We start from the raw sequence: 114,430 nt of genomic DNA, 5'->3' as shown, positions 1-114,430 counted from the left end.
GACCTTCAGTCCGCCCAGGATCGACGGATCGACGCGGGCGGTCAGTTCGGGATCGCGGCCCAGCGACGCGCGCAGGGCCGACTGAATGCTCTTGGTCTGGGCCGCCGACAGCGGCAGGGCCGAAACGACCTCGGCCGCGACGACGCCGGTCGCCTTGGCGTACAGGGCCTGGAAGCCGGCGATCACGCCGGGCAGGTCGCGGGCGCGGCCGTTCTGGGCCAGCAGGCCGAGGAACTTCTTGGTCGTGGCGTTGAACTTCGCCTTGTCGGCGATGGCCGACAGGCCCTTGACCTGGTCGTCGGCCGAAATGACCGGCGACTGAGCCAGGCGGCGCAGGTCCGCGCTGTCCAGCCAGGCGGCCTTCAGCGAGGCGAGATCGCCGCGCACGGCGTCGAGCGCCCCCGTCTCTTGCGAGAGGTCGAACAGCGCCTGAGCATACCGTTCGCCGACTTCCGTCGTTCTGAAATCGTCCGCCACGTAATTAAGGTCCGCGATTTGAAGCGTTTGGGTCGAGTCCGGCTGCGATCGCTCGCGCCAGGCAAGGGCTTGATTTGCTTGTAGAAAGCACGCTTGGGACACATCTTTCGATGCGTCCTTCGCTAAAGCCGCGCGGCTGATAGCACGCAAGGTCCCCGGTCGCAACCGACGGGAACGGAACGATAAGGTCGCACCTGCGCTCATTTGCCGGTCTCCAGACCCTCGCGACGGCGTCGGGTGCGACGACAACGCCGCGTCCGGAAGCTTGATGCAACCTCACGGTCCCGTTACCGCTTATGGCTATCATCACATTCTGGAACCCCGATGCTTGAAAGCATAACTCCCCTGCTGAGCGATCCGGCCGCCTGGGCGGCCCTCGTGACCCTCGTGGTCATGGAAGTCGTCCTCGGCATCGACAACCTGATCTTCATCTCGATCCTGTCGAACAAGCTGCCGCCCGAGCATCGCCAGCGCACCCGCCGCATCGGCATCGGCCTGGCGCTGATCATGCGCCTGGGCCTGCTGGCCACGATCGGCTGGATCGTCGGCCTGACCGCCCCCGTCTTCGACCTGGGCTTCCACGGCGAAACCTTCGACACTGCCTTCAGCTGGCGCGACCTGATCCTGATCGCGGGCGGTCTGTTCCTGGTGTGGAAGGCGACGAAGGAAATTCACCACGCCGTCGACGTCACCCCGACCAACGACATGCTGGAGAAGGACAAGAAGGACGCCGTCCTCAACAACGTCGGCGCCGCCATCGTCCAGATCATCCTGCTGGACCTGGTCTTCTCGGTCGATTCCATCCTGACCGCCGTCGGCATGACCGACCACGTGCCGATCATGATGATCGCCGTCGTCTTCGCCGTGCTGTGCATGCTCCTGGCCGCCGATCCGCTGGCCAACTTCATCGACAAGAACCCGACCGTCGTCATGCTGGCGCTGGGCTTCCTGCTGATGATCGGCGCGGTGCTGATCGCCGACGGCTTCGGCGTCCATGTTCCCAAGGGCTACATCTATGCAGCCATGGCGTTCTCGGCGATGGTGGAGGGACTGAACATGCTGTCCCGCCGGTCCGCCGCCCGAAAGGCCGCCGCCGAGCAGGCGCACCAGGACCAGTTGAACAAGGCCGAGACGGCTGAACCGGGAGTGTGATCATGAGGCGGCTGTTCCTTCTCGCGGCCGCCCTGATCCTTTCCACGCCGGCGCTGGCGCAGACGCCCGCGCCGGCCTCGTCGCCCCCGGCGGCGCAGGCCGCTCCGGCGCCCGAGGTGCCGGTCTACGGCTTCGAGATCGTCCGGACCTATCCCCATGACCCGCACGCCTTCACCCAGGGCCTGATCTGGCGGGACGGCGTCCTTTACGAAAGCACCGGCCGCCACCCTTCGACCATTCGGAAGGTGCGGCTCGAGGACGGCGCCGTCCTGCAGCGCCGCGAGCTGGACCCGGCCATCTTCGGCGAGGGCCTGACCGAACTGGACGGCCGCCTGATCAGCCTGACCTGGACGACCGGCAAGGGCTACATCTGGAACCCCGCCGACCTGCGCCTGCTGGGCGAGTTCGACTACGAGGGCGAGGGCTGGGGCCTGACCACCGACGGGACGCGCCTGATCCTGTCCGACGGCGCGCCGCACCTGCGCTTCCTCGACGGCCGCACCCTGACCCAGACCGGAATCGTCCCGGTCAGCCTGAACGGCCGTCCGGTCGGCAAGCTGAACGAGCTGGAATGGATCGACGGGGAGGTCTGGGCCAACATCTGGCAGACCAACTTCATCGTCCGGATCGATCCCGCCGACGGGAACATCGTCGGCATCATCGACCTGACCGAACTGCTGCCCGACCGGACCGGCATGAACCCGGCCGACGACGTCCTGAACGGGATCGCCTGGGACCCGCAGGGCCGCCGCCTGTTCGTCACCGGCAAGAACTGGCCCAGCCTGTTCGAGATCAGGCTGACGGAGCTGCACTGATCCCGCTGCGCGAGCCCCGCGCATATCTGTTGGTCCGCGGTCAAAAGGCTCCGCCTTTTCGACCCGACGCGGCCTGCCGCTTCGCGCATCGCCAATCCCTGAAGGTTGGCCGAACCCGCTCAAGCAGCGAGCGACCGCGTCGCGAGCGGTAGCGTCCTACAGGAAAGAATACGGATCCACGTCCACGTTCAGCCGGACCGAGGCCGGCACCTTCACCCGGCTGAGCCAGACCCGCAGGAAGCCCTGCAGGTCGACGTCCCGGTCAGCGCGCACCAGCAGGCGCTTGCGCCGCCGCCCCCGGACCAGCGCCAGCGGAGCGTCGGCGGGGCCGTAGACCTCCAGCCGCTCGGCATTGGGGATGGCTTCGGCCAGATCGCGGGCCACCTTCTCGACGGCCTGGGCGTTCTCGCTGGACAGGATCAGGGCCGCCAGACGCCCGTAGGGCGGCAGGGAGGCGGCCTCGCGCTCGGCCATCTCGGCGTCGACGAAAGCGTCGCGATCGCCCGCCGCCAGCGCCATCAGCACCGGGTGCTCGGGCGTCCAGGTCTGCAGCAGGGCGCGACCCGGCTTGTCGGCCCGGCCCGCCCGGCCGGTCGCCTGCATCAGCAGCTGGAACGTCCGCTCGGCCGCCCGCAGGTCGCCGCCACGCAGACCGAGGTCGGCGTCGACCACCCCGACCAGCGTCAGGCGCGGGAAATTGTGCCCCTTGGCCGCCGCCTGGGTCGCCACGAGGATGTCGATCTCCCCGTCGGCCATCGACTGGATCAGCGCCCGCGCGGACTTGCCGTCCGGGACGGTGTCCGAACTGAACACCGCCGTCCGCGCCTGCGGGAAGAGGTTGCGCACCTCCTCCTCGACCCGCTCCACCCCCGGCCCGACCGGCACGAGACTGTCCTCGGCGCCGCATGACGGGCAGGTCCTGGGCTTGGCCATGGAGAAGCCGGTCAGGTGGCAGACCAGCCGCCCGGTGTAGCGATGCTCGACCAGCCAGCTGTCGGTATCGGGCGCGGTCAGCCGGTGACCACAGACCCGGCACAGCACCACGGGCGCATAGCCGCGGCGGTTCAGGAACAGCAGGGTCTGCTCCCCCCTGGCCAGGGTCTCGCCGATCGCCTCGCGCATCGGCTGGGACAGCCAGGTCTGCGGGTCCGGCGGCGCCGCGCGCAGGTCCAGAAGCCCGATCTCCGGCAGGACCGCCGCGCCGTGGCGCGCGCCCAGCTTCAGCCAGCGGTACCGCCCCTGATGGGCGTTCCACAGCGTCTCCAGCGACGGCGTGGCCGAGGCCAGCACCACGGTCGCCCCCTCGATCCGGGCGCGGGCGACCGCCAGATCGCGTCCATGATAGACCAGCCCCTCCTCCTGCTTGAACGATCCGTCGTGTTCCTCGTCGACGATGATCAGGCGCAGGTTCGCATAAGGCAGGAACAGTGCTGACCGGGCCCCGACCACGATGTTGCAGCGTCCCGCCTGAACCGCCTCCCACACCTGACGCCGACGCGGCGGCGCGACGCCCGAGTGCCATTCAGCGGGCGCGGTCCCGAAGCGGGCGCTGATCCGTTCGATCAGGGCCTGGGTCAGGGCGATCTCCGGCAGGAGGATCAGGACCTGCGCATCGGGATCGGCCTTCAGGGCGCGAGCGGCCGCCTCCAGATAGGCTTCCGTCTTGCCGGAGCCGGTGACCCCGTCCAGCAGCATGGGCACGAAGCCGCGCGCGCCGACCGCCTCGGCGATGGCGCCGGCGGCAGCGGCCTGATCCGGATTGAGGGTCGCGGGCGCATGGTCCGGGTCGGGAGCGTCGAAGGCGGCGATCGCCTCGATCTCGATGATCTCCAGCACCCCCTCGTCCAGCAGTCCCTTGACCACGCCGGACGACACATCGGCGGCGCGCGCCAGATCGGGCCCGGGCATCGACTTCCGGCCCAGCGCCTCCAGCACCGCCGTACGGGCGGCCGTCGGACGCGCCGGGACGCGGTCGCCGACGCGACGGACGCGACGCTCCGGCCGGGGACGCGGCGCGCGCAGTCCCTTCAGCGCCGCCGAGGCCATCTCCCCCGGCGCGCTGAGGGTCCAGCGGGCGGCCCATTCGACGAAGTCCACCGTTCGTTCCGGCAGGCGCGGATCGTCCAGCACCTGATCAATCGCCTTCAGCCGCCGGTTCGAGCCGGTCGTCTCCCGCACCTCGGCGACCACGCCCCGGATAAGCCGCGGGCCCAGCGGCACGGCGACCTGGTCGCCCCGCGCCACATCGAGGCCTTCGGGCGCCTCGTAATCGAAGGCCTCGGGCACCGGCAGGGGAATGAGAACGGACGCGACCTTCATCAGAGGATCATGTCTCGCAAATTTCGCACGACGCCGCTAAAGAGCCCGGCCATGAAACTCTTCCTCGACACCGCCGACGTCGCCGTCATCAAGGACCTGCTGCCGACCGGCATGGTCGACGGCGTGACCACCAATCCCACGCTGATCGCAAAGTCCGGGCGCAACATCGCCGAGGTCATCGCTGAAATCTGCGCCCTGGTCGAGGGCCCGATTTCGGCCGAGGCCGTCGCCACCGACTATGAGACCATGGTCAAGGAAGGCGACAAGCTGGCCGCCATCGCCCCGAACGTGGTCGTGAAGCTGCCGTTGACCTGGGACGGACTGCGCGCCGCGCGGAACTTCTCGGACAAGGGCATCAAGACCAACGTCACCCTGTGCTTCTCGGCCGCCCAGGCCATGCTGGCCGCCAAGGCCGGCGCGACCTTCATCTCGCCTTTCGTCGGCCGTCTGGAAGACCACGGCGCGGACGGCATCGGCCTGCTGGAAGAGATCCGCACCCTGTACGACATCCACGGCTTCGAAACCGAAGTCCTGGCCGCCTCGCTGCGCAACCCGGGCCACGTCTCGGCCGCCGCCCTCGCCGGCGCCGACGCCGCGACCCTGCCGGCCGACACTTTCAAGGCCCTGGTCAAACACCCGTTAACCGACAAGGGGCTTGATGCCTTCCTGGCGGACTGGGGCAAGACCGGTCAGTCGATCCTGTAAGGATCGCTCCCCTCCCGGGCGCCGGTTTTTCGGAATCTGCGCCTCGGGGAGAGGTAAGTGAGCGTATCGCCTGATCTGTCCTCGAAGCCGGACGAGCTTCACTGGCCCGACGTGCGCGTCTGGCTGCAGGCGAACCCTGCCCATCTGGTGGACGACCGCGCCCTGCTGGAAGAGCTGGGCCTGAAGGCGACCGGCCGCAATGTCGTGGAGTTCGGCAAGGCGGCCCTGACCCGGCTGGAAGAGGCCATGGAGCGCGAGGCCGACGCCCGCAAGCGCATCGAGGCCATCGCCCGCGCGAACTTCGCCGCCCAGACCCAGACCCATGTGGCGGCCCTGGACCTTATGGAATCCCGCAACCCGTCCGATCTCGCCCGGCGTCTGGATGCGGTTGCGCAGGGCCGCTTCGGCCTGTCCGCCGCCGCCATCGCCATGGAGAAGCCGGGCGGCGTGCCCTTCGGCTGGAAGGCGCTGGACGCCGGCGGCGTCGACAGCCTGCTGGGCGAGCACGGCCTGACCTGGCTGGGACCGAATTTCGATGGATTGAACCTGTTCGGCGCGGCCGAAGAGGAGGTGAAGTCCGTCGCCCTGATCCGGATGGCGCCGCACTTCCCCGGCGACGACACCCCGGGACGCCACGCCATCTGCGCCTTCGGCTCGCCCGAAGAGGACGGCTTCACTCCGACCATGGGCTGCGAACTGGTGGCCTTCATCGCCCGGGTCGTCGAGCGCACGGCCGAACGATGGCCCATCCTCAACTGACCGCTGACGAAGCCCTGGCCGCCTGGCTGGAGCATCTGGCGCATGAACGACGCCTGTCGCCCCGGACACTGGAGGCCTACGGCCACGTCGGCCGGCTGTATCTGGCGTTCCTGGAGCGGCACCGGGGCGAACCTCAGCGGTTGACGGACCTCGGCGCGATCACCGCAGCGGAAGTGCGCGCCCATCTGGCCGAGCGTCGTAGCGGGGACCATCCCCTGAACGCGCGTTCCATCAGCCAGACCCTGTCGGCGATCCGCGCCTTCCACGCCTTCCTTGACCGGCGGCTGGACACGCCCGCGCCCCAACTCGCCCTCGTGCGCGGGCCGAAGGTCAAACCCTCCCTGCCCCGCCCCGTCAGCGAGGATCAGGCGCGGGGCTTGCTGGAGGAGAGCGAGGCCGATCCCGACATGGAGCCGTGGGAAGCCGCGCGTGACCGGGCCGTGCTGACCCTGCTGTACGGCTGCGGCCTGCGGATTTCGGAAGGTCTGTCGCTGATCCGGTCCGACGCGCCCCTGCCGGAGGCCCTGCGGATCACCGGGAAGGGCGGCAAGACCCGGATGGCGCCGGTGCTGCCGGCCGTGCGGGAGGCCGTCGACGCCTATCTGGGCCTGTTGCCGCACCCTCTGGAGCCGTCCGACGCCCTGTTCCGGGCGAAGCGGGGCGCCCCCCTTGGGCCGCGTCAGGTTCAGGCCGCCATGCAGCGCCTTCGCGGACGGCTGGGCCTGCCGGCCAGCGCCACGCCCCACGCCCTCAGACACAGCTTCGCGACCCATCTGCTCGGTGCGGGAGCTGACCTGCGCTCGATCCAGCAACTGCTGGGTCACGCCAGCCTGTCGACGACCCAGAAATACACCGCCGTCGACGCCGCCCACCTGCTGGACGCCTACACCGCCGCCCACCCCCGGGCCTGAGCGAACACGGACTCGCCAGCGCGCGCGATCGGCGTACAGTGCCCCAAAACATAATGGGGAAACGCCGTTGTCCCGGGATCACCCTGCGGCGCCGGATAGACGCCTTCTACTGACCGGACTGGCCGCCGCGGCCGCCTTCGGGCCCGCGCGAGGGCTCGCGCAAACCCCGCCCGCACCTCACGAGCCGGGATCCATCTCCCTGCTGGCCAATCTATTCACCCGGGTCGGCGCGGGTGTGACGATCAACGGCGCCGGCCCTTTCACCTTCGTCATAGACACGGGCGCGGGCGCGACTTCCATCGCGGATACTCTTGCCCGGCGGCTGGCCCTGCCGGCGATGGCGCCGCTGACCGTGCACGGGATCACAGCCGCCACCCGGACCGAGAGCGTCCGCGCGGACCGCCTGTTGCTGAGCGGACTGGTGTTCAGGAACCTGCGCTGCCCGGTTCTGCCCGCCGACCAGTTGGGCGCGGACGGCCTTCTGGGGCTGGATGTGCTCGGCCGATTCCGGTTGGGGTTCGATGTCGAGCGGCGGGCGGCTAGCCTGAGCATGCGCGGCATCCGCATCATCATGGGCGGCGCTGACATGGACACCGGATCGCGTATCCGCCGCGACGGCGTGCGTTCGGTGCGAGGCCGCTTCGGCCAGCTGATCCTGACCCAGACCCTGGTCGACGGCGTGCCGACCGCGGCCTTCATCGACAGCGGGGCCCAGTATTCGATCGGAAACGAGGCCCTGCGACGAGCCATCGTGACCCGCCACGCCGACACGCCGCGCTCAGCCCGTCAGGTGCTGCTGTACGGCGTGACCGGGCAGAATCTGGTAGCCGACCTCGCGCGGGTCGGCGACATCCGGCTGGGACGCTCGCGGCTGGGTCCGACGCCGCTGCTGTTCGCGGACCTGCATTGCTTCAACACGCTGGAGTTGGCCGACCGCCCCGCCCTGCTGGTCGGCGCGGATTTGCTGGGCCGGTTCCGACAGGTGACGCTGGACTTCCCGAACGGCACGGTCGACTTCGACGGCCTGCGCCGTCAGACGACGCGGACCATCGAGGACGAACTGCGGACCTGAGATCAGGCCTGCATGATCCAGTTGTCGACGCCCATGGCCGCCTGCTTGACCGCTTCCGAACGGGTCGGGTGCGGGTGGCAAATGCGGGCGATATCTTCCGCCGCGCCGCCGAAGGCCATGGCCACGCAGGCCTCGCCGATCAGTTCGCCGGCCTGCGGTCCGAAGATGTGCACGCCCAGGATCTTGTCCGACTTGGCGTCGGCCAGCACCTTCACGAAGCCTTCGGTCTCGTGGTTGATCTTGGCGCGGCTGTTGGCGGTGAAGGGGAATTTGCCCTTCTTGAACTCGACGCCCGCGGCCTTCAGCTGCTCCTCGGTCTTGCCGACCCAGGCCACTTCCGGACCGGTGTAGATGACGCTGGGGACCAGGTCGTAGTCGACGTGGCCCGCCTTACCGGCGATGTATTCGATGACCGCGACGGCCTCTTCCTCGGCCTTGTGGGCCAGCATCGGGCCGTGGGTCACGTCACCGATGACCCAGACGCCGTCCTTGCCGGTCTTCAGGTGGTCGTTGTTCAGGAAGCCGCGCTTGTCGGTTTCGATGCCGACCGACTCCAGACCCAGGCCGGCCGTGTAGGGACGACGGCCGATGGCGACCAGAACCACGTCGCCCTTCAGGGTCTCGGCGGCGCCGCCGGCGGCGGGCTCCAGCGTCAGCTCGACGCCGTCCTTGCCGGTCTTCGCGGCGGTGACCTTGGTGCCCATCTTGAAGGTCATGCCCTGCTTGGTCAGGCCGCGCTGGAAGGCGGTGGCGACCTCGGCGTCCATACCGGCGCCGACCTTGTCCAGGAACTCGACGACGGTCACCTGGGCGCCCAGACGGCGCCAGACCGAGCCCAGCTCAAGGCCGATGACGCCCGCGCCGACGACGATCAGGTGCTTCGGCACGGCCGGCAACGACAGGGCGCCGGTCGAGTCGATGACCTTGCCCTCGACGAAATCCACGCCCGGCAGCGGGGTGGGTTCCGAACCGGTGGCGATGACGATGTCCTTGGCCTTCAGCGTTGAGACCGAACCGTCAGCGGCGGTCACTTCCACCGCGCCCGGGCCGGTGATCTTGCCCTTGCCCTTGATCCACTCGACCTTGTTCTTCTTGAACAGGAATTCGATGCCCTTGGTCAGGGCGCCGACGCTGTCGGCCTTCTGCTGCATCATCTGGCCCAGGTTCAGCTTGGGCGCGCCGACGTCGATGCCGAGGGTCGGGAACTCCTTGGCCACCGCCTCGAACAGCTCCGACGCGTGCAGCAGCGCCTTCGAAGGCATGCAGCCGACGTTCAGGCAGGTGCCGCCCAAGGTGTCGCGCATCTCGATACAGGCGGCTTTCAGGCCCAGCTGGCCCGCCCGGATCGCGGCGTTATAGCCGCCCGGCCCACCGCCGATGATGACGACGTCGTAGGAAGCGGCTTCGGCCATGGGATCTCTCTGATGCTCTGTCTGGGGCGCGGGAAAGGCGCGCGGAACCTAGCGGCAAGACCGCAGGGGTCAACCGTCCACAGGCATATGGTGACGATCCTTGGGTATCAGAAGGACAGCTGCCCCGGAATCCGGTGACGTCGCTGGCGGCGCGCGACAACGACCACCAGCACCCCCAGCAGGAACAGGGCGCCGAGGATCAGCCACAGGGGATCGACGGGCAGACCGCCGGCGTCGGCCGCCATGGTGGTCGGGCCGGATGAGCGGGCCGCGGCGTCGCTCCCGCCGTTCCGGTCCATCGCCAGACGCAGGACGGCGTCCGCGATAAAGCCCAGGAAGTAGGCGATGGAGGCCCGGGCGTTGCCCGCGCCGAGCATCAGGGCGGCGACGAGGTACAGGCCCACGGCTCCCACCCACAGCGCCCAGGCCGGGATCAGGCCGAACAGGCTGCCGCCCGCGGCGGCGTCGACGTCGGCGCCCAGCGCCCCGATGTCCGGCGCCCCGCCGTCCAGCAGGGGCGACAACAGCGGCCAGGCCAGCCATCCGACATAGGCGAGGATGACGAGGGCGATGAGAGGACGCAGCAGCTTCATGACCGGTCTCCGGATACGGCGTTAACCACCCTACACCCGGCGCGCCGAACGTCGATACCCGCGTCAGCCCCGGGTCAGGCGCTCTGGCGCTCCGCCTCGACGAGCGGTTGCGGCAGGGTGATCGAGACCTCGGCGCCGCCCCCCGGGACGTCGTCGATCGACAGCACGCCGCCCGACTGCCGCGCGAAGGCGTAGGCCTGGGACAGTCCCAGACCGGCCGCGCCCTCACGCGTGGTGAAGAAGGGCTCGACGGCGCGGGCCGCCAGATCGCGGTCCATGCCCGGACCGGTGTCCCGAACGCTGAGCCGCAGCCCGCCTTCCATCAAAGCCTCCAGCCGCACGGCGACCGAGCCCTTGGCGCCGACGGCCTCGACCGCGTTCTGGGTCAGGGCGCGCACCGCGCCCTCGAAGGCGACCGGATCGAGCCGGGCCGGAGCATCGGTGGACGGGCCCTCGATCATCAGGTCGACACCCTCGCCCGCCATGGCCCGCAGGCGCGTTTCCATCCCGCGCAGCAGGACCCCCGCGTCGAGAGTCTGGAACACCGGGGCGTCGTCGCCCTGCGAGAAGGCGGTCAGTCGGCGGGTCAGTTGTTCACCCCGCTGGCCCGCGGCCAGGGCGGCCTGCCCGAGGCGGCGAACCCGGGCGGGGTCGTCGGCCTGACGCAGCATCATGTCGAGCGCACCGGTCATCACCCCCAGCAGGGCGTTGAAGTCATGGGCCAGACCACCGGTCAGGCGGCCGACGCTTTCCATGCGACGACCACCCTGCAGCTCCAATTCAGCGTCTTGCTGCGCCTGGCGGGCGACGGCGCGCGCCGTCTCGGCGTCTTCCCGCGCGGCGGCGGCGGCGGCGAGCGCCTCCTCGGCCTGACGACGGGCGGCGTCCGCTTCGTCGCGCAGGGCCGAAGCCTCTTCCTCCGAGATCGCGGGCGCGGCGGGCTCCGGCCCGGCGACCGCCTCGACCGGCGGGGCGAAGGCGATGGCCTCGACAGGCGCCTCGATCATCGGCTCGACGACAGCCTCCTCGACGACCGGGTCGGCGCGTTCGCCGGCCAGCAGCAGGGCGTCGACCTTCCCGGCGGCGTCGGTCAGGGGCAGCATCGACCAGCGGATGCCTTCGGGCGCCCCATTTCGGGACGTGAAGGGCTCGGCCTCGCCGGCGGGAGCGGACAGGGCGGCGCGCAGGGCCTGACGCCCCTCGACACGCTCGTCCTCCGCGAGGAACAGATCGGCGAACTCGCCCTCCGCGCCGTCCCGGCCGAGAACCAGAAGGGCGGTCCGGTTGGCCTCACGCACCACGCCGTTGGCGGCGACGACCACGAGCGCGCTCGAGGCCGCGTCGAAGACCCGCCGGGTCAGGTCGCTTTCGACCACCACGGTCTCGGGGGCGATCATCTCCGGGGTCTGGAGCCCCTCGGTCTCGACGATGGCGGCGGTGGAGCCGGTGATCTGGCCCAGCTCGTTCTCGATCGGCATGGCCGTCACCGAAACCAGCATCTTCTTGCGGGTCGCGGGATTGGACATCAGGTGATGGAAGCCCTTGACCGTCTGGCCGCGCAGCGCGCGGGCGCTGGGCAGGAGATCCGGCGGCACCGGCCGGCCGTCCGGGAAGGTGATGCCCCAGGTCGCGGAATGGAAACGCAGGCCGATCAGTTCGGCGTCACGACGCCCCAGCAGCTGGTGGGCGGCGCGGTTGGCGAAGACGAACTTGCCCTGTTTGTCGGTCTCGACCAGGGCGACGGGAATGGCGTTCAGGGTCTCGAACAGGCGCTTTTGCGAATCCTCGGCCACGCGCTGGACCAGATCCAGCTGTCCCGAGGCGTCGACGTGCTGTCCCCGCTTCTTGAAGGCGAACCAGAGCGCGACCAGCCCGATCGCCCAGCCGACGACCGCAACCGCGCCCAGCACCCACATCCAATTGATCTGGCCTTCGAGAAACATTCGACCCGACTGTCCCGTTCTGGCGCCCTCGCGCCGGTTCGGGAGACACCTTGCAAACGGCGAACCGCACCGGCCGCCTTTCGCCCCCAAGGCGACCTAGCCGGGCTTTTCGAAACGGTCCAGCTTCGCCGTTAGCCTTTCTGCGGAAAAGAAAAAGGGCCGGACGTCGCCGCCCGGCCCTCTCCTGTTTTTCAGCTGACGGACCTTAGAAGGCGACGCGCATGACCAGCTGGTAGACCGGGCCCGAGCTTTCGGTCTCGATCTCGTACTCGTCGTAGTCGCGGCTGATCTGGTCGGCGATGCTGCCGAACTTGTCGAAGACCTCGTCCTTCGAGGAGTCGAGCAGGTTCGAGCCGGTGAAGCGCAGCACCACGTTCGAGGATACCTGCTTCTCGACGAAGATTTCCAGATCGCCGCCGTAGGTGGTGCGGACTTCCTCGGCCAGGACGCGGCTGTAGGCGTCGCCCTGTTCGCGGTAGGTCGCGCCGAAGGCCAGGTCCCAGGTCGGGATGTCGTGGGTGAAGCCCAGGTTCAGCACATAGTCCGACTGGCTGTTGAAGCGGCGCTCACCGATGAAGTCGGTGATCTCGCTGTCCAGCCACGAGTAGTTCAGGAACACGCCGGTCGACGGCAGGCCGACGAAGTCCAGCGGGGTCGAGAGGTCGAACTCCAGGCCGTACACCTTGCCGCTGCCGACGTTGTCGACGGTGTAGATGAAGGTGCCCGGACCGGCCGACCCTTCGGCGCCGGTGTTGGTTTCCTCGATCAGGTTGTCGACGTCGCGGTAGAAGGCGTTGATGCCGACGACGCCGCGGCGGCCCAGACGACGCTCGAAGCCAAGGTCGAAACCGATGGCGGTTTCCGGCTCAAGGTTCGGGTTGCCCATGAAGTCGCTGTCGCCGAACTCTTCTTCCAGCGTCACCGGCGAGAGCTGGTTGAAGTTCGGGCGGCGAACCGTGCGGGCGGCCGAGAAGGTGATCCGGTCCGTCTCGTTCAGGCGGAAGCGCAGGCTGGCCGACGGCAGGAACTCGCCGTAGTCGTTGTCGGTCACCTGATCGGCCGGGGCGGCGGTCAGGTCGGTGATGGTGGTCTCGGTCGACTCATAGCGCAGACCGGCTTCCCACTTCAGCGGGCCGTTCTCGCCCGACAGCATGATGTACGGGTCGAGGCGGGTTTCCTCGATCGTGCCCAGACCGCCCAGCACCGGGGTGAAGGCGCCGAAGGCCGGAACCGTCGGACGCACGCCCGGGGCGTTCGGCACGTTGAAGCGGATCCGCGGGGCCTCGGTGATGTTGGTGTCGCGGGTCTTGTCGTTCCACTGCACGCCGAACTCGAGCTCGAGGTCGTTGCCCAGGTCGATCTTGTGCTCGATCGCGGCCGAGTATTCCTCGTCCTGGATCTGCGAGTCCGTCGCGTCGAGGGTGTAGCGATCCTCGTCCGGAAAGGTGATGGCGTCGCGCAGGTATTCCGACTCGCCCTCGAACTCGTACTGGTCGTCGTCGATCGAGGCGTAGCCCAGTTTGAAGGTCGTCTCGCCGCCGAACATTTCACGGCGGTAGCGGGCGTTCAGCGACAGGTTGTCGGTCAGGATGTCCAGATCGTTGTCGTTGACGACCGACAGGTGGGCGGCGTCCTCGATGCCGTCCTCATACTCCAGCGAGTCCTCGTCCTGGTAGCGGTCGGTGCGCACGAACAGGCCCGACAGGCGCAGCTCGCCGCCCAGGACGTCAACGGTGTAGTCGGCGTTGAACGAGTAGTCGGTGCCGTCACGGACATCGGTCTGGATTTCCGTATTCTGGATCGTGCCGCCCGGCTCGTCGTAGCGGACGCTGTACTTGTCCTTCGGGTTGCGGCGGTCCTGCATGTTGCCGCCGATCAGCAGGCGGCCCGGGCCGACCTGGCCGCCCCAGACGGCGCCGAAGGTGCCGCCCCACTGGCCGTACTCGCTGTCTTCCCAGTGCAGGGCGCCGGCGCGGATGTAGCCGCCGTCCAGGGCCAGAGCGTCGCGCAGGACGATGTTGATCGAACCGGCGACCGCATCACCCGAACGGTTGGCCGAGGACGAGCGGACGACCTCGACCCGGTCGATCAGTTCGGCCGGAATGCGGTCGACGAAGAAGCTGCGGTCCAGACCGGCGCCGGGCACGCGCTCGCCGTCGATCAGGATCTGGGTGTAGGCCGAGTCGAGGCCGCGCAGGCGCACGCCGTCGTACTCCAGCATGTCCGACAGGAAGGCGACCGACGGGACGCGCTTCAGGGCGTCGCCCACGGTCAGCGGTTCGAAGCGCTGGAAGTATTCCAGGTCGTAGGACAGGGTCGGCACCACGTCGTCGGTGCGGTTGCGCATGACCGGCTCGCCGGTGACGATGACCTCTTCCAGGGAGGTGGTCGGCGCGGCCGGAGCGTCCTGGGCCATGGCCGGAGCGGCCAGAGCGAAGGCGAGCGGCGCGACCGCGGCGCCGAGCAGAAGTCCGAGTTTCATGAGGTGCATCCCGATGGGTCCGGTTCGACCCCCCGGCCGCCGGCTCTGGATGCGCCAGCTAGGCTGTAGCGGCGACGCCAGCGCGACGGTTTCGCGAATGCCGCTTGGCGATTTTCGAACGCCGTTGTGACGATTGGTCGCCCCACGGAGCGTTCGTCACGAACATGACGCCGGACCGTCATCGTGCGTTGCTTGACCCCCTGCCGCGGCGCGTGGTCTGGCGCGCCCGTCAAGCTTCAAGGAGGGCGCGATGACGATCCGGACCCTGATGACCGCCGTGGCCGCCTCGGCCCTGCTGGTCGCCTGCGCGACCCATGAAGTCGACTACCAGGGCGAGGGCGAGGGCTTCGTCGGCGAGGGCGCGCCCGTCCACGCCGTGCTGGAGACCCCGTCGGTCGGCACCGCCGGCCAGGACGCCGCGGATGATCCCGCGGTCTGGGCCTCCGCGACGCCGGTCAACGTCAAGAGCGCCAGCGTCGGCGGCTGGGTGGCCGGAACCGACAAGAAGGCGGGCCTGTACATCTACGGTCTGGACGGCGCGATCCTGCAGTTCCTGCCGGAAGGCCTGCTGAACAACGTCGACGTGGTCGAGGGCCTGAGCATCGGCGGCCGCCCGCAGGTGGTTCTCGGCGCCAGCGACCGGACCCCGGGCAAGACCGGCATCGCCCTGTACGCCTTCGACCCGGCCGGAACCGGCGACAACGGCGTGCGCCTGTGGGGCAACATCACCACCGACGTGGTCGAGCCCTACGGCTTCTGTTTCGCCCGCCGCGGCGATGAGGTTCACGCCGTTCTGGTCGGCCACGAAGGCGAGCTGCGTCAGTTCGTGCTGACCGTCGGCGCCGACGGCCAGCCCTCGGCCCGTCTGGTCCGCCGCGCCGAGATCGGCACCATCTCCGAAGGCTGCGCCGCCGACGAGGCGACCGACGCCCTGTACATCACCGAAGAGAACGTAGGCCTGTGGCGCTACAGCCTGGACCCGGCCTCGGGCGCCGCACGCACCCTGATCCAGCCGATTGCCCCGGGCGTGCTGGTCGCGGACGCCGAGGGCCTGACCATCCTTGAGGACGGCGCCGCCCGCTACCTGATCGGCTCCAGCCAGGGCGACTCGACCTTCCCGGTCTGGCGCGTCGACGGCGCCGCGCCCGAATACAAGGGCCGGTTCGTGGTCACCGACGGGAACGGCGTGGACGGGATCACCGGCACGGACGGGCTGGACGCCCTCGGCGGCCGGATCAGCGAGCGCTTCCCCGAGGGCGTCGTGGTCATCCAGGACGATGTGAACGACGTCGGCACGCAGAATTTCAAATACGTCGACTGGCGCGACATCCGGACCGCGCTGGGCCTGTAGGGATCAGACGCCCCGGCGCTTGCGCCAGGTCACCACGGCGACGCCGAGCGGGATCAGGTTGTAGGTCACGCCCGGCAGCCAGGGGGCCACGCCCAGCAGGGGCGAGGCCGCGACCAGCGCCGACAGCAGCCCGGTGACCATGGCGATCCCCCAGGTGGACGCCCATTGCAGGCCGTTGCGGTGCGCCACGGCGTCGAGGCCCCGCAGCGCTCTCGCCGCATGCAGGAACAGCCCGGCGTTCAGCCCCGACAGGATCGCGAAGGCCGCGCCGTAGATCACATAGGTCCAGCGCAGGTCCGACAGGCTGGACATCAACCGTCCGCCCGGCAGGACGCCGCCGGAAATGTAATGGGTCGCCGTTTCCGCCAGCAGACGAAGCGGGAAAACGAACACCAGAACCGAAAACACGACCGCGAGGCTCAGCACCGTGGTCCAGCCGGTGCGGACCGGCGTCAGGTTGGACCAGGTCCGGTGCGCCAGCCAGAACAGCACGATCAGGCCGAAGCCGAAGGCGAAGGCCGGAATGCGGGCCAGCGCCACGGCCAGATCGGTGAAGGACCGCAGCGGTTCGGCCCCGCCGATGATCAGCAGGGAGACGGCGAAGGCGAAGGCCGCGTCGACGAAGGAGTCGAGCCTCTGGGACTCCGGCGTCCGGAACGACCTCGCGCCCACCGATCCGTCCATGGCCCCCTCCCCGTTTCCCGCGTCAGTGACCGCCGCTGGGATAGGGCGTGGTGACGCCCGAGCTGATCATGCCCGGAATGGCCTCTCCGAGCCCCATCAGGATGAACTGGATCGCCAGCGCGCACAGGATCAGGCCCAGCACCCGCACCACGATGGCCAGACCGACATCCCCCAGAATGCGGCTGATCGGTCCGGTCAGGGCGAAGCTGACGAAGGACACCACGCAGGCGGCGGCGATGGCGACCAGGGCCGCGACCGTGCCGGTCGGACCGATCTTCTGGGCCTCGCCCGCCTGGATGATGATGGCCGAGATGGCGCCCGGTCCGATCATCAGGGGGATGGCGAAGGGCACGACCAGCCGCTGGAACCGGCGACGGGCGTAGCCGCGCACATCCTTCAGGTCATTGGCTGCATCCTTGTCGGCGAAGGTGGCGAGGAAGTCCTCGCGGGCCATGTCGAGGCCGAGCAGCAGCAGCAGGATGCCGCCCGCGATGCGGAAGGCGGCCAGCGAGATGCCGAAGAACTGCAGCAGCCCGAGGCCCGTGAACAGGAAGAAGGCCAGGAAGGCCGCCGCGAAGGCGCAGATCAGGGCGGACACCGAAATCCGCTGGCGCAGGGTCGCCCCCGCCGTCGCCGCCGCGAAGATCGGCAGGTTGCCCACCGGATCCAGTAGCGCGAACAGGGTCACGAACAGGTTGACCCCCAGTTCGACCGCGTCCATGTGCTGCCCTCGCCCCCAATTCACTCGATCCGCCATAAGGGCCGACCCGCGCGCGCGCGTCCACCCCCGGCGGGCAAGGAGATCGACGAATGACGCCCGTGCTCACCGACCCGCGCCTGATCGTCGGCCTGGACCTGCCCTCGCTGGACGCCGCCCGGGCCATGGTCGAGCGGCTGGGCGCGACGGTCTCATCCTACAAGATCGGCCTGACCCTGCTCGCCCGCCCCGGCGGCGTCGCCTTCGCCCACGAGCTGAAGGCGGCGGGCAAGATGGTGTTCCAGGACTGGAAGCTGCACGACATCGGCGCCCAGGTCGAAGGCGCGGCCCGCGCGGTGGCCGAGGGCGGCTGCGACCTGCTGACCGTGCATGCCGAGCCGCAGGTCATGAAGGGCGCGGTGAAGGGGCGTGACGCCGCCGGATCAGGCACGAAACTGCTCGCCGTCACGGTGATGACCAGCCTGTCGGACGCGGACCTGACCGAGATCGGCTACGGCTTCGACGCCGCCGCCCTGGTCGAGCGGCGGGTGCGGCAGGCGCTGGAGTGCGGCGTCGACGGCGTGGTCTCCAGCCCGCTGGAAGCCGCCCGGGTGCGCGAGATCGCCATTGAGGCCGGTCGCCCCGACTTCCTGATCGTCACCCCCGGCGTGCGTCCCGAAGGCGCGGACAAGGGCGATCAGCAGCGTGTCGCCACCCCGCGCGCGGCGCTTGAAGCCGGCGCCACCCATCTGGTCGTCGCGCGCCCGGTCGTCGGCGCTGAAAATCCCTTGCTTGCGGCCTCGGCCATCGTCGAGTCGATCAACGGCGTCGGCCTCTAGCGATCAGCCGCGTTCGCCCGGCTCCTGCCGGTACTCCTGCCGCGGCAGGGGACGACGGGAGGGCTGGGCCGGACGCGCGCGCGGACGCGGCGTGACCCGCGCGGGCGGCTCATAGCGCGGCGGCTCGGGCAGGTAGGCGGGCGGATAGGGCGCGCTGGGGCGGTCCCGGTCGCAGCTGCAATCCCGCCGGTCTTCGTAGCGGCGGTCGTCGTAACGGCGATCCTCGTAACGGCGGCCGTCCTCGCTGACCCAGCCGCCTTCGTAGGCTTCGTATTCGCTGTAGCTCTCGCGAACCTCGTAGCGGCTTTCGGCATAGCCCTCGCGACGCTCGCTGTAGCCGTAGCGCCCGCCCCGATCGTAGCCCGCGCCGTCGTAGCGATAGCCGCAGCGCGATGGACGGTAGTCGTCGCGGCCGAAGCCGGTGACCACATAGCCGAACGGCGCCGAAGGGCAGGCGGGGGTCTCCAGGACGCGGTCGTCATAGACGGCCGGACCGCCCGCGTAATAACCGCCGCCGTCCCCGCCGTAGCCACCGCCGACATAGACCGTGCCGCCTCCGGCATAGCCGCCGCGATAGCCGCCGACGTCATAGGTCCGGGCGTTCAGATAGCCGCGCGCCGAAACGCCGGCGGAGGCGTTGGCCTGGCCCGAGGCGTTGACGTTCACATTGATGTTGGTGTTCCCGCCACCGCCGTGCGGCGGCGCCGGCGGGCGGTGACCGCCGCCGCCCCCGCCGTGGCAGCAGGGCGTCGGCGGCTGGGGCTGGTGTCCGCCGCCACCCCGGCGGTCGCCGGCGAAAGCGGGCGAGGCGACGAGGATCAGCAGGGCGGCGCCGGCCGCGGCGGGAAGCATACGCATGTCACGGACTCCGTTTCAGGAGCCGTTATGGCGCTCGCCGCACAGGGCTGGCCCGACCTTGCACCGACAGGGGGAGCGCCGGGTCGCGGTTTCGCCTGTCAGGATGGAAATTAACGCTGTCCGGGATCAGCGGTCGTAGAGATAGACGTCCGGGCCGTCGTCGTACCCGTAGCGTCGACCGTCGACATAGCCCTGCCGCCCCGGGCGGGCGCGGTCGTCATTATAGCCCCACTCATCCCGGTAGCCCTGGTAGGGACGCGGGGCATAGGCCGGTCCCCGGTAGCCGTAGTGGTAACCGGAGCCGTAGCCGCGGTAACGATCATATCCGTACCCGTAGGCCGGACCCCGTCCCGGGACATAGACCCTCGGCCGGGCTTCGTAGCCGTCAGCCCAGCGACCGGTTTCGACGTAGGAGCGCGTCTCGACCTCCGACAGCGGCGAACCGCCGATCGGACGGCCCCAACCGTCCAGATAGACCGGCTGGCCCCAGGAGGGCGCGAAGCCCGAACCGTAGCTCTGGGCCGCGGCGGACCCGCCCCCGGCGAACACGGCGAGGGCGATGAGGGTGGCGAGCGATCTCTGGGTCATCGGGGCGTCTCCTGAACGTCAGGGTTAACGCCGTTCGCCCGGAGGCGTTGCCGCCTCAGAAATCGACCGCGATGCCCTTCTTTTCCCAGTCGCCGAACCGGGTGGGCTCGGGGCCGCGCGGGCCGCCGTGTTCGGTCTCGAGCTCGGCCTTCTCCGACGCGGCGCGACGTTCCGCCGCTTCCAGCAGGGCGCGGCGGGCCACCTCGGTCAGAGGCCGTTCCGGCGTGGCGTGAGGCACATCGGCGTTGAAGACGGGCGCGGTTTCGGGCGTCGTCCCGGGGGCGACTTCGGGGTGTGGGGTGGGATGATCGGTCACAGCATCCTCGCCTTGAGCCAATGCGTTGCAATTCGCAAATTGGGAACGCGGGTTTGTGCCCGCCACCCTGCATCGCTGGATTTCAATGAACCACCTGAAGACCTTCATCCTGCTGGCCGCGCTGACCGCCCTGTTCATGGGGGTCGGCTACATGATCGGCCGCGTGCCCGGCATGCTGATCGCCCTGGCCGTCGCCGGCGGCATGAACATCTTCAGCTACTGGAACGCCGACAAGATCGTGCTGCGGATGTACCGGGCCCAGCCAGTGGACGAGAGCCATCCCAACGCCGTGGTGCGCACCTATGTCGCCGACACCCTGCAGATGGCGCGTGACGCCGGCATGCCGCGACCGATGATCGCCATCATCCCCAACGACCAGCCCAACGCCTTCGCCACCGGCCGCAATCCCCAGAACGCCGCCGTCTGCGCCACCACCGGCCTGCTCGACATGCTGACCCGCGAGGAGATCCGGGGCGTGATGGCGCACGAGCTGGCGCATGTGAAGAACCGCGACACCCTGACCATGACGGTCACCGCCACCATCGCAGGCGCCATCGCGGCGCTGGCTAATTTCGCGCTATTCTTCGGCGGCGGGGACGACCGCGAGCGCCCGGGCGGCCTCATCGGGACCCTGGCCCTGATGATCCTGGCCCCGATGGCCGCCGGTCTGGTGCAGATGGCCATCAGCCGCTCCCGCGAATACGAGGCCGATCGCGTCGGCGCCGAGATCGCCGGCGACCCGAACGCCCTCGCCTCGGCCCTGCAGAAGATCGAGGCCTACGCCAACCGCATCCACAACCCCACCGCCGAGCGCAATCCGGCCTCGGGCCAGCTGTTCATCATCAATCCGCTGGCGGGCAAGGGGGCGGACAACCTGTTCTCGACCCACCCGGCCACCGGCAACCGCGTCCGCGCCCTGATGGATCTGGCGGTGAAGATGGGACGACGCCCGGCCGCCCCGCGCCCGATCGTGGCGGAGCCCGTACTTCAGCCGAGCCCCACGCGGCCGGCGACCACCTCCGTGCCGGTCACCGAAGACACCCCGGCCCGCCGGGGGCCGTGGGGCTGATTCAGGCGGCCGCGGCCAGGGCGGTCAGGACCCCCTTGCCGTAGCGCTCCAGCTTGGACTGGCCGACGCCGGGGATGTGCTCCAGCGCATGCAGGTCGCCCGGCTCGGCGATGGCGATCTCCAGCAGGGTCTTGTCCTGGAAGATGACGTAGGGCGGCACCCGCTGCTCCGCGGCCCGCTCGCGCCGCCAGTTGCGCAGCACCTCGAACCGGGCGCGGATGTCGGCGTCCATGGTCTCCAGCGCGGCGTTCCGGCCGTTGCGGACCCGCTCGCGCGGCGCCGAAACCCGGGCCGGGGTCAGGCGCACCTCGATGACCCGCTCGCCGCGATAGACGGCGCGCACGGCCTCCGGATCGCCGAGCGTGACCAGCGGCTTGCCCTCGTTCGGGTCCTCGACCAGCAGCCCCTCGAACATCAGGTGATCCACCACGTCCCGCCAGGTGTGCTGGGCGGTGTCCGCGCCGATGCCCCAGGTCGACAGGGCTGTTTCCCACGGCTGGACGTCCTTCGTCTTGCCCAGCAGGTGATCCACGATCCGGGTCTTGCCGAAGCGCTCGCCCAGACGCTGGACCGCGGCCAGCGCCTTCTGGGCCAGGACCGTGGCGTCGAACAGGGCCGGCGGATCGCCGCAGATGTCGCAGACGCCGCAGCGGTCGGCGCCGGTCTCGCCGAAATAGCGCCGCACCGTCTGGGGTCGGCAGGTCGCGCCGTCCAGCATGGCGAACAGCTGGCGGACCTTGCGGGTCTGGACCTGTTTGACCTCCTCGGCCATCGGACGGCCGTCGAGGCGTCGCAGGCTCCAGGCGATGTCGGACGGGCCGTACAGGGTGATGCCCTCGGCCGGTTCGCCGTCACGCCCGCCCCGGCCGATCTCCTGCCAGTAGGCCTCCAGCGACCCCGGCGGATCGGCGTGGATAACGAAGCGCACGTCCGCCTTGTCGACCCCCATGCCGAAGGCGATCGTCGCCACCATCACCGCCCCGTCCTCGGCGAGGAAGCGCTCCAGCCGCTTGTCGCGCTCCCGGGCGTCCATCCCGGCGTGATAGGCGATGGCGTTGGTCCCGGCGTCGCGAAGGGCCTGGGCCACCCGCTCGCAGCCGTCGCGGCTGCCGCAATAGACGACGCCGGACTTGCCCCGCCGTTCCCGCACCAGCGCGATTACCGCCGCATCGGCCTTGGCGCGCGAGCCGTTCTCCTTGCGGATCGCCGAAAGCTGCAGGTTCGGACGGGCGAAGCTGTCGACCAGAACCTTGGCGCCCTCCAGCCGCAGGGAGCGGACGATATCCTCCCGCGTCCGGGCGTCGGCGGTGGCGGTGACGGCGATGCGCGGTACGCCGGGGAAGAGCTCGGCCAGCCGACCGAGCGTCCGGTAATCCGGCCGGAAATCATGTCCCCACTGCGAGACACAGTGCGCCTCGTCAATCGCGATAAGGCTCAGGGGCAATTCATGCAGGCGGTCGATCAGATGCGGCTGCGCCAGTCCCTCTGGCGAGACATACAGCAAGTCCAGCTCGCCCGCCCGCGCCGCGCGCCAGATGGCGGAGCGATCGTCCATCGACACACCCGAATCCAGTCTCGCCGCCGAGACACCCTGCTGTTTCAGGGCCTCGACCTGATCGGTCATCAGGGCGATCAGGGGCGAAACCACCAGACCCAGCCCGGGCCGCAGGATGGCGGGCACCTGATAACAGACGGACTTGCCGCCGCCGGTCGGCAGCACCGCCAGCACGTCGCGACCCGCCAGCACCTCGGCGACCACCTCGGACTGAAGGCCCCGGAAGTCGGCATGGCCCCAGACGCGCTCCAGCGTGGCGCGCGCATCGGCCAGGGTCGGAGCGGAAACTGAGTCGGGGAGCATGGGCGGGTTGTGCCCGATCTGTTCCGGGGTGTCACCGGCAGACCGGGTCGGCTAGAGGAGCGGAATGACCACCCTGCTCCATGGCCGCCCCCCGGCGGTGTTCGACCCGCCCGGCGCCGCGACCCAGACTTCGCCCCTGATCCCGGGCGCGACCGCGCTTGAAGGCGTGGCCGAGGGCTCGGTCGACGCCATCATGATCTACGCGCCCCCCGGCGTGCTGGAGCGCCGCTACACGCTCGCGCTGGCCCTCAAGGCGCTGAAGCCAGGCGGGCGGCTGGACGTCATGGCCCCCAAGGACAAGGGCGGCTCGCGCCTGAAGAAGGAGCTGGAAGCGTTCGGCGCCGAGGTCGGCGAAAGCGCCAAGGCGCACCATCGTCGATGCGTGGTGATCAAGGGGGACGGCCTGACCGGTCTGGACGCCGCTATTGAAGCGGGCGCGCCGCGTCTGGTGCCTGGCCTTGAGGCCTGGTCGCAACCGGGCGTCTTCGCCTGGGACCGCATTGATCCGGGCTCCGCCCTGCTGGCCCAGACCCTGCCGACGCTGAAGGGCGCGGGCGCCGACCTCGGCTGCGGCTACGGCGCGCTGGCGACGGTGGCCCTGCGTTCGCCCGCCGTCACCGCCCTGCGGCTCTACGATCTCGACCGCCGGGCCGTGGAGATGGCGCGCAAGAACGTCGAGGACGCCCGCGTCACCATCGAACAGGCCGACGTCCGCACCCTCCCGACCGAGGGCGACCTGGACTTCATCGTGACCAATCCGCCCTTCCACGACGGCGGCGCCGAGGACAAGCGGCTGGGCCAGACCTTCATCCGGCAGGCCGCGGGCATGCTGAAGAAGGGCGGGACCCTGTGGCTGGTCGCCAACCGCCACCTGCCCTACGAGGCCGAACTGAACGAGGCCTTCAAGCGCGTGCGGATGGTTGCAGACACCGGCGGCTACAAGGTCTTCGAGGCGGTGAAGTAGGTGGCCCCCTCAAGTAGTCCGAAAGGCGGTAGGGCATGAAGAAAGTTCCGACCAGCCGTATCGACAAGCTGCTCGGCTCGCTGGGCTACGGCTCGCGGGCGGAGATGGCGCGCATGGGCAAGGCGGGCGGCATCGTGCTGGACGGCGTGGACATCACCGACGTCTCGAAGCGCATACCGGTCACGCCGGACCTGCCGTCGCGCATGGAGATCGACGGCGAGCCGCTGGATCCCCCGCACGGCGTCGTCATCCTGCTGCACAAGCCGCTGGGCATGACCTGTTCGCACAAGGAGGACGGGGCCCTGGTCTATGACGTCCTGCCCGACCGCTGGCGTCGCCGCGACCCCGCCATCTCGACCATCGGCCGGCTCGACAAGGAGACTTCGGGCCTGCTGCTGATGACCGACGACGGCGACCTGCTGCACCGGGTCATCAGCCCGAAGAAGCACGTCGCCAAGGTCTATCGCGCCCGGCTGGCCCGTCCGCTGGACGGCTCGGAAGTCGCCCTGTTCGCCTCGGGCGAGCTGATGCTGGAAGGCGACGACAAGCCGCTGAAGCCCGCCGGTCTGGAAATCCTCTCGCCCACGGAGGCGCGGGTCTCGGTCACCGAAGGTCGCTATCACATGGTCCGGCGGATGTTCGCCGCCGTCGGCAACCACGTCGAGGCCCTCCACCGCGAGCGGCTGGGCGGCCTGTCCCTGCCCGACGACCTGCCCGCGGGCGAATGGCGACTGCTGACCGCGGAAGAGATCGACGCCATCTTCGCGGGATGAGGATCGTGTCTCCGGCGCTACGGCGGCCGGGCGAACCGGCGGAGCGCCCTTGACCCCCGGTCGCGGGGAGCGCACCGCCCTGTCATGACCCGGGCCAAGATCTGCGGACTGACCACCCCCGACACGCTCGACGCGGCCCTGACCGGCGGCGCAGCCTTCGTCGGCGCGGTGGTATTTCCGAAGAGCCCGCGCCACATCGATCCGCTTCACGCCGCGACCCTGTTCGAGCGGGCGCGGAACCGGGCGAAGGTCGTGGCCGTCACCGTCGACGCCGACGACGCCCTGCTGACCGAGATCGCCCTGATCCTGAAGCCGGACCTGATCCAGCTGCACGGCTCCGAGACGCCGGAGCGGGCCGTGCAGGCCCGCACCCTGACCGGCGCCGGGATCATCCGCGCCCTGTCCGTCCGCACCGCTGCCGACATCGACGCCGCATCCGACTGGGAGCCGGTCGTGGATCACCTGATGTTCGACGCCAAACCGCCCGAGGACTCGGCCCTGCCCGGCGGAGTCGGCGCGTCCTTCGACTGGAGCCTGCTGGCCGGACGCGCGTTCGACCGGCCGTGGTTCCTGGCCGGCGGCCTGAACCCGACCAATGTGGCCGAAGCCATCCGCATCACCGGAGCGCCCCTCGTGGACGTGTCCTCTGGCGTGGAAAGCGCGCCGGGTGTTAAGGACCCGACCCTGATCGGCGCCTTCCTGACCGCCCTTCCGACCGATTGATCGCCGTCCGAGACCTCGCCGTGAACGCCATCCTGCCCAACGACTACAGCTTCCCCGACGCGGAGGGCCGCTTCGGCCCCTACGGCGGTCGGTTCGTCGCCGAGACCCTGATGCCGCTCATTCACGAGCTGAACGACGCCTATGAGGCCGCCAAGGCCGACCCGGCGTTCCAGGCCGAGCTGGACAATTTCCTGACCGACTACGTCGGGCGTCCCAGCCCGATGTATCTGGCCGAACGCCTCACCGAGTATCACGGCGGCGCGGACATCTGGTTCAAGCGCGACGAGCTGAACCACACCGGCGCCCACAAGGTGAACAATTGCATGGGCCAGATCCTGCTGGCCATGCGCATGGGCAAGACCCGGATCATCGCCGAGACCGGCGCCGGCCAGCACGGCGTGGCGACCGCCACCGTCTGCGCCCGCTTCGGCCTGAAATGCATCGTCTACATGGGCGCGACCGACGTCGAGCGTCAGGCTCCGAACGTCTTCCGCATGAAGCTGCTGGGCGCCGAGGTGGTGCCGGTGACCTCGGGTCGCGGCACGCTGAAGGACGCCATGAACGAGGCGATGCGGGACTGGGTGACCAATGTCGAGGACACCTACTACCTGATCGGCACCGCCGCCGGGCCGCACCCCTATCCGGCCATGGTGCGCGACTTCCAGTCTGTGATCGGCCGCGAGGCGCGCGCCTCCATGCTGGCCCGCAAGGAAAAGCTGCCGGACGCCTGTGTGGCGGCCATCGGCGGCGGCTCGAACGCCATCGGCCTGTTCTACCCCTTCATCGGTGACGCGGGCGTGCGCCTGATCGGCGTCGAGGCCGCCGGGCGCGGGCTGGACGGCCCCGACCACGCCGCCTCGATCCAGGGCGGCCGACCCGGCGTCCTGCACGGCAACCGCACCTATCTGCTGCAGGATGACGACGGCCAGATCCTCGAGGGTCACTCGATCTCGGCCGGCCTCGACTACCCCGGCATTGGTCCGGAACACGCCTGGCTGAAGGATATCGGCCGCGCCGAGTACCGCGCCGCCACCGACGCCGAGGCGCTGGAAGCCTTCCAGCTATGCTCGAAGCTCGAGGGCATCATTCCGGCGCTGGAGCCCAGCCACGCCCTCGCCCGCGTCGGCGAGATCGCGAAAGAGGTGGGCAAGGGCGGCGATGTCGTGCTGAATATGTGCGGGCGGGGCGACAAGGACATCTTCGCCGTGGCGAAGCATCTGGGCGTGGAGCTCTAGACCATCATGAAGACCCTGACCCTGGCCGCCGCGGCGGTCCTGTTCGCGAGCCCGGTGCTGGCCCAGACCGCCGCCCCCGCCGCGCCGCAGCTGAACGTCGAAATTCCCGAACTGGAGCGGGTCACCGCCGATCCGACCTGCGGCGGCAAGACCGCCCTGGTCGAGCAGCGCGTGTTCTGCGTGACCACCACCCAGGCCGGCATCGGCGCCGTGGTCGACGCCTACAGCGCCGCCTTCAGCACCCAGGGCTGGCTGCCCGCGGGCGGCAGCGAGAACCTGATCATCTATGTGAAGCGCAAGCCCGAAGGCGGCTGTGACGGCTTCCAGATGCTGGCCTTCGCCGACGACACCCGTGTCGCCGCCCCCGCCGCGCCCGCCTGGCTGGCCTTCGCCCCCATCCCGGGCGACGTCTGCGCGGCCCAGCCCGCTGCTCCGGCGGCTCCGGCCCAGTGATGCTGGTCGCCCTGACCCTGGCGGCCGCCCTGTCCGGCCAGGCCGTGCCCGCTCCCGGCCAGACGGCTGGTCAGACGCCCGGAACCGCGCCCTCGGCCGCGGCGTCCGGCGCCGCGCCGTCCCCGGACTGCGGCGGCCTGAGCGCCTCCGTCTCGGGCGGCCTGCCGATGCAGTGCGTGACCGCGCCGCTGGAGCAGATCGGCAGCATGGCCCTGGCCTACGCCGCCGAGGCCCGCCGGCACGGCTGGGTCGTCGTCCGCGGTGACAACAATGTGCTCTGGATGCAGAAGCCGGAGACCTCCGGGACCTGCGAGCGGATGACCGTGATCATCTTCTGGGACACCACCGCGCATCCCGAGCCCGTCGCCGGCGTCCCCGGCTACATCGGCGTCATCACCCAGGCCGGACAGACCTGCGAGCCCCTTCCCAACGCCGCGACCGCCCAATGACCACCCAACGCATCGACGCCCGCTTCTCCGCCCTGAAAGCGGAGGGCCGGGCCGGCTTCGTCGCCTACGTCATGGCCGGCGACCCCTCCCGTGACGAATCGCTCGAGATCCTGCGAGGCCTCCCGGCCGCCGGGGCCGACATCATCGAACTGGGCTTCCCCTTCTCGGACCCCATGGCCGAGGGCCCGCCGATCCAGCGCGCGGCCCTGCGCGGCCTGAAGGCCGGCCTGACCCTGAAGGGCACGCTGGAACTGGCCAAGGCCTTCCGCGACGGCGATGCCGACACCCCGCTGATCCTGATGGGCTATCTGAACCCGCTGGAAACGTACGGCTACGAGGCCTTCGCCCGTGACGCGGCGGCCAGCGGCGTCGACGGCCTGATCATCGTCGACTGCCCGCCGGAGGAGGCCGGCCCCCTGACCGACGCCCTGGACGTCCATTCGGTGTCGCTGATCCGCCTCGCCACCCCGACCTCGGACGATGCCCGCCTGAAGGTCATCGCCGAGCGCACCTCCGGCTTCGTCTACTACGTCTCCGTCGCCGGCGTGACCGGCGTCAAGGAAGCCCAGGCCGGATCGGTCGCCCCGGCCGTCGAGCGTGTCCGCAAGGCCTCGGGCCTGCCCGTCGCCGTCGGCTTCGGCATCAAGACGCCCGAACGGGCCGCCGAGGTGGCGCGGGTGTCCGACGCCGTCGTCGCCGGCTCTGTGCTGGTGGACGAAGTGGCCGCCGCCCTGGAAGCGAACGAACCCGCCGCCCCGCGCGTTCTGGCCAAGGTGCGCAGCCTCGCCGACGCCGTGAAGGGTGCGCGCGCGACAGAAACCGTCTAAAGCGCCCGAATGGTCGACAAGAACAAACCCCAGCAGGAGAAGCGCGGCGGCTGGCTGTCCCGCTTCGCGCCCGGCGTCCGCAAGATCGTCAGCCGTCGGGACACGCCCGACAATCTCTGGGTCAAGGACCCGGACAGCGGCGAAATGCTGTACCGCTCGGACCTTGAGAATGCCCTGTGGGTGACGCCGTCCGGCCGTCACATGCGGATCGACGCCCCGACGCGTCTGCGTTTCACCTTCGACGACGGCCGGTATGAGTCGATCGACACGCCGGACGTGCCGGAAGACCCGCTGAAATTCTCGGACGGCAAGCCGTACAAGGACCGCCTGAACGCCGCCCGCAAGAGCGCCGGCCGCAAGGACACCATGGCCATCGGCTTCGGCGCCGTCGGCGGCGCAAACGCCGTGGTCATCGTCCAGGACTTCACCTTCATGGGCGGTTCGCTGGGCATGGCCGCGGGCGAGGCCTTCATCGCCGCCGCCCGCGAGGCCGTGAAGCGCGGCGTTCCGCTGGTCTGCTACACCGCCGCCGGCGGCGCCCGCATGCAGGAAGGCGCCCTCAGCCTGATGCAGATGGCCCGCACGACCCTGGCCATCCAGGAACTGAAGGCCGCCCAACTGCCCTTCGTCGTGGTCCTGACCGATCCGACCACGGGCGGCGTCACCGCCAGCTACGCCATGCTGGGCGACGTGCATCTGGCCGAGCCGGGCGCCCTGATCGGCTTCGCCGGTCCGCGCGTCATCGAGGCGACCATCCGCGAAAAGCTGCCGCCGGGCTTCCAGCGCGCCGAGTATCTCCAGGAAAAGGGCATGGTCGACAAGGTCGTCGCCCGTGGCGACCTGCCGGAGGTTCTGGGCCAGATCCTGTCGATGCTGATGGGCGGGACGCGCCGGGCCGCGTAAAAGCCCCGGCATGGACCCAATCTCCGAACGCCTTCGCGCACGGCATCCCCAGCGCATCGATCTGTCTCTCGGGCGGATGAAGGCCCTGTGCGCGGCGCTGGGCGATCCCCAGCACCGTCTGCCGCCGGTGATCCATGTCGCGGGCACCAACGGCAAGGGTTCGACCGTCGCCCTGCTGCGCGCCATCGCCGAGGCGGCGGGGCTGAAGGTCCACGTCTACACCTCGCCCCATCTGGTCCGCTTCAACGAGCGCATCCGGCTGGCGGGCGAATTGATCACCGACGAGGCCCTGAACGCGATCCTCGACCGGATCGAGTCCATCTCCGGCGAGGCCACCGTGTTCGAAAGCACCACGGCCGCCGCCTTCGTCGCCATGAGCGAGACCCCGGCCGACCTGGCGATCATCGAGGTGGGTCTGGGCGGTGTTCTGGACGCCACCAATGTAATCGAGCGCCCGCTGCTCAGCCTGATCACCCCCGTCGACCTCGACCATGCGGAGTTTCTGGGCACGTCCCTGCGCGGCATCGCGGTGGAGAAGGCCGGGATCCTGAAGCCCGGCGCCCGCGGGTTCATCGCCCGGCAGGCCCGGGAGGCGATGGAGGCCATCGAGATCGCCGCCCACGCCGTGGACGCGCCCCTGACCGTTATGGGGGTGGATTTCGACGCCTGGGGCGAGCGCGGCGGTCTGGCCTGGCAGGATCAGGAACGCTTCCTCGACCTCCCCGCCCCCGCTCTTCCCGGCGCGCACCAGATCGACAACGCCGGTCTGGCCGTCGCTGCGGCCCTTGAGCTGGATCTGCCAGAGGCGGCCATCGCCGAGGGTCTGAAGACTGTCCGCTGGCCCGCGCGCATGCAGCGACTGACCGCCGGCCCCTATGCCGAGGCCGCGAAGGCGGCGGACGCCGAACTGTGGCTGGACGGCGGGCATAACCCCCATGCCGCGCGGGCCCTGGCGGCCACGCTCGCGTCCCGACAGGCCAGCGCCCCACGTCCGACGGCCCTCATTGTCGGCATGCTGGGCAACAAGGATGCAGGCGGCTTCTTCGAGGCCCTGAAGGCGTCGGACGCCACCGTCTTCACCGTCGGCTTCGAGGGGGCAGCCGCCGATCCGGACGCCCTCGCGGCGGTCGCGCGCGGTCACGGGCTGGCGGCGACAGTCTCCGGCACGGTGGAGCGCGCGCTGGAACACGCCCTGCGTCTGGGCGCCGGGCGGGTCGTCATCTGCGGTTCGCTGTATCTGGCCGGCGAGGTTCTGGGCGCGGCGCCCGAGACCTGGCCGACCTGAGGCGGATCAGCCGGCGTCGGGCATCCGCACGCGCTGGCTGTCGCGCATGAACTCGCGGGTCTGGGCGTCCTGCTGACCCTGACGCGGTACGTCGCGGCAGATGCGGGTGCGACGGTTCGACCCGATCACCGTTTCGAAGCGACAGACCCGCCGCGTTTCCGCCTCGGGCGTTTCCGCCTGCGCCGTCACCGTAGGCAGGGTGGTCGCCGGCGCCGGCTCCTGCTGCGTCGCTGGAGCGGCCTGCTGCGGCCCGAACATCAGGGCGAGGACGGCGAACGAGATCGTGATCATCACTGGGAATCCACAGCCGGAAACAGGGAAAGGGTGAGCCTACCGCCGCCGCGGCGGAGCGGGCAAGGTCAGCTGTTCGGACCGGTCGGGGTCGACGCGGCGCCCTCATCCGGGAACCGGACCCGCTGGGTGGCGCGCAGGAAATCGCGCGTCTGCTCGTCCTGGAAGCCCTGCCGCGGCACGGTGCGGCAGACCCGCTGCTGGAGATTGGAGCCGGTGGCGCGCTCGAAGCGGCAGACGCGGCGCTCGTTGGGCTCTCCCGCGCGGGCGGCTTCGGCCGGCGCCGGGGCGGCGGAAATGACGGACACGGCCTGTCCGCCTGACAGGGCTACAGTCGCGGACAGCAGGGCGATCAGCATGGTGGGTCTCTCCGGGGAGGATTGGACCCGCCCAGAAGAACACCGATCGCCCTGAACCGCAAATTCCGGTTGAACCGGACCCGGAGCGGTTGTCAGCCGTTCGCGGCGATGCCGCTCTCAGCCAGCCACTCGACGATCTTGCCCTTGGGCATGGCGCCGACCTTCATCGAGGCCATCTGGCCGTCCTTGAACAGCATCAGCGTCGGAATGCCCTTCACGCCCAGCTTGGACGGGACCATCGGGCTGTCGTCGATGTTGACCTTGGCGATCGTCACCTGACCGTTCAGTTCGTCGGCGATCTGTTCCAGCGCCGGTCCGATCTGCTTGCAGGGGCCGCACCACTCAGCCCAGAAATCAACCAGGACCGGCTGGGACGCCTTCAGGACGTCGGTTTCGAAACTGTCGTCGGTGACCTTGACGGTGGCCATGGGGGTTGTCTCCTGGCGGCCCGCGCGGGGCCGCATCATACAAAATCAGCCGGCGACCCTAGGGTGATTCCGGCCCGTTGCAGCGGATGTGGGATGTCCCGCGCATCAAATCAACGTCCCTGTTCAGCCAGGGCCGCGTCCATCAACGCCCCCGGGACCGGCATCAGGGCGGGCCCGTCCGTCCACACCAACGCGGCTTCGACGGCGCGGTCGGGATAGAGCTGTCCCAGAATAGAGACATAGATCGCCAGCTGCAACACATAGGCCGGGTCCGCGTCCTCGATCCGCGCGGGCGCCGGGCGGTTGGTCTTGTAGTCGACGACGAAAACCCGATCCGGCGTGATCACCAGTCGGTCCATCCGCCCGGAGATGGCGGCCCCGTTCACCTGACCGGTCAGCGCGACCTCGGGCCGGGAGCCGGGGCCGAACACCGGGGCGAAGCGGTCATCCGCCAGCACCTCCAGCGCCGCCCCGATCATCTCGGATCGCTGCACCTCATCGAGGTCTCGCTCTCGGGACAGAAGCCGTTCCGCGACCCGGGGACGGTCCTCCACAGCGATATCCGGCAGCCGCTCCAGAAGCCGGTGGATCAGGTCGCCGCGCCGGAACCGGCCCAGCGTCCCGCCCGGCCCGGTCCGGGCCAGCGGCGAGGGCGCGGGCGCCCCGTCCAGCCCGCTCATCCGCGACGGCGACAGGACCCGGCCGACCGTCTCCTCTTCCGCCCCCCGCAACAGCCAGCGGGGCGCCGCGACCTCGGTCTTCGCCGCCGTCACGACACGGGGGTGAGTCGTCGGATCGGCGCCGTAACGACGGATCAGGCCATGCGGCCCCTCGATCTCGCGGACCCCGCCGCCGAGCGCCTTCACCGCCTCGTCCAGCGGACCCCACCAGGCGCGGATATTCTCCAGCTTTGCACGGGCGTTATATCTGCCGCCCACAATCAGCCGGTCCCGCGCCCGCGTCAGCCCGACGTAGAGCAGGCGGAGGGACTCCTCCTCATTGCGCCGCTTGCGGGCCTCGCGCGCGGCGGCGGAGGCCTCGCAATCCGCCCTGGCCGAGCCGGACCACAGGAAGCCGCCGCCCTCGACCTCCAGCAGGGCGTCGCCCTGGGGTTCGCTGAAGATGGTGTCCGGCAGGATGACGATGGGCGCCTCAAGCCCCTTGGACGAGTGGGTGGTCATGACCCGCACCTCGCCGCGCGGCTCGTCCATCTCACGCTTCACCGTCTGGGTCAGGGTCGACAGGCCGTGGCAGAACCGTTCCAGATCCAGCACGCCGCGAATCTCGGCCGCCTGGGCCTGATCGAGGAAGGCGTCGATGGCGTCGCCCGCCTCGCCGCCCAGACGGGTCAGGAAGCGCTGGCGGATGGTCAGGCCGCGCACATCGACCCGGTTCAGCAGGCCCGCATAAAGGTCGAACGGGGTGCGGTCCCGCGCCGCTGCCCGGAAGCCGGCGATCAGGGCGACCGCCTCGCGCGCATCAGGCTCCGTCTCCGCACGCGCCCGCAGGGCTCGCCAGAGCGAGGTCTTCCGACCTTGGGCGGTCTCATACAGGCCGTCTTCCGATACATCACACAGGGGGCTGCGCAGAACCCCGGCGAGGGTCAGGTCGTCCTCGGGGAACAGGGCCACCCGGCCCAGCGCCAGCAGGTCCTGAAACACGGCATGCTCCGACAGCTTCAGCCGATCTGCGCCCGCCACCGGGACACCGCCCTGCTTGAGCGCCCGCAGGATTTCCTCAAACATGGGGCCGCGCTTCTTGACCAGGATCAGGACGTCGCCCCAGTCGGCCGCGCGCCACTGGCGTGTCTCCTTGTCGTGGACGCCCTCATTGCCGCGCACGAGCGCCTTCACCTCGGCCACGATCCGGTCCGCGACCCGTCGGCGGGCGCCGCGGGTCTGGCCAGCGTCCATGGGTTCGTCCCAGGCGCGACGCTCCTCGGTCACGTCCTCCTGTTCCGCCTCCCAGATGTCGATGGTCCCCGGGCCGTCGTCTCGCGCCGCGACGTGCTCGATCCGGGCGTCCACCCGGTCCCCGATCAGTCCCCGGCCGGGGCTCAGCGCCTGCGCGCGTCCGGCGTCGAAGAAGACCTTGTCGACGAAGGCCAGAACCTCGGGCGTCGAGCGCCAGGATTGCAGCAGTTGCACGTCCTCGAAGCGCCGCCCCACGCCCTCGATCAACCGGCGATAGCTCTGGCTCTCGAACAACAGCCGCTCCGGAGCCGCGCCCTGGAAGGAGAAGATCGACTGCTTCTCGTCGCCGACGACGAACAGGGTCCGCTCGACGGCCCTCTCGCGAGAGCCCTCGCCCCGGAAGAACTCGTCGGTCAGCGCGCGCACGATGCCCCACTGCTCGGGCGAGGTGTCCTGCGCCTCATCGACCAGGATGTGATCCACGCCGCCGTCCAGCTTGAACAGGACCCAGGCTGCGCCGGTCTCCTGATCCGTCAGCAGCTTCAGCGCCGCGCTGATCAGGTCGGCGAAGTCCAGGGCGCCGCGCGCGGCCTTGGCCGCCTCGTACTCGGCCGCATAGGCCCCCGCCAGCGTCACAGCGTACAGGGTGTCCCGGCCGACCCGGCACGCCTTCGCCCGCCCGATGGCCTCGACCAGTCGCTCCTGCTCGCCCGCCAGCCATTCGACGGCGGCCGGATCCACGGCCTTGGTCGCCATCTTCGCGCGCGGACCGCCCTCGCCGTCCGCCGTGAAGAAGAGGCGTTTCACCGCCTGCACGGGGGCCTCGCCGGCGCGGATGGCCTCGGTCACGGCCTGGAATTTCAGCCCCATGGGCCGGTCGGTCTTCTCATTGCCGCCCGCCAGCGCCCCGGCGGCGGCGAACCAGTTATCGAGGTCCAGCGCGGGCGGGGTGACGGCGGCCAGCTCGACCGCATCCGGGTCTTCCAGCCGCTCGATCCCGACCAGATCGGCGATCCGCTGCATCAGGGTCGGCGGGCCGCCGTCGGCCGCGACCCAGGCGGCCATGGCCGCGCGCTTCTCCTCGAAGCGGACAAACATGGCCTCGAAGGCCTGAAAATCGAGCCGCCCGGCCATGGTCTCATAGGCGTCCGACAGGCCCGGATCACCGGCCAGCGAGCGCTCCGCCACCCTGTCCCGCGCCTGTGACCGGATAGCTTCGGCCTCGATGTCATCGACGACGCGGAACAGCGGCGACACGCCCGCCTCAATCGGGAAGCGGCGCAGCAGCTGTTCGCAGAAGGCGTGGATGGTCTGGATCTTCAGCCCGCCCGGCGTCTCAAGCGCCCGGGCGAACAGGGTGCGGGCCTCGGACAACGTCGCCTCGTCGTAAGAGGCGGGGTCGCGCTGCTCGAGCTTGCCCAACTCCTCCCGCAGCGGGCCGTCGGCGGCGACCGCCCATTTACCCAGCCGCTCATAGAGGCGGCGCTGCATCTCGGCGGCGGCGGCCTTGGTGAAGGTCAGGCACAGGACGGCGTCCGGGCGCGAGCCGCCCAACAGCAGCCGGGCCACGCGCGACACCAGCGTCGTCGTCTTGCCCGACCCGGCGTTGGCCATGACGAAGGCGTTGACGGTCGGGTCGGCGGCCAAAGCCTGGGGATTCGGGGCCTGGGGATCATGAATGGTCACGCCTCGCCCTCCCCTTCGCCGGCCGTGGACCATTCGGCCACCCGCGCCAGATGGTCGTAGTCGGACACCGCTCGCGAAGCGAAGGCCGGGGCCGTGCGCGAGGCATACCCCCGCACCAGCCTTGAGTAATCCCGCACCCGCTCGACAAGTCCCGCCAGTGCGGCATCCGTGGTCGCCGCCGCGCCGATCTCTCCGCCACGCTCCTCCAGCCGGGCTGGGGGACTTCGTCCCGTAACAGAGACATAAAGCAATTCAGCAGGCTCTCCCTGTCCCTCTGCCCCAAAGGCGCCTGCGCGCGCCATGGCGGCGGTGAGGGGTAGTTGGGATGAGAAGCCGGTTTCGACCTGTTTGGCGCTGGGCGCGGAGCCGGTCTTGAAGTCGATCACCGACAGCCTGCCGTCGCGCACCTCGATCCGGTCGGCCTTGGCGGTCAGGGTGAAGGTCCGACCGTCGATCGGGATCGCCCACTCGGCCTTGCGCTCCTGCAGGATGCGCGGGTTACCGGCGCGACGCTCCGCTTCCCAGTCCGTCACCCAGATCCCGGCGTTGCGGCCCAGCACGGCCTCGCGGGCCAGGGCGCTTTCAGGCAGGCCAGCCTTCAGCAGCTCGTCCTGATAGAGGGCGGCGAACCGTTCGGGGCCATTCGCCGCGCCCTTTTCCGCCCACTCGGCCCCGAAGGCGTCGAGCGCCGCGTGGATGGCGGTGCCCCGGATGCGGGCGTCGACCCGTTCGTCCGGCCGGGCCATCTGGAACAGCTTCAGGATGAAGCGGGCATAGGTGGCGTAGGGATCACGCACCCATTCCTCGACCCGTGTCACCGACATCCGCATGGGACGCACCTCGACGGGCGGCGCGGGCGCAGGGCGCGTGGCGGGTTTCAGCGAAGGCGGCGGCGATGGATCGGGCGCATCCAGCGCGCGCGCCCAGCCTTCGACCTCCGGCAGCCCCGGCAAGGTCAGGGCCGCGCCGCGCACGAGTGTCTCCAGTCGCCACAGCCAGCGCGACCGCACGGAGGGCTGCCCCCCGCGCCGCTCGGCATGCAGCAGGATGACCTCCGGCGCACAGGCCGCCTGGGCGAAGTCGTGCGCGGACAGGCCGACGCGCCGCTCCGGCGACGGCAGCCCCAATGTCTCGCGCATGGGACGTGACAGGAAGGGGTCCGCCGACCCGCCCCGCGGCCAGACCCCCTCCTCCAGCCCCGCCAGAATGATCCGGTCCGCCCGGACCAGTCGCGCCTCGATAGCGCCGAGGATGCGCAGGCGCGGGTGGACGTCGCCACCGGTGCGCACGACCTCTTGTTCCATCAGGCGCGACAGCAGGTCGGCGAAGACCTTGCCGTCCATGGGCGTCGAAGCCGCGCCGTCCTCGATCAGCCCGGCCAGCAGCCGTGCCGCCGCCTCGCCCTCGGCCCCGCGCCAGGCCTGCCCCTCCCCGCCCGCCAGCGCTTCGACCACCGTGGTCAACAGGCGGGCCGAAACCTCGACCCCGCGCGGCGTCTCCGCCCCCGCGAGGAAGGGCGAAAGCAGGTCTTCAAGCCGCGCCAGCAGCGCGCGCCCCAGCGGGATGCGTTCCAGATCGCGCTCACTCGGCGGCCGCTCCGGTTCGCCCTTTTCCGAAACGTCCAGCCGTCGGCCGACGGCGGCGAAGTCGGTCGGGTGCGGCCCGCGCAGGCCGTACTGCTCCAGGGCCTCGCGCCCGGCCAGGAGGTCGTCGGGCTCCAGCCCCAGCGTCGTGAGCGGATGTTTGAGCAGGGCCAGCAGGCCCACGGCCCCGAACCCTTCCCCCGCCAATTCGGCGGTCAGGCCCAGAAGCACCCCCGTCGGCGTCCCCGACAGCGGGGTCCCGGCCGAGGAGTCCGCGCCCAGTCCCCAGCGCTTCAGGCGCGCCTGCACCCGGCGGGCGATCTGGGCGTCGGGGGTCACCAGGGCGCAGGTCTTGCCCGGCGTCTCCACCGCCTCACGCATCAGCACGGCGGCCAGGGCGGCGGTCGCCTCCTCGGTGCGGCCGGTGAGGACGGACAGGCCGTTCAGGCCCGCGCCGATCGGATCGGCGCCGCCCGCCTGCATGGCGTCGATGGTCTTGCGCCAGTCGGCGGTCGAGCGGGGCGGCTTCAGCGCCTCGGCGATCAGGTGACGGCGGGCGCGCCCGGCGGCGGCCTGTTCGGCACTCTCCTTTGCGGGCCACAGGCCGACGTCGGCGCGATCGATGCCGTGGCGGCCCAGCAAGGCTTTCAACGCACCCTGCGGATGCTGGTCCGCGACCTCGGTCCAGGCGCCGGCGTCCAGATCAAAGTCCAGACCGGGCAGTACGACACAGCCCTGCGGCGCGCGGGACACCGCGCCCAGCACGGCGGCGGCGGCCGGGACGGTTCCGGTCGAACCGGCGGCGATGACCGGATAGGCCGGCGGCTGGTCGGTCCAGCTTTTGGCCAGTCGGCGCAGGAGACGCACCCGCCGTTCCTGCGGGTCGATCAGGCCCAGCGCCTTCAGCCGCTCGGGCCAGGCCTCGACGGCGATCGTCAGGAAGGCGGCGGAGTCCTGCCAGTGCTGGGCCAGATCGCCTTCGATCAGGGTTTTCACACGTCCCGGATCCGTGACTTCCTCGATCTGGCAGGAGTCCATGAACCCGGCCAGCGCCTCGGCCATCTCGAGAGCGCGGATCGGCGTCAGCACCTCCCGGTGATGCTTCACGATCATCTGCGCCAATTCGAACCGCCGTTGCAGGGTCGAGATCGCGGGCGGCAGGTCCACTTCGAGGTCGCCCGGCGCGAACGGCGGCTCGTCCTCCTCCAGATCGCCCAGCGGACGGACCTGCGGCAGCAGCAGGGTCCGCCCCTTTGATTGCGCGGACAGGGCATCGGTAAAGGCGCGTGCGGCGCGCCTGTTCGGCAGCAGGATGACCGCGTCCGACAGGGCCTCGGGCGGATGGTCGCCCATCCAGTCCAGCACTCCGGCGGCCAGATCCTCAAGGAAAGGCCGATGAGCCTCCACCGCGTACCAGCGCGGCCCCGCTCCGGAAAAGGGATCGAACCGGCTCATGCGCCGGACAGCTTCGCCTCGGCCTCGTCGCGGGCCTGCGGATCGCCGACGTGCATCCAGTCGCCGTCCAGCACCACGCCGTACAGACGGCCCGCCGCCGCGGACCGGCGCCAGAAATGGCTGAGCGAGAAGGGCCCGTCGGGTCCGTCCGCCACATAGTCGGGCCGGCAGATATGCACGCCCATGTAGGCGTAGGGCGCCGAGGCGGCCTCGCCCCGGAAGGTCAGTCGCCCGTCGTCGGCGAGGAAGAAGTCGCCATCGCCCTCGAAGCCGATCGACCCTTCGCGTCGCGCGAGAAGAAGCGCCGCATCCATGATTGACGGATTCCACAGCCGCGCGAGTTGATTCAGGGCGTCGCCACGATCAACCCAGACGCTGTCGATATTGGCCACGAAGACCGGATCACCCCCCAGCAGCGGCGCCGCCTTCTTCAGCCCGCCGCCCGTCTCCAGCAGGGTTTCCCGCTCATCCGAGATCACAATCGCCGGTCCCCGGTCGCGCGCCGCGAGGTGGCTTTCAAGCCGATCCGCAAACCAGTGGACGTTGACGACGGCCTTCTCCACCCCCGCAGCGGCCAGCCGATCCAGCACATGGTCGATCAGGGCCCGCCCGCCGACCTCGACCAGGGCCTTGGGCCGGTCATTGGTCAGGGGCCGCATCCGGGTGCCCAGACCCGCCGCCAGCACCATCGCGGTCTTCGGCGCATCGATCATCGGCGGCTGGCCTCCGGCACATGGGCGTCGAACCAGTCGCGAACCGTCTCGAGGCCGGGCTGCTTCAGATTGGCGTTCAGATGGTCCCACATGCGCGGCATGAAGGCCCGATACCGGGGCTTGCCGTCCCGGGTGATCAACCGGGCGAAGATGCCGAGAATGCGCGCCTCGTTCAGCGCCGCCAGACCGGCGTAGTCGCGCATGAAGGCGGTCCGGTCGACGTGGGGGCGCAGGCCAAAATAGTGATCGAGCGCCTTCGCCTCGAGCGCCGGAGAGACGTCCCGACGGGCGTCCTGAAGCAGCGAGTGCAGGTCCCACGACGGGTGGGCGCGGACGGCGTCCTGGAAGTCGATCATCCCGACCATGGCCGCCCCGGTCTTGCCCGGCAGGCGGATCAGGTTCTCGGCGTGATAGTCGCGGTGCGCCATCACCGTCGCCCCGGCCGCGCCCCGCTCGACCACCGGACGCCACGCCTCCCGCCAGGCGGCGACGGCGGCGTCATCAAAGCGGAGCGCCGGGTCCAGCTTCGGCATCCATTCGACGAACAGGTCCGCCCCGCCCTGCAGCGCGGTCTCGTCATAGACCAGCAGGGGCCAGTCGCCCGCCGCGCCCGACAGTTGCTCCGGCGTCACCGCCTCATGCAGGGTCGCCAGCGCCTCGACGGCGGCCAGATACAGCGGCTCCTCAGCCTCGCCCGCTTCGATCACCCGCGCGAACAGGGCGTCGCCGAAGTCCTCCAGCACGGCCAGGCCGGCGGCGGCGTCCACCGCGAGGATCTCCGGCGCGGACAGGCCCAGCGCTTTCAGGTGCGCCGCCACGGCGGCGAAGGCCTCGATCCGTCCGGCCGACAGGCGCGCCGTGGCGTTCCAGCCCGAGGCCAGCCGCTGCTCCGGCGTCCACGCCGGGTCGGCGGGCGGACTTTCCGCCGAGGCCGCCTGATCCATCAGCATCAGGGAGCGTCCGTCCGCCGTGGTCAGCCGCTCGTAGCGGCGCGTCGAGGCGTCGCCGGGCAGGGGAACGCGCGCCGCATCGGCGAGGCCGGCGGACTTCAGGAACTCCAGGCGTTGGGCTTCACGGTCAGACATTCAGATCCTTCAGCTTCTCTTCCCACGCCCCTGCGGCAAAAACGGTCGCATGCCTGCCGTCGCCCTGTTCGGCCAAGGTGACGGAGAGACGGTCGGGTCCCAGCCAGGCGCCGGGATCGTCCCCCAGCCGCTCGGGCCACTCGATGACGGCGCAGCCTTCATCGAGCGCCTCGTCCAGACCAATCTCCGCGGTCTCCTCGGGCCGGGTCAGGCGATACAGGTCGAAATGCGCGACCGGCGGCTCGCTGTCATAGAACTGGACCAAGGTGAAGGTCGGCGACGGCACATCCTCGTCCGGCGTGGTCAGGGCCCGGATCAGGGCGCGGGCCAGGGTCGACTTGCCCATCCCCAGCGGGCCGTACAGCAGCACGCTTTCCCCGGCCTCCAGCAGGGGGGCGATCGCCGCCCCCAGCCGTCCGGTGGCGTCGGCGTCCGGCAGATCGATCAGGCGCTCAGGCAAAGTCGGCGTCCGGCTGCACAGGCAGAACCCGTTCGGTGAAGGCCTTGAGAGCGTAGGTCGCCTTGCCCGCGTCGATATCCAGCCGTGAGGGCGGAATCGGCTTGCCCACCTTCAGCTGGAAGGCCTGACGCCGCTTGTTCAGCAGTTCATGGAAAAGGGTGATGTCGCGCAGTTCCTGCGAGAACCGGTCGAACCAGTGGAACAGGCGTGAATAGGGACCGGCCACATGGATCGGCACCACGGGGGCTTCATATTTGCGCGCCAGCGAGGCCGCGGTCGGCGCCCATGCCGGATCGGTGACCGACCCGTCCTTGGCGATCCGGGCCAGCCGCCCGGCGGGGAACATCACCACGCAGCGCTCGGCCTCGAACGCCTCCTTCGCCGCCTGCAGGGTGGCGCGGGTCTTCTCGCGGGTGCGCTTCTCGTGAACCCACTCGACCGGAATGATGGCCTCGCCCAATCGCGGCGACACCCGAAGGGCGTCCGCGTTGGCGAAGAAGATGGCGTCCGGCCGACGCGCCTTCACTGCGTCGAAGACGGCGATGCCGTCGGCGATGCCGGTCGGATGGTTCGCCACGACGACGCACCGTCCGGCGACGGGAATCCGGTCGGGATTGAGCACCGACACCTTCAGGTCCAGCAGGTCGCTCATATAGTCGAGGGCCTGCGCGCCCGAGAGAGGCTGCACGGCATCCGCCATGATGACCGCCTGACGGTAGTTCAGCAGCCGGTACAGGAACGGCCGCACCAGCGGCCAGGCCGCGGACCGGGTCAGCCGCGGCGCGCGCTCGGCGATCAGCACGTCGCAGATGTGCGGCGTGGAACGGGCTGGCAGGGAGTCGGCGACGGTCATGCGACGTCGGTTGTCGCCGCTCGTGCGGACGACGGCAAGCGGCTTGGCGAGCGCCACAGGCATGTTAGGTCTTGGGCCGGGCGTGGAGGGTGAAAGATGACCATCAGGACCGGACTGCTGGCGGGCGCGGCGATGCTGGCTCTGGGCTTCGGCGGGCTCGCGCAGGCGCAGACGCCCGCCCCGGCCGACACGCCGCCCCCGACGACCCGGACGGCGGCGGGCGGCCTCAGCCCCGCGCAACTGGCCATGCTCGAGCGGGTCTCGGACCCTCGGCTGTCCCCCGACGGGCAACGCGTCCTCTACAGCGTCCGTTCGACCGACTGGGCGGGCAATCGCGGCGTCACGGCCCTGTGGGTGGTCGAGGCGGACGGAACATCACGACGGCTGGCGGCCTCGGACGGCGGCGCGACCTCGGGCCGATGGGCGCCGGATGGAAACGGGATCTACTTCCTGTCCTCGCGCGGCGGCTCCAGCCAGGTCTGGCGCATGGACCGCGACGGTCAGGCCGCGACCCAGGTGACCACCCTGCCGGTCGATGTGACCGCCTTCCGCCTGTCGGGCGACGGCCGGACGCTGATCGTGGCCCTGCCGGTCTTTCTGGACTGCGCGGACCTGAACTGCACCCGCGACCGGCTGAAGGCCCAGGCCGCCCCGGGTTCGACGGTGCGCGCCTATGACCGCCTGCCCCTGCGCCCGTGGGACAGCTGGAACGACGGGCGGCGCAGCCATCTGTTCGCCCTGGACCTCAACGCGTCAGGCCTCGCCGCCGCCAACCCCCGCGACCTGATGGCGGGTCTGGACGGCGACGCCCCCTCGCGGCCTCAAGGCGACGAAAGCGAGTTCAACCTGTCCCCCGACGGGCGGATCCTGGTGTTCCAGACCCAGACCCAGGGCCGCACCGAAGCCCTGACCAACAATTCCGACATCTGGACCGTTCCGGTCTCGGGCGGCGCCCCCGTCAACCTGACCGCCGCCAACAACGCCCCGGATTCCAGCCCCGTCTTCTCGCCCGACGGCCGCCGTCTCGCCTGGCTGGCCGGGCGGCGCGAGACCGTCTACGGCGACCAGCCGGTGCTGGTGGTCGCCGACGCCGACGGTGCGAACGCCCGTCCGCTCGCCGCGGACTGGGATCGCGGCGCCTCGAGCCTGCGCTGGCGCTCGGACGGCCGGGCCCTCTACGCCCTCGCCGCCGAGAACGGCCAGCAGAAGCTGTTCGAGATCGACGCGCGCACCGGCGCCGTCCGCGCCGTCAACGAGCGCGGCACGGCGGCGGGCTTCGACGAGAAGAACGGTCGACTGGTGATGGCCTTCGAGGCCTTCGACGCGCCCACGCAGATCGTCGACTGGAGTGACCGGTCGGTCCGGACCCTGGCCGATCCCAACGCCGAAGCCCTGGCCGGCGTCGACCTGCCCGACGGAGAGCTGTTCACCTTCGTCGGCTGGAATGACGAACCGGTGCAGGGCTGGGTGTTCAAGCCCGCCGGCTATGTCGAGGGTCGTCGCTATCCGGTCGTCTATCTGATCCACGGCGGGCCCAAGTCGCCCTGGACCAACGGCTGGTCCTATCGCTGGAACCCCCAGATCTACACCGGCGCCGGCTACGGCGTGGTGATGGTCAATTTCCACGGCTCGCCGGGCTTCGGCCAGGCCTTCACCGACGCCATCAACGAGCACTGGGGCGACCGGCCGCTCGAGGACCTGCAGAAGGGCTGGGACGCCGCGCTGCGGCAGAACAGCTGGATGGACGGGGACCGCGCCTGCGCGCTCGGCGCCTCCTACGGCGGCTATATGGTCAATCTGATCGCCGGTCGCTGGGACGAGCCCTGGGCCTGTCTGGTCAACCACGCCGGGGTGTTCGACGTGGGCCAGCTGATGAACGCCATGGACATCGGCACCTTCAGCTCCGAGTTCGGCGGCATGTCGTGGGAGCGGCCGGAGCTGTACCAGCGGTTCAGCCCCAACACCTGGGTCAGCGAGTGGTCGAAGCCGATGCTGGTCCTGCATGGCTCGCGCGATTTCCGGGTGCCGGTCGAACAGGGTCTCGGGACCTTCTCGGCCCTCCAGCATCGGGGCATCGAAAGCCGGTTCGTCCATATCCCGGACGAGAACCACTGGGTGCTCAAGCCGCGCAACTGGGTCGACTGGCAGCAGGAAATCCTCGACTGGACAGCCCACTACACGGCTGAGTGAGCGGCAAGCGGAGCGCTTTCACGGGAAGAACTGCGGTGCTACGCCAGCGGCCGCAGACATGAGGAACCCGTCCATGCGTCACCGCTCCCTGCTTTCCTGCGCCGTCGCCGCCATCGCGCTGGCGACCGCCGTTCCCGCCCTGGCCGAGGCGCCCGCCGCCGCTCCGGCTCCGGCGGCCTCGGTCCAGACGCAGCAAGCCTTCGACTACAACGCCATGATCTCGGCCAACCGGCTGGGCGATCCGCAGGTCTCTCCGGACGGGCGCTGGGTCGTCTATTCGGTGACCACCACCGACGTCACCGCCAACCGCCGCGCCGGCGCCCTGTTCATCCAGGACCTGCGGAACCCGGGCGAGGGCCGTCGCCTGGCCATCAACGAGGGCGGCGCCAACACCGCCCGCTGGGGTTCGGACGGCAAGCTGTACTTCCTCTCGGGCCGCTCGGGCTCCAGCCAGGTCTGGCGCGCCGAAGCCGACGGCACGGCCCCGGTTCAGGTGACCAGCCTGCCGCTGGACGTGAACGCCTACCGCCTCAGCCCCGACGCCTCGAAGGTCGCGGTGTCGCTCGCCGTCTTCCCCGACTGCGCCGACCTGGCCTGCACCGTGGATCGCAACAAGGCCGTCGCCGACGATCCCTCGACCGGTCAGGTCTATGACCGCATGTTCGTGCGCCACTGGGACACCTGGAATGACGGGACCCAGAACCACCTGTTCGTCCTGAACACCGACGGGTCGGGTCAACCGGTCCACGTCACCCGCGGTTTCGACGGCGACACCCCCTCCAAGCCCTTCGGCGACGAGAGCGAATTCGTCTTCACCCCGGACAGCCAAGGTCTGGTCTTCTCGGCCCGCGAGGCCGGGACGTCCGAGCCCTGGAGCACCAATTTCGACCTCTATCAGGTGGCGATCTCGGCCCCCGGCCAGCTGACCAACCTGACCGACGCCAACGACGCCTGGGACACCGGCCCGGTCTTCTCTCCGGACGGCAGGACCCTGGCCTATCGCGCCATGGCCCGCCCGGGTTTCGAGGCGGACAAGTACGCCATCTTCCTGCGTGACGTGGCGACCGGCGAGACCCGCCAGGTCGCCGCCGACTGGGATCGCTCGGCTGACACCCTGCAGTGGTCGCGTGACGGCCGCACCCTCTACACCACCGCCGGCGACGTCGGTCAGACCCGCCTGTTCAGCATCGACGTCCGTCGCGGGACGGTCGTGCCGATCACCGGCGAGGGCCACGTCTCGGCCTTCCAGCAGACGCCCTCGGGCTTCGTCTTCGCCCAGGACAGCCTGACCCGTCCCAGCGAGCTGTTCGTGAAGACCTTCCGCGGTCGCGAAATGCCCGCCCGGATCACCAATGTGAACCCGCAGCTGGACAACCTCGCCTTCGGCGAGGCCGAGCAGTTCACCTTCGCCGGCTGGAACAACGAGACCGTCCACGGCTACGTGATCAAGCCGGCCAACTATGTCGAAGGGCAGAAATACCCGGTCGCCTTCCTGATCCACGGCGGGCCGCAGGGCTCGTTCGGCAACGGCTGGTCATACCGCTGGAACCCCGAGACCTATGCCGGCGCCGGCTATGCCGTCGTCATGATCGATTTCCACGGCTCGACCGGCTACGGCCAGGCCTTCACGGACTCGATCAGCCAGCACTGGGGCGACCGCCCGTTCGAGGACCTGCAGAAGGGCTGGGCCGCCGCTCAGGAGAAGTACAGCTTCCTCGACGGCGACAACGCCTGCGCCCTGGGCGCCTCCTACGGCGGCTACATGATCAACTGGATCGCGGGCAACTGGCCGGGCGAGTTCAAATGCCTGGTCAACCACGACGGCGTCTTCGACATCCGCGGCATGGGCTACGGCACCGAGGAGCTGTGGTTCACCGAGTGGGAGTACGGCGGCACCCAGTACGAGAATCCGCAGGGCTACGAGCAGTTCAATCCGGTGAACCACGTCGCCAACTGGCGTGACCCGATGCTGGTGGTTCAGGGCGACCTCGACTACCGCATCCCGACCGCCCAGGGCCTGTCGACCTTCACGGCCCTGCAGCGTCGCGGCATCGACAGCCGCCTGCTCTTCTTCCCGAACGAGAACCACTGGGTGCTGCGGCCGGCCAACAGCCTGCAATGGCACAACGAGGTGTTCGGCTGGCTGGACAAGTATCTGAAGCCGGCGAACTGATCGCCGCTCAGGGCAAAGAGAAAGGGCGCTCCCGGCGGGAGCGCCCTTTTTTCTTGCCGTTTGTGGCCCGGATCAGCGGGCGCGGGCGTAGGCCGAGGCGTTGACCAGCCGGGCGTGCTCGACCGCGGTCATGCAGCGCGGCGTCGACCAGGCCGGGTCCGACGGACGCAGCGCCATGGCTTCACGGGCCGTGATGAACACCGGGGCGGCGCCGTGCTCGCGCGTGAAGGCGCGGCGGGTGGCGGCGTCGGTGGCGCAGACCAGCACCGGACGGGCGGTCGAGGCCTGCTCGGCCTCATGGGCGGCGACCGGGACGGCCGACAGGGCGGAAACGGCGACCGCGAGGGCCGCAAAGGCGCGAATGGCACGCATGGCAGGGCTCCAGAAACGCCTGAAATGCTCAGGACTCGGAGCGAATAATGCGCGAATAACGTCGTTTGTAAATCTTATATGACGGTTGGAAGTATGAAATTTTACAAACCCCGATCCGATGGGCTCTGAGCCTTTCCGGTCCCTCGTGCGTTGTGCAGGCTTCGACGGAGCCCGGTCGCTTGCCCAACCCCTTGAAAGACAATCTGAACTGGACCGCCTTCAGGGAGCGGGCCCTCGTCCCGGCCGGTGCGCATCTGCGCAGCTGGCGCGACAACGACCCCTTTATCGCCGCCGTCCGCCGTCCGGGCCGGAGCGAGAAAATCGCGGCCGCCGTCACCCTGCTGCTGATCCTGGCGGTCGTCGCCTTCCTGATGCTGTTCGACTGGAACTGGCTGCGCGGCCCGATCGGCCGCTGGGCCTCGGTAAAATATGACCGGGAAATCCAGCTCAACGGCGACCTCGACGTGACGCTGTTCAGTTGGACCCCGTCCGTGCATGTGCGGGACCTGCGCATCGGCGGCCCGGACTGGGCCCGCGACAGGGACACGCTCAGGGTCGCCGATCTTCAGGCCTCCGCGCGCCTCCGCCCCCTGTTTACCGGCCGGATCGAACTGCCGCTGGTGGCCATCACCCGGCCCGAGGTCGTGCTGATCTCGACCGCGGACGGCCGGCAGAGCTGGAAGCTGAACCCGGACGCTCCCGACACCGGCGAAGGGCTCAAGCTGCCCCCCATCAACCGCCTGCTCATCCGGGACGGCAAGGTCTCGCTGGATGAGCAACGCCGGAAGATCCGGCTTGAGGCGACGGTCACGGCACGGGAAGGCTCCGACGGCGACGCCGGCTTCCATCTGGACGGCGACGGCACGATCAACGGCACGCCCCTGACCCTGTCGGTGCGGGGCGGCCCCTTCATCAACATCCGCCGCGATCATCCCTACGGCTTCCAGGCGACCTTGGCCGGGGTCAACTCCCGGCTGGAGGCGCGCGGCTCGATCACCCGCCCGTTCGACCTGGGCCAGTTCCGCTCGACCCTGACCCTGCAGGGCCGTGACCTGGCCGATCTCTACCTGCTGACCGGCATCACCACGCCGAACTCGCCGCCCTATCGCCTGTCGGGGACCCTGACCCGGGACGACGCCAAATTCACCTTCAGCGACTTCAGCGGCCGGGTCGGATCGTCCGACCTTTCAGGCGACCTGACCGTGGACAAGCCGGGCGACCGGCGCCGCGTCGACGCCGTGCTGCACTCGAACCTGCTGGATATCGACGACCTGCTCACCGTGATGGGCGCCGCCCCGACCGTGACCCCGGCCGGCAATACGGTCGTCACCTCCGGCCGCCCCGGGCGCCTGCTGCCCGACGCCCCGCTGGCCGTGGAGCGCCTGCGCACCATGGACGGCTCGCTGAAATACACCGCCGCCCGGGTCAAGCGGAACGATCTGGACGTTCGCGCGGTCGAACTGGGCGCCGATCTGGACAAGGCCGTCCTGAACCTCGATCCCGTGGCCTTCACCTTCAATCGCGGCGAACTGCGCGGCACGGCCCGGATCAACGCCGAACGCGACGTGCCTTACAGCGCGATCGATTTCCGTCTGCGCGGCTATCCGCTGGAATCCATCATCCCGGCGCGGGGCGGCGTTCCGACCGTCACCGGCAGCGCGCTCGGCCGGGCCCGGCTGGAAGGCCCCGGCGCCTCGATCCACGATTTCGCGGCCGCGTCCAAGGGCCAGATCACCCTCGTCGTCCCGCAGGGCCGCATGCGCTCGGCCTTCGCAGAACTGCTGGGCATCAACGCCACCGCCGGCCTGTTCCGGCTGCTGGGCGGCGACGAGTCGTCCGTCGAGGTGCGCTGCGCCGTGGCGGACTTCCGCGTCGCCGGCGGCCGGGCGACGGCGGAGACCTTCGTCATCGACACCACCCCGGTTCTGGCCCGCGGCGCCGGCGTCATCGACCTCAACAGCGAGACGATGAACCTGCGGATCGACGGGGAGACAAAGGAGGCCCGGCTGGTGCGCCTGTGGTCGCCCATCGTCGTCCAGGGCCCGCTGACCGCGCCGAACGTCGGCGTCGACACCGGCTCCGTGGTCGGACAGGCCGGACTGGCGGGCATCCTCGGCGCCGTCGTCAATCCGCTGGTCGCCCTCCTGCCCTTCGTGGACCCCGGCCTGGCCGAGGACGCCAACTGCGGCGCCCTGATCTCTTCAGCCCGTTAATCGCGGACGATCTGGAGCGCAGCCGTTGTTCGTGCCTATCTGCACAGGCATGACCCGACGCGGCCTCCTCGTTCCGACCCTCGGCGCCCTGGCGGCGGCCTGTTCCCCCCTCGGCCTGCTCAACGGGCTGGGCCCGCGCGACGGGGGCGTCCGCCGCGCCGCCCACAACCTCGCCTACGGCCCGGACGACCGGCAGACCCTGGACGTCTGGGTTCCGACCCAGCCGTCCGCCACGCCCCGGCCCGTGCTGGTCTTCTTCTACGGCGGGGGCTGGTACGCCGGGGACAAGGACCTCTACGGCTGGGCCGCCCAGGCCCTGGCCGCGCGCGGCTTCGTCGTGATGGTCGCGGACTACCGGCTGGTCCCGGAGGTTCACTTCCCGGCCTTTATCGAGGACGCCGCCGCCGCCACCGCCCTGACCACAAGGATCGCACCGCAGTACGGCGGCGATCCGGCCAGACTCGGCGTGCTGGGCCATTCGGCCGGCGCCTATCTGTGCATGATGATCGCGCTTGATCGCCGGTACCTCGCCGCCGTCGACGCGCCGGGCGTGGTCAGGGCCGCCGCCGGGCTGGCCGGTCCCTATGACTTCCTCCCGCTGGACACCCCCGCCTCGCGCAACGCCTTCAACCGGGCGCCGGACCTGACCCTGACCCAGCCCGTCAGTTTCGTCCGTCCCGACGCGCCGCCCCTCTGGCTGGGCCACGGGGTGATCGACAAGGTGGTCCACGCCGAGGACACCACCATCCTGTGCGAGCGGATGCGGGCCGTCGGCGGCCGGTGCGAGGCGAAGCTTTATCCGAACCTGACCCACGAAGACCTGATCGCGACCTTCTCGCCCCTGTTCCGGCGCAAGGGACCGGTGCTCGACGACGTCGTCGACTTCTTCCGGCGCGAGCTGGTCTGACGTCAGAAGGCGTCACTGGATCGCCCGCCGCGAACGCGCACTGTGCCGGGCGGAGGAACCCCCATGATGTTCGCCGTCGCACCCGTCATCCTGTTCCTGTTCGCCGCCGCGCCGCAGGAGCCGTCGATCGACGCCCTGTTCGCCGAGGCCCTGCGCACCAGTCCGACGCCCGCGCGCCTGCGGGAGCAGCACCGCTATTGGGTCAGCGAGGGAGCCGATCCGGCGGATGACAACTACCGTGAACGGCTGCAGGCCGGGCTGGCGGCGGACCGCAAGGCCGCAGCCCTCCGGGTCGATCCCGACACCTTGGGCGACGCCTGTCTGGACCTGCGACTGGATCAGGGCTGCGCGGTCGAACAGGCCGGCTTCCTCAACGACGCCCCCGGCGGCGGGCGGCTGTACTGGCAAATCCAGCAGGGGGCCAGCGCCGAGGACGGCGTCGGCGGCGGCATCGTCCTGCTCCGTCCCGAGGGCGACCGCCTGCGCCCCGTTCTGTGGGACTTCGAGGCCTGGCGCTACGAAGCCCCGGAATGGGTCACCGATGAGGACGGAGTTTCCATGCTGGTCCTGCGCGGCCTCAGCCGGGGGGCCTCCGGCAGCCCCATGGACCTGCTCTTCCGCTGGGACGATACGGCGTGGCGTCAGATCGACACCGGCGCCTGGCCCGATCAGGTTCCGGCCCTCGCCGACGGCCTCACGCTCCAGAGCGGCGTCCGCATCGACTATCGCACCCTCCGCGGCGTCAGCCCGTTGTGGCGCTCCCGCGACGGCGGCTGCTGCCCGACCGGCGGCCTGGCCGAGCTGAAGTTCGAGATCCGGGACGACGTCCTTCGACTGGTCGAGGTGGATCGTCACACGCCGTAACCGGTGTTCAGCGCGCCTGTCTCGCCAAGGTCACGCTCTTCCGTTAAGGGAGGCCATGACAAATACGATGACAGCACAGGCGGCGCTGGACCGCCTCGAAACCCTCTACGCACAATCCGTCGCCAATCTGCGCGACGCCGTGAAGACCTTCCTCGCCACAGGCGAGCGTCCCGACGCCGAGGCGCGGGCCAAGGGGCTCTTCGCCTACCCCGAACTCCGGGTCAGCTGGTTCGGCGACCGCCCGCAGGGCCTGCCGATCCGCGCCTGGGCCCGCCTGTCGCGGCCCGGCGTCTACACCACCACCATCACCCGGCCCGAACTGTACCGCTCCTATCTGCAGGAACAGCTGGCGCTGCTCGAGCAGGACTACAGCGCCACCTTCGACGTCGCGCCGTCGGCGCAGGAAATCCCCTTCCCCTACGTGCTGGACGGCTCGGACGTGGTGCTGGACGCCACCATGACGGCCGCCATCGCCCGCTACTTCCCGACGACCGACCTGGCCCACATCGGCGATGAAATCTCGGACGGCCTGTGGGACGCCGAGGACGAGTTCCCGCTGGCCCAGTTCGACGGCCTGCGCACCGACTTCTCGCTCGCCCGCCTGCGCCACTACACCGGCACCCCGGTCGAGGACGTCCAGAACTACATCCTCTTCACCAACTACAACCGCTACGTCGACGAGTTCGTCCGCTGGGCGCTGGAGCAGATCAAGGATCCGAACAGCATCTACGAGACCTTCTCGACCTCGGGCGGGGTCGTGGTCACGCGCGATACGCCGAACCCGGAGGCCGTCGTCGCCGACGCCGCCTGGAAGAAGCACCAGATGCCCGCCTACCACCTGACGGCTCCGGGCTGGAACGGGATCACCCTGGTCAACATCGGCGTCGGCCCGTCCAACGCCAAGACCATCTGCGACCACCTGGCGGTCACCCGCCCCCACGCCTGGATGATGATCGGCCACTGCGGCGGCCTGCGTCCCTCGCAGACCATCGGCGACTATGTGCTGGCCCACGCCTATCTGCGCGAGGATCACGTGCTGGACGCCGTCCTGCCGCCGGACATCCCCATCCCGTCGATCGCGGAAGTGCAACGCGCCCTCTATGACGCCGCCAAGATCGTCTCCGGCGCGCCCGGCGAGGAAGTGAAGCGTCGCCTGCGCACCGGCACCGTCGTCACCACCGACGACCGGAACTGGGAGCTGCGCTATTCCAAGTCGGCCCTGCGCTTCAACCAGAGCCGCGCCGTCGCCATCGACATGGAATCGGCCACCATCGCCGCCCAGGGCTATCGCTTCCGCGTGCCCTACGGGACCCTGCTCTGCGTGTCGGACAAGCCGCTGCACGGCGAGATCAAGCTGCCGGGGCAGGCCAACCGCTTCTACGAGGGGTCGATCTCCGAACACCTCCAGATCGGCATCCAGGCCGTGGACCTGCTGCGCGCCGAGGGCAACCGCCTGCACAGCCGCAAGCTCCGCGCCTTCGACGAGCCGCCGTTCCGGTAAGACCGGAACGGTAGGGCTACTTCCTCAGCCGTTCCGCGTTGGCGGTCGCCGCCGCGTGGATCGGCTGCAGGGCGTCGGTCTGCAGCTTCAGCATGGCCGCGCCCATGGCCCAGCCCTGCTCGAGCGAGCGGCTGAAGGCGTTGGCGGCCCAGGCGCCCTGGGCGGCCATCATCTCGGCCGGGGTCTGGGACCGCAGGACGGCGTCGAACGCCCGGCCCGCCGCGGCGGTCTCCCGCGCGGCGACGGTCTGGGCCGTTTGCGCCAGCACCGCCGCGCCGGTCAGGCCGATACGGGCCGACTTGGCCATGGCGTCCAGCTTTTCCGAACCCATCAGCGTCAGCTCGGCCATGTCGGCCTTGGCCGGATTGGCCACGGCCTCGGCCATGATGGTCAGACGGCGGGCGATGACGTCGCCCGACGCTTCCAGAAGTTCCTGTCCGGCGCGGGCGGCCCGCGCGGCCTCGTCGATAGGGCTCATGGGATGACGGTGCGCCTGACCCGGCCTTACGGCAAGACCTCTGCGGAGAAGTCCGCCACGTCCTGTAGCAATCCCGGCACAGCCGCATCGATGATCGTCTGGCCGTGCTCAGGGCTGGCCAGCATGGGATCAGAGCCGATCCGGCCGTCCGGGAAGCGGGCGCGATAGTCCAGCGCATCGCGGATCGGCCCGTTCGGCGCGATCTTCGGCGAGTAGTCGGCGGTCTTGATCCGGTCCGGATAGGCGGCCTGGGTCACCGCGATCTCGGACGGGGTGGCGTGCATGCCGTGCCCGACCGGGAACAGGCGGTTGCACAGGCTGTTCACGCCCGGCAGGTCCCACCAGTTGCGCAGTTTCAGCACGAAGGGCGGGCGGTCCTCGGCGAACGACCACTCGGCGTAGATCTCGGCGAAGGTCGCCTCGATGGTGGCGACATTGCCGCCGTGGCCGTTCAGGAAATAGATCCGCTCGAAGCCGTGACGGCTCAGCGAATGCACCCAGTCGGTGATCGCCGCCATGAAGGTCGAGGGGCGCAGGCTGATGGTGCCCGCGAAGGCCAGATGGTGCTGGGCCATGCCGATATTGAAGGTCGGGGCGACCACCAGCTGCTCATCCGTCTTCTCGGCGGCGTGGGCGATGATCTCGGGGCACAGCCAGTCGGTGCCCAGCAGGCCGGTCGGCCCGTGCTGCTCGTTCGAACCGATCGGCACGACCACCGTCTTCACGGTCTTCAGCCGCGCGTCGATCTCGGGCCAGGACGACAGGTGCATCAGCATGGGCGACACTCGCGAACAGGGGAACGGGGCGGGTCTACACCCTTATCGTCCGTGCGGGGAAGTTCAGGGCGCGAAGGCCCGGATGAAACGACGCGCCGTCTCGCGCGCCCTCGCCTGTACGTCAAACGCGGGCTGCGGGACGCCCAGCACCCCGCGCAGGTGGCCGTGACCGAGGGTCATGCCCGCGAACATCTCCGCCGCCGCATCCGGATCCGGCACCGAAAGCCGCCCCTGCCGATCCTGCTCGGCCAGCCATTTCGACAACCGCCGCAGGCCCTCGGCCGGACCGGCGTCATAGATGGCCAGGGCGATGTCCGGCGTATGGGGCGACATCAGCGCCACGCCCCGCATCGACGCCCGACCGTCGCCGCCGCAGATCTTCACAAGCAGGCCCGCTGCCATGGCCGTCAACACCGTTTCCGGGTCCCCGGCGGTGCGCAGGGGCGCGCTGATGGCGTCCGAGCGCCGGGCGGCCAGCGCCCGTCCGATCTCGGCCTTCGACGGGAAGCGGTTGTACAGGGTCTGGCGAGAGACCCCCGCCTTGCGGGCGATGGCCTCCATGGACACCGCTCCGCCCTTCTCGCTGAACAGCTCCAGCGCGGCCTCGAGGATGGCCTCGGTCTTGGTCTCGTCGACCTGTCCGACGATCCGGGGCATCAGTGGGCGTCCGAGGCGACGGGCGGCGCGCCCGGCTGTTGTTTCACCGGCCTGGCCAGCAGGGTGACGAAGGCCGCGAAGGCGCAGCCGATGGCCAGCATGGCGAAGGCGTCGCCGAACGCCAGCGTCGTCGCCTGCTTCTGCAGCATCCCGTACAGGGCCTTCATCGCCGCCCCTTCCGGATCGATCGAGCCCGCGAACCGCTCCTGCATCGCCGCCATCATGCCCTGCATGCCGGCGTTGGTGTTCTGGACATTCTGGGTCAGCTCGCTCATGTGCGAGGCGGTGTTGGTGGTCAGCGAGGTGTTCAGCAGGGCCAGACCGACCGCCCCGCCGACGTTGCGGAACAGGTTCACCAGCCCGGAGGCGTTCTTGACCATGTGCGGCGGCAGGGTCGACATCGTCACCTGCTGCGAGGCGATCATGGCGATCATGACGCCGACGCCGCGCAGGGCCTGGACCCCGGCGAACTCCCAGAAGCCCCACTGGTCGGTCACCGCATGGGCGTCCCACATGCCCCAGGCGCACATCATGAAGCCGCCGAACATCAGCACCCGCGGATCGACCAGCCGGACCAGCCGACCGGCGAACGGCCCGGTCGCGAACATCGCCAGACCGGACACCACCATGGTGGTCCCGACCTCGGCGGCCGAGTAGCCGCGCACGCGCCCCAGGAACAGGGGCAGCAGGAAGGTCCCGCCGAACAGGGCCAGGCCGACGGTGAAGGTCATCACCACCCCGACGAAGAAATTGCGGTTGGCGAAGGCCCGCAGCTCCACGATCGGGTTGTAGTAGGTCAGGGTCCGCCAGATGAAGATCGGTCCCGTCACCAGGGTCACGACGGTCAGCAGCAGGATCTCGTCGTCGGCGAACCAGTCGTTCTTGGCGCCCTCTTCCAGCACGAACTGCAGGCTCATCAGGAAGGTCGCCATCAGGGCGAGCCCCCACCAGTCGAAGCCCTTGGCCAGCGACGGATCACCCTTGTCGAAATTGGCGTAACGGCTGACCAGAAACAGCACCAGCATCCCGGGCGGGACGTTGATGAAGAACAGCCAGCGCCAGCTCAGTTGTTCGGTCAGGTGGCCGCCCAGCGTCGGCCCGACGGTCGGCGCCAGGGTCACGATCAGACCCATGATGACGCTGGCCGTCACCCGTTGGGCGGGCGGGAAGGCGGTGAAGGCCACGGCGAAGACAGTCGGGATCATGGCCCCGCCGACGAAGCCCTGTACGGCGCGGAAGAAGATCATCTGCTCGACCGACCCGGACAGGCCGACTGCGACGCTCATCAGAATGAAGCCCGAACAGGACAGCAGGAAGACTCGCTGCGTCCCCCACAGCCGCGACAGATATCCCGACAGGGGGATCATCACGACCTCGGGGATCAGATAGGCGGTCTGGATCCAGCTGATCTCGTCCGCCGAAGCGCCGACCCCGGCCTGGATCTGCGGCAGGGACGAGGCGACAATCTGGATGTCGAGGATGGCCATGAACTGGCCGATCACCATGCCCGCGAAGCCGAGCAGCAGGACCGTCCAGTTGACCTGGGCCTCCCCGGTCGCGGGCGGCGCGCCCGCAGCGACGGATTGGGACGTCATGGTTCAACCTTCCCCATCAGGGGCGGATGTCAGCGCGCGGCGGTCTGGACCGGGGCGGCGGCGGATTCAGCGAAGGTCTGGCCGCCCTGGCTCTTCAGATCGACCTTGACCTCGACCGACAGGCCGGGCCGCAGGGCGGCGCCCTCGCGGCGATCCACGCGGATGCGGACCGGGACGCGCTGGGTGATCTTGGTGAAGTTGCCGGTGGCGTTCTCGACCGGGATCAGGGCGAACTCCGAACCGGTCGCGGGCGCGAAGCTGTCGATGTGGCCGACCAGCGGCTCGCCCTTGAAGGCGTCCGCCTTGATCTCGACCGTCTGGCCCAGACGCAGGCGGTCCAGCTGCGTTTCCTTGAAGTTGGCGACCACATAGGTGTCGCCCAGCGGCACGATCGACAGGATGGCGCCGCCCGGGCGGACGTACTGTCCCACCCGAACCCCGCGCGCACCGACCACGCCCGAGACCGGCGCACGAATGACGGTGCGCTCCAGCGCGATGCGCGCCTGATCGACCAGCGCCCGGGCCTGTTCGACCGAGGCGACCGACTGTTCACGGGTCGAGCCCAGCACGCCGGCGGTGCGTTGCTCGGCGGCGAGGGCGGCCTGGGCCTCGGCGACCGAGGCCTGCGCCGTGCGGGCGCTGGCGCGCTCGGTCTCGATGCGCTGTTGCGACACCCAGCCCTGCGCGGCCAGCTGGCCGTAGCGATCGACCTGCTGGCGGGCCAGATCGGCCTGCGCCTGGGCCTGGGCGACCGAGGCGGCGCGGCTGGCGATCAGGGCCTGCTCCTGTTCGGCGCGGGCGTCGACGTTGGCGACCCCGGCTTCCAGCGCGGCCAGATTGGCCTCGGCCTGGGCCAGCTTCACCCTGGCGTCCGCATCGTCCAGACGGATCAGGACCTGCCCGGCCTCGACCCGCTGGTTGTCGGCGACCAGCACCTCGACAACGTAGCCCTCGACCTGCGGGCTGACCGAGGTGGTGTCGGCCTGAACGAAGGCGTTGTCGGTGGCTTCCCACCGTTGCTTGCCCTGCCACCAGACGACCCCGCCGACGACGAGCCCGAGGCCCACCACACCGGCGATGATCAGGGGAAGGCGCTTCTTGACGGCGGGACTGACAGCCATGACGGAACTCGCAGAGGGGGAAGGTGCGATAAAACGCCGCGCATAAATGGACAGTATTGTCCAGAAATCAACTCCCTTGTTTCGGCGCCGCAACACGTCATGTTTCGCCGCGTAAGAGCTGAGGTTTCCGTGTCACTTCCCGCCTCTGTCGATGTCGTGATCATTGGCGCCGGCGCCGCCGGGCTGTCGGCCGCGCGCGCCCTGTCCGGGCAGCCGCTCACCGTCGCCGTGCTGGAGGCGCGGGACCGCATCGGCGGACGTGCCTGGACCCTGCCCTTCCGCGGCGAGGGGCTGGATATGGGCTGCGGCTGGCTGCACTCCGCCGACGAGAACCCGCTGGTCCCCATGGTCGGGACCGCGGGCCTGTCCCTCGATCGCACGCCGCCGCCCTGGCAGAGCCAGATCTTCAACCACGAGATCACCGACGCCGAGATCGCGGATTTCCGCGCGGCGTACGACGCCTTCGACGAACGCATCGCCGAGGCCGCCGCCGCCGGTCGCGAGGGCCCCGCCTCCGCCCTGCTGGAGCCCGGCAACCGCTGGAACGGCCGGATGGACGCCATCTCCGGCGCCCTGAACGGCGCCCGTTTCGCCGAGGTCTCGATCCTCGACTACGACGCCTATCGCGACACCGGGGTGAACTATCGCGTCCGTGAAGGCTATGGCCGCCTGATCGAGACACTCGGCCGCCCGATCCCGGTCGTCACCGACTGTCCGGTGCGCAAGATCGACCGGACCGGACCGGTCCTGCGGCTGGAAACCGACCGGGGCGTCATCGAGACCCGCACCGTCATCGTCACCGTCCCCACCGACCTGATCGCCCGCGAGACCCTGAAGTTCGATCCGCCCCTGCCCGCCCTGATCGAGGCGGCGACCTATGTGCCGCTCGGACTGGCCTCCAAGATGCATATGACGGTCACCGGGGCCGAGGACTTCCCCGAGAACAGCCAGCTGTGGGGCCGCAACGACACCGGCGACACCGGCGGCTATCACCTGCGCCCCTTCGGCCGCCCGATGATCGAGGGCTACTACGGGGCCGATCTGGCGCGCGGGCTCGAGGCCGAGGGCCCGGCGGGCTTCTTCGACTTCGCGGTGGAGGAACTGGTCCATCTTCTGGGCTCCAACATGCGCAGGCGGCTGGAGCCTGTGGCGGCCACCATGTGGGGCGCCGACCCCTGGGCGCACGGCGCCTATTCCCACGCCATGCCGGGCCACGCGGGCGACCGCCTCCAGCTCAAGGCGCCGGTCGAGAACCGCATCTTCCTGGCCGGCGAAGCCACAGCCGAGGCCTTCTACGGCACCACCCACGGCGCCTGGCTGGAGGGCGCGCGGGCGGCGCGGCAGGCTATGACGGCGCTCGGCCTTGATCCGCGACCGCTCCCCGGCGACGAAGAGGCATGAAGCCGCCCGCGCCCAAGCGCCCGAAGAAGCCCGCCCCCAAACGGCCCGCCGTGATGACCGGCGCGGCCATCCCGGTCCTGCGCTGGCCGCCGGACGAGGACCGGGTCGAGACCATCTTCGAGCGGCTGGCGGCGTTCATGCCGGACCCGAAGACCGAGCTGAACTACACCAACCCCTTCACCTTCGTGGTCGCGGTGGCCCTGTCGGCCCAGGCCACCGACGTCGGGGTCAACAAGGCGACCGACAAACTGTTCAGGGTCGCCGACACGCCGCAGAAGATGCTGGCGCTGGGCGAGGAGGGGCTGATCCCCTTCATCAACTCCATCGGCCTGTATCGCGGCAAGGCGAAGAACGTCATCGCCCTGAGCCGCATCGTGCTGGAGAAGCACGGCGGCGAGATCCCGCTGAACCGCGAGGATCTGCAGGCCCTGCCCGGCGTCGGCCGCAAGACCGCCAGCGTCGTGCTGAACGAGATGGGCGTCGAGCCGGCCATCGCGGTGGACACCCACGTCTTCCGCGTCTCGCACCGGCTGGGGCTGGCCAATGCCGGGACACCGGACAAGGTCGAGGCACAGCTGCACCGCATCGTGCCGGAAGACTGGCTGCCGAAGGCGCACCACTGGCTGATCCTTCACGGCCGCTACACCTGCACGGCGCGCCGCCCCAAATGCAGCGCCTGCGTAATCAACGACCTGTGCCCGTCGCGCGCCGGTCTGGCGGCCCTCGGCGAGGCGGCCTGAGCGGGCTGGGTTGAGCCGGACGGTCACCCGTTCGGGATGGCGTCGCTCCCGGCTTCCTCATCCTGACGCAGGCCCGGATCGGTCATGAGCCGGCTGGCGATGGTGTCCAGCACCTTCAGCGTCGTGACCAGTTCGTGCTCCTGCAGACCGTCGAAAATCCGGTTCCGCATGGCGCCCGCCAGGTTTTCGAACGAGGCGAGGGCCGTAACCCCCTTGTCCTGCATGATCACCAGCCGGGACCGGCCGTCCCCGATCAGCCGACGGCGGCTGACCAGCCCGGCGTCTTCCAGCCAGTCGACCAGCCGGGTCACGCTGGCCCCGGTGATCTTCATCCGCTCGGCGATCTCCGAGTGGGTCAGACCTCGCTGGGCGTCCGACAGCACCTGCAGCAGGCTCATCGGCGCACCGGCGTGGCCGGCGCCCCGATAAGCCTCGGCGGAACGCTGTTGCCAACGACGGGCAGCCTGGGATGCGCTGCTCACGACTCTCAGTTGCAGGAGGCTTCGGGACGTAGGCACTGCTCTCCGGGGGGATGCACGTGAAAGGGGGACAGGGGCCGCCGGCCGGGAACCGCTCGGATTCCGACGTTACCTCATACCAATTGATGGGAGAAAAACGAGCGTTTCGCCATGATAAATAGCGAGCTAAGCAACGCGCCCTAAAGGACGGCGCGCACAGCCTCGGCGAAGTTGCGCCCCCCGCCCGGCGCCGAGCCCAGATAGAAGTCCGGCTCGATCAGTTCCGCCTCCATCAGACGCCAGCCGCCATCGGGCGCCTGCGCCATGTCGATCCGGGCGTAGAGCAAGGTCTCATCGATCCCGGCGAGGGTCTTCTGCGCCAGCGCCAGCGCGCCCGCCGGCGGCTCCGGCAGGGCGACGTACTGCCCGCCGAACTGCACCTGGATGCGGAAGTCGCCGCCGACCGGCCGCTTGTTGACGACGTGGCTGAGCTTGCCGCCGAAGAACAGCATGCTGGTCTCTCCCTCCGTCTCGATCGACGGCAGATAGGGCTGGATCATCGCCGGTCCCTCAGGCGCGCCGACCATGGCCTCGCCGCGCGTCAGGCGCAGGGTCTTCCAGGCCCCGCCCGAGACCCGCGGCTTGACCACCACCACATCCGTTCCGAGGCGATCAAAGGCGGCGTCAACGTCCGCCTGGGTCACGCCCTCGACCCAGATCGTCTCGGGCACGGCCACGCCCCTGTCGGCCAGCCGACCCAGATAACTCTTGTCCGAGTTCCAGCCGATCACCCGGGCCGGGTTCAGCATCCGCACCCCGGCCTCTTCCCAGGTCCGGCAGGCCTGCATCCAGCGCGCGTGATCGCGGTGATAGCCCCAGACGATCACCGGCAGGACCAGCGGATAGCCGGTCAGGCCCGAGGCGTCGGTGATGTGGTCGGTCCACGGCGTCGCCTCCACCGTCACATCGGCGGCTTCCAGCGCCTTCGACAGGCGCTCCAGCACCCCGGGCCACTGGCCGGAGTAGGACGGATCGGCGGGGTCGGGGGTCAGGACGGTGATACGGGTCATGCCGCCTGCATAGCCTGACCACGGCCGACACATAAGGCTTTCCTTATGTCTTTTCGGATGACGCGGGCGGCCCGCTCGGCTAAGGGGCGCCCATGACCCAGACCGCCCCCACCTATGACGTCCTCGCCGTCGGCAACGCCATCGTCGACGTCCTGGCCCCCTGCGAACCCGCCTTCCTGGAGGCCGAGGGCCTCGTCGCCGGTTCGATGCAGCTGGTCGACGCCGACCGCAGCGCCGCCCTCTACGCTGCCATGGCCGCCGGGGTCGAAGCCTCGGGCGGTTCGGCGGGCAACACCGTGGCGGGCGTCGGCTCCTTCGGCGGTCGCGCGGCCTATATCGGCAAGGTCGCCGACGACCAGCTGGGCGGCGTCTTCACCCACGACATCCGCGCCGTCGGCGTCCACTTCGACACCCCGGTCCTGACGGGCGGCGCCGCGACCGGCCACGCGACCGGCGTCTGCATGATCAACGTCACCCCCGACGGCCAGCGCACCATGTGCACCTTCCTGGGCGCCGCCAACCAGCTGACCGTCGCCGACATCGACGCCGACCTGATCGGCGCCTCGGCCATCGTCTATCTGGAAGGCTATCTGTTCGACCCGGCCCCGGCCCGCGCCGCCTTCGAGGCCGCCGCCGCCGCCGCCCACGCCGCCGGCCGCAAGGTCGCCATCACCCTGTCTGACAGCTTCGTCGTCCACCGCTGGCGCGCCGAGCTTCTGGCCTTCATCGAGGCCTCGGCCGACATCGTCCTGGCCAACGAAGCCGAACTGACCGCCCTGTTCGAGACGGAAGACTTCGACGCCGCCGCCGCGCGTCTGGCGTCGATGGTCGAGGTGGCCGCCGTCACGCGCGGCGCCGACGGCTCGGTGGTGATCTCGGGCGACCAGCGCGTCGCCGTCCCCGCCTTCCCGGTCGACAAGGTCATCGACACCACCGGCGCGGGCGACCAGTACGCCGCCGGCCTGCTGCTGGGCCTCGCCCGCGGCCTGTCGCTGGAGGACGCCGGCAAGCTGGGTTCGCTGGCCGCCTCGGAAGTCATCGCCCACTGGGGCCCGCGCCCTATGGTCAAGCTGGAGACGCTGGCGGAAGAGGCGGGACTGACACTCCGCTAGGTTCTGGGTTCTAGGGGCTAGGTTCTAGGGAAGTGCGGCGTTCGCCCTAACCCTTGGAACCTAAAACCTAGAACCTCTCACCCCCGCCGGATCGTCACATACAGCGCGCCATCCCCGCCGTGATGCCGCGCCGCCGGGGCGAAGCCTGACACCACCGTCCTGAGCCCGGGCGCGGCCAGCCATTCGTGGACCGAGGCGCGGATGACGCCCGTGCCGCCGCGACGCCCCTGCCCGGTCACCACCAGCACAGAGCGATAGCCCCGCGCCTGCGCGCCCATCAGGAAGGCGGTCAGGGCGTCCTGGGCCTGGAAGCGGCCATAGCCGTGCAGGTCGATCTTCGCCTCGATCGGATCGCGTTCGCGCGACAGGCGGCGCTTGCGGCGCGGCTCCAGCTCCTCGGGTGCGCCGCGACCGCGCACGCTGACCGGCGGCGACGGCGGTGCGACGGGGACGATCGCCGGCTTCGGCTTGACGAATTTCGGCGGCGCTTTCGTCGCCTTGGCCCCCGCTTTCGGAAGCGGCGCGGCCGGCGGCTCGGGTTCCACGGCGCCTGGAATGATCAGCCTGGACTTCCTCGCGACCTTCGGCGTCACCGAGCCCGAGACCCGGGCCCAGATGCGACGGTCGTCGGGACTGAGGTCGTCCCGGCGGCTCATGAGGTCCCGTCGACGTCCTCGTCGGCGCCGCTCTCCTGCGGACCGGGCGTCCAGACCAGCAGGTCGCCCGGCTGGCAGTTCAGTTCGCGGCACAGGGCGTCCAGCGTCGTGAACCGCACGGCCCGCGCCTTGCCCGTCTTGAGGATCGACAGATTGGCCAGGGTCACGCCCACGCGGTCGGCCAGCTCCGTCAACGACATGCGTCGTTCGACGAGGATTCGATCAAGCTGGACGCGGATAGCCATGAGCGCTCTCTACCCGGCGCGCGTCAGGTCGAAAAGGCAGGGCCTTCCGGACGCGCGCCACATCAAATGGTCAGTTCGGATTCGCGGCGCAGGCGCGCGCCCTCGCGGAACACCTCCGCCAGCACGAAGACGACCAGCACCGAGAAGGCGGGGGTGATCAGGTCGAAGACGCTGGGCGGCTCCAGCTCGCCGCGCACCAGACGCGAGACCATGTACTGGCCGATCCAGGCGCCGCCGGTCACCACCGCCAGGATCACGCCGATCTGCTTCAGGCGGCTCACGTTGGCGGGCTGGAAGGGGTCGCCCATGCGCAGGGTGCGGATGATCACCCGCAGGTGGCGCAGGATCAGGGTGAAGCCGCCGAGGTATCCGGTGATCGCCCCCATGGCGAACAGGATGTAGGCGCGCGGCACGGGCACGTTCGTTCCGCCGTCCGCGGTCGTTACGGTCAGACCGATCGGCCCCAGCGGTACGAAAGCCATGAAAATGAAGAGGAGGATCGCGGCCAGGGTCGTCAGGGCCAGGATCCAGAAGGCGGCCCACAGGGCGACGCCGAGCATGCGGGTCATCTGGCCCTGGGCCAGGCGCGGCATCAGACGCGGAAGGCGTAACCCGAGCGAAGACGGTTTCGGGAGACGCATGACGCCGGTCCTTCTCAGGCCGGACGTCGGGGCGCGATCGCCGCGCGGGGTCCGGCGAACCCACGCGCGGTCTTATTAATCGCGATTGTCATGCGGATCGTCAAAGCTCCGTGACCGGGTCGGTCAGAAGAACTGGACGAGGGTCGCGATGAAGGCGGTCGGCATGGCGGCCAGCAGGAAGGCGTTCAGCACGCCGTGGCCGACCTTTTCGACGAAGTAGGAAGCGTTCATGGTGTTCATTGTCGTTCTCCGTTGGTCCTGAGCGAGGGATGTTTTCACCCCTCTTTCGTTGTTCCGCTGCATCGATCTTGCCCATCTGGGCCAGATCGGAGAACGTCGCGGCGTCCGTTCTTGAGATAATAGATAGGACGTGCACCGGGGGAAGTCATGTTACATATCGTTTAACGATATTAAACTTGTGCAATGAAACGTAACAGCGTCGCTTGAGGTCAAAATGCTGAAACTTGTCAAAGGGATGCGCATCGTCGCGGCGACCCACAATCCCGGCAAGGTTCCGGAGATCACCGCCCTTCTCGGCGGACATTACGAGGTGGTCACCGCCGGAAGCCTCAACATCCCCGAACCGGACGAAACCGAGACCACTTTCGTGGGCAACGCCCTGCTGAAGGCGCGCCACGCGGCCGACCTTTCGGGCGAGGTGGCCCTGGCCGATGACTCCGGCCTGTCGGTCGCCGCGCTGGACGGCGCGCCGGGCATTTTCTCCGCCCGCTGGGCCGGTCCGGACAAAGATTTCGCCTTCGCCATGCGCAAGGTGGAGGAACGTCTCGAGGAGATCGGTTCAGATGACCGCCGCGCTTGGTTCACCTCGGCCCTCGCCGTCGCTTGGCCGAACGGCCCCGCCGTGGTGGTCGAGGGCCAGGTCCACGGCCTGCTGACCTTCCCCCCACGCGGTGATCGCGGCTTCGGCTACGACCCCATCTTCATCCCCGAGGGCCAGACGCAGACCTTCGGCGAGCTCGACCCGGCCGTGAAGGATGCGTTGAGCCACCGGGCTCGCGCGTTCGAAAAGCTGAAGGCGGCGCTGATGGAGTAGCGCCGGCGCCTCTCCCTCCCCGCCTCGGGGAGGGATGTCGACGCGAAGCGACGACAGGGTGGGGCGGCTCGGCAAGGCATCCGCGCTCCCGGCGCATGGCCCTCCCCACCCGGCTTCGCCTTCGGCTCAGCCACCCTCCCCGAACGGGGAGGGAGAGACAGCGAGAAGACCTCGGGCTAAACGCCTCCCATGCCCCCCTCCCCCGGCAGCGACGTCGCCCTCTACGTCCACTGGCCCTACTGCGCCCGGATCTGCCCCTACTGCGACTTCAACGTCGTTCGGGACCGGGGCCGGACGGACGAACAGGCCCGGCTGGTCGAGGCCATCCTCACCGACATGGAGGCGCAGGCGGCCCTGACCGGCCCGCGCCGACTGGCCTCGATATTCTTCGGCGGCGGCACCCCCTCGCTGATGAACCCCGCCGCCGTCGCCCGCGTCATCAATCGCGCCCGGACCCTCTGGAGCCCGCGCGGTCCCATCGAGATCACGCTGGAGGCCAATCCCACCGACGCCGAGGCTGACCGCTTCGCAGCCATGGCCGAGGCCGGGATCAACCGCCTGTCCATGGGGGTGCAGGCGCTGGACGACGCCTCGCTGAAGGCGCTGGGCCGCAACCATTCCGCCGACGAAGCCCGCCGCGCCGTGGCCGTCGCCGCCCGCGCCTTCCCCCGCCTGTCCATCGACCTGATCTACGCCCGCCCGGGCCAGACCGTCCCCGGCTGGCGCGCCGAACTGTCCGAGGCGCTGGACCTCGGCTTCGAGCACGTCTCGCCCTACCAGCTGACCATCGAGCCCACGACCGCCTTCGGCCGCGCCTTCGCCCGGGGAACGCTCGTCCCGCCGGACGAGGACCTCGCCGCCGAGCTCTATGAGACGACGCAAGACCTGCTCGAGGCGGCCGGCTTCGACGCCTACGAAGTCTCCAACCACGCCCGGGGCGAGGCCGCCCGCTCCAGCCACAACCTCCATGTCTGGCGCGGCGGCGACTACGTCGGAGTCGGCCCCGGCGCCCACGGTCGCCTGACGCTGGACGGCGTCCGCACCGCCACCGTCGCGCACCGGGGCATCGCCGACTACATCGCCGGCGTCGCCGCCGAAGCCCCATGGGTCGAACGCGACAGCCAGTCCCCCGACGAGGCCGCCGAGGAACGCCTCCTGCTCGGCCTGCGCACCGTCGAGGGCGTCTCTGTCGCCGACCTCGTGGCGCTGGACCTCTCGCCCGACCGGGGCCGCCTCGCCGACCTCCTCACCGACGGCTTCCTGAGCCTCCAGGACAACCGCGTCGCCGCCACCGCCACGGGCCGCCCGCTGCTCGACGCGGTGCTGAAGGCCTTGCTGACCTGAGACTCCCGACACCCTCCAACCCTGCCAATCCATGGCGCCGGACCCTGTCTTCCCGCGCACAGCAGCGTCGCTTCACCTCTCCATTCGCCCTTCAAGCGAATGGAGAGGACAGATCGGCGCGCCGGCGTCGATCAGGAGAGGGCGGCTCGGTGGGGGCCGGAAGAATCTCAAACACCGGAGTCTGCGGGCCGACCGCCGCCCCGTGCGCCGCCCCCTCCTGATCGCTGCGCGATCTGTCCTCCCCATCGCCTTGAAGCGGGCGATGGAGAGGTGAGGCGGCATACGACCAATCCTGACGCACCGACGCGATACACTGCCCCTTCATCAGGGCAGGGAGTCTCGGGATGACAGGGTTTCGGCATTTTTCCCCTGACAGGGCCAAGCCTGTCAGGCACGGTCCCGCCGATGCCTGATCCGTCCGTCTTCCCGCCGACCGCCCCGCCCGCGCGCACCGTAACGCCCGGCCTCTATCTGGTGGCGACGCCCATCGGGAACCTGCGCGACATGACCCTGCGCGCGCTCGACGTGCTGGCGGCCGCCGATCTGGTGCTTGCCGAAGACACCCGCGTCACCGCCAAGCTGCTGTCGGCCTATGGGCTAAAGGCCAGGCTGGAACGCTGCGACGACCACGCCTCCGAACGCGCCGCCGAACTGGCTCTCGAACGCCTCCGCGACGGCGCCGTCGTCGCCCTGGTGTCCGACGCGGGCACGCCGATGATCTCGGACCCCGGCTTCGTCGTCGCCCGCGCCGTGCTGGCCGAGAACCTGCCGGTCCACCCGATCCCCGGCGCCTCCAGCCTGCTGGCCGCCCTTTGCATCGCCGGCCTGCCCGCCGACCGCGTCACCTTCGCCGGCTTCCTGCCGCCCAGGTCGGGCGCCCGCCGCACCGCGCTGGAGGAGCTGCGCACCGCCCGCCAGACCCTGGTCTTCTTCGAAAGCGGCCCCCGGCTCGCCGACAGCCTGGCCGACATGGCCGCCGTGCTGGGCCCCCGCCCCGCCGCCGTCGCCCGCGAGCTGACCAAACTCTACGAGGAGTGCGTACGCGGCTCGCTGTCCGAACTGGCCGTCGACCCCCGGTGCCAGTCGCCCAAGGGCGAGATCGTCATCGTCGTCGGCCCCGGCGAGGCCGAAGTCGCCTCCGAGGCCGACGCCGACGCCGCCCTGACCGAGGCCCTGACCCGCCTCCCGCCCGGCGAGGCGGCGGCGGAGGTGTCGAAGGCGCTGAACCTGCCCCGCAAGCCGCTCTACAAGCGGGCGCTGGAGCTACAGGGCCGGTGAGCCCGAAACGGCCCTCGGACCGCCTCAGGGCGCCGAAGGTCGTGAAGACGCCGCGCGGCTGGCGCGTCAGCCTCGGCAAGCTCGCCCACAGGGCCGGTCATCGCTCCGAATGGCTGGCCGCCGCCCTGTTGATGCTCAAGGGCTACCAGATCCTCGGCTTCCGCCTGAAGACGCGGGCGGGAGAGATCGACATCCTCGCCCGCCGCGGCCGCACCCTCGCTGTCGTCGAGGTCAAGCGCCGCGCGACCATGGAACAGGCGCTTATGGCCCTTCGTTCTGACCAGTATGAACGGCTCCTCTCGGCCGGTCAGGCAGTGTTGCGCCAAAGACCCAGCTTGGCCGGACATCTGTTGCGGATCGATATTGTGGCGCTGGCTCCCGGCCGCCTTCCGCGCCATCGTCCGGGCGTGAACCGGGGGCGGTGATGACACGCGACGAAGCGGAGCTCTGTCTGACGGAGGCCGGACTGGCCGAAGACGACGCCTTCCCCCTGCTGGAGGCGGCGATCGCCTGCGCCATTCACGACTACCCGTTCCGCGATCCTGAGCCGGTTCGCCTGCTGGCCGCCGCCGCCGCCGAACGCCTGTCCGAGCGCATGACGGGCGAAAGCCCTGACGACGCCCTGGCCGAGACCATGGCCGGCGACCTGCGGCTGAACGGTGACCTGATCCACTTCGACCATGTCGGCAACACCGACGTGATCGACGTCGCCGAGCGTCGACGCGGCCTGTCGGCGGCCCTGGCCGTCTTCTACATCGACGCCGCGCGCCGGACCGGCGTGAAGGCCCAGGGCGTCGACTTCCCCGGTCACTTCCTGCTGCGGGTCGAGACGCCCGAAGGCCCCGTCGCCGTCGATCCCTTCAGTCAGGGCCGGCTGGTCCTCCCGTCAGAGCTGACCCGCCGCGCCCTGCGCGCCGGCCTGACGCCCCATGTCGCCGACCGGCTGGATGTGCTGATGGCCCCGGTCAGCGACCGGCAGGCCCTGATCCGCCTGCAGAACCTGCTCTTCATCCGCGCCATCAAGGCCCAGGACTACGAGAGCGCGGAACGGTCCGCCGTCCGCCGCGCCCTGCTGGACCCCGAGGACCACCGTCCGTGGCTCGACGTCGCCGCGGCGCGCGAGAAGCAGGGCGCTCTGGCCGGGGCGCTGGAAGCCCTGTCCCGCGCCCGCTCGCTGGACGACGGCGCCGAGGTCAGCCGCCGCCTGTCCGTCGACCGCGTCCGGCTGCAGCTGAACTGACAGCGCGCGCTCGGTGAGGGCGACGCCGTGCCGGTGATTGGTGGGTGGTCGTTCACCGGCGCTGTCAGGCCAACAACCGGCCGGAGCGGCATCAGCCACCAATCACCGGCCCCGCTCACTGCCCAAAGGCTTGCGCTCCCCGCCTCGGCCACCCATTAGCCAAGCTGCTCCCAACCGGAAGGACAGCCCATGCTGAAGGTCGCGATCCAGATGGACCCCATCGAAGGGGTCAATATCGAGTCCGACACCACCTGGCTGCAGGCCATGGAGGCCCAGAACCGGGGCTATCCGATCTGGGTCTATGACTTCCGCACCCTGGCGCTGGAGGACGGCGTCCTCTTCTGCCGCGCCCGCCCGGTCACGTTGAAGCAGGTCGTCGGCGACCACGTGACCTTCGGCGAGGAAGTGAAGCTGGACCTGTCGAAGGACGTCGATGTCATCCTGATGCGTCAGGACCCGCCGTTCGACATGGCCTATGTCACCGCCACCTATCTGCTGGAGACGGTGCATCCCGGGACCCTGGTCGTGAACGATCCGGCCGAGGTGCGTTCGGCGCCCGAGAAGCTGCTGGTCACCCAGTTCCCCGGCCTGACTCCGCCGACCCTGATCAGCTCTGACCCCGTGGCTCTGGGCGATTTCCACCGCCGCCACGGCGAGGTGGTGCTCAAGCCGTTGCACGGGGCCGCCGGCTCCGGCGTGGTCCGGCTGAAGGCCGACGATCCCAACCTGGACGCCCTGGTCGAGATCCACGCCATGGGCTCGCGCGATCCGCTGGTGATCCAGAAATTCATCCCGGCGGTCTCGAAGGGCGACAAGCGCATCATCCTGATCGACGGCGAGCCGGTCGGGGCCATCAACCGCGTCCCGGCCAAGGATCAGGTCCGCTCCAACCTGCGCGTCGGCGGCACGGCCCAGCCGGTCGAGCTGACGCCCCGCGACCTCGAAATCTGCAAGGCCATCGGCCCGACGCTGAAGGAACGCGGCCTGATCTTCGTCGGCATCGATGTGATCGGCGACTATCTGACCGAGATCAACGTGACCTCTCCCACCGGCGCCCAGCAGCTGCTGCGCTTCACCGGCGTCAACGCCGCCGCCCTGATGTGGGACGCGATCGAGGCCAGGCGCGCCGGATAACAGCGCTCTTGCAATGGTTGCAGGTTCGTGTTTCGTTCTCTCCCGGATAGCGGGAGAGAGCGATGCACGCCAGCGTCGTCACTGTAGCGTTCGAGGGCGTCGACGCCCGTCGGGTGGACGTCGAGGTCCAGCAACTCTCGGCAGATCAGCCGTCCTTCACCATCGTCGGTCTGGCCGACAAGGCGGTGGCGGAAAGCCGGGAACGGGTGCGCGGGGCCTTTGCGGGCATCGGCCTCGCCCTCCCGTCCAAGCGGATCATCGCAAATCTGGCGCCGGCGGACCTGCGCAAGGAGGGCAACCATTTCGACCTCCCGGTGGCCCTCGCCCTGCTGGCCTCGATGGGGGTCATCCCGCCCGACGCCCTGTCGGGTTGGGCCGCAATCGGCGAACTGGGGCTGGACGGACGGATCGCGCCGGTGGGCGGCGCCCTCCCCGCCGCCGTCGCCGCCGACGCCATGGGGCTGGGCCTGATCTGTCCCGAGGCCAATGGCCCGGAAGCCGCCTGGGCGGGCGAGGCGGCGGTGCTGGCCCCGCGCTCGCTGATCGCCCTGGTCAACCACTTCAAGGGGACGCAGGTGCTTCGCCGACCCGAGCCCGGCGCCATGCGAAGCGGCGAGCGCGTGCCCGACCTGCGCGAGGTGAAGGGACAGGAGAGCGCCAAGCGGGCGCTCGAGATCGCGGCGGCGGGCGGCCACAACCTGCTCTTCGTCGGACCGCCGGGCTCGGGCAAGTCGATGATGGCGGCGCGCCTGCCCGGCCTCCTGCCGCCCCTGACGCCCAAGGAGCTGCTGGAGACCTCCATGGTCTGGTCGGTGGCCGGGCTGATCGAGCGCGGGGCCCTGACTCGCGACCGGCCGTTCCGCGCGCCGCACCACTCCGCCTCCATGGCGGCCCTGACCGGCGGCGGTGTAAGTTCTCACCAAGAATGAGAAATCTCGCAGTAAATGCGAAACTGTGGGTAAAGCTGTTGCGCGAGACTGTGGTTTCTTGCTGAACCTGCGTCTTGCGGATGCAGGGTTTTGTGTAGCCGCGCGCCCGGGGCTTAAGGCGTCATCTACCTCTCGAAAGGCCTGCCGTGGCGCGCAAACAGAACCGACGACGTAGGACGAAGCAGAAGCGTCCATCGCGGATTCCCGGCATCAAGTTCGATACACTATCGTTTAAGGGCGAGCCGGACGCGTTGAGGGCGGCCATCCGCGAGGCGGCTGCGGAGAACGTTGCCGGCTTCGAGGCGCGGCTAACCAAGATCCTGGATTTATTCAGGACCAGGAACCCACTGACCGTCCTCTCACCCTTTGGCATTTATGGCCTGACAGGCGTGGCGGGAGCCGATGGCGTTTCGACCACAGGCATGATCAAGAGCATCGAGCAGCATCATGCCGAACTGCTCCAGGCGCTCTTGCTGACTCTCCCTAGGGAGAGCTGGGGCAGGTCATTCTGCACACCTCAGGAGTTGGCGGACCTGATCGATGCCGTGCCAGCCCTGTCCCAGACGGCCTTTTACAAGCGGCTGCTCGAAGGACCCAAGACCTCCGATGGGGAGCCCACGCCGGCCAGCGCGTTGCAGGAGCGAATCCGTCTTCACACCGAGGCCGTGCGGAACTGGGGCTACTATGGTGAGGTCAAACGCATCTCCACCGAGCTGTACGGGCCACTGGATGCGCCTATGCGAGCGGCAATCGGTTTCGGCCCCACGGACCTAATCACGGTGGCGGACGCTTTGGTCCAAGCACTCAGCGACCGCGCGGGGGACTGGTGGAAAGCGCTGGCGCGCACCCTGCGGGGCGGCACGGCCAAGCAATTGGTCAAGGAGTACTATCGCAACTTCCCCGACCTCGCGGGTACGCCGGAGGAGCTCATCGCTAACCTGCCGCCGGCAATGACCCGCGAGGGCATGCTCAGCTACATCATGTGGCACGCCGAACTTCGCCTGCCGGACCTGATGAGCCATTCGGCGGAAGAGGCGGCCACCCTTGCCGGGGTTTCAACCTCCACAGCGGAAGCGGTGCTCAAGGCTCTGTCCCTTGAGCCCGGAGCTTTGCAGGCGACCCCGGTCGACCACCTCTTCCTCGGCAACCCGGTCTGGACCCGCCCGATGGTCGACCTAGGTGATCGCTACTACGCCAGTCTGCCCCAAGCCGTTTTCAGCCACATCCATGAAATCGTGCGCACCCAAGCCGAAGCGGCAGGCCTGACAAAGGCCTTGAATGAAGCGCGTGCGAGCTATCTTGAGCGCGAAGTCGAGCGACTGACGCGCAAAGCCTTTCCGGCCGCAGTTGTTAGCGCCAACGCCAAATGGCCGGCTGATGGCCGTGACTATGAGACCGACGTCCTGGCTGTCATCGATCGCACGGTCCTGATCCTGGAAGCTAAATCGCACCACCTGACCGGCCCCGGTCTGAGAGGCGGGCCAGATCGCATGCGCAGGCACATCAAGGAGTTGGTCGTAGAGCCTTCGGTCCAGTCGGCTCGCCTAGCGGAAATCATCGCTGCCGCCAAAGCCGGAGACACGACGGCGGCGGCGGTGGCGAAGAGCCTGGGCATCGATGGTCGTTGCGTGGACACCGTCATCCGCCTCTCTGTCACCCTCGACGACTTCTCAGTCCTCGCCACAGCCGAGCCCGAACTGATCGAAGCCGGCTGGGTGCCGCCGGGGCATGTGCTGGCGCCGACGATCCACCTCGGCGACCTCATCTGCCTGACGGAAATCCTCGAACGTCCTGCGCTGCTTCTCCACTATCTCCAGGAGCGCTTCCACCTGCAGAAGTCCTTCAATCTGATGGGCGACGAGCTGGATTTCTTGGGCCTGTACCTGTCGACGGGCTTCGGATTGAGCGGGCTGGACAGAAACGCGATGTTTAACCTGTCCGGCCTGTCGAAGCCGATCGACGCCTATTTCATGGGGCTCGACGCGGGCGCCACTGTGCACAAGCCGAAGGCCCAACTCCACGCCGAGTTCGCGGCTATCGTTGACCGCCTAGCCGAGACGCGACCAAACGGTTGGACTACCACCAGCCTGGACATCCTTGCAGCTGCACCCTTTGACGAGCAGAGGGCGGTCGACGTGAACCTCCGAGCCCTGCGCAACGCTGTGCGAAAGCAATATCGGGAAGAGGGCCACCTAAGCTGTCTTGTCCTCAAGCCAGGGGAGGATCGAAAGGCGGCGGTCATGTTCCATCTCTTCCCCGAAGCCTTGCGTGAAGGACGGCGAGACCGGATGTCTCAACTCGCTGCGCAGACTTTGAGTGAACTCGGCTGCGATCGATGCGTGGTTATCGGCCGCTCGATTGATCGTTGGACGCAGCCCTACGACTGCATCCTGCAGGCCTCCAAGAGCGAAGCATCTGGGCGTGGCTCCAACCAAACAATGACAGACTGAATGCAGCCGAGCTGGCCGCAACCCGCTTCTGGATCACCGTTCCCGTCGCCTGTGGCGCCGTCAGCCACACATCCGCCGGTCAATCCCACCTCACCTGGCCTGCAGCGTCTCCCGGATCGCTTCGATCTCCTTTTTTCGAGCGCAGAGGAGGACTTGCCGTATCGCAAAGCTCTTGAAGAGCCACCGACCGTGTTGCCGTAGGCGCTCGAAGGCGTCATCGGCCTCATATTCGTCGGCCGCGGCCATATCGACCTGTTGAAGAGCTGCTGCCGCCGCTCCCCACGCTGCGCGAGGATCTGGTAGCGGGCTGTCGCCGACGAAGATTTCGCGAAGGCGGGCAGACATGAAGTCCGACAGGCGAAATGGCCCACCGTCAATGGCGCTTGGCGAATGCCAGCTCACCTGGTCGCCGGAGGAAGCGAACGCGTAGTAGTGATTGTGCGAGGCCACCCTCTCATGGGGTGCTATTGAGATGTGATTGCGCAAGAACGGCTGTCGATCAAAGCGGCTGAGCCACCCGGTCGCCGGATAGCCATGCCAGATCGTCGTAGGACGCCAGTCCCAAGGGTGATCGAGCAGTCTCGGCCCGTGACAAAGCTCTTCGTAATAGCGGTCTCTGTCGAGGTAGAGCGGCGCAACATACACGGCGTAGCTCGTCTGCGGCTGGTGGTGGGCCAGCAGAAGATTGTGCTGCAGCTCATGGGCTCCATCCGCCTTCTTGCGGAGCTGGAAGTATAGCGTGGGATCGTCAGCGAGTTCGTGACGTCTACGGAATCGTCTGATGCCTTGAAGCGGGCTCTCATTTGCCCGACGGGCCAGTGTAAGGCTGGTGAGAGGCCTTAGCCCTTGGGACTTCTTGAACTGAAGATAGACGGGAACAGTCACGTCGCAGAGTCGATCGGCCCCGGTCGCCTGCTCGTTGACGTCCAGTAGCCTGAATGGAAGGCCCTGCGCGCACCATCCGAGATAGGTTGCGACGTCGGCTTCGATTTGCCGTTCGCTGAGGTTGCTGTTGATGATGTACGACGTCACGGACTGCCCCCCGGTCTCGGGGGAACACCATGATCTCGTGCGGCCTATGCTCACGATCTGTCCGCCCACGCGCGACGCTAGCACGTTCAAATGACCAAACAAATCTAGCGCGAACGCCCCGAGCGCCGTTGGTTTGACCGACGCTTCATGGTCGGTTGAGCGTCTCTCAACGCAGCAGTCTGCTACGGGCTGATAGAGCTCGGGCCGCTGGCGCTGAGACGCGAAGGCCAATGAGCTGCCGCTGACGATCACATTATTTGTGGGAGTTGCCCTGCTTGTTCTGCGGCGGGATGCTTGGCAGGGTGCCTTGATCAGAATTCCAACGCTATTTATACAATCAGAAGATGAGCAACCGACCGCGTAGTGTCGGATCACCGGGGGGCTTGGGTGAGTAAGCATCGCGATGGGTGTCCGGCTGAGCTCCGGCCGTGATCAGGTTTCCGCTGCTTCAGCGCCTTCGGGTCGAAGGCTATCCTCTTTACCCGGGGCCGGCCGGCGACAAAGTCATGGATCTGGCGCTCGACGACGGCGCTTGGATGATTCTGGGGGTCAATGGCCTCGGCAAGAGCACATTGCTGCTCATGATGCGCTATCTGCTGGCTGGCGCGGTTCGCTTGCGGGACGCTGGCTTCGCGGGTTCCCGCAGTGACCTGACGCCGGTCCCGGCCAGGTTTTTCGCCATGCGGGTTCAAGACGAATCCCGCGGCGCGCAGGCGACGCTGACGGTGTCGTTCGGCGCAGACACTCTCACAGTTCGGCGCGATCTGTCGACGCTCGCCTTGATCGAGGCGATACATTCGGGCGCAGCGGGGTCCCAAACGCTGACGACGGAAGAGGCGTACCGCACCGCCATTTCTGGCTTGATGAACCTAGCGCAGTTCGAAGATGCCGTGCGGGTGTTCGACTACGTCACGTTCTTCCCGGAACAACGGCTTCCGCTGATCTGGAACCTGGCGGCGCAGTTCGAGCTGTTCCGTGGGCTTCTGACCCCTGACAAGTCGGCGGAGCTCCGCAAGAGAGAGGCGGAAATCGTTTCGGCCGACAGCGCTGCGCGAAACCTCAACGCCGGCATCGCCAGAGTGACCGCGCGCCGTGCGGCCGAGGCGAAGAAGGCCAAGAACGCCGACTCGACGAAGGTGAAGTTGGCGGCGGCCCAAGCCAGCTATGACGAAGCGCACAAGGGCGAGGCCCCTTTGCTCGAGGAGCTGGAGGGCCTGGAAGAGGCGCGAGACGACGCCCTCCTTCAGGTCAAGCGCGCGGAGCGCGACGTGGACGATGCCACCCGCGAGTACGAGAAGCTGAAGTACGACGCCTTGCAGGCTGCTTTTGCGGGCGTGCCGGCGACGGAGCAGTACATCTTCCTGAGGCTTCTGACGGACCGCATCTGCCTTGCATGCGAACAGGAGGCGCACTCCACAGCGGCGGAGCTCGCCCGGAGGGTTTCACAAGGCCGGTGCCCTGTCTGCGGCAACCCCCGTCACTCAGCGACGACGGAAATCCCTGCCGATTTACGGGACGTCGCAGAGGAGGCGTACGAGCGCCTGCAGATCCGACGCGACCACCTAAGCCGCGTTGCGCGCAGTCATTCCGATCTGCGCGCCTCGGTGGCGAGTGTCGAACAGCGTCTTTCAAAGCTGAGAAGCGACGCCGAGGCGTTCTCGGCCCAAATTCGCGTCCTCAAGCGGCAGCTTCCTTTGGAAGATGCGGCCGCCATGGAGGAGGAGGAGAGGCGGCTCATCGCCTTGCGCGAACAAGTCGAGATTTTCCGTCGGGATCGGATCGAGGCCGAGGAGGGCATAGCCAGCCTAATCGCTGGCCTCAAGGAGGCCACGGAGCAGATCCGGGTGGCGCTTGAGGACCGCTTCAATGCGGTGGCCAAGCCATTCTTCGCCGAGCGGGTTCGGCTGATCTACGCGCCCCGGGAGAGCAAGATCGGCCAGCAAGGTGCGGTGTTCTCGTTCCCAGCTTTCGAAATCGAGATGACCTCCGGCGCCAGCCAAGGCCAGTTCGTTCGTCGCCATATCGAGCAAGTTTCTCTCTCGCAGCGCGAGTACCTGGATCTGATTTTCCGCATGGCATTGATCGACGTCCTGGGCGGCGCCCAAGGCAGCCTGGCGGTTGATGGGCCGGAGGGTTCGGTCGACGCCGTTTTTGCCGAGCGGGCGGGGGACCTGTTCGCGGACTTCGCGTCACAGCCTGGCAAGAGCGTCATCCTGGCCTCGAACATCGTCGAGGGCGGGTTCATCCCCAATACCCTGCGCAACTATGCTCCGCGCCCTGAAAAGCGGGTCATCAACCTCCTTGAGCAGGCCGTGCCGACAGCGGCGCTGAGAGATCTCAAGACGGAGTATTTGCGCAAGGTCGATGAGATCATGGCTCGGAGTCCGACCTGATGGACGCCAGCTCCAGCCTTTCCGATGTGACCTGTGCAATTCGCGTCCGCGTGCTCCAGACATTCGCGGCTCTGGAGAACGCGGGAGCGACGCCGATCTCAGATCGCGACCTCCAGTCCGTCGTCTATCTTAGCAATGTCCTGAGCCCCGTCTGGGACATTGAGCCGCTCGAAGGCGCGGTCCTCAAGACGGAGGAAGGCCCGAGATCGATCAAGTTCGAGACCGAGCTCGATGCTTGCGTTGGCTTGGGCCTTGTGGAGGTCGAGTCTATCCAGGCGGACGAGGAGCGGCCGGACAAGCTGAGCGCGTGCTTCCGCCTCGCGGGCCGCAACGCGGCGCCTCTTCTGGAGGTCATCGCCGCCTTCCCGGACGAACGTCGCAGCGCGGCCTTTCTCAACGAGATCGCCTTCGCGTTTGTCGAAATCGCTCCTGGCCTGCGCGATGACGCGGCCACCGCGGACGCCGCGTGGACCAATCCGTCGATCGTCACCGATCGCGTTGTGCGCTTCGCCGGCGAGGGCGCGAAAGCGAACCCCACCTACAATGTGGCCCAAGCGTTTCAGAACTACGCGCCGGAAGGTCAGCGGTTCACGCCGGCCCAACAGCTCGACCTCTACGTCCGTCTGCTCAAGCGGAGGGTCGATGGCTGAGTTCGGGGGCGTCGATCTCGAGCAGATCGAGCTGGTAGCTAAACAAATCGGGGCATCGCCGGACGCAGGCACAACTCCCATCGATCGCTTCATGAGGAAGGTTGCCGACCTGGTCGAGCAGCGGTCTGAAAAAGGCGAAGCGAAGGGCGTGTCGGTGTTCCTGCGGAGCGCGGCGTTGCGCGATGATGTGAAGGATCGAGAGACGACGCCTCTGCCTCTCGTTGCGAACGGCCAGGAGGCCGTGTCGCAGAAAGTGCTGATCTCGAACACAGTGCTCAGCCGAGCCTATTCGCTTGGGATCGTTCCCGACGAAAACATCTATGAGGCGCTCGAGGAGGCCGGCTTGGGCAACCTGCCGGCTTTCGTCGTAGACTGGCGCGACGAGACGCCCCGCGCGACGTTCTATCGATCTGGGGTATCAGACCCGGAAGACGTAGAGCAGGTCTATCTTTCGTCGCATGAGATCACGCCCGACGAGCTGAAGGCTGTTCTCGACGGATTCTATGAGGATCGATTGCGAACGCCGCATCGGGTTTCGGAGGGCCATGGTCAGAAGGTCTGGTCGAACGCAGCGCTCGGCTGGCCGGCGGAACGGCCAGAAGAAAAGATTCAGGGCAAGCTCCTGACGTACCTCAGGGGTCGCATCAAACCGCTGGACGCGGACCCAGAGGTTCCGAACGCTGACGGCCGGCTGGACATTTCGATCTACGCCAAGCTGCTCGATGCGAACGGCCAGCGGATCGTGAAGAAGATCTGGGTGGTGGAGCTGAAAGCTTTGACCGACCGGACGCATGATGGCGCGGAGGTGAAGCACTCCACCATCAAGCCGGCCCTTGAGAAGGGTCTGCAACAGGCGATTTCGTACCGCGAATCCGTCTTCGCCAATCGTGCGGCGCTGTGTTGCTACGACATGCGCAAGGAACCTCGTCTTGATGAGGACGTGTTTGCGCCGATTGCGGACCGGGCAAAGGAGAAAGGCGTGCATCTGTGGCGCTGGCATCTCCTGCGCTCGTCAGAGCATGGAAGAAAGGCCAGCGCCCTGAACGAAGACGCTACGCCCGCTTGAGCGTAATCAGCGATTCCAGCAGCTCAGGCTTCCCGCCTTGTTGCGGGGATGCTCGCATTGACCGGAATGGCTCGTCGGCGATCTTCTCGAAGCCGGCCGAAGCGGCCAACTCGATCAGGATGTCCGCCACCGGAACCTGAACGCCTCTGTAGCGGCTGTCGCCGACCACCAGATAAGCGCGGCCGTTGGAGACAAGCGCGGTTCCCAGCCGGGTGATGATCTCGTTCATGTCGGCGAAATAGGCGCGCACCATGTCGGGGATCGCCTTGTTCCAGAGATCGCCGCGGACCAGCTCCAGTTCGCCGCAGACCCGATCGAGCGTCGGAGACGCCAGATCGCCGACGGCGTATGAGCGCGGAATCTGGACGTGACTGCGCAGCGTTTGCCTGCGCAGGTCGATGTTGCTTGCCTTGCTGTTCAGGTAGCCGCCGGCCCAGAGTTCGACGTTGTAGACATCGGTGTAGTCGAAGCTGTTGGGGTAGGGAGGCGAGAAGACTGCGACGTCGTAGTCGCCGCTGTCAGGCGTGAGGATCCGCGCGTCGCCCCTCTTCAAATCGTAGTCGAGGCAGCTGCGGCTACGAAAACGGCGAATGTCGTAGGCTGCGCGGGCGAATGCGGCCTCGAACATCTGATCGACCTGGTTTGGGCCTTGCTGACGTCCTTCCCATGCGCGGCGATAGCGACGCCCCTTGCCGCTGACGACGACGTTGCTGACTTCGATGGCGATTGAACTCAGGAGGACGCGTAGGAGGCGCCTGTTCCGGGCGTGGGGGACTTCAAGGATAGCTTCCCGCAGCCCGGCGATGCGCGCGGCCACTGCACGGTTAAAGATGTAGCGCCCGCCTTTGCCAGGCTCAACGAATGTCGCTGGCGCGCCGGGAAAGTGATCCGCCTCGACGTCGTCATAGTTCGAGACGACGTAGTTGTAGTCATTCAGAAGCTGCTCGATATCGTACGTGTCCAGCTTCGCTTCGATCAGGTCGGCCAAGTACGGGTTGACCTCGATGGTCGTCGGGGAGACGCCTAGGAATTGGCTCGAGAGCGCGGTCGTCCCCGAGCCTCCGAAGGGGTCGATGCTCTTGCGGACCGGTCGCCCCAACGCGGCGGAGGTTTCTTCAAACGCTTGGCCGATCAGCTCAGGGGCGAAGGCTTCCTTGAAGTTCCGCCAGCTTTGAAACGCCGCCAACGGCGTACCGGTATTGGTCGACAGGTGCGATGGCGCTCGCCCGGCAAGCCATTCCGCCATGGTCACGGGCGGCGCTCCAGCATCGACCTCAAGCAACGAAGATGAGATTCGCGGAGGCCAGAGAGGAGAGGGCAAATCGGACATCGCGTTCTCTACATCCAGGTGGGCAAAAAATGCAGGCACTATTTGCCGAGCGATAGTCTTCGCTCACCTGAATCTACCCAAACGTGAGCTGCGCCGCAAGTCTATTTGCAAGAAGAGAAAACGATTTCTCAGATTCGTCGTCGTTCGCTGACCGGATGTTCCGATAAACGACCGCTGCGACACTTTTGGACGTAGGGACCCGACCCAAGAGCCGGTCCGGGTCCACGCCAAGCCGTGCAATGGAAACCGTCTCGCGCTAGGTGAGAATCATCGGCCGCAAAGGCCGGCAAAAACCATGGAAAATACTCGGCCATGCCGCGTTGCGAAAAAGTCCCGGCCGAGTCGGCTTCGTCGCCAAGCCGTACGACCATGCTGAGAGCGACGGCCTGCGCCGGGGAGGCGAGATTCTGACCGTGGGTGTGGCGCACAGCTTCACCGGGTTTCCCAAGGATGGTCGGGCCTGGGAAGTCATCATGTACGGCCCCGTCCAGCCGTCTGTGATGGGCCAAGGCATCGATGTGCTGCTGGCCGACGCCAGTTGGCGCCGCGGAGGTCAGGGAGCGGCCCGCACTACCTGGCTTCGCCGGCCGTTGGGTGATGTCGCCGGCCTTCCGATCGGGAGTTGCTGGAAAGACGGCGTCTCCGCGCCAAGCGAGCGAAGAGCGCAAACGGCCGTCATCGAGGTGGCTCCGCTCGCCGCCTGGCCGGATCAATCCCTCGGAGAGGCCTATCCCACGCGAGGGGCCAATGACCGACCCGCCTACCCCTTGGTCGGGCTGAAGAGCGCGCCGGTCTGGCGCATCCAGAGTGGAGAGCATTCCTATTTCGTGCCCGCGATCGAAGTGATCCGCGCGGTCTTTGGTCCTTCGACCGGTCTCCTCCGGCTTGCGGTCGAGGGCGGCGTGGACATGTGGCCGACGAAGGAGCGAGGGATTTTCGATCTCGGCGCAAGCGGTGTGGATCGGGACGACCCTGGGCTGGTGCGGATCAAGGCGCACCGACCTCTCCACCGGCGCGAAGCGGAAGTAATCGCGCGGATCGTGACCAACGAGCGCATGCGCAGGTCTTTCATGCAGGTGTTCGCCGCAATTCAGCGTGCGGAGGCCAAAGGAGCCCCACGATTTCCGACGACCCTCTTCCCGTTCGACCAGCCTACACAGTGGGCGGTCGATACGGAGTGGACCCACGTCAACAAGTCCGGCGGCTGGCGCCGGCTGGTCACCCGGATCCACGAGATCAGGACGCCGCCGCCGGCGTTCCGCAAAGTCGTGGTCGAACTGGCTGGCGGGGGCGGGGAAGTTGAGCCTGGGGAGAAGCGACGGCCCGTGTCGAGGCAATCTCCCGACGTCGTCGCGGACCGGATCAGGATGGATCCGCACCGGCTCCCGGTCACCAATCTAACGGCCACGCCGCTGCACGGGGGGCATACCAGCTACGACCCAGGCTTCGAGCTTGAGCACGTCATTGTCGACCGGACGGGCAGGAAGGCCACTGTAATCGTGGAGGAGAAGAGCGATGCCAAGATCGAGACGGGTTCGACTGCATGGGGACGAGGCGGTCCGCAAGGCGTCGCCGCAGTGACGTTCCAGAGTTCCGTCGTCGACTACCCGGACGAAGTCCGCGAAGCCGACGCTATCTTGCGCAGCACCCGCAGTGCGGTCGAACTGCTCGGTCGAAAGAGGGCGTGGCCCTGCTCCGTTATCTCGCCCCCGTACGGAGAAGGGGCCGATCCCAAGGATGGACTGATCCGCTATCCCCCCTCGTACTACGGCCACGATCTGACATGGTCGGTCATGCAGGACGGTCGTTTGAGGCGGGCGCTGGTGATGCACCTCGCCACCCCTCAGGGCAACGTCTACGTCATTGACGCGGAGCGGCAGGGTGTAGCGGAAGGGCACGCGCTGGGCCTCCTGCTTACGCCCGCCCGAACCCTCCTTTCGTACGAGTTCATCTCTGACATCCTAGCCTTCAACGCCAAGCGCCGGGGGGTCTGGAGCGATATGACCTTGGCGCACCCCACGGTGAAGTTGAAGCGGAATGCGACCTGGTTCAACAATACCCAAGCCTATTGCACCGGCTTGGTCACTCCGATCACCCAGCTTCTGAACGGGACGTAGCCGCCAGACGCGATTAGCTCACCGATGAGGCCCGCTCGGGGGCGGCGTTTCTGGCAAGAAGCGCAATATCCAGAGGGATAGCCCGAAGAACAGAATGCAGCCCGCGGCCCCAACGACGAACTGGTGCGCTAGGATCGGCTTCCAGCCCAACAGCGAAACGAACGCCAGCGCGAAGAAACCTAAGCCTACATAACCGAGCAGGCGAGCCCACATAACCAAGGCGATCGACTTCTGATGGGGCTTCAAAGACATTTGGCCAGCCTCACGATGCGCCAATACGATTAGCACCGGAACCCGAACTCCGTAAGGGTCGCCGCTCCTCCGGCGTCAGGCCGATGGGCCGAAGCTTGGCTTGTCTCCACAGCGTTGCTGTACCACAACGCCGATTCACTTCGCCTGGTGACGCCGAGGCAGCGTCGCTGCTTTATCGCTCTCCGCCGCCTCGCTCGGCGCGCAGGATGCCGGCCTCACGTAGGCGGCCAACCAGACGATCGAAGAGCTTTCCCCCTTCGATTTCATAGAAGAGCGCAATCTGGACGACTTCATGCGGCGTCAAGGAGATGCGTTCGCCGGGTGCGAAGAACCGTTCCATGACGTCGTAGGAGATCTGTACTCGCGTGGGCTTGTCCGCCAGCACCTGCCCAGTTTCTTGGTCCCAGGGATGCTCAACGCCATCCTCGTCGATGAAGCGCTGCACCAACGACAACCACGACACCTTCAAGCGGCCGTCGTGGTGGGCCTTATCAGCGGGTACGATGCCGACGTGGTGCGCCAGCACGTTTCTGGCGTTGGACAGACACCGGAAATGAGAGACGTCGGGGGCTTGTTCGCCCAGCGCCGCCATCACCCGTTCCGCTTTAACAGCGGAGTTGGTCTCTCGCTCGATGCCCTGAGGCTGAAAACCAGCCGGCACCAGCGCGCCGTGCGCGGCGAACTGCAACACCAGCCAGACGCGATCCAGAAACAGATGAAAATGGACATCGAGGTCTCTCAGGACGCAGTCGGTGATCCAGGCGGCGTACTCAGCTTTGACCTGCGCCGACTGCTCCGGTGTTGGCGGGCTTGCAAACACACGCAGGTGCGTTCGCGGCCCCATCATCGCGTCGAGAGCCAGATCGCCTTCCACTGGCTGGCTACCAATGCTGATGAAAACTTTCGCCCGCCTGACCCCAACCTGGAGCGGAGCCATCACCTCGTCGAGATCGAGGACCAGCTGGGGCGGCGGTGCGGCATCGGTCATGGCGTTGAAACATTCCCCGGCATTCGTTGCCGTAACAAGACCCGACAGCGGGTGCGTCTTGTTCTGTCAGTCAGTGGAGGCGAGTCGAGATCGAGCTATCCAGCCGATCGTCACTTGGTCAGTGGCGTACTCATGCACCTCGACCTTGGCCCAAGAGCCCTTCGCTTCGAGCACCCGGATGAGCTCGTCTGGAAAGACGGTGCGAATTGGCAACGACCCAGCCACAGGCTCGAGCCGCAGTGTGGTTTTGCGCACGACGTGGCGATAGTCGCGCGCCTCTTTGGACTCGCGCAGAGCCTGCTTATGGCTTTCGACGATCTCATCCAGACGAGCCAGCGCTTCTCGCTCGGCGACGAGAATTGCAGGAACAGGTTCAGGGGGCGCCTTCTCATCGGGTGGGCCGACAAAAAGGGCCAACACCGCGATGAGAAGTGCGAGCAGGCTGATCGCGCCGTGGGTCCCCACTCGATGCAGGGCATTGAGCAGGGGGCGGATGGCGTCGATGGCGTAGTGGACCCGCTGCGCGAAGTCTTCGGGTGTGATTTCACCCTCGTCCAGTCGCTGCAGATCGAGGAGGACACGCCCGAGGGTCGTGTCGACGTCGACCGTCGTATCGTAGTGACTTACCACGGCAGCGCCGGCTCCGGCGGGCGCCAGTCCGGCCAGGACCGCGTCGCCGGTGAGAATAAGCCCCTGACGGGCGGCCCAGCCCTCTTCCCAGGCGGAGAGGCCTCTGGCGGCCCTCCCGAGGGCCGTAAGATCTAGATCGAGTAGCCGATTGAGGTCGCGCGTCCATTGGGGGTGGCGATTCAGATCCGCCACGATCCCCGCTGCGGACAAATAGTTTGAAGACGCTAGTCCTGATGTGGCCGCTTTCCAGATCGACCTGTCGGCATCGACCAGACGAGAGATGCGAGCCAAACCGCTCCAGTCCCCGACCAGAGCGTTCGCGCGGTTAGCCAGACCCAGATTTCGGGTGACCGGGTGAAACAACGCGCTCTGCCGGCGGATGCCCTCAACAGCCGCGAGGAGGGGATACGCGAGGTCCCGGGCCCGGATGAGATCTGCCAACGGGGATGCCGTCGCAATCCTGAGTATCTCGGCGGCGCGGGTCGCTTCCTGCAACGCGGGCCGCAGCGCCATCTGAGCCTTTTCTCGGGTCAGGGCTCGATCCTCTTCGCGCAGACGAACGAGACGAAGAAGCGCATCTGAGGGCCGCTCATCGGGACCCACCACCAGCAGGCCGTCCACCTCGGACGGATCCCGCTCGATGATCTTGGCCCTTTCATCCCGTTTCAGACGAGGCCGAACCGCGTAGGGCGCCTCCGCTATGAAAGCCGCAGCGAAGGCCTCGATTTGCGCCTCGCCGAGGCGATCGATCTGTTCGGACGACAGGGGCGACCCATTTTCGGGGGGCATGTCGTCAGCAGTCGGGGATCGGCCGCGCTCCCGAAGCATGTCCCGGACAAATGCGTCGCCGGCGGCCCACCGGCCGACCTTCAGGCCGTCGCGCCGCCAGTCCTCAAACGCTCCAGAGGCCGCGTCGATGACGACCGGCCCCCACTCTGGGACGTCCACTGAGACAAAGGCGAGCCGGGCGATATCCATGCCGAACTGGTAGCAGCGAAGCGAAAGCGTCCGCCACCCCAGCCAACCATCGCCCGTCGTGGTCTGAATCCGCGGCCGGGCGCCTTAAAGCCCCCCGGCTAGCGGCCTAAGCAAATGCATCCCTGCAGGCCCGGACCATGGACTTGCGGCGGCGACGGCGTTCTTGCTCGAAAACGGCTGCGACATGAATGCTGTCGCCGACCAGACGCACCAGCGCCTGGCGGTTAAAGCCGGGCGAACGGACACGCAGATGAGCGGCTGCAGCCGCCACCTCTTGGAGGGACGGACGATACTGCGGGCGGGCAAGCCGGGTTGAAACAAGGTCTGCATAGGCAAAGGGTGGACGAAGATCGTCGCGCAGCGCCCAGGATTGCCAGAGCCTCGCGGCGTTCGCCGCTTCTACAAACCGTTCCGGCCATTGCGGCAGGACGCGCGCGACAAGGTCGAACAGACGGTAGCGGTCTTCGACCTGAAGGCCTTCGATTTCCTTCAGCCGAGAGAAGGAGAAGGGCCTCGCGTCTCCGCCCCAACGCTCAACGATGGCGGACCGGAGGCCCGCGGATCGCGGTCCGCTAGAGATTGTCTTCGCGAGGTGTCTGAGGGTCTCGAAGTATTGAACGGAGTAGGGAAAGCAGCTTTCTCCGAGCTGCGCCCATCCATCATCAAGGATGCGCTCTTGCTCAATCTGGAAGGCGATCATCCCACCGCTCGCCAACCGCCGTGGGTTTTCGGCGAGCGCGACGCCGCAAGCATGGCAGGTGAACGCCGTCCGGGCCCGCAGCGGCGCCAGAATGGTCAAGCAATGTGAGCATCGATCGAGCAGGCGTACCCCATGAGCGGCGCACACGGTCGACCAGGCGACGCGCCACCGGCGGCGGAAGTACGGTCGGTCGTCCATGCATGCGGGACAGTACTGGAGACCCGGGTGGTTGCGCGTCCTCGCCCTGACGCCTAGCGGCAGAATCCATGCGGTCCGGCCCAAGGGCTGATGCTCCTCGAAGAGATAGCCGGCGTAGCCGGACAGGAGCGTCTGCCGGCACTGGGCGAGCGGCGTCACGGTCCTGTGCGCCATCAAGGCGACGACCAGCTCGTTCGCGGATCCGTCGATGTCACGGGTCAATGGCGGCGGCGTCGAACGCCATGAGGCGTGGCCTAACGCATAAGGCTTCAGCGTCATGGCGTGGGCTGCTCGCATGAACCAGGACGAAAAGAGTTCGTCTGGTTGCGGCCGGCCACGATAGGGCCATGGCATGCAGGTTGGGAGGGCATCGCTCATTCCGACGCCCCGGAACGACTACAGGGTCTGGATCATGTCAGGCGTGATCCGTTCCTCTCCAGAGGAAACGGCCACTAAAGCGGCCTCGCGCAGAACGTCTGACAAATCTCCGATGCGACCACAGGAGGCCTCATAGAGCGTGGTTGCCATTTCGGGCTGGCCGAGGAAGGAGGGCCGCTTGAGGGGGATCAGCCGCTCGAAGCTGCGCAGCAGCTTGCGCCAGTCCGCGTTGTCGTCCCATGCCTCAAGCTTGATACGGGAGAAGCGGCGGTGGAGCTGGTCTTCCTTGCGGAAGACCAGATCGACGGTGTCGATTCCGGCGACCACGAGCGGTATGCCCGCCTCGTTCGTCAGGTTCTTGATAACGACGTTGAAGTGCAGGCGCTGGTCGAAGCGGCCAGACAGGGCGTTGTGAAACTCGTCGAGGATGACGACCTTCGTTTGATTGTTGGCCAGCAGCTTGAGAACCGTCCGACATTTGGCGGCCGGCGAGTATGAGACGGGCAGCGGAAAGCCCATCGCCCGCAGGATGTTGTCGTACAGCCAGCCTTCGTCTCCCTTTGGCGGCGTCTGCACCTGCACGACGGGAAGATACGCCCAGTCGCCCATGGCGTCTGGCGTCTCCGCGTCCAACGAACTCACCGCCGCGGCGTTCGTCGCCTTGGCCCAGCGTTCCAGGATGGTGGACTTTCCGACGTTGGACTCGCCGTAGATGAGCAGGTTCTTCGGCCGCGCGGAGGGCGGTGTCTTCAACATCATGTCCAGGCGCGCCTGAACCTTCTGAGCGCTGTCGTGGCCGATCCAGATCGAACTCCAGTTTTGCAAGATGCGATCCTCGCCGGCGAGAGCGAGGTAGCTGCGAGTTCGCTCAGTCAGGTGAGCTCCATCTTCCGGCAGGATGTCAGTCATCAGCTGTCGAGATCCTCGAAGACATCATCGCCATCGTCTGGCGCCATGACCGGCGAAACAGGGTCGCCGAGTCTGGCCGGTGGCTGCTTGGGGGGAGCGGAAGGCGGCCGCCCGATCACGGCGTCCTGACGCTTGCGAGTTTCCGCGTGATGCTTCTTCTGCTGGGCTGCGCGGCGGACCCGAAGCGTTTCTCTCTGAGCGGCCAACACGCGCTCTAGACGCTCCGTTCTTTCCCGATGGACGTCGAAGATGTCGTTCTCGGTGGCGCGTTTGCCAGTCCGAGCCTGAACTTCCTTCTTGGCGGCACGGTACTCCCAAATGTTCATCGGAACGCCCCGCGGGTTACGAAGCGGGACCGTAAGATACATCTTGGCCTCGTCGTCCCAGACGTAGACCTCCGAGAGGCAGTGGGGATCGCGCCGGACCATGAATTCCTTGTCTGGCGTCTTGGCGTGCCGCTGGCGCAGAACGACGAGGGCATCGGAGTCGTAATGGAAAAGGTCCCACTGGATTCCGTAGTGCTGGAGCGTCCGCTTCTGAAGTGGCAGAAGCTCCTTTCGTAGTCGGTCCAGATCACCAACCTCCGGCGGAAGCTTCTGCACCTGGCGGCCGGTCTCAGGATCGAAGAAGTACGATCGCCACTTTTCGAGCGGCGACATGCCCAGCTCCGCTCGAGGCGTGTTGATGTGCTCCTTGATCACGCTGAGCAGGTAGAGCTCGAGGTCGGCTAGCGTGAGGCTGGCGGTCTTCCGAGGATCCCGCTTCTTCGCCCGTTCACGGATGTTCGAGCCGGTGGCGCCTGGGAGATGCTTCACGCTCTGGGCGAGCTTTCCGAAGTACCGCTCGATGTGCGGACCGTAGCGGGGCGTATGGACCTTCCGGTTCACGAGCTTCGTGTTCGCGAACGACACGAAGCGCTGCATCATAGTGCCGCGAAACTCCTTGGCGTTGTCGGCGTGGATCATTTTCATGAAGCCCCAAACCGGCCATTCCATTTCGACGCCTAACCCGGCGAGCCATTTCTCCTTTCGAGTGATGGAGTGGAAAATCGCCATGCCGGCATTCGCTGCGCCCGGCGGATCCAGCGAGAGATAGTAGCCGGTCGGCATGAAGCTGAACGTGTCGATCAGCATGGTCAGGCAAGGCCGGCCGATAGGGTTGCGAGTCGTCTCGTTGACGACCTCCAGGTCGTACAGCCAGTAGTCGATCTGAACCGAACTCAATGGAGCGCCCGCGAAGGGATAGCTGCCCATTACGCGCTTCTTGGCTTCCCGTGCTGCACGCTTCCCTTGCCGGGCCTCGATCACCTCGAGAGGATCGAGTTCTTCGATGCGTCGGTAGAAAGTCGCTCGACCAGGCGGCGGCAAAGCCGCCTTGGCGAAAGCCGGCAGTAGCTTGTCGTTCCAAACTGTTGTGGGGGAGGGCTGGCTTCGATGCAGGTAGTGGGTTCGAATCACCTGCTGCATCAGGGCTTCTCTGGCTTCCTCCAAACGCGAGCCCGTCCCCCGTCCTTGGCCTCCGTAAGGCAGCAGGGTCATGGGATCTTCACCGTCCCACTGATCCAGCCGACGGTAGACCGTCGCGCGGCTGCACCCGAGTTGCTGAGCGGCGCGATCAGCAGCGACAGTCTTCTCGCCCCTACGGAGACCGCCGTCCAATAAGGGCTTCACCGCGCTGAACCATCGAAACGCCTCGGCCTTCTCCTCGGCCGTATAGTCTTCAAATGCGCGCTTTGGTGTTTCCGCTGAATGCGGGTCATCGATTTCGGCGCGACCGACGGAGCGGAGTTCGCGGCTCGGGAATCGAACCATATAGCGGTCTAGATCAAGGACTTGGACCAGCTCTGCAGGCCGTCCTCCGATCGAGACCTTTTCGCCTACCTCCAGCTTAAGCCCCGGCAATCATCTCCTCCATCGCCGCATCCGCCCACCAAGTCACAATGGTATCGTCTGTGATCGGCCTATCGAGATCGCATTCAAGCCATCGGATACCGATCAGATTATAGACGGACTCCAAGACTGCGCCCCGGATTGCGCCCTCGTCTTCCAACTTCGAGCGGATTTCCCCGAGGCGCTTTGGGCCGCGTTGGCGTAGCAGTCGAATGATGCCGGCCTCCAACTCGTTGTCGTGAGGTTGAAGCAGCGCAGGAACGATCAGCTCTGCGTTTCCCAAGCGGCTCGTACGAATAGTGCGTTCGGTCACCACGCGAAAACCGATCCCCTGACGAGCAAGATGCTGCTTCGCTGCTCGATACTTCGCCCACAACGACGACCGCTGCTCACGAAGGATGGTCAAAGGTTTAACCTCGAACATGACCTGCCTCTGCGGGAAAGGTCTCTCCATAGCGTCATGCCAGGTGACCAGCGCGTCCGGGGTGTACGAGCGCCGTTGCCCGCCGACGATCAAGTCCAACGTCACGGGCTGAGTGACGACATCATGGACGCAATGGTCGAGCTGAAGGAGCGTGAGAAAGTCGTGCTCCAACTTAGATTCAAACGGAAGATGGCCGCTCGGGAAACGGGAGGGCAGGAGGCCGGTGATCGATCGATGCCCCGGCGGGATAGTTCGTTTGCGCATCTGCACCGGTTCATCCTGTCGCATATTTAGGGAGACTCCAGAAATATTTCGCATCTTGAGAGAGACGTGAGGCTCCAGCTCAAGCCTGTTTTCGGGGCCGACGCGGTCAGTAGTTTCGCGTCGAGACTGAGATTTTACAGGCGGCCTGCGCGCCAAGCCGGGCGAGGCCTCGCTGGCGCACAACGGCGTCCTCTTCCTTGACGAGCTGCCCGAGTACTCGGCGCAGGCGCTCGACTCCCTCCGCCAGCCGCTGGAGACCGGCGAGATCATCGTCGCCCGCGCCAACGCCCATGTCCGCTATCCGGCCCGGTTCCAGCTTGTCGCCGCCATGAACCCCTGCCGGTGCGGCCTCGGCGGGGCCGGACGCGGGGCCTGCGGCAAGGCCCCCAGATGCCAGCGCGACTATCGCAACCGCATCTCCGGCCCGATGTTCGACCGCATCGACCTGACGGTGGAGGCCCCGCCGGTCACCGCCGCCGACATGGCCCTGCCGCCGCCCGCCGAGGGCACGGCCGAGGCCGCCGCCCGGGTCCTGCGAGCCCGCGAGATGCAGGCCGACCGCCTTCGCGCCGCCGGGATCGATCCGGACACGGCGCAGGATCAGGCCGTCAACGCCCGCGCCTCCGGCGAGCTGCTGGACCGGTTCGCCACGCCCGACGCCCCCGGAAAGGCCCTGCTGATGAAGGCCGGGGAGTTCGGCGGCCTCACCGCCCGGGGCTGGACCCGCACCCTCAGGCTGGCCCGCACCATCGCCGATCTGGACGGCTGTGACGGCGTCCTGCGCCGCCACATCGCCGAGGCCCTGATCTATCGTCGCTCCACCACCGAAGCCCAGGATGCCTTCGAAGCCCGCCGCGCGGACATCCCGCCCCCGCACGAGACGTCGCTGCCCGCGTGGTGATCTCTTAACGTCTTGAGTCCACGGTATGTCTCAAGGAGAGCCCGACATGCCCCGGCGACGGACTGAACAGCCTGCCCTGCCAACCGCCCCGACCGGATCGGCCGAGCAGCAGTTTCTCCGCCTGATGAGCCATGAAATGCGCACGCCCCTGAACGGGGTGATCGGCATGCTGGGCCTGCTTCAACGCACCAAGCTGGACGGCGCCCAGAGGGCCTATGCCGAGGCCGCCCGGACCTCCGCCGAGCACCTGCTGGGACTGGTCAACGACCTGCTGGACTACGCCCGCCTTGAAGCCGGCAAGCTTGAGTTCGACGCCGCCCCGGTCGATCTGGAAGCCCTCGTGCGCAGCGTGGCCGAACTGCTGAGCCCGCGCGCCCACGAACGCGGGCTGGAGATCGCCTGGTCGGTCGCCGCCGACGCCCCAAACATCCTGGCGGACGAGAGCCGCCTGCGGCAGGTCCTGTTCAACCTGGCCGGCAATGCCGTGAAGTTCACCGCCAACGGCGGCGTCCGCATCGCGGTCGAACGCGCCGGGGGCTCCGACGAGACCCCGCGGCTGGCCTTCATCATCGACGACACCGGCCCTGGCGTGCCCGCCGAAGCGCGGGAGCGGATCTTCGAGGAGTTCGGCCACGTCGACGCCAGCGACGCCGCCCGCTTCGGCGGCGCCGGTCTGGGCCTAGCCGTGGTGCGCAAGCTGGCCGCCGCGATGGACGGAACCGTCACCGTCGCCGACCGGCCCGGCGGTCCCGGCGCCCGCTTCCGGTTCGAGGCCGCCTTCGAGGCCGCACCGGGCGTCGGTCGCGGTTGTCCGCTTGTCGATCAGAGCGTCGCCGTGATCAGCCCCGATCCCTTCATCCGCCAGTCGGCGGAAGCCCAGATCATCGCCTCCGGAGGGACCATCGCCCCGGACGCGCCCGTGGTTCTGGTGGACCACGCCGCACGCGAGAGCCTGCACGGCCTGGCCGCCCGTCCCGCCGACAGCCGCGCCGTCGTCCTGCTGAAGCCTTCGGAGCGCGACCTGATCGCGCGCTACCGCTCGGCCGGGTTCAACGGCTACCTGATCAAACCCCTGCGCCGCGCCTCGGTGGCGGAGCGGGTGCTGGCCGCCTCGGGCGCCCAGGCCGCCGCCCTGCGCCCCGGACCGCCCCCGGCCCCGCCCGCCGACGACGACCGCGTCGTGCCCGGCCGCTTCGCCGGCACCCGCGTCCTGCTGGTCGAGGACAACCCCGTCGGCGCCCTGCTGGCCGCCACCCTGCTGAAGCGGGAAGGCTGTGCGGTGGAGACCGCCGCCAGCGGCGACGAGGCCCTCGCCGCGATGAAGCGCGCCCGTTACGACCTCGTCTTCATGGACATGCGGATGCCCGGCATGGACGGCCCCACCGCCTCGCGACAGCTCCGCGCGCGCGGCGACCGGACTCCCATCGTCGCCCTGACCGCCAATGCCTTCGCCGAGGACCGCAAGACCTGCCTTGAGGCCGGGATGGACGATCATCTGGTCAAGCCGCTGGAGCTGGAGGCGATGCGCGCCGCCCTGTCCCGCTGGACGAACCGCGAAGTCCGCGCCAAGGTCGCCGTCTGATTTGAGGCGCCGGGTGGCGTCCGGAGACGCGCCCATGACCGACAGCCAGACCCCCGCCAGCGAGGTCGCTGACCTTCGCCCCGCCCCCAAGGGTCTGGGCGTCCTGAAAGCCGCCTTCCGCGAGCGCCGGACCCTGGCCATGCTGCTGCTCGGCTTCTCGGCCGGCCTGCCCTTCGCCATGCTGATCGGCACCCTGAACGCCTGGCTGACCGAGGTGGACGTCCCTGTCGCGACCATCGGCATCCTGAGCTGGATCGGCCTGTTCGGCGCCTTCCGCTTCCTGTGGTCTCCGGCCGTCAGTTGGACCCCGCCGGTGATCGGCAAGCGGTTCGGCCGTCGTCGCAGCTGGCTGATCATTCTTCAGGTCGTGATCGCGGTCTCCCTGGCGCTGGTCTCTCTGTCCAACCCGGGCACCGGCGTGCTGGGGCCGCTGGCCATGGGCGCGGCGCTGGGGGCCTTCGCCTTCGCCACCCAGGACATCGTCATCGACGCCTGGCGGATCGAGGTCGCCGACGAAACGACCCCGATCGATCTGCTGTCGACCATCTACCAGCTCGGCTATCGCACCGCCGCCCTGACCGGCGGCGCGGGCGCCCTGCTGCTGGCCACCGTTCTCGGCTGGCCCGGCGTGTTCATCGTCGCCGCCCTGCTGATGGGCGTCGGGGTGATCGGCACCCTGATCGCGCCCGAGCCCGAGCCGTCATCGCTGGCGGCGGTCGCGCGCGAGCGTCGCGGCTCCCCCCGCCTGCGCCTGATCGTTCTGGTAGCCACCCTCGCCGCCTGGGCCTGGGCCGCCTTCATGCTGGTGCGCTTCATGGTCATCGCCCTGACCACCAGCCCCGCCCCCAGCGCGGGCGAGTTCACCGCCGCATGGGGCCCCTGGATCGTCGGCGCGACCGTCATCCTGCCCGCCGCCCTGGCCGGCCTGATCGTCTGGAAGGGCAGCGCGCCCGACAGCACGGCCACGCCCGCCGCCCCGACCTTCGCCGACACCCTGTATGACGCCATCCTGGCGCCGCTGGTCGAGCTGATGGGGCGTCTGGGCTGGGGCGCCCTGATCGTGCTGGGCCTGATCCTGACCTATCGCATCACGGACGGCGTCTGGGGCCCGTTCGCCTTCCCCTTCTACATGGGCGACACCGGCGGCGCGCTGGGCCACACCAAGGCCGAGGTGGCGCTGGCGTCCAAGACTTTCGGCGTCTTCATGACCATCGCCGGGATCGCCCTGGGCGGCTGGGCCCTGCTGATCATCGGCCGGATGTGGAGCCTGCTGATCGGCGCGATCCTGTCCGCGGCCACCAACCTGCTGATGATGGATCTGGCGCTCGGCGCCCCGGTCGTCGGCGGCTTCATGCGGGTGACGCACCTGTACGACCTGTTCGCCGGCTTCCAAATCGGCGAGCCGCTGGCCCGGCTGATGGTCGCCATCGCAGGCGAGAACATCGCCGGCGGCTTCGCGGGCGCGGCCTTCGTCGCCTATCTGTCGGCCCTGTCCAACCGCACCTTCGGCGCCGTCCAGTTCGCGGTGTTCATCTCGCTGGCCCTGCTGATCGGCACCCTCGGTCGCGGGGCGCTGGGCGAGCTGATCGACGCGCAGGGCTATGCGCCGATGTTCGCCATCGCCGCCTGGCTGGGCCTACTGGCCGTAGTGTTCTGCGTGCTGGAATGGATCCGCGGCGCCGTGGATCGCCGCAAGGCCGCCGCCCAGGCCTGAGGCCCGGGCGGCCGTCAGGCCCTATTCCTCGCCTTCGGCGCCTTCTTCATAGGCGGCGAAGGTGGCGGCGGTGATGATCTCGCTGACCGAGGCGCCCAGCGAGACGATCTGCACCGACTTCTCCAGACCGACCAGAAGCGGGCCGATCACGGTCGCGCCGCCCAGCGACTGCACGAGACGGGTCGAGATCGCGGCGGAATGGATGGCCGGCATGACCAGAACATTGGCGTGGCCGGTCAGGCGCATGAACGGATAGGCGCCGCGCAGCTCCGGCTCCAGCGCCAGCTCGGGCGGCATTTCGCCCTCGTACTCGAAATCGACGCCCTTGCTGTCGAGGATACGGATGGCCTCGCGCACCTTCTCGCCGCGCTCTCCGGGCGGGTTGCCGAAGGTCGAGTAGCTGAGGAAGGCCACGCGCGGGGTCTTGCCCAGCTTGCGCACGGTCGCCGCCGCCTGGATGGCGATCTCGGCCAGCTCCGAGGCGTCCGGCAGTTCATGGATCGAGGTGTCGGCGACGAACAGGGTCCGGCCCTTGGCCAGCAGGACCGACAGGCCGATCATCCGCTCCTTCACATCCAGGACTCGGCGAACCTCCTTCAGGACCATGTTGAAGTTGCGTGTCACGCCGGTGACCATCGCATCGGCCTGGCCGCGGGCGATCATGGTCGCGCCGAAATAGTTGCGGTCCTGGTTGATCATCCGCTGCACGTCGCGGCGCAGATAACCCCGACGCTGCAGCTTGGCGTACAGCCACTCCGTATATTCGGCGTTCCGCTCGCTGATCCGGGCGTTGATGATCTCGATGCCCATCTCGTCGAAGTTCAGGCCCGCCTCGGCGGCGTTCTTGCGGATCAGCTCCTCGCGGCCCAGCAGGATGGGCGTGCCCAGTTCCGCCTGTTTGAAGCCCCAGGCGGCGCGGATCACGGCGGTTTCCTCGCCCTCGGCGAAGACCACGCGCTTGTTCGGGGCCGCGCGCACGGCGCCCGAGATGTTCTGCATCAGGGCCGCCGACGGATCGAGGCGCTGGCGCAGCGAGGCGCGATAGGCGTCCATGTCCTCGATCGGCTTGCGGGCCACGCCGGTGTCCATGGCGGCCTGGGCCACGAACGGCGGGATGAACCAGATCAGGCGCGGATCGAACGGGGTCGGGATGATGTAGTCCCGGCCGAATTTCAGCTTGCGGCCGCGGTAGGCGGCGGCGACCTCATCCGGCACGTCCTCGCGGGCGAGCGCGGCCAGGGCCTGGGCGCAGGCCACCTTCATCTCGTGATTGATCCGGCGTGCGCGCACGTCCAGCGCGCCGCGGAACAGGTAGGGGAAGGCCAGCACATTGTTGACCTGGTTGGCGTAGTCCGAGCGCCCGGTGGCGATGATGGCGTCCGACCGCACCGACTGCACGTCTTCCGGGGTGATCTCCGGGTCCGGGTTGGCCATGGCGAAGATGATCGGATTGGGCGCCATGGTGGCGACCATCTCGCGGGTGATCGCGCCCTTGGCGGACAGGCCGATGACGACGTCGGCGCCGACCATCGCCTCTGACAGCGTCCGGTGCGGCGTCTCGGTCGCGTGGGCGGCCTTCCACTGGTCCATGCCCGAGGGGCGGCCCTTGTAGACGACGCCGTCGCGGTCGACGATCACGGTGTTCTCGGCCCGGACGCCCGCGGCCTTCATCAGGGCGATCGACGACAGGCCCGCGGCGCCGGCGCCGGACAGGACGACCTTCAGGTCCTCCAGCTTCTTGCCGGCGATATGAGCGGCGTTGATCAGGCCGGCGGTCGAGATGATCGCGGTGCCGTGCTGGTCATCGTGGAAGACCGGGATATCCAGCAGGTCCTGCAGCTGGCTTTCGATCTCGAAGCATTCCGGAGACTTGATGTCCTCCAGATTGATGCCGCCCCAGGTGTCGCCGATGTTCTTCACCACGGTGACGAACTCGTCCGGATCGGTGGTCTTCACCTCGACGTCGAAGCTGTCGACGTCGGCGAAGCGCTTGAACAGCACCGACTTGCCTTCCATCACCGGCTTGGACGCCATGTGGCCGAGGTTGCCCAGGCCCAGGATGGCGGTGCCGTTCGAGATGACGGCGACCATATTGCCCTTGGCGGTGTAGTCGTAGGCCTTGTCCGCGTCCTCGGCGATCGCCAGCACCGGCAGGGCCACGCCCGGCGAATAGGCCAGCGACAGGTCGCGCTGGGTCGCCATCGGCTTGGTCGGCGCCATCGAGATCTTGCCCGGCACGGGGACGCGGTGGAAATCCAGCGCGTCCTGGTCGGAGAAGGTCTGTTTGTCTGTCAGGTCGGGCATGGTCTCGGCGTTTCCGCTGGCGTCTTCGCGCGTGTCAGGTTTGTCCCCGTTCCTAGTGCGCGGGGCGTGGCGGGACAACCGCTGACGCGAGGGAAGGCTCAAACCCGCCGAAACAGGCTTCCCCGCCTTCCCGGCGATCCGGCTGTCCGGAAAGCCGGACGCCCGACGGCCGATTTGTGCGGTTTTCCGCCCATGCGGCGCACGGCCGCTGCGCAGCCGCCACGATCGAGGTTGTAAGGCTGCAACGCGACTGATAGTGCGAGCCGTTCTCAATCGACCCTCCCCCAAGGCGATCCCTTTGTCCCTGCGCTCCCTCCTCCTGCTGTCCACCGCCGCCGGCGCCGCCCTGCTGGCCGCGCCCGCCTTCGCCCAGACCGCCCAGACCACCGAACTCGACGAGGTCGTGGTCACGGGCTCCCAGGTCCGGCAGGCCCCCGCCTATGCGGGCGGACAGGTCGCCACCGGCGGCCGGGTCGGCATGTTCGGCTCGCAGGACGTCATGGACACCCCCTTCGCCTCGACCAGCTACACCGAGGCCCTGGCCCGCAACCAGCAGGCCCGCAGCGTCGGCGACATCCTGCAGAACGATCCGGCGGTCCGCGTCTCCAAGGGCTTCGGCAATTTCCAGGAGCTGTACGTCATCCGCGGCTTCCCGGTGTACTCGGACGACATGACCTGGAACGGTCTGTACGGCGTCCTGCCGCGCCAATTCGTGGCGTCGGAACTGGTTGAACGGGTCGAGGTCTTCCACGGCGCGACCGCCTTCCTGAACGGCGCGGCCCCGGGCGGCAGCGGCGTCGGCGGCGCCTTCAACCTGACGCCCAAGCGCGCGGGCGACACCGACCTGAACCGCCTGACCCTGGGCTGGGACGGCGGCGAGGCCCTCTACGCCGCCGGCGACTTCTCGCGCCGCTTCGGCCAGAACAATGAATGGGGCGGCCGCCTGAACATCGCCGCCCGCGACGGTGAAGGCGACATCGACGGCGAGGTGCGCGAACTGCAGGTGTTCGGCCTGGGCGTCGACCATCGCGGCGACCGCGCCCGCTTCTCGGCGGACCTCGGCTGGCAGAACCACCGCATCGAGGCCCCGCGCCCGACCGTGACCCCGAACGGCGCCGTCCCGACCCCGCCGTCGGCCGACACCAACTTCGCCCAGCCCTGGACCTATACCGACGAGGAACAGCTGTTCGGCGTCGCCCGCGGCGAGTTCGACGTGACCGATGACGTCACCGTCTGGGCGGCCTTCGGCGGCCGCAGCGGCAAGGAAGACAACGTCCTGGCCAACCCGAACGCCAATCCGGACGGCAGCCTGACCGCCTATCGCTTCGACAACGTCCGCGAGGACACCGTCTGGTCGGGCGACGTCGGCGTCCGCGCCGACCTGACCACCGGCCCGGTCGGTCACCGCATCGTGGCCTCGGCCTCGCAGGTCCAGCTGAAATCGGCGAACGCCTACGCCTTCTCGAACTTCGCCGGCTTCGCCACCGACCTCTACAACCCGGTCGCCGTGACCGCCCCCACCCCGGACTTCTTCGTCGGCGGCGACCTCGATAACCCGCTGGTGACCGAGCGTTCGCGCACCTCCAGCTTCGCCATCGCGGATCAGCTGTCCTTCCTGGACGGCCGCCTGCTGGCCATCGTCGGCGCGCGCTACCAGGAGATCGAGACCAGCACCTACGACTACAACAGCGGCGCCCGCCTGTCGGGCTACGAGGGCGACGCGATCACCCCGGCCCTGGGTCTGGTCTACAAGCCCACCGGTTCGATCTCGCTCTACGCCAACTACGCCGAGGCCCTGATCCCCGGAAAGACCGCTCCGGCCGTGGTCAACGGCACGCCGGTCTCCAACGCCGGTGAGGTGCTGGACCCGTTCCGCGGTGAGCAGATCGAGGCGGGCGTCAAGTATGACGGCGGCGACTTCGGCGGCTCGGTCAGCCTGTTCCGCATCACCCTGCCCAACGAGTTCTTCGACGGCACGACCTATACGTCGGGCGGCGAGCAGCGGAACCAGGGTCTGGAGCTGGCGGTCTATGGCCAGCCGGTCGAGGGCCTGCGCCTGCTGGGCGGCCTGACCCTCACCGACGCCGAGGTCGTTCGCGCCCTGAACGCCTCGCTGGAAGGCAAGGCCCCGATCGGCGTGCCGGAAGTGCAGGCCAACCTGAACGTCGAATGGGACGTCCCGGCGGTCACCGGCCTGACGCTGGAAGGTCGCGCGGTCTACACCGGCGAGCAGGAGGTCAACGGCCTGAACACCGTGCAGCTAGACAGCTGGACCCGGTTCGACGCCGGCGTGCGCTATGACTTCGAAGCGGGCGGCAAGCCGCTGACGGTCCGCGCGCGGGTCGAGAACCTGGCCGACGAAGATCAGTGGGTCGCGGTCGGCGGCTATCCCGGCGCCAACTATCTGACGCTGGGCGCCCCGCGCACCTTCCGCGTCTCGATCTCGACGGACTTCTGAGCCGGATGAAGCCGGGCACGATCCGGGCCTGGAGCTGGGTGCATAAATGGTCGAGCCTGGTCTCGACCATTTTCCTGCTGATGCTCTGCATCACGGGGCTGCCGCTCGTCTTCACCCACGAGCTGGACCATGTCCTGCTCGGCCATGACGAAGCCGCGGCCGTCGCCCCGGATGCTGAAAAGCTGAACCTCGACCAGGTTCTGGACGTCGCCCTTGCCCGCAAGCCGGGCGAGGTTCCGGCCTTCATGAGCTTCGACGTCGAGCGACCGGTCGTGAACGTCACCAGCATCGATCCGGACGGTCCGGCCGGGAAGTACAGCTTCCAGCCCATCGACCAGTACACCGGCGAGGCCGCGCCGCTGGTGGCCGGTCACCCGGTGATGGAGTTCATCCTCCAGCTCCACACCGACATGTTCCTGGGACTGGCGGGGATGCTTTTCCTCGGCGCCATGGGGCTGTTGCTGGTGGCCGCCCTGGTGTCGGGGGTGGTGCTCTACGCCCCCTTCATGCGCCGCCTGCCGTTCGGCACGGTGCGGGCGAACAAGGCCGCGCGGACCCGCTGGCTCGACTACCACAACCTTCTGGGCGTGGTGACCGTGGCCTGGGTGCTGGTCGTCGGCCTGACGGGGGTGGTCAACACCCTCGCCGTGCCGATCATCGCCTACTGGAAGGACAACGCCCTGAAAGAGCTGACGGCGGCCTATGACGCTCCGGTCAGCCTGACGGAGCGCAGCTCCCTGAACGCCGCCGTCGAGCGGGCGAAACAGGCGCTGCCGGGCATGACCCTGCAGTTCGTCGCCTTCCCCGGCTCGGACTATTCGACCGACAACCACTACGCCGTCTTCTTCCACGGCGACACGCCGCTGACCGAGCATCTGACGACGCCGGCCCTGATCGACGCCCGCACCGGCGAACTGGCGGCGGTGGCCCCCGCGCCCTGGTATGTGAAGACGCTGTCGCTGTCGCAGCCGCTGCATTTCGGCGACTACGGCGGCCTGCCGCTGAAGCTGCTCTGGGCCCTGCTGGACCTGATCACCATCGTCGTGCTGGGCAGCGGCCTGTACCTGTGGTGGGTCAAGCACCGGTCGGCGAAGCGGGGGGCGAAATGAAGAGCCGCCCGCTCGGCCTGACGGCCATCTTCGCTATCCCGCTGGTCGTGGCGACCCTGTCGCTGATCGGTCTGGTCGGCGCCCTGCTGGGCGACGGGATCTGGGACTGGATCGGCTGGCTGGGCCTGGGCGCCTGTGCCGCGGTGACCGGCTGGGCGCTGATCGCGCGGCGGATCCGCTAGACCGACAGCAGCCCCGTCCGTTCGACCTCGACCGGGCCGGTCATGAAGACATGGTCCGACGCCTCGTCCCAGTCGATCATCAGGCGACCGCCGTCGACGTCCACCGTGGCGTGACGACCGGTCACCCCGCGCCGGGCCGAGGCCACCAGGGCCGCGCAGGCGCCTGTGCCGCACGCCTTCGTCAGGCCCGCGCCGCGCTCCCACACCCGCAGGCGGATGTGATCCGGCGTCAGGGCGTGGACGAAACCGACATTGACCCCTTCGGGGAACAGCGGGTGGTGCTCGACCAGCGAGCCCGAACCGCGCACGAAGCCGTCGTCCGGCGTCTCACCGACGAAGAAGACGACGTGCGGATTGCCCATCGAGACCGCGCCCGGCGTGTGCAGAAGCGGGGCGTCGATCGGCCCGACCTGCAGCTCGATCCCGCGGGTGTCCATCTCCTCGGCCAGCGGCACCTGGGTCCAGTCCAGACGCGGCGCGCCCATGTCGACCGTCACCTGACCACCCGCCGCACGGGTCGCCACCGTCGGACCGCCGGCGGTGTCGATCACCACCCGATCCTTGCCGGTCGATTCCATCAGCACCCAGCCGACGCAACGCAGGGCATTGCCGCAGGTCTCGACCATCGTCCCGTCATTGTTCCAGACGCGCATGAAGGCGTCGGCGGTCTCACTGGGCTCGATGCCGATCAGCTGGTCGCAACCTTCGCCGGCCTCGCGATCCGCGATGGCGCGCACCTGCTCCACCGTCGGCGAGAACGGGGTTTCAAGCGCATTGACGACGACGAAGTCGTTGCCGGCGCCGTTCATCTTGAGGAAGGGACGGGTCATTACGCTTCGCATATAGGGCCAGACTGGACCCGAGACGAGAGAACCGCGTTAAGCTGGGCCATGACACGCGCCACCCCTGTTCGGAAAACCGTCGGAAAGACCGTCCGGAAGGACGAACCGCCCGTCCAATTCCCGGACATGCCGCCGCGCGGCGAGGGCCTGCGGCTGCGCGCCCGGATGCGCTACCTCTATCACGGCACATCGCCGCTGGCGGTGAAGTTCCGGCTGGCGGTCATCGCCATCGACTTCGCCATCATCGCCTTCTTCCTGGCCGCGCCGATCCTGCACGAGGCCGGGATCGTCTTCTACGTCATCGACTATGTCGTCGCGCTGATCCTGATCGCCGACCTGACCGGCCGGGCCATCGCCCATACCGACATCAAGGACTGGCTGAAAAAGCCCGCCACCTGGGTCGACCTCTTCGTCCTGGCGACCCTGCTCTTCCCCTACTGGCTGTTCAATCTCGGCTTCCTGCGTCTGCTGAGGCTGTGGACCCTGCTGCATTCCGAGTTCTTCTGGCGCACGATCGGCCACAAGTACGACGACACCCGGGTGGAGGAGGTGACCAAGGCCGTCGCCTCGCTGACGACCTTCATCTTCGTGGTCACGGGCTTCGTCTACACCAGCTTCCGGGGCGAGCATCCGGGCATCACCGGCTATCTGGATGCCCTCTACTTCACCATCGCCACCCTGACGACGACCGGCTTTGGCGATATCACCCTGCCGGGCAACTGGGGGCGGGTGCTGTCGATCTTCGTCATGCTGACGGGCATCACCCTGTTCCTGCGGCTGGCCCAGACCGTTTTCCGCCCCCACAAGGTCAGCCACCCGTGCCCGACCTGCGGCCTGCAGAAACACGATCCCGACGCCGTCCACTGCAAGGCCTGCGGCAAGATCCTGTGCATCCCGGACGAAGGGGCGTGAGGAGAGGGGCGAGGTTCCAGGTTTCTGGTTCCAGGGGAGAGCTTCGCTGTTCGATTCCCCTTGAACCTGCAACCTGCAACCTGGCCCCTTCGTCGCATGACAAATCCGTAAGGTGACGCATCGTCGCCTTGCCGACCCTCCGGTCACGGATAAGGTGCCGCCGACTTTTCCGGGGGAGTACCCATATGTTCCGTTCCGCCGCGCTCGCCGCGCTTCTCGCCTCCACCGCCCTTTCGAGCGCAGCCATGGCCCAGACCGCCCCCGCCTCCGCCAATGCCCCGACTTCCGGCGGCTTCGCGACCTCGGACGCCACCGATCCCTACCTGTGGCTGGAAGAGGTCGAGGGTGAGCGGGCGATGGAGTGGGTGCGCGCCCACAACGCCCATTCGCTCGGCGTCCTGCAGGCCGACCCCCGCTACGCCCAACTGCACGCCCAGGCGCTGGAGATCGTCCAGTCACGCGACCGCATCCCCGGCGTCGGCTTCAACCACGACGGCACGCTGGACAATTTCTGGCAGGACGAAAGCCATGTGCGCGGCATCTGGCGCACCACCACCCTGGACAGCTACCGCACCAGCCAGCCGGTCTGGGAGACCATCCTCGACATCGACGCCCTGTCGGCCGCCGAGGGCAAGAACTGGGTCTACAAGGGCGTGACCTGCCTGCCGCCGGAGGAGACCCGCTGCCTGGTCAGCCTGTCGGACGGCGGCAAGGACGCCGTCACCATCCGCGAGTTCGACCGCACGACCCGCACCTTCGTCGCCGACGGCTTCATCCTGCCGGAATCCAAGGGCGGCGCCTCGTGGATCGACGCCGACACCCTGCTGATCTCGCGCGACTTCGGCGAAGGCACCCTGACGGACTCGGGCTATCCCCGCACCGTCCGCCTGCTGCGGCGCGGCCAGTCGATCGATCAGGCGACGGTCGTCTTCGAAGGCCAGCAAGCCGACGTCTCGGTCAGCGGCTACACCCTGCGTGACGCCGACGGCGTGGTGAAGGCGACCCTGATCAATCGCGGGATCAACTTCTATGAGGGCGAGACCTGGCGCCTGAACGCCGACGGCACGACCACCCAGCTGTCGCTGCCCGCCAAGTCGAACATCAACGCCCTGATCCAGGGCCAGCTGGTCGTCACCACCGATCAGGACTGGACCGCGCCGTCCGGTCAGCAGTTCCACACCGGCGACGTCATCGCCTGGAATTTCGACCAGTGGCTGGCCGACCCGGCGACGCCCGCGCAACTGGTCATCCGTCCGACCGAGCGTGAGGCCATCGAAGGCATCTCGGCCACCCGCAACAAGCTCGTCGTGGCCCTGTACGAGAACGTGCGCGGGTCGGTGTACGTCTATGAGCCGAACGCCTCGGGCGAGTGGGCGCGCACCCGCCTCGACCTGCCGCAGAACGTCACCGTCGGCGTCGGTTCGGCGTCCGAGCAGAACGACCAGGTCTTCGTCAGCGTCTCGGGCTATCTGACGCCGTCCAGCCTCTACCTGGCCGACGCCGCGACCGGCCAGGCCGAGGTCATCAAGTCCCTGCCCGCCAAGTTCGACGCCACCGGCATGGTCGTCGAACAGTTCGAGGCCCGCAGCGCCGACGGGACCATGATCCCCTATTTCGTGGTCCATAAGGCGGACATGCCGCTGGACGGCACGAACCCGACCCTGCTGTACGGCTACGGCGGCTACCAGAACTCCCTGCTGCCCGGCTATTCGGCGACCGTCGGCAAGCTGTGGCTGGAGCGCGGCGGCGTCTATGTGATCGCCAACACGCGTGGCGGCGGCGAGTTCGGTCCGCGCTGGCACCAGGCGGCCCTGCAGCAGAACCGCCAGCGCGCCCACGAGGACTTCCAGGCCGTGGCCCTGGACCTGATCTCGCGCAACATCACCAGCCAGCCGCACCTGGGCGTCATGGGCGGCTCGCAGGGCGGCCTGTTCATGGGCGCCATGCTGACCCAGCGCCCGGACCTGATCAACGGCGCGGTCATCCAGGTGCCCCTGTTCGATATGCTGCGCTTCCACAAGCTGCTGGCCGGCGCCTCGTGGATCGCCGAATACGGAAACCCGGACATTCCGGAGCAGCGCGCCTGGATCGAGGCCTATTCGCCCTACCAGAACCTGCGCGCGGGCCAGCCCTATCCGGAAGTCTTCATCCATACCTCGACCAAGGACGACCGCGTCCACCCGGGTCACGCCCGCAAGGCCGCGGCGCGTCTGGAAGCGCTGGGCTATCCGGTCCTGTTCTACGAGAACGTCGACGGCGGCCACGGCGCGGCGGCCAACCTGCAAGAGACGGCCCGCCGTCTGGCGCTGGAATACACCTATCTGACCCGCCGCCTGATGGACGAGCCGGCGCAGCAGTAGTCGATCGGAGCCCGGATCAATGATGAAATCCCTGATGATGGGCGTGGCCGTGATCGCCCTCGCCGCCCCGGCTTTCGCCCAAAGCCAGACCCCGCCGCACTTCCCCGCCGACCTGACCCCGGCGGGCGTGCGCGCGGCCGACGATCATCTGGCGCTGGAGGAGGTCCACGGGACCGAGGCCATGACCTTCGTCGCCTCGGAGAACGAACGGGCTCTCGCGGCCCTGACCGGCGACCGTCGCTACGAGCCCTTCCGTCAGCAGGCCGAGGCCATCCTGACGGCAACCGACCGCATCCCGGCGCCCAGCTTCCTCGGCGACGGCATCGGCAATTTCTGGCAGGACGCGACCAATCCGAAGGGCGTCTGGCGCCGGACCACGCTGGACAGCTACCGCTCGGCGGATACGCAGTGGGAGACCCTGCTGGATATCGACGCCCTGTCCCGCGCCGAGGGCAAGGACTGGGTGTTCAAGGGCGCGGACTGCCTCGCGCCGGATGACGCCCGCTGCCTGATCAGCCTGTCTGATGGCGGCAAGGACGCGGTGGTCGTGCGCGAGTTCGACACCACGACCCGCCAGTTCGTGGACGGAGGGTTCGCCCTGCCCGAGGGCAAGCACCGGATCGAATGGCTGGATCGCGACACCCTTCTGGTGGCGACCGATTTCGGGCCGGGCACCCTGACCGAGAGCGGCTATCCGTTCATCGTCAAAACCCTGACGCGCGGCCAGACGCTGGCGCAGGCGACCGAGGTCTATCGCGGCGAACAGGCCGACGGCGGCTACGGCGTCAGCCCGGCCGTCTATCGGGACAAGGACGGCGCCGTCGAAGCCGTGCTGATCACCCGCCCGCTGGACACCTTCCGCTCGCAGACCTGGCAGCTGCGGGACGGCGAAGCCTTCCGCCTCGGCCTTCCGGAGCGCGTCAGCGTCCACGGCTTCCAGCACGGCAAGCTGATCTTCTCGCCCGAGCAGGACTGGTCCCACCTCGGCCAGAACTATCGCGGCGGGACGCTGCTCTCGATCTGCGACGGCTGCCTGGCCATCCCGAACAATCCCGACCTGATCGCCGTCACCGACCGGGCCGACGTCATCTTCCAGCCGACGGAGCGCCAGTCGATCAATGACGTGCGCGTGCTGGACGACCGGCTGGTCCTGTCGATCTCGGACAATGTCGTCGGCCGCCTGGCGGTGTTCACCCCGAACGCCGACCGCAGTTGGTCCCGCCGCGACATCGCCACGCCCGACAATGTCGCCGTCAGCCTCGGCAGTTCGTCACGGGCCCGGGGCGAGGTCTTCGTCTCAACCCAGGGCTTCCTGACGCCCTCGACGCTCAGCCTCGCCACGGCGACGGGCGAGACCCTCACCGACCTGCGCGCCGCCACCGCCAAGTTCGACGCCTCGACCCATGTGGTCGAGCAGTTCGAGGCGACCTCGTCGGACGGGGTCAAGATTCCCTACTTCGTCGTCCGCCCGCGCGCCCTCGTGATGGACGGCCACGCCCCGACCATCCTGTTCGGCTACGGCGGCTTCCAGGCCTCCTTCCCGCCCGCCTACAAGCCCGAGATGGGCAAGCTGTGGCTCGAGAACGGCGGCGTCTTCGTCCAGGCCAACATCCGGGGCGGGGGCGAGTTCGGTCCGGCCTGGCACCAGGCGGCGCTGAACGACCACCGCCAGCTGGCCTTCGACGACTTCGCCGCGGTCGCCCGCGATCTGGAGACACGGGGGATCACCAGCCCGCGCCGTCTGGGCATCTACGGCCGATCGAACGGCGGGGTCCTGACCTCGGTGTCGATCACCCAGCATCCGGAGCTGTTCAACGCGGCGGTCATCGAGAGCCCGCTGATCGACATGCTGCGCTACCACGAGCTGCCCGCCGGAGCGTCGTGGATCGGCGAGTACGGCGACCCGCGCATCCCGGAGGAAGCCGCCTGGATCGCCCGCTATTCGGCCTATCAGCAGCTTCGTCCGGACGCGAACTATCCGCGCGTCTACATCACCACCAACACCCGCGACGACCGCGTCCACCCGGGCCACGCCCGCAAGTTCGCGGCCCGTCTGGGCGATATGGGCTACGACCACCTCTATTATGAGGAAACCGCCGGCGGTCACTCGAACGACGCCGACCCGGTCGCCAACGCCCGCCGCTGGGCGCGCCACTACGTCTATCTGTCGCAACAGCTGATGGATTGAGGAGGCTGGGCTCCATTGGCGATGGAGCCCACTGCCCCTCTTCTGCGCTGGAGAAGTGATTAGTGGTTGGTGATTAGTGGTTCGATGCCGCTCGCGCAGGTGCACGCCCTGAGGGCGCCGGCGCCGAAGCCGCCACCCACTAATCACTAACCACTAATCACGAGCTGGGCTCCGCAGCCCGCCGCCTCTAGCGCAACCGAGCCCGCCGCTCAGGCCGGCTCCGGCACCTTGTCCTTCTTCACCTTGGCCGGTTTTTCGGCCTTCGGGGCCTTGGCGGGCTTGTCCGCCTTCTCGGCCTTGCGGGCGGCCTTCTCGGCCTTCTTCAGCTCGCGCGCGGCCTTCTTGGCGGCCTTGGCTTCGGCCTTGGCCTTCAGCGGGGCGGCGTCGGCCTCGCCGGCCAGTTCGCCCAGCAGGTCCAGGAAGACGTCGCGCTTGCCCTTCGGCAGCAGGCTGACGATCCGCTTGTCCGCGGCCTCGACCCGCGGACGGGCGGCTTCCAGCGCGGCCTCGCCCGCGGGCGACAGGCGCACGGCCTTGGCGCGGGCGTCCAGGGTCGATTTCTCGCGATCCAGCAGACCCTTGGTGGTCATGCGCGCGACCAGATCGGCCAGGGTCGACCGGTCGATGCCCGTGGCGCGGACCAGATCGGTCTGGGTCAGGCCCGCCTTGTGGCTGACGGCTTCCAGCACCGCGAACTGGCGCTGGGTCAGGCCGTCCGGACCCGTCTCTTCCGCGTAGATGTCCAGCGCCAGTTGCAGGGCGCGATGGATCAGATGACTGGGCGAGGCCGCAAGGGCGCCGCCACGCTTCGGCTTGTTTCCGGACTTGACCATGAACCGTATCCCCTCGGCTGCTTCGGTAGAGCTAGCAGCCGCATTTTACGGTTTGACGACGGACGATCCGTTCGCACTCAGAGGCCCGTGTCCGGAGAGACCGGTTCGGCGTCTTCCTCGTCCTTGATCAGGTGCTTCATGATGTAGAAGACCTGCCAGATGCCGAAGGCCGCCGAGGCCATCCAGAGCCCGCCGCGGAACGCCACCCAGGTGTCGTCCGTCTGGGTGCGCCAGACGATCTCATTGGCGATCGCCACGGCCGCGAAGTACAGGCCGTAGCGCAGGGTCAGGCCGCGCCAGCCGATGTCCGTGATCCGGATCGCGTCGCCCAGAAGGTATTTGAACGGATATTTGCGCAGCGGCAGCGACCCCAGCAGGACCACCGCCAGAAGGCCGTTCTGGATGGTCAGCTTGATTTTCAGCAGGGTCGGATCATGGAAGACCAGCGTCAGGACGCCGAAGATCAGGGCGAAGCCGCCGGTCAGCAGCGGCAGGGGAGCCAGCCGCTTCTCGGCCACATAGCCGACGATCAGGGCGATGATCGAGGCGCCGACCAGCACCCAGGTCGCCTGCACAAGGGCCTCCTGGCCGTCGAGCCCGCGCGCGAAGCGATTGATCGCATAGGCGGCCATGAAGGCCAGCAGGGCGCCGAAGTCGACCGCCTGCCGGATGGTGGAGCCCCTGCGTTCCGCAGCTTCGGTCATGATCAGTCCTCCAGTCCGACGAGAGACCGGGAAAACGCCCGGGCGTCGAAGGGTTGCAGATCATCGACCCCTTCACCGACGCCGATCAGCTTGATCGGGGCGTCCGAGGCCTGGGCCACGGGCACCAGCACCCCGCCGCGCGCCGTGCCGTCCAGCTTGGTCATCACCACGCCCGACACATAGGCCGTACGGCCGAAGATCTTTTCCTGCTCCAGCGCATTGCGCCCCACGGTGGCGTCGAGCACCAGCAGGGTCTCGTGCGGGGCCTCCGGATCGACCTTCTTCAGCACGCGAACGATCTTCAGCAGTTCGTCCATCAGGGCGGACTTGTTCTGCAGGCGACCGGCGGTGTCGATCAGGACGACATCGAAGCCCTCGGCCTTGGCCCGGGTGTAGGCGTCGAAGGCCAGACCGGCGGCGTCGGCGCCGTCACGGCGGCTCTCGAAGGTCGCCCCGGCGCGCTCGGCCCAGACCTTCAGCTGTTCGCGCGCGGCGGCGCGGAAGGTGTCGCAGGCCACGATCATCACCTTGGCGCCCTGCGCCGTCAGGTCCGAGGCGATCTTGCCCAGGGTCGTGGTCTTGCCCGAGCCGTTGACCCCAACGAACAGGGTGACGAAAGGCTTGTCGCCGCCCAGCGGCTCATAGCGCGCTTCGTGGTTGATCAGTTCGGCGGCCACGGCCTCGGCCAGCGCCTCCTTGACCTCGCGCTCATTGGCCCCGGCGCTGAAGCGCAGTTCGCGGAAGCGTTCGACGATCCGGTCGGTCGCCGCCGGACCCAGATCGCTCTCCAGCAGGTGCTCTTCCAGCTGCTCCAGCGCCTTGTCGCTGAGCGGCTCCTTCACGAAGGTCGCGACGACCTGTTCGGTCATCTGCTTGGACGAGCGGCTCAGGCCTTCGGTCAGGCGCGAGAACCAGCCTTTTTTCGGCGTATCGGTCATGATCCCCGTTTAGCGGTCGGCGTTGCGCAGGTCACGGTCTAACGTAGCCGCAGCCCGACTTTGGCTCTATATGAGCAAAAGACCCTTGAGGACCGCGCCTTGACCCGGATCGAACCGTTCCACGCTCCCCGCAACCAAGGCTTCGTGCGCGTCGCCGCCGCGACCCCCGTCGTGCACACCACCGACCCGACCGCCAACATGCTGGAGCATGTCGCCCTGATCGAGCAGGCGGGCGCCCAGGGCGTGGACCTGATCGTCTTTCCCGAGCTCAGCCTGACCGGCTACGCCATCGACGACCTGCTCATGCAGGACGCCCTGCTGGCCCAGGTCGAAAGCTGTGTCGCTCCCCTGGCCGCCGCCGCGCAGATGGCCGGGGTGATCGCGGTCGCCGGCGCCCCGATCCGTCACGGCGACGCCCTGTACAACTGCGCCCTCGTGCTGGCGGGCGGGCGGGTGCAGGCCGTTGTGCCCAAGACCTTCCTGCCCAACTATCGCGAATATTACGAGAAGCGCTGGTTCGCCTCCGGCGCGGGCGTCAACGGCTCGGTGCGGATCGGCGGCGACTGGGCGCTCCTGACGACCGATCTGGTGTTCGAGGTCGAGGACCGGCCCGGCTTCACCTTCGCCGTCGAGATCTGCGAGGACTACTGGGCGCCCCTGCCCCCCTCGACCCGCGCCGCGCTGGCCGGGGCCCGCATCCTGCTGAACCTGTCGGCCTCCAACATCGTCATCGGCAAGGCCGACGAGCGCGACCTGCTTTCGGCCAGCCATTCGGCGCGCACTGCTTCGGCCTATGTGTTCACCGCTTCGGGCTGGGGCGAAAGCACCACCGATCTGGCGTGGGACGGGCAGGCGACCATCCACGAACTCGGCGCCCGGCTGGCGCAGGGCTCGCGCTTCTCGACCGAGGCCCACCTGACCGTCGCCGACATCGACGTCGAGCGGATCGGTCTGGAGCGGCTGCGCACCGGCACCTTCGCCGACTGCGCCCGGCTGGAGCGGGATCGAACGCCCGAGGAAGGCCGAAGCCGCCGCATCAACATCGAGGCTGACGCCGCGCCGAACGGGCCGCAGGTCGGCCCCCTGCTGCGCCCGCTGGATCGCTTCCCCTTCGTGCCCGACGATCCCGCCCGGCTGGATCAGGACTGCTACGAGGCCTTCAACATCCAGGTCCAGGGCCTGATGCGCCGCCTGAAGGCGACCGGCTCGAAGACCCTGATCATCGGCGTCTCCGGCGGGCTGGACTCGACCCAGGCCCTGCTGGTCGCCTGTCGCGCCTTCGACCGCCTCGGCCTGCCGCGCACCGGCATCCTCGCCTACACAATGCCCGGCTTCGCGACGTCGGTGGGCACGAAGTCGAACGCCTGGGCGCTGATGAAGGCGCTGGGCGTCACCGGCGACGAGATCGACATCCGCCCGGCCGCCGAGCGGATGCTCGCCGACATCAAGCACCCCTATGCGAACGGCGAGCCGGTCCACGACATCACCTTCGAGAATGTGCAGGCGGGCCTGCGCACCGACTATCTGTTCCGGTTGGCCAACCAGAACGGCGGCCTCGTGCTGGGCACCGGCGATCTGTCGGAACTGGCGCTGGGCTGGGCCACCTACGGCGTCGGCGACCATATGAGCCACTACAACGTCAACGGCGGCGTGGCGAAGACGCTGATCCGGCATCTGATCCGCTGGGTCGCGGCCAGGGAACATGACGGCGAAACGGTTCGCGTCCTGCACGCCATTCTGGACACCGAGATCTCGCCCGAGCTGGTCCCGGCCAGGGACGGCAAGATCCAGTCGACCGAGGCCACCGTCGGCCCCTACGCCCTGAACGACTTCTTCCTGTTCTACATCACCCGGTTCGGCCTGAGCCCGTCCAAGGTGGCCTTCCTCGCCCACAACGCCTGGAAAGACGCCGCCACCGGCCACTGGCCCGAGGGCACGCCGGAGGATGAGAAGGTCGAATACGACCTGCCGACCATCAAGGGATGGCTGCGCAAATTCCTCTACCGCTTCTTCCAGACCAGCCAGTTCAAGCGCTCGGCCGTGCCGAACGGGCCGAAGGTCGTCACCGGCGGTTCTCTGAGCCCCCGCGGCGACTGGCGCGCGCCGTCCGATACGACGGCCAAGGTCTGGATCGATGAGCTGGAGACGAATGTCCCTGGGTAGGGACCAGGTTCCAGGGGCTGGGTTCCAGGGAAGGATGCAGCGCAGCCCCCCAACACCTGACCCCTGAACCCCAGAACCTCGCCCTAGGGCACTTCGTTCAGGAACGGGAAGATCGCGGCCTTCGCCTCCGGCTCGTCCAGCATCGGCGCGTGGCCGACGCCGGGGACCTCGACGAAGTCCATCTTGGGCGCGCGCTTGCGCATCTTGGTGGCGATGGCCTCGCTGAGCAGGTCCGAGTTCTGGCCCCGGATCAGCAGGACCTGACGCCCACGCGTCAGACGCCCGAACATCGGCCACAGGTTCGGAACCAGCGCCTTGGCGCCCGCCGCCTTGATCGGCACCGAGATGTCCGGATCGTAGTTCAGCACCGGCGCCCCTTCCGTCCCTTCGCGGAAGATACGCTGGGCGAAGGCGGCCCAGTCCGCGTCCTTGTAATGCGGGAAGGCGACCTCATTGATCCGCTTCGCATAGGCGGCGGCGTCGGCCCAGGTCGGGGTGTCCACCGGCTGGCCGGAATAGGCGGCGATGCGGGCCAGCCCCTCCTTCGCCACCTCGGGGCCGACGTCGTTGATGATCGCCGCGGCGATGACCTTCGACCGGATCGCGGCCAGCGCCATGGTGATCAGCCCGCCCATCGAGGTGCCGACGAAGACCGCGCGCTCGATCCCCGTCTGCTGCAGCAGGGCCAGCACGTCCTGGGCATAGGTCGCCGGTTGATAGGTCATCGGGTCCTGGGCAACGTCCGACAGGCCCCGACCGCGCACATCGATCGCCAGCACCCGGCGGCCGCTCTGGGCGATCAGCGGGGCGATGACCTCGAAATCCTTCGAATTCCGGGTCAGGCCGTGGATGCAGATGACCGGCAGCTTCGCCGGTCCGCTCGCGGGGGCATAGTCCCGGGCGTAAAGGCTGAGACCATCCGCGCTGGTCCAGCGGCGATCAACGAAGGACTGACTCATACGGTCTCCCGGAGAGGCTGAGGGCCGATCGTAATTCATCGGGGCGGGAAAACCCACCAGTCGAACCCTGACGAAAACGGATCAGTGGCCGAGAAGCTCGCGGACGAAGTCATCCAGATTGCCGCCGTCGAAGCGGAAGCCGGGAATTCCCGCCCGCCTGGCGGCCTCCATGTCGGTCGGTTGGTCACCGATCATGAAGCTCTTGGCCGGGTCGATGTGATGCTCGGCAATGGCCCTCAGGATCATGCCGGGATTGGGCTTCCGGTCCGGATGATCCGGATGGATGTAGGCCTCGACCCGCCCTTCCGAGTGGTAGGGACAGGCATAGACCGCGCCGATCCGCCCGCCGGCCAGGGCCAGCTTTCGCACGATCAGGTCGTTGAAGGCGTGCATCTGCTGTTCGGTGAACAGGCCCCGCGCGACGCCGGACTGGTTGGTCACGATCACGCACAGATAGCCCAGCCGGTTCAGCCGCCGCACCGCCTCTGCCGCGCCCGGCATGATGCGCAGGTGCGATTCGAGATGGGGATAGCCCGTGTCCTCGATCAGAACGCCGTCGCGGTCGAGGAACACGGCGGGGTGGCCGGTCGACATGGGGGTCGGGATAAGGCGCCCCGGCGGTTCGTTGCAATCCCTCACCCGAAGTGACCCGCCGCGATTTGGCGATAACCGGGCTGATTTGTTAGGGAGCGGCCAACCTGACCGGCGCGTTCAATCCGCGCCGCCCCGCCCGCGCGCCCGCGACCGGAGATCAAGCATGAGCATTCCCTTCATCGACCTGCAGGCCCAGCGCCTGCGTCTGGCCGGCAAGATCGAGGCCGCCGTTCAGGAAGCCGTTGTCGGCGGCGCCTGGGTCATGGGCCCGCAGGTCCGCCAGTTCGAGGCCGATCTCGCCGCCTTCGGTCAGGCGAAGCATGCGCTGGGCTGCGCCAACGGCACCGACGCCCTGGTCCTGCCGCTGATGGCCTGGGGCGTGGGCGCCGGCGACGCGGTCTTCTGCCCCAGCTTCACCTTCACCGCGACCGCCGAGATCGTGCCCTGGACCAATGCCGAGCCGGTCTTCGTCGATGTCGATCCGGTCACCTACAACATTGACCCGGTGAAGCTGGAAGCCGCCATCGAGGCGATCAAGGCCGAGGGCCGCCTCACCCCGCGCGTGGTCATCGCCGTCGACCTGTTCGGCCAGCCCGCCGACTATCCGGCCATCCGCGCCATCTGCGACAGGCACGGCCTGAAGCTGATCTCGGACTCGGCCCAGGGCTTCGGCTGCACGATCAACGGCGACCATCCGATCAAATGGGCCGACGTCACCACCACCAGCTTCTTCCCGGCCAAGCCGCTGGGCTGCTACGGCGACGGCGGCGCGGTACTCACCAATGACGACGACCTGGCGCAGGAGATGGATTCCTATCGCGTTCACGGCAAGGTCGTCGCCAAGGACCTCAAGGGCGGCGCCGACGCCTTCGGCCACGACCCCAAATACCTCGCCATGCGCATCGGCATGAACAGCCGTCTGGACACCATCCAGGCCGCTGTCCTGATCGAGAAGCTCAAGGTCTTCGGCGAGGAGATCGGGTGGCGCAACCGCATCGCCGCCCGCTACAACGAAGGCCTGCGCCCCCATGTCGGCGCCGTGCCGGACGTGCCCGCCGGGAACATCTCCAACTGGGCCCAGTACACGATCGAGCATGACGACCGCGACGGCCTGATCGCCCACCTGAAGGAACAGGGCGTGCCCACCGCCGTCTACTATCCGGTGCCGATGCACCTGCAGCCGGCCTACAACCGCTTCCCGCAGGGCGCGGGCGGCCTGCCGGTCACCGAACGGCTGAAGGACCGCGTCCTCAGCCTGCCGATGCATTCGGATCTGGACGAAGCGACCCAGGACCGCATCATCGCCGCCGTCGCATCGTTCAAGGGCTGATCCGCATGACCGTTCAACAGACCCCGCTCAAGGTCGGCGTGGCCGGCGTCGGCGTCATGGGCCGCAACCACGCCCGCGTCCTGTCGGACATCCGCGACTTCAACCTGTCAGCGGTGTTCGACCCCGACGCCGCCACCGCCGATGGCGTGGCCGGCCTGTACGACGCCGCCGCCTTCACGACCGCCGAGGACTTCGTCGCCGCCGGTCTGGACGCCGCCGTGGTCGCGACGCCGAACCGCTATCACGCCGACCTGTCGGTGGCCCTGCTCGAAAAGGGCGTCCACGTCCTGGTCGAAAAGCCCATCGCCGCCACCGTCGCCGACGCCCAGCGCATGATCGACGCCGCCAAGGCCAACGGCCGGGTGCTGATGGTCGGCCAGGTCGAACGCTTCAACCCGGCGGTGGACGCCGTGAAGCGCGCCATCGCGGGCGAAGAGGTGATCTCCATCCAGATCACCCGTGTCGGCCCCTTCCCGCCGCGCATGGGCGAGGTCGGCGTGGTCATCGATCTGGCGGTGCACGACATCGACATCATCCGGCACCTGACCGACAGCGAGATCACCGAGGTCCAGCCGCAGCTGGCCACGACCCACGGCCAGCGTGAGGACACCGCCCTGCTCCAGTTCCGGCTGGAGAACGGGGCGATCGCCCACATCACCACCAACTGGGTCACGCCGTACAAGACCCGCACCCTGCAGGTGGCCACCAAGGGCAAGTTCGTGGTCGCCGACCTGATGACGCGTCAGGTCACCGAGTATTTCGGCCAGCAGCCGGACGGCAGCTATTCGACCCGCGGCGTGATGAGCTGGCCCAACGAGCCGCTCAAGAAGGAGCTCGAGGCCTTCGCCCACGCCATCCGCACCGGCGAGACTCCCGCAGTCACCGGCGAGGACGGCCTGCGCAACCTCGAGGTCGCGCTGCGGTGCCTGGGCGAGGGCTGACCTAGGCCCCGCCCACCATCTGCATGCCCAGCCATTCGGCGATCAGGGCGGGCTTTTCGCCGCCTTCGATCTCGACGGTCAGTTCGTGCTTGATGAGCCAGCGGCCGCCGCCCTTGTCCTCGGCGGACAGCAGCTTGAAGCGGCCCCGGATCTTCGAACCGGCGGGCACAGGGGCGAGGAAGCGCAGCTTGTCGAAGCCGTAGTTGACGCCCATCACCACCCCATCCAGCGGCGGCACGCAGTCATAGGACATGGCCGAGGCGAGGCTGAGGGTCAGGAAGCCGTGGGCGATGGTGCCGCCGAACGGCGTCTGCTTCGCCAGCTCGGGGTTCACATGGATGAACTGCCAGTCCTCGGTGGTGTCGGCGAAGGCGTCGATCTTCGCCTGATCGACCAAGAACCAGCGCGAGACGCCGATCTCGGTGCCGATGAGCGACTGCAGGTCTGACGGCTTGGGCATGGTTTCCTCCGGTTTTGAGGCCACGCTAACCGGGCGGGTCCATTATCGAAACCCCTGTCTGGAGAGGAAACGCCGTCGGGGGACCCTGTCAGGGAGAAAATGCCGAAACCCTGTCTTCCCGATACTCCTGACACATTCGCGATGTGCTTTCCGTGGGAGCTGGGGCGCAGCGCGGATGGCGAGATTGTTTGATTGTCAAAGACCCGAGTGATCGCAGTCTAATCGAGCGCTGCGTCAAATTTGGTCGTGGGGTCTGTCGGACCTGCGCATCTCCCTTCCCCCTCGACGGGGGAAGGGTCGGGGATGGGGGTGCAGACCGGTTTCTGAGGGGTGGACGCGTTCAGAGAGGTCGACCGCGCCTTCCGAGGTCGCTCTCAAGCAACCTGCACGCACCCCCAACCCAACCCTCCCCCGTCGAGGGGGAGGGCTTTAAAGGCGCCCTCATCAGCCTTGCGCGGGATGGCAGGGTCCGATGACAGGATTTGGCAGGATTGGAAGGTGTCGGGAGTGGTGGTCGCCTACTTCCCGACGAACCGCCCCTCGATGATCTCGGCGAACAGAGAGGGGTCGACGTTGCCGCCCGACAGCACCACCGCCGTCGTCCGGTCCTTCGCCTCGACCTTTCCGGCCAGCAGGGCCGCCAGCGAGACGGCGCCGCCGGGCTCCACCACCAGCTTCAGGGCGCGGAAGGCGTAGCGGACGGCCTCGGCCACCTCGGCGTCAGACACCGTCTCGACGCGCGACAGGCGACGATTGATCGGGAAGGTCAGCTCGCCCGGCCGGTCGGTCATCAGGGCGTCGCAGATGGTGCCGTGGGCCGG

General features: G+C 68.4%; 98 protein-coding genes and 2 pseudogenes (1 of these 100 cut by a window edge). 51 read left to right on the top strand and 49 right to left on the bottom strand.

Going from position 1 to position 114,430, the window contains the following annotated elements; genetic code table 11:
• Positions 1-477, bottom strand: the 5' portion of a protein-coding gene (locus VGE03_RS15920) for a F0F1 ATP synthase subunit delta (RefSeq protein WP_331047453.1). The gene continues 78 nt to the left of window position 1, outside the view; only the first 477 of its 555 coding nucleotides appear in the window; the start codon lies at positions 475-477; its stop codon lies off the left edge, out of view.
• Between the two features lie 324 nt (positions 478-801).
• On the opposite strand from VGE03_RS15920, the gene VGE03_RS15915 reads away from it, so the two are divergent.
• A complete protein-coding gene (locus VGE03_RS15915; protein ID WP_331047452.1) occupies positions 802-1,629 on the top strand; it encodes a TerC family protein in 828 nt (275 codons plus the stop codon).
• A gap of 2 nt (positions 1,630-1,631) precedes the next feature.
• The gene (locus tag VGE03_RS15910; protein ID WP_331047451.1) at positions 1,632-2,444 is read left to right on the top strand and encodes a glutaminyl-peptide cyclotransferase; all 813 of its coding nucleotides are present in this window, start codon (positions 1,632-1,634) and stop codon (positions 2,442-2,444) included.
• A 156-nt stretch (positions 2,445-2,600) separates the two neighbouring features.
• On the opposite strand, the gene VGE03_RS15905 is transcribed toward VGE03_RS15910, so the two are convergent.
• The gene (locus VGE03_RS15905; protein ID WP_331047450.1) at positions 2,601-4,763 is read right to left on the bottom strand and encodes a primosomal protein N'; all 2,163 of its coding nucleotides are present in this window, start codon (positions 4,761-4,763) and stop codon (positions 2,601-2,603) included.
• Positions 4,764-4,814: 51 nt separating this feature from the next.
• Here VGE03_RS15905 and fsa point away from each other — a divergent pair, with 51 nt between their 5' ends.
• The 4 genes from fsa to VGE03_RS15885 all read left to right on the top strand — a co-directional run bounded on the left by fsa (position 4,815) and on the right by VGE03_RS15885 (position 8,210).
• Positions 4,815-5,468: a fructose-6-phosphate aldolase gene (fsa, locus tag VGE03_RS15900; RefSeq protein WP_331047449.1), complete on the top strand. Its 654-nt coding sequence runs from the start codon at positions 4,815-4,817 to the stop codon at positions 5,466-5,468.
• Positions 5,469-5,525: 57 nt separating this feature from the next.
• Positions 5,526-6,227, top strand: coding sequence for a DUF484 family protein (locus tag VGE03_RS15895; RefSeq protein ID WP_331047448.1), 702 nt, complete (start codon positions 5,526-5,528; stop codon positions 6,225-6,227).
• Positions 6,209-7,138 (top strand): tyrosine recombinase XerC, encoded by a 930-nt coding sequence (locus VGE03_RS15890; RefSeq protein ID WP_331047447.1) that lies wholly within the window; start codon positions 6,209-6,211, stop codon positions 7,136-7,138. The genes VGE03_RS15895 and VGE03_RS15890 overlap by 19 nt, the downstream gene beginning before the upstream one ends.
• Positions 7,139-7,373: 235 nt before the next feature.
• The gene (locus tag VGE03_RS15885) at positions 7,374-8,210 is read left to right on the top strand and encodes an aspartyl protease family protein (RefSeq protein ID WP_331047446.1); all 837 of its coding nucleotides are present in this window, start codon (positions 7,374-7,376) and stop codon (positions 8,208-8,210) included.
• Between the two features lie 2 nt (positions 8,211-8,212).
• Here VGE03_RS15885 and lpdA read toward each other — a convergent pair whose 3' ends face one another.
• The 4 genes from lpdA to VGE03_RS15865 all read right to left on the bottom strand — a co-directional run bounded on the left by lpdA (position 8,213) and on the right by VGE03_RS15865 (position 14,640).
• Positions 8,213-9,622 (bottom strand): dihydrolipoyl dehydrogenase, encoded by a 1,410-nt coding sequence (lpdA, locus tag VGE03_RS15880; RefSeq protein ID WP_331047445.1) that lies wholly within the window; start codon positions 9,620-9,622, stop codon positions 8,213-8,215.
• A 107-nt stretch (positions 9,623-9,729) separates the two neighbouring features.
• A complete protein-coding gene (locus tag VGE03_RS15875; protein ID WP_331047444.1) occupies positions 9,730-10,215 on the bottom strand; it encodes a hypothetical protein in 486 nt (161 codons plus the stop codon).
• Positions 10,216-10,289: 74 nt separating this feature from the next.
• Positions 10,290-12,158 carry a PAS domain-containing sensor histidine kinase gene (locus VGE03_RS15870; RefSeq protein ID WP_331047443.1) on the bottom strand — a complete coding sequence of 623 codons (1,869 nt, stop codon included), beginning with the start codon at positions 12,156-12,158 and terminating at the stop codon, positions 10,290-10,292.
• A 205-nt stretch (positions 12,159-12,363) separates the two neighbouring features.
• The gene (locus tag VGE03_RS15865) at positions 12,364-14,640 is read right to left on the bottom strand and encodes a TonB-dependent receptor (RefSeq protein WP_331047442.1); all 2,277 of its coding nucleotides are present in this window, start codon (positions 14,638-14,640) and stop codon (positions 12,364-12,366) included.
• A gap of 250 nt (positions 14,641-14,890) precedes the next feature.
• Between VGE03_RS15865 and VGE03_RS15860 the strand changes: the two genes are divergently transcribed.
• A complete protein-coding gene (locus tag VGE03_RS15860) occupies positions 14,891-15,991 on the top strand; it encodes a phytase (RefSeq protein WP_331047441.1) in 1,101 nt (366 codons plus the stop codon).
• Positions 15,992-15,994: 3 nt separating this feature from the next.
• Here VGE03_RS15860 and VGE03_RS15855 read toward each other — a convergent pair whose 3' ends face one another.
• Both VGE03_RS15855 and VGE03_RS15850 read right to left on the bottom strand, forming a co-directional pair.
• A complete protein-coding gene (locus tag VGE03_RS15855; protein WP_331047440.1) occupies positions 15,995-16,675 on the bottom strand; it encodes a TMEM175 family protein in 681 nt (226 codons plus the stop codon).
• 22 nt (positions 16,676-16,697) lie between these two features.
• Complete coding sequence (locus tag VGE03_RS15850; protein WP_331047439.1) at positions 16,698-17,396, bottom strand: MarC family protein; 699 nt, start codon at positions 17,394-17,396, stop codon at positions 16,698-16,700.
• 98 nt (positions 17,397-17,494) lie between these two features.
• On the opposite strand from VGE03_RS15850, the gene pyrF reads away from it, so the two are divergent.
• Complete coding sequence (gene pyrF, locus VGE03_RS15845; protein ID WP_331047458.1) at positions 17,495-18,211, top strand: orotidine-5'-phosphate decarboxylase; 717 nt, start codon at positions 17,495-17,497, stop codon at positions 18,209-18,211.
• 3 nt (positions 18,212-18,214) lie between these two features.
• Here pyrF and VGE03_RS15840 read toward each other — a convergent pair whose 3' ends face one another.
• The 3 genes from VGE03_RS15840 to VGE03_RS15830 form a co-directional block, all read right to left on the bottom strand.
• A complete protein-coding gene (locus VGE03_RS15840; RefSeq protein ID WP_331047438.1) occupies positions 18,215-19,069 on the bottom strand; it encodes a hypothetical protein in 855 nt (284 codons plus the stop codon).
• Positions 19,070-19,195: 126 nt separating this feature from the next.
• Complete coding sequence (locus VGE03_RS15835; protein ID WP_331047437.1) at positions 19,196-19,657, bottom strand: hypothetical protein; 462 nt, start codon at positions 19,655-19,657, stop codon at positions 19,196-19,198.
• Positions 19,658-19,712: 55 nt separating this feature from the next.
• The gene (locus VGE03_RS15830; protein WP_331047436.1) at positions 19,713-19,973 is read right to left on the bottom strand and encodes a DUF1674 domain-containing protein; all 261 of its coding nucleotides are present in this window, start codon (positions 19,971-19,973) and stop codon (positions 19,713-19,715) included.
• Between the two features lie 85 nt (positions 19,974-20,058).
• Between VGE03_RS15830 and htpX the strand changes: the two genes are divergently transcribed.
• Positions 20,059-21,042 (top strand): zinc metalloprotease HtpX, encoded by a 984-nt coding sequence (gene htpX, locus VGE03_RS15825; protein ID WP_331047435.1) that lies wholly within the window; start codon positions 20,059-20,061, stop codon positions 21,040-21,042.
• Position 21,043: 1 nt separating this feature from the next.
• Here htpX and recQ read toward each other — a convergent pair whose 3' ends face one another.
• Complete coding sequence (gene recQ / locus VGE03_RS15820; protein ID WP_331047434.1) at positions 21,044-22,900, bottom strand: DNA helicase RecQ; 1,857 nt, start codon at positions 22,898-22,900, stop codon at positions 21,044-21,046.
• Positions 22,901-22,964: 64 nt separating this feature from the next.
• Here recQ and VGE03_RS15815 point away from each other — a divergent pair, with 64 nt between their 5' ends.
• The 9 genes from VGE03_RS15815 to VGE03_RS15775 all read left to right on the top strand — a co-directional run bounded on the left by VGE03_RS15815 (position 22,965) and on the right by VGE03_RS15775 (position 30,512).
• The gene (locus tag VGE03_RS15815) at positions 22,965-23,864 is read left to right on the top strand and encodes a class I SAM-dependent methyltransferase (protein WP_331047433.1); all 900 of its coding nucleotides are present in this window, start codon (positions 22,965-22,967) and stop codon (positions 23,862-23,864) included.
• Between the two features lie 35 nt (positions 23,865-23,899).
• On the top strand, positions 23,900-24,637 hold the full coding sequence (locus VGE03_RS15810; protein WP_331047432.1) for a 16S rRNA pseudouridine(516) synthase: 738 nt from the start codon (positions 23,900-23,902) through the stop codon (positions 24,635-24,637).
• Positions 24,638-24,721: 84 nt separating this feature from the next.
• Positions 24,722-25,360, top strand: coding sequence for a phosphoribosylanthranilate isomerase (locus VGE03_RS15805; protein ID WP_331047431.1), 639 nt, complete (start codon positions 24,722-24,724; stop codon positions 25,358-25,360).
• 20 nt (positions 25,361-25,380) lie between these two features.
• Positions 25,381-26,595, top strand: coding sequence for a tryptophan synthase subunit beta (trpB, locus tag VGE03_RS15800; RefSeq protein WP_331047430.1), 1,215 nt, complete (start codon positions 25,381-25,383; stop codon positions 26,593-26,595).
• 6 nt (positions 26,596-26,601) lie between these two features.
• Positions 26,602-27,048 carry a hypothetical protein gene (locus tag VGE03_RS15795; RefSeq protein WP_331047429.1) on the top strand — a complete coding sequence of 149 codons (447 nt, stop codon included), beginning with the start codon at positions 26,602-26,604 and terminating at the stop codon, positions 27,046-27,048.
• Positions 27,048-27,497, top strand: coding sequence for a hypothetical protein (locus VGE03_RS15790; protein WP_331047428.1), 450 nt, complete (start codon positions 27,048-27,050; stop codon positions 27,495-27,497). Before VGE03_RS15795 ends, VGE03_RS15790 begins: the two co-directional genes overlap by 1 nt.
• Positions 27,494-28,324, top strand: a complete 831-nt coding sequence (gene trpA / locus VGE03_RS15785; RefSeq protein WP_331047427.1) for a tryptophan synthase subunit alpha — start codon at positions 27,494-27,496, stop codon at positions 28,322-28,324. The genes VGE03_RS15790 and trpA overlap by 4 nt, the downstream gene beginning before the upstream one ends.
• A 9-nt stretch (positions 28,325-28,333) precedes the next feature.
• Positions 28,334-29,227 carry an acetyl-CoA carboxylase carboxyltransferase subunit beta gene (locus VGE03_RS15780; protein ID WP_331047426.1) on the top strand — a complete coding sequence of 298 codons (894 nt, stop codon included), beginning with the start codon at positions 28,334-28,336 and terminating at the stop codon, positions 29,225-29,227.
• 10 nt (positions 29,228-29,237) lie between these two features.
• A complete protein-coding gene (locus VGE03_RS15775; protein WP_331047425.1) occupies positions 29,238-30,512 on the top strand; it encodes a folylpolyglutamate synthase/dihydrofolate synthase family protein in 1,275 nt (424 codons plus the stop codon).
• Positions 30,513-30,518: 6 nt separating this feature from the next.
• On the opposite strand, the gene VGE03_RS15770 is transcribed toward VGE03_RS15775, so the two are convergent.
• The 9 genes from VGE03_RS15770 to VGE03_RS15730 all read right to left on the bottom strand — a co-directional run bounded on the left by VGE03_RS15770 (position 30,519) and on the right by VGE03_RS15730 (position 41,338).
• Positions 30,519-30,803 carry a hypothetical protein gene (locus VGE03_RS15770; RefSeq protein ID WP_331047424.1) on the bottom strand — a complete coding sequence of 95 codons (285 nt, stop codon included), beginning with the start codon at positions 30,801-30,803 and terminating at the stop codon, positions 30,519-30,521.
• 68 nt (positions 30,804-30,871) lie between these two features.
• Positions 30,872-31,162 carry a hypothetical protein gene (locus tag VGE03_RS15765; RefSeq protein WP_331047423.1) on the bottom strand — a complete coding sequence of 97 codons (291 nt, stop codon included), beginning with the start codon at positions 31,160-31,162 and terminating at the stop codon, positions 30,872-30,874.
• A gap of 92 nt (positions 31,163-31,254) precedes the next feature.
• On the bottom strand, positions 31,255-31,590 hold the full coding sequence (trxA, locus tag VGE03_RS15760; protein ID WP_331047422.1) for a thioredoxin: 336 nt from the start codon (positions 31,588-31,590) through the stop codon (positions 31,255-31,257).
• Positions 31,591-31,700: 110 nt separating this feature from the next.
• A complete protein-coding gene (gene addA, locus VGE03_RS15755) occupies positions 31,701-35,189 on the bottom strand; it encodes a double-strand break repair helicase AddA (protein WP_331047421.1) in 3,489 nt (1,162 codons plus the stop codon).
• Complete coding sequence (addB, locus tag VGE03_RS15750) at positions 35,186-38,227, bottom strand: double-strand break repair protein AddB (RefSeq protein WP_331047420.1); 3,042 nt, start codon at positions 38,225-38,227, stop codon at positions 35,186-35,188. The genes addA and addB overlap by 4 nt, the downstream gene beginning before the upstream one ends.
• Positions 38,224-38,916: an N-acetylmuramate alpha-1-phosphate uridylyltransferase MurU gene (gene murU, locus VGE03_RS15745; RefSeq protein WP_331047457.1), complete on the bottom strand. Its 693-nt coding sequence runs from the start codon at positions 38,914-38,916 to the stop codon at positions 38,224-38,226. Before murU ends, addB begins: the two co-directional genes overlap by 4 nt.
• 20 nt (positions 38,917-38,936) lie before the next feature.
• The gene (amgK, locus tag VGE03_RS15740) at positions 38,937-40,025 is read right to left on the bottom strand and encodes an N-acetylmuramate/N-acetylglucosamine kinase AmgK (RefSeq protein ID WP_331047419.1); all 1,089 of its coding nucleotides are present in this window, start codon (positions 40,023-40,025) and stop codon (positions 38,937-38,939) included.
• Positions 40,018-40,485 carry a tRNA (adenosine(37)-N6)-threonylcarbamoyltransferase complex ATPase subunit type 1 TsaE gene (gene tsaE, locus VGE03_RS15735; protein WP_331047418.1) on the bottom strand — a complete coding sequence of 156 codons (468 nt, stop codon included), beginning with the start codon at positions 40,483-40,485 and terminating at the stop codon, positions 40,018-40,020. Before tsaE ends, amgK begins: the two co-directional genes overlap by 8 nt.
• Complete coding sequence (locus VGE03_RS15730; RefSeq protein ID WP_331047417.1) at positions 40,478-41,338, bottom strand: GNAT family N-acetyltransferase; 861 nt, start codon at positions 41,336-41,338, stop codon at positions 40,478-40,480. Before VGE03_RS15730 ends, tsaE begins: the two co-directional genes overlap by 8 nt.
• 96 nt (positions 41,339-41,434) lie before the next feature.
• Here VGE03_RS15730 and VGE03_RS15725 point away from each other — a divergent pair, with 96 nt between their 5' ends.
• Both VGE03_RS15725 and VGE03_RS15720 read left to right on the top strand, forming a co-directional pair.
• Entirely contained in the window at positions 41,435-43,528 is a 2,094-nt protein-coding gene (locus VGE03_RS15725; protein WP_331047416.1) for a S9 family peptidase, read from the top strand.
• A gap of 73 nt (positions 43,529-43,601) precedes the next feature.
• Positions 43,602-45,701 (top strand): S9 family peptidase, encoded by a 2,100-nt coding sequence (locus VGE03_RS15720; protein WP_331047415.1) that lies wholly within the window; start codon positions 43,602-43,604, stop codon positions 45,699-45,701.
• A 72-nt stretch (positions 45,702-45,773) separates the two neighbouring features.
• Here the strand turns inward: VGE03_RS15720 and VGE03_RS15715 are convergent, their stop codons facing one another.
• A complete protein-coding gene (locus VGE03_RS15715; protein WP_331047414.1) occupies positions 45,774-46,073 on the bottom strand; it encodes a hypothetical protein in 300 nt (99 codons plus the stop codon).
• A gap of 179 nt (positions 46,074-46,252) precedes the next feature.
• On the opposite strand from VGE03_RS15715, the gene VGE03_RS15710 reads away from it, so the two are divergent.
• From VGE03_RS15710 to VGE03_RS15695, 4 genes are all read left to right on the top strand, one after another.
• Positions 46,253-48,286: an AsmA family protein gene (locus tag VGE03_RS15710; RefSeq protein ID WP_331047413.1), complete on the top strand. Its 2,034-nt coding sequence runs from the start codon at positions 46,253-46,255 to the stop codon at positions 48,284-48,286.
• 31 nt (positions 48,287-48,317) lie between these two features.
• Positions 48,318-49,193 (top strand): alpha/beta hydrolase, encoded by an 876-nt coding sequence (locus VGE03_RS15705; RefSeq protein ID WP_331047412.1) that lies wholly within the window; start codon positions 48,318-48,320, stop codon positions 49,191-49,193.
• 63 nt (positions 49,194-49,256) lie between these two features.
• Positions 49,257-50,057: a hypothetical protein gene (locus VGE03_RS15700; protein WP_331047411.1), complete on the top strand. Its 801-nt coding sequence runs from the start codon at positions 49,257-49,259 to the stop codon at positions 50,055-50,057.
• 55 nt (positions 50,058-50,112) lie between these two features.
• Positions 50,113-51,558 carry an AMP nucleosidase gene (locus tag VGE03_RS15695; RefSeq protein ID WP_331047410.1) on the top strand — a complete coding sequence of 482 codons (1,446 nt, stop codon included), beginning with the start codon at positions 50,113-50,115 and terminating at the stop codon, positions 51,556-51,558.
• A gap of 16 nt (positions 51,559-51,574) precedes the next feature.
• Here VGE03_RS15695 and VGE03_RS15690 read toward each other — a convergent pair whose 3' ends face one another.
• The 5 genes from VGE03_RS15690 to VGE03_RS15670 all read right to left on the bottom strand — a co-directional run bounded on the left by VGE03_RS15690 (position 51,575) and on the right by VGE03_RS15670 (position 56,185).
• A complete protein-coding gene (locus tag VGE03_RS15690) occupies positions 51,575-52,036 on the bottom strand; it encodes a phasin family protein (protein WP_331047409.1) in 462 nt (153 codons plus the stop codon).
• Positions 52,037-52,062: 26 nt separating this feature from the next.
• Entirely contained in the window at positions 52,063-52,812 is a 750-nt protein-coding gene (locus VGE03_RS15685) for a creatininase family protein (protein ID WP_331047408.1), read from the bottom strand.
• 63 nt (positions 52,813-52,875) lie between these two features.
• Positions 52,876-53,469 carry a TetR/AcrR family transcriptional regulator gene (locus VGE03_RS15680; protein WP_331047407.1) on the bottom strand — a complete coding sequence of 198 codons (594 nt, stop codon included), beginning with the start codon at positions 53,467-53,469 and terminating at the stop codon, positions 52,876-52,878.
• Positions 53,469-55,064 (bottom strand): DHA2 family efflux MFS transporter permease subunit, encoded by a 1,596-nt coding sequence (locus VGE03_RS15675; protein WP_331047406.1) that lies wholly within the window; start codon positions 55,062-55,064, stop codon positions 53,469-53,471. The genes VGE03_RS15680 and VGE03_RS15675 overlap by 1 nt, the downstream gene beginning before the upstream one ends.
• Positions 55,065-55,093: 29 nt before the next feature.
• Positions 55,094-56,185: an HlyD family secretion protein gene (locus VGE03_RS15670; protein ID WP_331047405.1), complete on the bottom strand. Its 1,092-nt coding sequence runs from the start codon at positions 56,183-56,185 to the stop codon at positions 55,094-55,096.
• Positions 56,186-56,314: 129 nt separating this feature from the next.
• Here VGE03_RS15670 and VGE03_RS15665 point away from each other — a divergent pair, with 129 nt between their 5' ends.
• Together VGE03_RS15665 and nth are read left to right on the top strand one after the other, a co-directional pair.
• Positions 56,315-57,586, top strand: a complete 1,272-nt coding sequence (locus tag VGE03_RS15665) for an NAD(P)/FAD-dependent oxidoreductase (protein WP_331047404.1) — start codon at positions 56,315-56,317, stop codon at positions 57,584-57,586.
• Complete coding sequence (gene nth, locus VGE03_RS15660; RefSeq protein WP_331047403.1) at positions 57,583-58,326, top strand: endonuclease III; 744 nt, start codon at positions 57,583-57,585, stop codon at positions 58,324-58,326. Before VGE03_RS15665 ends, nth begins: the two co-directional genes overlap by 4 nt.
• A 23-nt stretch (positions 58,327-58,349) precedes the next feature.
• Here the strand turns inward: nth and VGE03_RS15655 are convergent, their stop codons facing one another.
• A complete protein-coding gene (locus VGE03_RS15655; protein WP_331047402.1) occupies positions 58,350-58,808 on the bottom strand; it encodes a MarR family winged helix-turn-helix transcriptional regulator in 459 nt (152 codons plus the stop codon).
• 176 nt (positions 58,809-58,984) lie between these two features.
• Positions 58,985-59,854: a transporter gene (locus tag VGE03_RS15650; protein ID WP_331047401.1), complete on the bottom strand. Its 870-nt coding sequence runs from the start codon at positions 59,852-59,854 to the stop codon at positions 58,985-58,987.
• Positions 59,855-59,946: 92 nt separating this feature from the next.
• On the opposite strand from VGE03_RS15650, the gene VGE03_RS15645 reads away from it, so the two are divergent.
• Positions 59,947-60,966 carry an adenosine kinase gene (locus VGE03_RS15645; protein ID WP_331047400.1) on the top strand — a complete coding sequence of 340 codons (1,020 nt, stop codon included), beginning with the start codon at positions 59,947-59,949 and terminating at the stop codon, positions 60,964-60,966.
• A gap of 77 nt (positions 60,967-61,043) precedes the next feature.
• On the opposite strand, the gene VGE03_RS15640 is transcribed toward VGE03_RS15645, so the two are convergent.
• The 3 genes from VGE03_RS15640 to VGE03_RS15630 all read right to left on the bottom strand — a co-directional run bounded on the left by VGE03_RS15640 (position 61,044) and on the right by VGE03_RS15630 (position 62,508).
• Positions 61,044-61,622 (bottom strand): Smr/MutS family protein, encoded by a 579-nt coding sequence (locus tag VGE03_RS15640; protein ID WP_331047399.1) that lies wholly within the window; start codon positions 61,620-61,622, stop codon positions 61,044-61,046.
• Complete coding sequence (locus VGE03_RS15635; protein ID WP_331047398.1) at positions 61,619-61,867, bottom strand: helix-turn-helix transcriptional regulator; 249 nt, start codon at positions 61,865-61,867, stop codon at positions 61,619-61,621. The genes VGE03_RS15640 and VGE03_RS15635 overlap by 4 nt, the downstream gene beginning before the upstream one ends.
• A gap of 62 nt (positions 61,868-61,929) precedes the next feature.
• Positions 61,930-62,508 (bottom strand): DUF2975 domain-containing protein, encoded by a 579-nt coding sequence (locus tag VGE03_RS15630; protein WP_331047397.1) that lies wholly within the window; start codon positions 62,506-62,508, stop codon positions 61,930-61,932.
• A gap of 454 nt (positions 62,509-62,962) precedes the next feature.
• On the opposite strand from VGE03_RS15630, the gene rdgB reads away from it, so the two are divergent.
• The 8 genes and pseudogenes from rdgB to VGE03_RS15590 all read left to right on the top strand — a co-directional run bounded on the left by rdgB (position 62,963) and on the right by VGE03_RS15590 (position 71,937).
• Positions 62,963-63,562, top strand: a complete 600-nt coding sequence (gene rdgB / locus VGE03_RS15625) for an RdgB/HAM1 family non-canonical purine NTP pyrophosphatase (protein ID WP_331047396.1) — start codon at positions 62,963-62,965, stop codon at positions 63,560-63,562.
• 189 nt (positions 63,563-63,751) lie between these two features.
• Complete coding sequence (hemW, locus tag VGE03_RS15620) at positions 63,752-64,906, top strand: radical SAM family heme chaperone HemW (protein ID WP_331047395.1); 1,155 nt, start codon at positions 63,752-63,754, stop codon at positions 64,904-64,906.
• A 405-nt stretch (positions 64,907-65,311) separates the two neighbouring features.
• Positions 65,312-66,184 carry a 16S rRNA (cytidine(1402)-2'-O)-methyltransferase gene (gene rsmI, locus VGE03_RS15615; protein ID WP_331047394.1) on the top strand — a complete coding sequence of 291 codons (873 nt, stop codon included), beginning with the start codon at positions 65,312-65,314 and terminating at the stop codon, positions 66,182-66,184.
• On the top strand, positions 66,181-66,609 hold the full coding sequence (locus VGE03_RS15610) for a YraN family protein (RefSeq protein ID WP_414644978.1): 429 nt from the start codon (positions 66,181-66,183) through the stop codon (positions 66,607-66,609). The genes rsmI and VGE03_RS15610 overlap by 4 nt, the downstream gene beginning before the upstream one ends.
• Complete coding sequence (locus VGE03_RS15605) at positions 66,609-67,424, top strand: SirB1 family protein (RefSeq protein ID WP_331047393.1); 816 nt, start codon at positions 66,609-66,611, stop codon at positions 67,422-67,424. The genes VGE03_RS15610 and VGE03_RS15605 overlap by 1 nt, the downstream gene beginning before the upstream one ends.
• 189 nt (positions 67,425-67,613) lie before the next feature.
• The gene (gene gshB / locus VGE03_RS15600) at positions 67,614-68,558 is read left to right on the top strand and encodes a glutathione synthase (RefSeq protein ID WP_331047392.1); all 945 of its coding nucleotides are present in this window, start codon (positions 67,614-67,616) and stop codon (positions 68,556-68,558) included.
• Between the two features lie 62 nt (positions 68,559-68,620).
• Positions 68,621-69,466, top strand: a pseudogene (locus tag VGE03_RS15595) (ATP-binding protein); the annotation flags it as partial.
• A 167-nt stretch (positions 69,467-69,633) separates the two neighbouring features.
• Positions 69,634-71,937 (top strand): hypothetical protein, encoded by a 2,304-nt coding sequence (locus VGE03_RS15590; RefSeq protein ID WP_331047391.1) that lies wholly within the window; start codon positions 69,634-69,636, stop codon positions 71,935-71,937.
• 90 nt (positions 71,938-72,027) lie between these two features.
• On the opposite strand, the gene VGE03_RS15585 is transcribed toward VGE03_RS15590, so the two are convergent.
• The gene (locus VGE03_RS15585; RefSeq protein ID WP_331047390.1) at positions 72,028-72,969 is read right to left on the bottom strand and encodes a hypothetical protein; all 942 of its coding nucleotides are present in this window, start codon (positions 72,967-72,969) and stop codon (positions 72,028-72,030) included.
• Positions 72,970-73,475: 506 nt separating this feature from the next.
• Here VGE03_RS15585 and VGE03_RS15580 point away from each other — a divergent pair.
• From VGE03_RS15580 to VGE03_RS15570, 3 genes are read left to right on the top strand one after another with little or no spacing between them, the layout of a single operon-like run.
• Positions 73,476-75,362 (top strand): hypothetical protein, encoded by a 1,887-nt coding sequence (locus VGE03_RS15580; protein WP_331047389.1) that lies wholly within the window; start codon positions 73,476-73,478, stop codon positions 75,360-75,362.
• On the top strand, positions 75,362-76,012 hold the full coding sequence (locus VGE03_RS15575) for a hypothetical protein (RefSeq protein ID WP_331047388.1): 651 nt from the start codon (positions 75,362-75,364) through the stop codon (positions 76,010-76,012). Before VGE03_RS15580 ends, VGE03_RS15575 begins: the two co-directional genes overlap by 1 nt.
• Positions 76,005-77,078: a hypothetical protein gene (locus VGE03_RS15570; protein WP_331047387.1), complete on the top strand. Its 1,074-nt coding sequence runs from the start codon at positions 76,005-76,007 to the stop codon at positions 77,076-77,078. Before VGE03_RS15575 ends, VGE03_RS15570 begins: the two co-directional genes overlap by 8 nt.
• Here VGE03_RS15570 and VGE03_RS15565 read toward each other — a convergent pair.
• Positions 77,065-78,330, bottom strand: coding sequence for a hypothetical protein (locus VGE03_RS15565; RefSeq protein WP_331047386.1), 1,266 nt, complete (start codon positions 78,328-78,330; stop codon positions 77,065-77,067). The two genes, VGE03_RS15570 and VGE03_RS15565, sit on opposite strands and share 14 nt — an antisense overlap.
• 338 nt (positions 78,331-78,668) lie before the next feature.
• Here VGE03_RS15565 and VGE03_RS15560 point away from each other — a divergent pair, with 338 nt between their 5' ends.
• Complete coding sequence (locus tag VGE03_RS15560) at positions 78,669-80,525, top strand: hypothetical protein (protein WP_331047385.1); 1,857 nt, start codon at positions 78,669-78,671, stop codon at positions 80,523-80,525.
• A gap of 424 nt (positions 80,526-80,949) precedes the next feature.
• Here the strand turns inward: VGE03_RS15560 and VGE03_RS15555 are convergent, their stop codons facing one another.
• The 6 genes from VGE03_RS15555 to VGE03_RS15530 all read right to left on the bottom strand — a co-directional run bounded on the left by VGE03_RS15555 (position 80,950) and on the right by VGE03_RS15530 (position 88,135).
• A complete protein-coding gene (locus VGE03_RS15555; protein ID WP_331047384.1) occupies positions 80,950-81,765 on the bottom strand; it encodes a hypothetical protein in 816 nt (271 codons plus the stop codon).
• 66 nt (positions 81,766-81,831) lie between these two features.
• Positions 81,832-83,373, bottom strand: a complete 1,542-nt coding sequence (locus VGE03_RS15550) for a hypothetical protein (protein WP_331047383.1) — start codon at positions 83,371-83,373, stop codon at positions 81,832-81,834.
• 106 nt (positions 83,374-83,479) lie between these two features.
• The gene (locus VGE03_RS15545) at positions 83,480-84,649 is read right to left on the bottom strand and encodes a TniQ family protein (protein ID WP_331047382.1); all 1,170 of its coding nucleotides are present in this window, start codon (positions 84,647-84,649) and stop codon (positions 83,480-83,482) included.
• A gap of 18 nt (positions 84,650-84,667) precedes the next feature.
• Entirely contained in the window at positions 84,668-85,558 is an 891-nt protein-coding gene (locus VGE03_RS15540) for a TniB family NTP-binding protein (RefSeq protein ID WP_331047381.1), read from the bottom strand.
• Positions 85,558-87,369: a Mu transposase C-terminal domain-containing protein gene (locus VGE03_RS15535; RefSeq protein WP_331047380.1), complete on the bottom strand. Its 1,812-nt coding sequence runs from the start codon at positions 87,367-87,369 to the stop codon at positions 85,558-85,560. Before VGE03_RS15535 ends, VGE03_RS15540 begins: the two co-directional genes overlap by 1 nt.
• Before the next feature lie 76 nt (positions 87,370-87,445).
• Complete coding sequence (locus VGE03_RS15530; protein WP_331047455.1) at positions 87,446-88,135, bottom strand: TnsA endonuclease N-terminal domain-containing protein; 690 nt, start codon at positions 88,133-88,135, stop codon at positions 87,446-87,448.
• 139 nt (positions 88,136-88,274) lie between these two features.
• Here VGE03_RS15530 and VGE03_RS15525 point away from each other — a divergent pair.
• The 3 genes and pseudogenes from VGE03_RS15525 to VGE03_RS15515 all read left to right on the top strand — a co-directional run.
• A pseudogene (locus VGE03_RS15525) lies at positions 88,275-89,036 on the top strand (ATP-binding protein); the annotation flags it as partial.
• 46 nt (positions 89,037-89,082) lie between these two features.
• Positions 89,083-90,618, top strand: coding sequence for a response regulator (locus VGE03_RS15520; RefSeq protein ID WP_331047379.1), 1,536 nt, complete (start codon positions 89,083-89,085; stop codon positions 90,616-90,618).
• Positions 90,619-90,652: 34 nt separating this feature from the next.
• Positions 90,653-92,332 (top strand): AmpG family muropeptide MFS transporter, encoded by a 1,680-nt coding sequence (locus VGE03_RS15515; protein WP_331047378.1) that lies wholly within the window; start codon positions 90,653-90,655, stop codon positions 92,330-92,332.
• A 21-nt stretch (positions 92,333-92,353) separates the two neighbouring features.
• Here VGE03_RS15515 and VGE03_RS15510 read toward each other — a convergent pair whose 3' ends face one another.
• On the bottom strand, positions 92,354-94,636 hold the full coding sequence (locus VGE03_RS15510; RefSeq protein WP_331047377.1) for an NADP-dependent malic enzyme: 2,283 nt from the start codon (positions 94,634-94,636) through the stop codon (positions 92,354-92,356).
• A 298-nt stretch (positions 94,637-94,934) separates the two neighbouring features.
• Here VGE03_RS15510 and VGE03_RS15505 point away from each other — a divergent pair, with 298 nt between their 5' ends.
• From VGE03_RS15505 to VGE03_RS15495, 3 genes are read left to right on the top strand one after another with little or no spacing between them, the layout of a single operon-like run.
• Positions 94,935-97,094: a TonB-dependent receptor gene (locus tag VGE03_RS15505; protein WP_331047376.1), complete on the top strand. Its 2,160-nt coding sequence runs from the start codon at positions 94,935-94,937 to the stop codon at positions 97,092-97,094.
• On the top strand, positions 97,004-98,203 hold the full coding sequence (locus tag VGE03_RS15500; protein WP_331047375.1) for a PepSY domain-containing protein: 1,200 nt from the start codon (positions 97,004-97,006) through the stop codon (positions 98,201-98,203). Before VGE03_RS15505 ends, VGE03_RS15500 begins: the two co-directional genes overlap by 91 nt.
• On the top strand, positions 98,200-98,385 hold the full coding sequence (locus VGE03_RS15495) for a hypothetical protein (RefSeq protein WP_331047374.1): 186 nt from the start codon (positions 98,200-98,202) through the stop codon (positions 98,383-98,385). The genes VGE03_RS15500 and VGE03_RS15495 overlap by 4 nt, the downstream gene beginning before the upstream one ends.
• On the opposite strand, the gene dapF is transcribed toward VGE03_RS15495, so the two are convergent.
• On the bottom strand, positions 98,382-99,215 hold the full coding sequence (gene dapF / locus VGE03_RS15490) for a diaminopimelate epimerase (RefSeq protein ID WP_331047373.1): 834 nt from the start codon (positions 99,213-99,215) through the stop codon (positions 98,382-98,384). The genes VGE03_RS15495 and dapF overlap by 4 nt on opposite strands.
• 138 nt (positions 99,216-99,353) lie before the next feature.
• Here dapF and VGE03_RS15485 point away from each other — a divergent pair, with 138 nt between their 5' ends.
• From VGE03_RS15485 to VGE03_RS15475, 3 genes are all read left to right on the top strand, one after another.
• Entirely contained in the window at positions 99,354-100,139 is a 786-nt protein-coding gene (locus VGE03_RS15485; protein WP_331047454.1) for a potassium channel family protein, read from the top strand.
• 185 nt (positions 100,140-100,324) lie between these two features.
• Positions 100,325-102,499 (top strand): prolyl oligopeptidase family serine peptidase, encoded by a 2,175-nt coding sequence (locus VGE03_RS15480; RefSeq protein ID WP_331047372.1) that lies wholly within the window; start codon positions 100,325-100,327, stop codon positions 102,497-102,499.
• 19 nt (positions 102,500-102,518) lie between these two features.
• Positions 102,519-104,687 carry a prolyl oligopeptidase family serine peptidase gene (locus tag VGE03_RS15475; protein ID WP_331047371.1) on the top strand — a complete coding sequence of 723 codons (2,169 nt, stop codon included), beginning with the start codon at positions 102,519-102,521 and terminating at the stop codon, positions 104,685-104,687.
• 209 nt (positions 104,688-104,896) lie between these two features.
• Here VGE03_RS15475 and VGE03_RS15470 read toward each other — a convergent pair whose 3' ends face one another.
• The 3 genes from VGE03_RS15470 to ftsY form a co-directional block, all read right to left on the bottom strand.
• Positions 104,897-105,520, bottom strand: coding sequence for a MarR family winged helix-turn-helix transcriptional regulator (locus VGE03_RS15470; RefSeq protein ID WP_331047370.1), 624 nt, complete (start codon positions 105,518-105,520; stop codon positions 104,897-104,899).
• 77 nt (positions 105,521-105,597) lie between these two features.
• Complete coding sequence (locus VGE03_RS15465) at positions 105,598-106,224, bottom strand: inner membrane-spanning protein YciB (protein WP_331047369.1); 627 nt, start codon at positions 106,222-106,224, stop codon at positions 105,598-105,600.
• Between the two features lie 2 nt (positions 106,225-106,226).
• Entirely contained in the window at positions 106,227-107,162 is a 936-nt protein-coding gene (gene ftsY / locus VGE03_RS15460; protein WP_331047368.1) for a signal recognition particle-docking protein FtsY, read from the bottom strand.
• A gap of 99 nt (positions 107,163-107,261) precedes the next feature.
• Between ftsY and VGE03_RS15455 the strand changes: the two genes are divergently transcribed.
• Positions 107,262-109,325: an NAD(+) synthase gene (locus VGE03_RS15455; protein ID WP_331047367.1), complete on the top strand. Its 2,064-nt coding sequence runs from the start codon at positions 107,262-107,264 to the stop codon at positions 109,323-109,325.
• 83 nt (positions 109,326-109,408) lie between these two features.
• Here the strand turns inward: VGE03_RS15455 and VGE03_RS15450 are convergent, their stop codons facing one another.
• Both VGE03_RS15450 and VGE03_RS15445 read right to left on the bottom strand, forming a co-directional pair.
• The gene (locus VGE03_RS15450; RefSeq protein ID WP_331047366.1) at positions 109,409-110,284 is read right to left on the bottom strand and encodes an alpha/beta hydrolase; all 876 of its coding nucleotides are present in this window, start codon (positions 110,282-110,284) and stop codon (positions 109,409-109,411) included.
• Between the two features lie 81 nt (positions 110,285-110,365).
• Entirely contained in the window at positions 110,366-110,878 is a 513-nt protein-coding gene (locus tag VGE03_RS15445; protein WP_331047365.1) for an HAD family hydrolase, read from the bottom strand.
• Between the two features lie 163 nt (positions 110,879-111,041).
• On the opposite strand from VGE03_RS15445, the gene VGE03_RS15440 reads away from it, so the two are divergent.
• Both VGE03_RS15440 and VGE03_RS15435 read left to right on the top strand, forming a co-directional pair.
• Positions 111,042-112,208 (top strand): DegT/DnrJ/EryC1/StrS aminotransferase family protein, encoded by a 1,167-nt coding sequence (locus tag VGE03_RS15440; protein WP_331047364.1) that lies wholly within the window; start codon positions 111,042-111,044, stop codon positions 112,206-112,208.
• 5 nt (positions 112,209-112,213) lie between these two features.
• On the top strand, positions 112,214-113,149 hold the full coding sequence (locus tag VGE03_RS15435; protein WP_331047363.1) for a Gfo/Idh/MocA family oxidoreductase: 936 nt from the start codon (positions 112,214-112,216) through the stop codon (positions 113,147-113,149).
• A 1-nt stretch (position 113,150) separates the two neighbouring features.
• Here the strand turns inward: VGE03_RS15435 and VGE03_RS15430 are convergent, their stop codons facing one another.
• Both VGE03_RS15430 and VGE03_RS15425 read right to left on the bottom strand, forming a co-directional pair.
• Positions 113,151-113,609, bottom strand: coding sequence for a MaoC family dehydratase (locus VGE03_RS15430; RefSeq protein WP_331047362.1), 459 nt, complete (start codon positions 113,607-113,609; stop codon positions 113,151-113,153).
• A 518-nt stretch (positions 113,610-114,127) separates the two neighbouring features.
• Positions 114,128-114,430 (bottom strand): pyridoxal-phosphate dependent enzyme (locus tag VGE03_RS15425; protein WP_331047361.1); only part of this gene is annotated, 303 nt, incomplete at its 5' end.

Origin of the sequence: Brevundimonas sp., assembly GCF_036400995.1 — a bacterium.
Taxonomy (GTDB): domain Bacteria; phylum Pseudomonadota; class Alphaproteobacteria; order Caulobacterales; family Caulobacteraceae; genus Brevundimonas.
The sequence above is the reverse complement of the archived record's forward strand: the minus strand, read 5'-3'. Positions and strand labels throughout refer to the sequence as shown.

Bases quoted from the DNA above. Each gene is read 5' to 3' on its own strand.
- VGE03_RS15915 (WP_331047452.1), top strand. From the start codon at position 802: ATGCTTGAAAGCATAACTCCCCTGCTGAGCGATCCGGCCGCCTGGGCG.
- VGE03_RS15910 (WP_331047451.1), top strand. From the start codon at position 1,632: ATGAGGCGGCTGTTCCTTCTCGCGGCCGCCCTGATCCTTTCCACGCCG.
- VGE03_RS15905 (WP_331047450.1), bottom strand. From the start codon at position 4,763: ATGAAGGTCGCGTCCGTTCTCATTCCCCTGCCGGTGCCCGAGGCCTTC.
- fsa (WP_331047449.1), top strand. From the start codon at position 4,815: ATGAAACTCTTCCTCGACACCGCCGACGTCGCCGTCATCAAGGACCTG.
- VGE03_RS15890 (WP_331047447.1), top strand. From the start codon at position 6,209: ATGGCCCATCCTCAACTGACCGCTGACGAAGCCCTGGCCGCCTGGCTG.
- lpdA (WP_331047445.1), bottom strand. From the start codon at position 9,622: ATGGCCGAAGCCGCTTCCTACGACGTCGTCATCATCGGCGGTGGGCCG.
- VGE03_RS15875 (WP_331047444.1), bottom strand. From the start codon at position 10,215: ATGAAGCTGCTGCGTCCTCTCATCGCCCTCGTCATCCTCGCCTATGTC.
- VGE03_RS15870 (WP_331047443.1), bottom strand. From the start codon at position 12,158: ATGTTTCTCGAAGGCCAGATCAATTGGATGTGGGTGCTGGGCGCGGTT.
- VGE03_RS15865 (WP_331047442.1), bottom strand. From the start codon at position 14,640: ATGAAACTCGGACTTCTGCTCGGCGCCGCGGTCGCGCCGCTCGCCTTC.
- VGE03_RS15860 (WP_331047441.1), top strand. From the start codon at position 14,891: ATGACGATCCGGACCCTGATGACCGCCGTGGCCGCCTCGGCCCTGCTG.
- VGE03_RS15855 (WP_331047440.1), bottom strand. From the start codon at position 16,675: ATGGACGGATCGGTGGGCGCGAGGTCGTTCCGGACGCCGGAGTCCCAG.
- VGE03_RS15850 (WP_331047439.1), bottom strand. From the start codon at position 17,396: ATGGACGCGGTCGAACTGGGGGTCAACCTGTTCGTGACCCTGTTCGCG.
- VGE03_RS15840 (WP_331047438.1), bottom strand. From the start codon at position 19,069: ATGCGTATGCTTCCCGCCGCGGCCGGCGCCGCCCTGCTGATCCTCGTC.
- VGE03_RS15835 (WP_331047437.1), bottom strand. From the start codon at position 19,657: ATGACCCAGAGATCGCTCGCCACCCTCATCGCCCTCGCCGTGTTCGCC.
- htpX (WP_331047435.1), top strand. From the start codon at position 20,059: ATGAACCACCTGAAGACCTTCATCCTGCTGGCCGCGCTGACCGCCCTG.
- recQ (WP_331047434.1), bottom strand. From the start codon at position 22,900: ATGCTCCCCGACTCAGTTTCCGCTCCGACCCTGGCCGATGCGCGCGCC.
- VGE03_RS15815 (WP_331047433.1), top strand. From the start codon at position 22,965: ATGACCACCCTGCTCCATGGCCGCCCCCCGGCGGTGTTCGACCCGCCC.
- VGE03_RS15810 (WP_331047432.1), top strand. From the start codon at position 23,900: ATGAAGAAAGTTCCGACCAGCCGTATCGACAAGCTGCTCGGCTCGCTG.
- VGE03_RS15805 (WP_331047431.1), top strand. From the start codon at position 24,722: ATGACCCGGGCCAAGATCTGCGGACTGACCACCCCCGACACGCTCGAC.
- VGE03_RS15795 (WP_331047429.1), top strand. From the start codon at position 26,602: ATGAAGACCCTGACCCTGGCCGCCGCGGCGGTCCTGTTCGCGAGCCCG.
- VGE03_RS15790 (WP_331047428.1), top strand. From the start codon at position 27,048: ATGCTGGTCGCCCTGACCCTGGCGGCCGCCCTGTCCGGCCAGGCCGTG.
- trpA (WP_331047427.1), top strand. From the start codon at position 27,494: ATGACCACCCAACGCATCGACGCCCGCTTCTCCGCCCTGAAAGCGGAG.
- VGE03_RS15780 (WP_331047426.1), top strand. From the start codon at position 28,334: ATGGTCGACAAGAACAAACCCCAGCAGGAGAAGCGCGGCGGCTGGCTG.
- VGE03_RS15775 (WP_331047425.1), top strand. From the start codon at position 29,238: ATGGACCCAATCTCCGAACGCCTTCGCGCACGGCATCCCCAGCGCATC.
- VGE03_RS15770 (WP_331047424.1), bottom strand. From the start codon at position 30,803: ATGATCACGATCTCGTTCGCCGTCCTCGCCCTGATGTTCGGGCCGCAG.
- VGE03_RS15765 (WP_331047423.1), bottom strand. From the start codon at position 31,162: ATGCTGATCGCCCTGCTGTCCGCGACTGTAGCCCTGTCAGGCGGACAG.
- trxA (WP_331047422.1), bottom strand. From the start codon at position 31,590: ATGGCCACCGTCAAGGTCACCGACGACAGTTTCGAAACCGACGTCCTG.
- addB (WP_331047420.1), bottom strand. From the start codon at position 38,227: ATGAGCCGGTTCGATCCCTTTTCCGGAGCGGGGCCGCGCTGGTACGCG.
- murU (WP_331047457.1), bottom strand. From the start codon at position 38,916: ATGGTGCTGGCGGCGGGTCTGGGCACCCGGATGCGGCCCCTGACCAAT.
- amgK (WP_331047419.1), bottom strand. From the start codon at position 40,025: ATGTCTGACCGTGAAGCCCAACGCCTGGAGTTCCTGAAGTCCGCCGGC.
- VGE03_RS15730 (WP_331047417.1), bottom strand. From the start codon at position 41,338: ATGACCGTCGCCGACTCCCTGCCAGCCCGTTCCACGCCGCACATCTGC.
- VGE03_RS15725 (WP_331047416.1), top strand. From the start codon at position 41,435: ATGACCATCAGGACCGGACTGCTGGCGGGCGCGGCGATGCTGGCTCTG.
- VGE03_RS15720 (WP_331047415.1), top strand. From the start codon at position 43,602: ATGCGTCACCGCTCCCTGCTTTCCTGCGCCGTCGCCGCCATCGCGCTG.
- VGE03_RS15715 (WP_331047414.1), bottom strand. From the start codon at position 46,073: ATGCGTGCCATTCGCGCCTTTGCGGCCCTCGCGGTCGCCGTTTCCGCC.
- VGE03_RS15700 (WP_331047411.1), top strand. From the start codon at position 49,257: ATGATGTTCGCCGTCGCACCCGTCATCCTGTTCCTGTTCGCCGCCGCG.
- VGE03_RS15695 (WP_331047410.1), top strand. From the start codon at position 50,113: ATGACAAATACGATGACAGCACAGGCGGCGCTGGACCGCCTCGAAACC.
- VGE03_RS15690 (WP_331047409.1), bottom strand. From the start codon at position 52,036: ATGAGCCCTATCGACGAGGCCGCGCGGGCCGCCCGCGCCGGACAGGAA.
- VGE03_RS15685 (WP_331047408.1), bottom strand. From the start codon at position 52,812: ATGCTGATGCACCTGTCGTCCTGGCCCGAGATCGACGCGCGGCTGAAG.
- VGE03_RS15680 (WP_331047407.1), bottom strand. From the start codon at position 53,469: ATGCCCCGGATCGTCGGACAGGTCGACGAGACCAAGACCGAGGCCATC.
- VGE03_RS15675 (WP_331047406.1), bottom strand. From the start codon at position 55,064: ATGACGTCCCAATCCGTCGCTGCGGGCGCGCCGCCCGCGACCGGGGAG.
- VGE03_RS15670 (WP_331047405.1), bottom strand. From the start codon at position 56,185: ATGGCTGTCAGTCCCGCCGTCAAGAAGCGCCTTCCCCTGATCATCGCC.
- nth (WP_331047403.1), top strand. From the start codon at position 57,583: ATGAAGCCGCCCGCGCCCAAGCGCCCGAAGAAGCCCGCCCCCAAACGG.
- VGE03_RS15650 (WP_331047401.1), bottom strand. From the start codon at position 59,854: ATGACCCGTATCACCGTCCTGACCCCCGACCCCGCCGATCCGTCCTAC.
- VGE03_RS15645 (WP_331047400.1), top strand. From the start codon at position 59,947: ATGACCCAGACCGCCCCCACCTATGACGTCCTCGCCGTCGGCAACGCC.
- VGE03_RS15640 (WP_331047399.1), bottom strand. From the start codon at position 61,622: ATGAGCCGCCGGGACGACCTCAGTCCCGACGACCGTCGCATCTGGGCC.
- VGE03_RS15635 (WP_331047398.1), bottom strand. From the start codon at position 61,867: ATGGCTATCCGCGTCCAGCTTGATCGAATCCTCGTCGAACGACGCATG.
- VGE03_RS15630 (WP_331047397.1), bottom strand. From the start codon at position 62,508: ATGCGTCTCCCGAAACCGTCTTCGCTCGGGTTACGCCTTCCGCGTCTG.
- rdgB (WP_331047396.1), top strand. From the start codon at position 62,963: ATGCTGAAACTTGTCAAAGGGATGCGCATCGTCGCGGCGACCCACAAT.
- hemW (WP_331047395.1), top strand. From the start codon at position 63,752: ATGCCCCCCTCCCCCGGCAGCGACGTCGCCCTCTACGTCCACTGGCCC.
- rsmI (WP_331047394.1), top strand. From the start codon at position 65,312: ATGCCTGATCCGTCCGTCTTCCCGCCGACCGCCCCGCCCGCGCGCACC.
- VGE03_RS15605 (WP_331047393.1), top strand. From the start codon at position 66,609: ATGACACGCGACGAAGCGGAGCTCTGTCTGACGGAGGCCGGACTGGCC.
- gshB (WP_331047392.1), top strand. From the start codon at position 67,614: ATGCTGAAGGTCGCGATCCAGATGGACCCCATCGAAGGGGTCAATATC.
- VGE03_RS15580 (WP_331047389.1), top strand. From the start codon at position 73,476: ATGGATCTGGCGCTCGACGACGGCGCTTGGATGATTCTGGGGGTCAAT.
- VGE03_RS15575 (WP_331047388.1), top strand. From the start codon at position 75,362: ATGGACGCCAGCTCCAGCCTTTCCGATGTGACCTGTGCAATTCGCGTC.
- VGE03_RS15570 (WP_331047387.1), top strand. From the start codon at position 76,005: ATGGCTGAGTTCGGGGGCGTCGATCTCGAGCAGATCGAGCTGGTAGCT.
- VGE03_RS15555 (WP_331047384.1), bottom strand. From the start codon at position 81,765: ATGACCGATGCCGCACCGCCGCCCCAGCTGGTCCTCGATCTCGACGAG.
- VGE03_RS15550 (WP_331047383.1), bottom strand. From the start codon at position 83,373: ATGGATATCGCCCGGCTCGCCTTTGTCTCAGTGGACGTCCCAGAGTGG.
- VGE03_RS15545 (WP_331047382.1), bottom strand. From the start codon at position 84,649: ATGAGCGATGCCCTCCCAACCTGCATGCCATGGCCCTATCGTGGCCGG.
- VGE03_RS15540 (WP_331047381.1), bottom strand. From the start codon at position 85,558: ATGACTGACATCCTGCCGGAAGATGGAGCTCACCTGACTGAGCGAACT.
- VGE03_RS15535 (WP_331047380.1), bottom strand. From the start codon at position 87,369: ATGGTTCGATTCCCGAGCCGCGAACTCCGCTCCGTCGGTCGCGCCGAA.
- VGE03_RS15530 (WP_331047455.1), bottom strand. From the start codon at position 88,135: ATGCGCAAACGAACTATCCCGCCGGGGCATCGATCGATCACCGGCCTC.
- VGE03_RS15520 (WP_331047379.1), top strand. From the start codon at position 89,083: ATGCCCCGGCGACGGACTGAACAGCCTGCCCTGCCAACCGCCCCGACC.
- VGE03_RS15515 (WP_331047378.1), top strand. From the start codon at position 90,653: ATGACCGACAGCCAGACCCCCGCCAGCGAGGTCGCTGACCTTCGCCCC.
- VGE03_RS15510 (WP_331047377.1), bottom strand. From the start codon at position 94,636: ATGCCCGACCTGACAGACAAACAGACCTTCTCCGACCAGGACGCGCTG.
- VGE03_RS15495 (WP_331047374.1), top strand. From the start codon at position 98,200: ATGAAGAGCCGCCCGCTCGGCCTGACGGCCATCTTCGCTATCCCGCTG.
- dapF (WP_331047373.1), bottom strand. From the start codon at position 99,215: ATGACCCGTCCCTTCCTCAAGATGAACGGCGCCGGCAACGACTTCGTC.
- VGE03_RS15485 (WP_331047454.1), top strand. From the start codon at position 99,354: ATGCCGCCGCGCGGCGAGGGCCTGCGGCTGCGCGCCCGGATGCGCTAC.
- VGE03_RS15480 (WP_331047372.1), top strand. From the start codon at position 100,325: ATGTTCCGTTCCGCCGCGCTCGCCGCGCTTCTCGCCTCCACCGCCCTT.
- VGE03_RS15475 (WP_331047371.1), top strand. From the start codon at position 102,519: ATGATGAAATCCCTGATGATGGGCGTGGCCGTGATCGCCCTCGCCGCC.
- VGE03_RS15470 (WP_331047370.1), bottom strand. From the start codon at position 105,520: ATGGTCAAGTCCGGAAACAAGCCGAAGCGTGGCGGCGCCCTTGCGGCC.
- VGE03_RS15465 (WP_331047369.1), bottom strand. From the start codon at position 106,224: ATGACCGAAGCTGCGGAACGCAGGGGCTCCACCATCCGGCAGGCGGTC.
- ftsY (WP_331047368.1), bottom strand. From the start codon at position 107,162: ATGACCGATACGCCGAAAAAAGGCTGGTTCTCGCGCCTGACCGAAGGC.
- VGE03_RS15450 (WP_331047366.1), bottom strand. From the start codon at position 110,284: ATGAGTCAGTCCTTCGTTGATCGCCGCTGGACCAGCGCGGATGGTCTC.
- VGE03_RS15445 (WP_331047365.1), bottom strand. From the start codon at position 110,878: ATGTCGACCGGCCACCCCGCCGTGTTCCTCGACCGCGACGGCGTTCTG.
- VGE03_RS15440 (WP_331047364.1), top strand. From the start codon at position 111,042: ATGAGCATTCCCTTCATCGACCTGCAGGCCCAGCGCCTGCGTCTGGCC.
- VGE03_RS15435 (WP_331047363.1), top strand. From the start codon at position 112,214: ATGACCGTTCAACAGACCCCGCTCAAGGTCGGCGTGGCCGGCGTCGGC.
- VGE03_RS15430 (WP_331047362.1), bottom strand. From the start codon at position 113,609: ATGCCCAAGCCGTCAGACCTGCAGTCGCTCATCGGCACCGAGATCGGC.